The following is an 84,981-nucleotide window of genomic DNA, read 5'->3' as shown; positions in this document are numbered from 1 at the left end:
CTAACTTGATTATAAAATTCGCCCCAGATATTAATTTTTAGATTTTTCATAATAAAAAATCCCCCTATAATATTCAGCTTTTAATGTCATCAGTTTTTGGACAATTTTTAATCTCCTATGTTAGGAGAGCCATATTTATATCGCAAATCTTGATATGTATTAGGTAAATGACCGCTCTCTTCTATATAAAGGTTAGTAACTACTGCCATAGCAAATTTATCTGCTTCAAATTCAGTCTTGTGTTTATTCACTTTATTGGCAACATAGTATGCTGCTAATCCTTTATGTTCCAAAACGTGTCCAATTTCATGAGCCAAAGCAAAATATCGTTGATTTGAATATCTAATATTATTTGACATCATTATCAAAGGCTCATCAAAAAAATAATTTGTTTTAGCTAAAGGTTTTTTTCCAAGCTCTTTCCAAAATATTTCTAAGTTTAACTTGTCTGCCCAAACGAAGGGATCAAATGTACTGTATCGTTTACCAATGGTGAAGACTAATTTATTTAGTTTTCTTATTGCTGTCATCGGTATCGCTTCTTTCTTTTTTACGCTGATCCCAAAAAATTTGAGTTAATGCAATTTGTAATTTATCTTTTTGCTCCTCAGTTAATTCATCGCCATCATAGAAGGCACCCACAAGATTTTTGTCTAAGAAGGACTTTAAATCTATGGTGTCTTTTTGTTTTGCCCACTTAGGTGTTTCATTGTTTCCTAAGATGTAGTCAGTTGTGACATGGAAAAATTGTGCGATTCGCACTAAATCATCATTACTTATATTTCTTTTACCAGATTCCCACATTGCCACTGTACTTTGACTAACGTTTAATATCTCTGCGAATTGTGGTTGCGATAATCCACGAGAGTTTCTTAGCTTTGCTAATCTTTGTCCTCTTGTCATAAGTAACTCCTTTAAGTAATAAACTATCACAAAATGTGATAGTTATGGTAAAAAATAAAAGAATATTACTAATAGTGTTGACTATCACATATAGTAATAGTATTATTATCACATAAAGTAATAGGAGGCGATATTAAAATGAATCAATTGAAGAAGTTTAGATTAAGTTTAGGAGAAACACAGCGAGAGTCAGCTGAGAAATTAGGAATTTCAATTTCAAAATATCAAAAAGCTGAACAGGGCATACAAGGTGTTTCAGATAAGCTTAAAGTAAAAATGGCAAATCATTTTAAGACCACGGTAGAAATTCTTTTTTTTGAGAATTATATTACATATAGTGATAACAAAAATGAATCTGTATCAACGTCTTAAGAGTACAGGAAAGCTGCTAGACGTTCATATAGTTGTACGTCAAATATCAATAGCAATTGGAGGTGAGTTATATGGAAAAAGCTCAAAAAAAGAGCCACCTAATTAAAGATGGCAAGATTGTTGTTTATACAACAGATCAATATGAATTAACTCAATTATCGCTGGGACGATATGGAGAAATTCAAATTAGTTCTGCTCAGGGAGTTGGGGTTCGAAAATATTTTCGTCCTTTGATACTCTCTTCAATTTCAGATTTGTACGAGCGTAAGTTGATTTTAAGGCTCCTGAATCTTCATGACCAAACTCGTAGTAGACAATAAAACCATTGTTATAAATAAAAAGTATTTTATCCGTACCACCATAAAATCCGTCCTGAATATTGATTTTCATAGCAATACCAGCTCCTTTACCAGGGTTAATAATCATATTAACCTTAGAAAAATCATATTCATACTTCAAATCAAATTCATTTAGACTATTAATCTTTTGAAATCTTGACATATATTTCACCACCTTTCTAATCAAATTATAGACGATTTGTATTGATACGAAAGGTATAAAAAAGCCGACATCAATTAGATGTCAGCAGAAAAAATTATTTTGCATGACGTGGGGTCGTGCGCTTGTAGCCGGACTGTTTAGGTGATGATTTAACAGTCACAGTTTTAGGGCCTGACTTATGCGGATTAGCGGGAAAATGTCTGTTTTCTTTTACCATGTATATTCACCTCCAATAATTTTAATTATAGAGGAAGGAGAGTCTTAAATGATTAGAAATATAAAGATAGGCGGAATTACTTATTCAATCTCGGTAATTAAGAATCTTCAAGACAATGATGAAGCAGTTTGGGGATATACGGATTACAAGACAGCACAGATTTATCTCGATGAAGATTTATCAATTCAAAAAAGAAAGCAAGTTTTAATTCATGAGGCATTACATGCTTCCATGCATGAGGCTGGTCTTGATGATATCTGTAACGATGAAAAGATAGTAAATCCGCTTGGAAATGTCTTATATCAGCTTATTAATGACAATGATTTAACTAATGATTATTAAAGGAGGTGACAAACCTTGAATGACGTAAACATATTTCAAGAATTTATTGATTTAATTCAGCGACATCATTACAGCTACACAGAAATAGCATTTATGGCTGGAGCAAGAAATAAGCAGTCTGTTGGTCAATGGATTACTAAAAGGCGAATCAAAGAAGAATACGTAATTAACATAGCTAATTCTGTTGATGATGATCGTTTCGTAATGGCGATGAATTGCTACATATATCATCTTCCATCAGCACTATTAGAACTTGCTGATGAGTTCAGTGATGATTCACTAGGACTTCTAATAGGAACACAGGAAGTTGATACAGATAGCGATGGAGCTATTAGCAACATGGTTCATGAATTAAGTAAGAAGGAACCTGATCTTGATGTTATCAAGCTGGGGGTTAAAAAAATGACTAGAACAAGTGAAATTATGATGCTTGCTTCTAGAAAATTATGTAACAGATTTGGAATCACAATGAAACAGGCTGTTTTAGAAAGAGGGTGACTTGGATGCAAGAACCAGAAGTAATGCCTTTCGGTATTCCTGAAAAAGATGGTTACGTGTTGACGTGGGTACGAAAAGATAAGCTTGGTGATCTTATTAATGAACCAATTGATAAAGATATAAAACTTATGCCTTGGGCATGTAAAGTTGTAGGTTGCTCAGCTCCTACATTAAAAAAGAAACTCTTTCGTTATCGCGATGCATTAGACATGGACAAAGGTGGATGTGTTAGATACTCAACTGGTTCTGGTAGTCCATGGAAGTTTTCGGCACCTGAATTCAGAGATTTTGTTTCAAAGCACAAAAAAGAATTTATGAAATCGGAGGAATTATAAATGTTTGATCCAGAAGAATATAAGAAACAAAGAAAACTAGCTAAGAGCTCGTTCAAAATTGAGCAGGTTCCAGAAAAGAGCTTGTTACTAATTAAGCAAGGATATTCAAGTATGGAGGAATCATTTGATTCTGAAATTCCTGAAGAAGTTATTTTTCAATGGTCCGAAGCTGGCTTGAACGCAAAGTTTATTAAATCGGAAAAAGGAAAATATACTTATAGATTTACATTTTAAGGGGATGAACAGCATGGATGCAGTATTTTTAGCCACTTTAATCGGTGCAGCAAGTTTTGGCATTGGAGATGTTCTAGGTCAGCACGGTGGACTTTTAAAGAACATGGACGTATCCGAACGAGATAGAGCCAACGTTAATCACTGGATTGATAGCAAATTAGATAAGTTATTTGGCAATGAACCTGATGATCCAAATAAGATTATGAATTTAACAGACTATGCTCCAGAAATTTTGGCACAAAAAAAAGCGCTCTAGCTCCAACTAGAACTCTTAAAAATAAAATATTTAGCAAAATATTTATACGTTAATTATATCACGAATAGGAGAAATGAAAATGGAATCAATTAAAGGTTACGACAGCAGCTATTTAATGGACGAACAAAGATATAGAGCATTGAATGGGTTTAATGATAATGACGTTGATCCAAACGAAGGATATTTCACAGTTGATGGTGAAAAAATTACTGATTACAAAGGCGAATCAATTGATGCATATTCAAGCGTTTATGAATTCGATGATTTGTACTTTACACGTGATGATGTCGATTCATTTATTCAATTCTTATTAGACAAACACGTTTATGGTGTTCATCAATTATTTGATTGTATGACACCGCAAGGCAAAAGAGATTTCTTATTAAAAGGATTCAATCAAAAAACAAACGATTTTACAGAACAATTTGATTTTGAAGAAATTGAACGTAGTTAATCGATAAACTGGAGGATTTAATAATGGCTAACGAAGTGACTAAAAATGAAACTAAGGAACCAGCATCTACTGTTTTCGAGGTCGGTGGACAAAAGGTTGAGCTTAATAGAAACATTGTTAAAACGTTTATTAAAAGTGGTAACGGAAATATTACAGATGGTGAAGCGTCAATGTTCATTGCTCTTTGCAAGTATCAACATCTTAATCCGTTTCTAAATGAAGCTTATCTAGTGAAATTTGGAAATAGTCCGGCACAGCAAATTGTGTCAAAAGAGGCTTTTATGAAACGTGCAGAGCAAAACGAACACTTCAAAGGTATGAAGGCGGGCTGTATTGTTCTTAGAAACAATGAAGTGATTAATACTAATGGAGCTTTCGTACTTCCTACTGATGAGCTGGTAGGCGGATGGGCAGAAGTTAATAGAGATGACAGAGATACACCTGTTCACATTGAAATTAGCTATAAAGAGTTTAATAAGGGCCAATCTACTTGGAAGTCAATGCCTGCAAATATGATTCGAAAAACAGCAATAGTTAATGCATTACGTGAGGCATTTCCAAATGACCTTGGGGCAATGTATACGGAAGATGATGGGAATAGTGCTCAAGAATCTGTTTCAAATACACGGCATGAAGCTCCTGTTGAACCTAAAAAGAACCTTGATGATTTAGTTGGCAACGTTTCAAACAAGCCAGAACAAGCAGATAAGCCTGTTAAAGATGTAACGCCTGATCCTGTTAAAGAATCTAACTCAATGAGCGATGAAGAAGCTAAACGAGCTTATGACGAGATTAAGAATGGGGGTATTGATGACGATGCTGAAACAGGAAAAGAATCAGAAGCAGAATCAGACGGACAAACCGATCTATTTAAATAGTGAGAACTACTACGATTCAGAAACAGATCAGCAATATCAATCACCAACTTTTTTTAAGAAGTTCCTAGCATGTGAAGCTGAGGCAATGGCAGAAATCAATGGAGAGTACAAGCCAGACTTCAAGAAAGCTTTACTAGTTGGTAATTACCTGCATTCATTTTTTGAAAGTCCTGAAGCTCATCAGAAATTTATCGATGAGAACAAAGAAGACCTACTTTCTAAGAGAAAGCCTCATGGACTTCTCAAAGAGTATAAAGATGCTGATAAGATGATTGATACCTTGAAAGACGATGACGGCTTTAAACAGCTCTATCAAGGTGATAAAGAAGTAATCGTTACCGGTCAAATCGATGATGTTGATTGGAAAGGCAAGGTTGATTGTTTGAATCTTGATCGTGGTTATTTCATTGATTTAAAGACTACTCAAGATATTTTGAAAGAATATTGGAATTCAGAAGAACGTATCAAAGAATCATTTGTTGCTAAGTGGAACTATCAACTTCAAATGTATGTATATCAGGAATTAATTCATCAAACATTTGGTGTTTGGTGTGAACCATATATAGTTGCTGTATCAAAGCAAGATGTGCCTGACAAGGCAATTATATCGATTCCGAACGAGCGTCTGACGGAGGCTGAACTGTTGATTGAACGAGAACAGCCACACATTGAAGATGTCAGACATGGAATTGTTGAACCAGAACGTTGTGAACGATGTGAGTATTGCAGAATGACTAAGAAACTAGGAACTATCGTTTCTATGGATGATCTAATTCAGTAAGGGGGTGAAGATTTGAACTATCTAAAACAGCTTTTATCATTCTATGATGCGCTCGAACTAAATCCATTGAACTCATCAGAAATTGCTTTATGGCATGCCTTAATGTCCATAAACAATAAGTCTGCATGGTCAACTACATTTACGGTAGCGTCATCGGTGTTATGTACAAAAGCAGGTTTAGGAACTTCAAATTTCTTTAAAACTAGAAACACCCTCACTCAAAAGGGATACATCAAATGGTCTTCATCAGGATCTAATAAAGCAGCGAGGTATCAAATCAAGGTACTTTATAGTTCCTTGTCTACACATAGTGTAGACACTAGTGAAGACAGTAGTATAGACACTCGTATAGGCACTAGTGTAGACACTAGTAGAGCATTAAATAAACATAAACAAAAAGAAACTAAACCTAAACAAAATCATCAGGGCGATGATGAGCTGTATCGGAATCTAATTACGACGATTCAACAAAACTTTGGAATTAATTCAACTAAGCCATTAATGCAAGACGATTTGAAATATACACTCCAAGACTTTACTAACCAAGGTACGACATATGCGGAGGCAATTGAGATTGTTACTTATGCAGTCAAAATTGCCGTTGCATACAGTGCAAACACGTGGAGCTATGTACAAGGAATTATTAAACGCTGGATTAATAGCAGTTTATTTACTATGGCTGAAATCAAAGAGTATCAAGAAAAGCCTAAACAAAAATATGGCAGATACAATAAAAAGCCAAAAGAACAGGCAACTGATTGGAGTCAAGTTAAGGCTAAAGAATCTTTGGATAACTCGAGCAATTTACAAGATAGATTAAAGAAATTAAGGGATGAAGAAAATGTTACAAATTAATACGAAAACACTGTCATATAGGCGTTCACAGACACCTATTTCAGATGATAGACAGACAGTTATAGACGAGATAGCTAAGGAGAGCGTGTACTTAGAACAAGCAATTGATAATTTAGAATATCAGTTTGAACACATGGATAACCTTAGGAGAAAATATTCAAATATTTTTAACGATCCGTTTGTAATGGTTAAGTTAGAGGCTTCACTGATCAACGCTTACAGTCTAAGAAAATGCTACGATTCAGAACTTAGAAAGTTGGTGTCGAAACATGATTAATTTTGATTTAAGACGTTTATTAATTCCCAAAAAGTTAACTTTGAATGACTTGGCGGAAATGTCTGGAGTTAACTACTGGACTATATGTCATATGTCGCAGAGAACTTATAAATCAATCAAGATTTCGGATATTCAAAAAATATGTAAAGCATTAGATATATCTCCAAATGAATTATTTGGATATGAAAAGGTGTTAAATGACTGACTTACATCTAACAATCAACGAGATACCAGTACCAGCTTCACGACCAAGAGTTGCTAGATGGGGTACTTATATAGCAGAGCCATATAAGAGTTATAAAAATTATATTGAAGCTCTATACACAGAGAAATATCACAACAAACAGTTATTTGATAGGGGAACTCCTTTAGTTGCACGTATTCACTTTTATAGACCTATTCAAAAAGGATTATCCAAGAAAGAATATTTAAGACGTGCAAATCATGAAGTTAAACCAGCAATTAAGCCTGACTTAGATAATTATGAGAAAGCTATATATGACGGTCTCAAGAAGGCTTGGTTTGATGACGGACAAATAGTAAAGCATGAAACAGAAAAGGATTATGACGAGAATCCTAGAACGGAAATAGAAGTTAGGGAGTGGACAAAATGAACGATTTAGTAATTATGAAAGATCAACAAGCAGTGACTAGCAGTTTACAAGTTGCGGAAACATTTAATAAAAATCATAGAGACGTATTACGAGCAATTGATGATTTAGAAAAAGATGTGCGCAATTTTGCGCAGATGTTTTTAGTAACAGATTTGCCTGATACGTATGGAAGAGGACGAAGGGCGTATTACATGAACCGAGACGGCTTCACGTTACTAGCAATGGGATTCACAGGTAGGAAAGCGGTAAAATTCAAAATGCAATATATTGAAGCCTTCAACCAGATGGAAAATGAGTTGAAACAAGGATATTCCACCAAGAATGTTGGTGGCTATCAAGTACCTTCTAATTATCGTGGTGCATTGCTATTAGCAGCAGATCTACAAGAGCAAGTTGAAATTATGAAACCTAAGGCAATATTTGCGGATTCAGTATCAACTTCGCATACAACTATTCTTATTGGCGACTTAGCAAAGATTCTAAAAGGCAATGGTATCAATATTGGTGCAAGAAGGCTGTTCCAATGGATGAGAGATAATGGCTATTTAATCAAACGTAAGGGTGCTGACTACAATTCTCCTACTCAAAAATCAATGAATTTAGGATTGTTTCAAATTAAAGAATCTTCTCATGTTAACGGAGATGGAGTGACGGTTGTTACTAAGACACCAAAAGTTACCGGCAAAGGTCAAAATTATTTCGTTAATAAATTCCTATCAGAAAATGAAAGGTTGGAAGCATAAATGATTAATAGAACTGTTTTAGTAGGACGACTAACACGTGATCCAGAGTTGAGATATACAACCAATGGTGCGGCAGTTGCTAGTTTTACGGTTGCTGTCAATCGTACATTTACTAACGCTCAAGGCGAACGTGAAGCCGACTTTATCAATTGTACTATTTGGCGAAAAGCTGCTGAGAACTTCGCTAATTTAGTTCATAAAGGTTCGCTTGTTGGTATTGATGGACGTATTCAAACACGTAACTATGAAAAAGATGGGCAACGAGTATATGTCACCGAAGTAATTGTTGATAACTTTTCCAAGCTGGAATGGGATAACGATTCAAATGGTCAATCTAATGGGCGTGCAGATAATCAAGCAAGCAAATCCAATAATACCAACGATTATAGTCAAAAACGTGCAGATAATGTGCAGAAAAATAATAATACCGATCCGTTTGCTGATAACAGTAAACCGATTGATATCAGTGATTCAGATTTACCTTTTTAAGAAATGAGGTTGGATTTATGAATTATGCAGATGTTTATCAGGATTTTGTAGAGGATATATTTGAGCAACATCATCGTGATATTGAAGAAACAATCGCATATATTTCTAAAAATGCAGTTGAAATAAATGAGTGGAAGCCAGATTTCAAACAAGCCAGACGACACTTAAGTCCGGGTGAAAAAAATGACATCATTTGGAAAATCATTACACCATTCTAGGAGATATTAATTATGACGGATGATAATTTAGCAGTCTATCAAATGCGTGAAAATAGATATAAGAATAAAGAAATAGCAGCTGCTATGCATAAAGAGCTTTTTTATATAGAAGACATAATACGTCAAAATAACAGGATCGGTAAAAAATTATATAGAGAAGACGATGAGTGGCAGACGTTGAATGCTAGAAGAAATAAGAATGGATTCGGAACGAGACATACAGAAAGCAATTAAATTGTTTGGAGGATAAACATATGAGAATTTTAAAAGGATATAGCAAGGATGAACAAAAAGAATTAGAATATACCAAAAAAAATATGAGTTGTAATGACTTGTTACATAACATAACTTATTTTCCAGCAAATACTGAATGTGGTTCCATCAAGGATAAATATGATGCAGCTGATACAGACGAACGAATTTCCATTATTAGGGATATTTTAGATTTCTATACTGATAAGGCTACGTTTATAGTTCCTAAAAAATATTATGTACAGTTGATTGCTGGAGATGAAGAGTCTTATCTAAACATCAATCCAAATGGTGGAGCAAAATTATATAACAGGCTTGGGCTTAACGGTTGGAAAGTTAAGTTCACACGTGATGAAGTGGTTGCTATTGATCCAAGACTTGTGCCATTTATGGAAGAGGTAGAAGACGATGAATAAAGCAAAAAATAATAGACCTTTCAAATAGATCAAATAAAAAAAGCCACTCACAAAGTGAGTAGCTAATTAATTGGTTCCAGCAAATCAATTATATCACTATGGGGGCTGTATTAATGGGACTATTTCCAGAACTAAATGAGGAAGAAACACTAAAGAATGTTAAATACTACTTTGAGCATGAGTTTCCAAGATTGAAAGCTCGTTCGCACATGAATATTTCGTCATTACAGTCGCCTAGCTTTGATACGGTTGGAACTAGTGGCAGTGCTAGAAATACTCAGGAGGACAAAATTATGGGTCAATTATGGGCAATGGATTTAGTTAAGGCTACTTATAAGGTGGTTAGAAATTGCCCCGATGATCATAAGTTTAGAACAATCTTAGAAAAATGTTTTTTGTATGGTAAAGGCAATACTGGAGCACTCGATGCAGTTAATTATGAAACATCAAGATACTTTGAATGTAAGCGAGCTGCAATGCTGTATTTTGCTGATGCGTTCAGTGATTACTATCAAATGGAGGTAAATATGATTAAGACTGAAAAAAGTGGAGTTTGAGTGTATAAACTCCGTATGAATTTTGGAGCATATATGAGTAATATTGGTATCGTTGAAAGAATCAGATATGCGGTTACTCTACCGCTACAAAAGGAGCAATTTAGAAGGAAAACTACAAACCAAAAACAACTTTTTAATAACAAAAGTTTAGCCCTTGTGACTGATGATGATAAAGTCAGCCACATTACGCGGATAGTAATACCGGATTACATGCTAAATACATCAAGAATTCCCCTAAATACAAGAAAACTTTCGATAATAATGCAAACTAACGTAGCCACTTTAAACTCCTTTAATTTATTTTGAAATATCACTTAGTATTTAGTATTTCGGTTCGATTCCGAATATCCGCATTAGATGATTATGAAAACAGTCTTTTTAAGATAATGAGCATAGTCATACATGGTATTAGCATAGACGAATCTGTCTGATGAATACTTATATATTAGCCGTGAAGCTTATTCCTACTATTCGTACGTAGGTGAGACCGCGAGGATGAGGGGACAGACGTGTTACCGCTAAGGCTAATAGTAGTGTGGTAGCTTCTTAATTGAAGCGCTCTTTAAGTAGAGGGATAAACCGTGGGTTCGAATCCCACTCACACTATATTAAATAGAACGCGTACCTAGTACGCCACTAGCTGACAGGTTAATTCCTATCGGCTTTTTATTTTGGAGGAAAATATGAAATTTGACAAAGCAATTAAATTAATGGAGCAAGGCTATAAGTTGAAGAGAACTAATTGGAATGGTGATGATCAATTTGTGTTTTTAGTTAAAGGTGAAACACTAGGTCGAACAATTGAACCGCATTATACATTTGATAGAGTTGACTCAAATTTATTTAGAGTTCTTTTTGATCACAACGTCTTTTCTGATCTGCTAGCAATTAAAACAACATCTAATCAAATTCAATTAGGTTGGTTAGCCAGTCAAACAGATATGCTGTCTGATGATTGGGAGGTAATCGAAAATGAGCAATGTAATTAAATTGTTTGTTAATGAAGATACTGTTCAGCGAGCTATTAATCTAATTCGCGGTAGTGATGTTTGTGGAAATAACTATCTCAAAGTAGTTTTAGGGCTTAATGATGATGCTAATGATCAGCTGATGCATGTACTTGAACATAGAAAAATTGTTGATCATGAAGATTTTAACGGTAATAGAAAGGTTCTTATTAATCGTGCTTAAATTTGATGATAAAGATTATACGTGGTTTTTATTTGCTCTCTCTTTAATATTCGCAGCTGCCAAAGTCTTTGGATTTATTAATTGGAGTTGGTTGTGGGTATTTAGTCCAATGCTAATTGCGTTAGGGCTATTTATTTTGTGCTATGGAACTGCTGGAATCGTTATGCTAGTTAAAAAACACAAAGCTAAGAAAGAGCTTAGAAGGATGTGCAAACATGATTAATATTACAGTTTACAAAGAAGCGGAATCAGGAGAAGGATATGAATATAATGAAATGCTAGTAAATCCTAAGCAAATTGTTTCGATAGGATCACATATGGTTGATGACCAGCTTTATCAATTAACACTTCCTAATATTGATGATTGTTATTTAACGGATGAGGAAGGAAAAGATAAGATTGTAGGTGCCTTGAGATGATTCACACAAAGGCTGGTTACATGACTAAGGAAGAAGCTAAGATGATTGGTGATCTAGATCGTGATTTGAAAAAGAAGAGAGAAAAACCTAAGCCAAGAAAGTAGGTGATGATGTTGGCTAAGTCAAACATTGGTGAATGGATAACTCCCGAAGGGTTACTTCAATTAGAAGGCTGGGCACGTGATGGCTTAACTGACGAACAAATAGCCCATAATATTGGGATTGTTCCATCTACGCTTTATGAGTGGAAAAAGAAGCAATCGGAGATATCGGAGTCCCTAAAAAAGGGAAAGTCCGTTGTTGATCGTGAGATTGAGAATGCTCTATTCAAGCGTGCCAAGGGATTCACAGCCACTGAGACACAATATAAGGTAGTCCCGCTTGACGATGAGTTAATTGACGTTAGAAGACGTGATTATGAAAACAAATGGAAGTTGAAGCACCCAGATGCATCTAAGCAGGAGATTCAAGATGCTGCCATCAAAGGTGTAAAGACAACCAGACGCATCAAACTAGGTTTAGTTGAAAAAGATATTCCACCTGATACGACTGCTGCTATTTTCTGGTTAAAGAATCGTAAGCCTGAAGAATGGCGTGATAAACATGAAACTGAGTTATCCGGTGGCTTAAATGTTAACAATCCATATGCCAATTTAACTGATGATGAATTGAAGAAGCTCGCTCATGAACAAAAGTGAATTAATTAAACGTGGTGCAAAGATTGAACTAGCACGACGTCATTTTTTTGATTTCTGTCATTTAAGAATGCCTGAATTTTATAAATCTAATCGCAAATATCTAGTTGATTTATGCAATGACTTGGAAGAATTCTTAATGAGTGATGATCAGGTGTTAGTTGTTAACGAGCCTCCAAGACATGGCAAGTCACTCACAGCAACCAACTTTGTTGAATGGATATTAGGACGTGACAGTACGTTTAGAATTATGACAGGCTCTTATAATGAGACCTTATCAACAGTGTTCAGTAAGTCAGTTCGTAATACTATTCAAGAAGTTAAAGCAGATGAGAACATTTTAGTTTATAACGATATTTTCCCAGATACACATATTAAATATGGTGATGCTGCAATGAACATGTGGAGCCTTGAAGGTAATCAAACTAATAACTATTTGGCTACATCTCCAAGTGGTACTGCTACTGGTTTTGGTGCTGATCTAATCATAATTGACGATGTTATTAAGTCAGCTCAAGAAGCCAATAATGCTAACAGATTAGATGATATATATCGTTGGTATGCTGATACAATGCTTTCACGTCTTGAAAAAGGTGGCAAAGTATTAGTTATTATGACTAGATGGGCATCAGGCGATCTAGCTGGACGTGTGTTAACTGAAATGCCTAAGGCTGGTTTCAAAGTTAAACACATCAATATGAAGGCTCTTCAAGACGATGGAACAATGCTATGTGACGATGTTCTTTCTTATGCTGAATACAAACGTAAAATATCTGTTATGTCACCTGAAATAGCAGCTGCTAACTATCAGCAAGAACCAATTGACTTAAAGGGTGCCTTATATCAGAAGTTTAATACGTATACTAAACAACCAGAATTTAATGGCATATATGCGTACTGTGATACTGCTGACGAAGGTTCTGACTACTTAGTATCAATCGTATACGGGATGTACAATCAAGAACCATACATCTTAGATGTGGTTATGACACAGGAACCCATGGAAGTAACAGAAAAGCTTGTAACCGAAAGCTATTATCGTAATCACGTTAATATGGCACGTATTGAATCAAACAATGGTGGTAAAGGATTCGCACGTCAAGTTGATAGCAAACTTAGAAATGAATACGGAACCAATAGAACAGTAATAAATTGGTTTCATAATGGACAAAATAAAGATGCACGTATTCTATCTAACTCAAGCTGGGTAGAAGAACACGTGTATTATCCCGAAGACTGGAAGTCACGCTTTCCGGTCTTTTTTGATGCTATTAAGAAATATCAAAGGGCTGGCAAGAACCTGCATGATGATGCTTCTGACTCTTTAACGGGTGTTGCTGAATCAGTCATGGCAATGCAAGAAGATACTCAAGCATCGTCAATTAATGAGCAAGCTGATTACTTAGATAGCTTGGGACTCTAAACGAAAGGAGAGTGATTGAATGGCAATAGAAGACAACCCGATGGCTTACTATTCAAGCCTTCCATATCCAAATCAGCGAACGGTTCATATGTTAAGTGGCAGACGTTTCTCGCTTGAATCAAACAAACAGTACAAAATGCCTGAAGAAATATTTGATGCTGTGAAGGATGATCCTGTCAAGCTTGGAGAAGTTGCAACACAGTTCATTGAGAAACATCAAGCACTGCAAGTACCGCGTTTACTGACGTTGTACCGCTATTATATTGGCGATAACGACATTCATTATTGGAATAGTGAGAAGCCCGAAAGCCGTGCAGATAATCGTATTGCTAGTGGATTTGCTCACTTTATTACATCAATTAAAACTGGTTATCGTTTTGGTAATCCTATTAAGTTTCAATATAACGAAGATTCTGATACATCTAAAGATGATGAAGATAAGCTCAATGATTTGATTGCTGATTTTAATTCTAAGAATGATGAATCATATCATGAAAAAATTATGGGCAAGAACCTGTCAATTATGGGACGTGCGTACGAATTAATGTATGTACGTGAGAATACCAACGAAGTGGCATTACGACCTGTGAACCCTGCTAATGCGTTTGTGGTTTACGATTCTAGCATGGAACAACATTCACTATTTGCCGTTTATTATTACAACGTCAACTTTAATCAGCAAGATTATTGGTACACAGTTATCTATACTGATGATCATATTTACTATTACAAGCCAACGTCTGATTATGATGGACAACTAACATTATTAAGAAGTGAAGAGCATAGCTTTGGTAGTGTTCCAATCACTGAATATATTAATAATGATGAACGTATGGGTGACTGGGAATATAAGCTTGATACCATTGATGCAATCGATAAAAGTAAGTCTGAAATGGCAAACTCACAAGAAGACTTTAGCAATGCAATGCTTATGATTACTGGTGATATTGATGTTCCTAAAACACCATGGGTCGGCGCTGATGGCCAACCATTGAAAGATGAAGATGGACATATTCTTTATAAGAAGAAGCCTCAAATTGATACTCATCAAAGCAAGATATGGTTAAAGCCAGCACTAGTTAAGAGTGGTATCAATGATAACAGCCAGGTTGTTCAACCTACTGCATCGTATCTAACTAAAGAATTGAATTCTGATGGCTGGAAACTCTATATTGATGCATTGAATATGGAGATTCATAAGGACACAAATACACCTGATACAAGCGATGCTAACTTTGCATCAAATGCGTCGGGTGTTGCAATGTCTTATAAATTATGGGGCAGTGATCAAGAACGTTCCAATCAGGAATCTTTATATACTAGAGGAATCATGCGTCGTATGCGTTTGCTAGGCAATTATTGGCAGAAGTTAAACGCTATTAAAAATGCAAGTATGGTCGAGAATATCAATCCAATATATACACCTAATCTTCCTAAAAATGATTCGGAGATCATGCAGACAGTCACAGCTTTGGTTAATACCGGCAAGGTTTCTGATCAAACTATCCTTGAACAAATTGAACCAATCACTGGTGTTAGTTATGAATCTGAAAAGCAGCGTAATGAGGATGATACTGAAGAAGCTCTAAAGAGTAATCCTTATGACAAAGTTTTTGATAGAAAGTCTGACAATGCTCAAGAACAAAATGATTCCGATTCAAAAGAGGTAGATTCTGATGAAACTGACGAAGAATCAAGCGATTAAAATAGCTCAAAAAGTTTACGGAAAACAGGATGAGCGAGTTAAAGAGATAGAGCACATGTATCGCGATACTCAATCTAAGGTCATTAATGATGTCGATGCATTTATGGGAGCTAACAAATCGTGGACAGCAAAGGCTAGTCCTGATGAGATTGCTAATTTTCTATCTAATTTAAAAGATACTTTTTATAACGCTAGTCCTGACGACCAGAATCTTATAAAAATTGCATATGGCGGTAATAGTCTAAAAACCAATGGTGACATGCTAATGGCAAATATCACTAGGGATGTTGTAAGACAGTCGATTGCTCAAAAGATTCATTTAGGTGTATCAACCGAAAACATTCCTGATGTTGTTACTGCTCCAACGTATAAGTATGCAACTAAAGTTCTTAGAAATAATAGATACATTTCAGAGCAAAGTAAGAATGTAGATGCGATCATTTATAAGTCAGTTCAAAATACTACATTAGACAATCACGTTGATTCTGACATGTTTTCATCAATCAATAAGCAAACTATGCAGACACTTAGAAAAATTCGTGATGTGGCTGAAACAGCTGCTAAAAGTCCTAAAGATTCTTTGAATTGGAAGAATGAAATTTCTAACATTTTAACTGGTGGTGACAAAGCTACTGATGGTCAGATGGGACGTGCAGCAGGTTTAATTAGAACAGCTACTGCTCAAGCAATGAATCGAACTAGACTGCAAGACTTTCAGTCAAGAGGCGTTAGCAAGTACAAATATATATCGCTTGAGGCAGTTAACACTTGTGCTGATTGTGATGATCTTGATGGAAAAATCTTCAACGTTGAAGATGCTGAAGAAGGTGTTAACTTTCCTTTAATGCATCCAAATTGTCAATGTACTGTTATTGAAATGAATAACGATGATGATTGGGATACAAGTGATTATGATGTTACAGATGAATTAGACAAATTGTAGACAACTTTAAAGTTTGTCTTTTTTTATGCCTTCAAACGTGTGTCAGGCACTAAAGAGCCATGGATATAGTCGACGGACTCTAAATGGAAATTAAAGCCGACGGGCTTAAAACGGGAGGATAACTTATGGACCCTAATCAAAATAAAGACCAATTGCAACAATCAAATACAAATAATGAACCTAATCAATCAGAAGTAGCGTTCGATGATAAGCAACAAGAAAAAGTTAATCAATTAGTTAGCGCAGGCAAAGCTAAAGAAAAAGCTCGTGCTGATCAAACTATTAAAGACTTACAAAGTAAGGTTGGAAATATTCCAGATTTGATTAAAGAAGCAATTGCTAAACATGACGCTGAAGCAAATATGACAGATAAAGAAAAATCAGATGCTCATACTCAAGAGCTTGAAAATCAAATTGCAAAGTTGCAAGAAGAAAACAACCGCCGTGCTTTAGTTGATAGTGCTAGTAAAATCGCTGCTGAAAAGGGATTACCACAATCATTTGCAAAATTGTTCGTTGGTTCTACTGATGACGAAACTCAACAAAACCTTGAAAGTGTCAAAACTGAATTCAATAAAGCCGTGCAAGAAAGTGTTGAAGAACGTCTAAAAGGTAAGAGTTCACCTCAAACTGCTACTGGCAGTCAAGGCACAACGGTAAATAAGGATTTAAGCAAGATGAGCATTGATGAATTAACTGAGGCTTATATGCAAAATCCTGAACTGATTAAAAATAATTATTTAAATAAATAGAAAGAAGGAAATTCAAATGCCACAATTTACTGGCTCTACATTCTTAGGTCAACTAGTTATTCCTGAAATTTGGGCACAATATATTAACAATGATTCAACTCAAACAAACCGTTTACTAACAAGTGGAATTGTTACATCGGATGATGAAATGGGGGCACATCTTCAAGACCCCGGTCAAATTATGAATATTCCAGTTTTAAATGATTTAGATGGTGATCCACAAGATTGGAATGATACTGAAGATATTAAGGTATCAAATATCACTAGTGACAAACACAATGCTATCAAGATGTATCAAGCTAAGGCGTTTGGTCAAACCGACTTTTCTCAACAAGTTTCGGGTGCTCCAGTATCCGCCAGAGTATCATCTAGATTCTCTAGTTATTGGAATAATCAAGACGAAAGATTTATTCTAGCGCTTTTACAAAATGCATTTTTACTTGATGATATGAAAGAAGCTAAATCATTTGGCTTTGATACACCTAAGGACTTATCAGCAGGTGATTTTTTAGCAGCGTTGGCAAGAATGGGTGATGTTACTTCTCCATCATTGAACCGTCTAAATGCTAATTCCGCTACAATTTTAGCTATGCGAGAGCAAAATCTTATCTCTGACGTGCAACCATCAGTTGGTGGGACTGACATTCAAACTTACAATGGTATTCCTATTACAGAAGATGATTCTATTGAGCTTGGAGACGATGGGACAACAACAATGTATATCAATGCGCCTGGTGCCATTCGTTATTCACAAGCTCCAGCAAGTAAGAATGCTGTTGAAGTTGTACGTGATGCGCTTGGAAAAGGTGGTCAAGATGCTTTGATTAACCGTCGTATTGTTTCAATGCACGTAAATGGATTAGGCTGGGATATTACTAAACCATATACGGGAATGACAGTTAATAAATTAGAAGATGCGACTGATCCACTTTATCAAATGGTCATGGATCCAAGAAAAATTGGTGTTGTTGCTTACAAATTTAAGATTGATTCTAAGTATGTTGTTAAAAAGATTAATTCTAAGGATAAGAAAGGCTCAACGGGCTCAACTACAAATACATCTACATCAGGCAGCACATCATCTGGTTCAACAACTAAATAATGAGGTGATTGTATGATTGAAGATACACCAAGTGTTACCGATAAAGTTCTGTCTAGTATAGAAGTTCTTAATGATTTAAAAGAAGAAGACCCTAGGATTCCTAGAATTAAAATCTATATTGATAACGCAATTGACGAAATCAAATTGTACTTAGATGTTGATGAGATTGATTCTAAGTTAACTGTTATTGTTCAAAAGGTTACTCAAAATGCCTTGAATAAAGAGAATTACGAAGGTACCAAGTCCATTTCGGAAGAAGGGATGTCATTGACATTCCAAGACACCGATTTATCGCCTTATTTTGATTTGCTTAATCAGTATAAGGACGGCTTGGAAGAGAATGATCATAGAGGGAGCGTGATGACGTTTGATTAGGCCTATTATTTATTTGGTTCGTGAAGTAAGTAAGTCCAATAGTTCACCTTTAGACCACACAAAAGAGTTGGTTGCCACTAAATATTATGGCGCAAGAGTAACGGAATTGAATGGTGCTCAACAGCAAATAGATGTATTTGGAAGACAGTTTGCTAAGTCATGGGTAATTAGATTCAATTCACCTGAAAAAGCTGACTTCGTTGGATTTGATGGTGAATTTAATGAGAAAACTCAATCACCTAAATATTCAGTTAATCAAATCAGAAATCATCGTAATCGAACTACTATGTATGTCACTGGGACGGTGGTTAAACCATGAGTTGGGATAATGAACATGTACCAGTTGTGCGCATTCAAGCTACAAATAATTATGAAAATGACATGACTGAAATGGCTAGAAGTCTTAAACAGTCTGGTAACTCTGATTTAGCCGAAATGATTCTAAAAGATAAGGCTAGATTGAAAAACAATATTCCTAAAGCCGTAGATAAGATAGCAAATGATGAAGTTGATGGTGCTCAAAAGCTTATTAGAGAAAGACAATATCATTCAAAATCAGGCTATCAAGGTCATGGTAATTTATGGAAATCAGTAGCAAAGCATCCTTCAAAAGACGGTATGTCATCTGATGTCTATGCTGATGCTGAATCAAAAGAAGGATATGAATATATTCAAGCATTTGAAAATGGCTTGAAGAACAAGAATTATCCTGCTCAACATCCGATGCATGATTCGGGTATTGCACTCGATGTAGATAAGTATGCGAAGGAAGCTATTGAAAATTCAATTAAGTAGGTGATGATATTGATTTCACCACAACGTGATTTAGTCACGTCTGCAATTCAAACATTGAACGTTATTACTGATGTACCAGTATTTGATGATACTGTTGATAACGATACAGATTATCCTCAAATCAATGTTTCAACTGGTACAACCAGCAATAGCCAACGTTCTAAGAATGAACAACGCTCATCATATACGCTTTATATTGATTACTTTGACATTAAAGATAATGATCATGGGCTTATGATGGACACGTGTTTCAGCATTCGTGAATATTTAAAATATTTAAGATTATCGAATTATATTTGCACGTCACTTGCATTTAATCAGACTGAAACGACTGACACTTCAACTGATCAATCGCTTTGGCACGTAAATATAACAATCGATTATTACATTACAGAAAAGGCATTCATTTAAAAATAGATGTCTATTTTTTATCAAAATTATAGAAAAGAGGAAAAGAAATGGCTGGCGAAACAACTACTTCAGATATCAAAGGATATGGTCAAGATTCCTTTACAGGCATTGAAGCTGACAAAATCTTTTATGCTTTTAAGCGAATCATGTCATGGCCAGTTGCTGCCAAGATTCAACTATTAGGGATGCAAGGCGCAACATCAGCAACTAACACACGTACATCACAAGCTACACAACTTAAGAATGGTACGTTGAAGGGTACTGGTGCTCCAAATCAACAAAGAACTGTTGATTGTATTTATCCAAAGGAAACAAATGGATTTGATTTACATGCTGAAATTAGACAAATCTGGGATAACAATGAAAGATTTGCCCTTTGGAGAATTGATTTTGGCTCAATGCACGGGAAGAAGCCAAATAGAAAAGTACGTGCTCAATATTCACATGCTATTTTACCGGCATTGCCATATACAGAAGCGTTAGGTGGATTTCTTACATCTAATCTTGCCATTGAAGTTGAAGGTATGGAACGTGACTTCAATGATGATGGCAATTGGTTTGAATTACCAGAAAGTTCATTTGAGCCCGGCACATTCGACAAGATGAATAAGTTCTACAACTATTCACTTGGTACTGACCAAGGTACTGATGATGACGGTAACTTTGTTGATAATACTGTTGATGATGAAACACTATTCGTTAACAAAAAAGGAACTACTGAAGATGTTGCTGGTCCAAATACTCCAGCTGGTGCAACTGATAGCACCCTAGTTGCAGCACCTACTCCAGATAAGCCAAGTGATGAAACTTCAACAGCTACAAATGGCGGTGCAAAAGTAGAAACAAAATAAATTTAAATTAAAGAGGTATTTAAATTATGGCAGACCGTTCAAACGAAACATTGGTAATTTATGACAAGAATGGTACTAAAGTAGCCGAAGGTGAACTTGGTACTAAATCAGCAACTATTACTGGTTTAGCTGCAGGCACTGTTGTAGCTGACGGTGATTATCAAGCAGCGTTCAAGGATGCTACTACTTTAAAGGAATCAGAAAAAGTAGATGTTAAAGGATTCACAGTTCTAGCACCTGCTCCAGAAGCTCCAGCTGATGAATCTGCAACAGCTACAAATGATGGCGCAGCAGTCAAAGCTGACTAGTAACTAAAGAGCATACTCACTCAATGAGCGGTGGCGGTCGGATTAATTAATCAAAGGAGTTTTAAATATGCTAAATCTGAAAGCTAATAACAAGCAATTAGATATCAAATATAACTATCGTTTGTATAAGAATATCGTTGGGGACGATGAAGATAAGCAACTTGATAATTTTGATAGCTTTTTGGGCGGACTCATTACTGATCAAGTTGATGCTATTTTGAAATTTGGTGTTGCTGCTTCTAACAAGAAATTATCAATGGAAGAAGTAGCTGATCAATTAGATGGACAAGATGCTTTTGATGACGTTCATTCACTAACTGATGAGATCCTTAATGGCTTGTGTAATGCAGGTTTTTTAACTTCAAAAGTACGCGAATGGAAGAAACGCGTAAATACTATGATCGAGCAAATGCAAAAAGTATTAGACGAGGAATCGAAAGACGATTCTCAAAAACTAACGAAGAAGGAAAAAGAGGACCGTCAAGAAAGCCTGAAGGAATTGCAAGAAACAATCAATCAAGCCAAAGAACAAATGAAGAAGTCAGAGGCACGTCTAAATCTCAAGTAATAGATGTTTTAAAACTGATTGAGAATGCCAGACGAATAATTGGCATTACTAATATTGATGAAATACTTGATCTAACGCCTAAGTATTATGAAGCGTTGTGTAAGGGCGCTTTAGGTGCTAGAGCTGATGCCTTAAACGATAGTTTGATGATTTCAGCTAATGTAAAGCCAGTTGCGTTTGTCGAAGATACCACTGATTTACAAAATCAAGTTAATGCATATGTTAAAAATATTTCAGATTTGGCTAAAAACTTTGGAGATACAAAAGTTAAAGCTGCACCTTCTCACAGAAATAAGTTGATGAGGCTAGCACAAGCCTTATATGACTAGAAAGGAGGTAAATAAATGTCTGATATTGTTGTTACTAAAACTATTAACTTTAATGCTGAAGATCATGCTACTGGTATCATTAATAAAATTAAGCAAGCCCAAGATGGCTTAAAAGATAAGAACATCAAACTTTCAGCAACTGGTGATGAGATGAAAATCACTTCATTTCACCAAAAGCTAGAAGGACTTCCTAAAGATGTTCAAACTAAGCTGAATGCTATGGCTGAAAAAAGCGGATTTGATACTTTTGACAGCTATATGAAGGCTTTACCTAAGGAACAATACACCAAGCTAAAGACCAATATTGAGCGGACTGGATTTCAGACGTGGAAAGATGATTTAAACAAACTACCAAAAAGCCAGCAAACCGAACTTAAATCTAAGCTCAATGAGGCTGGCTTTCGTACGTTCAAAGAATGGTATGACAAGGTTCCAAAAGAAGCTAGAACTCAATTAGATGCCATCGCTCATAAGACACCTATTGAAGATTTTATTCATGCTACTAAGGATATCCCTAATCATATCAGTACAACGGTTACTGCTAACACGTCTGCTGGTAGCACGGCACTAGAACGTTTTAGTGATCGTGTTAATTCTGCTAAAGAGAAAACAGGAAAATTTAAGTCATTCCTAGCCGGTACATTTGTCGGTGGAGCCGTACTAAACGGTTTGCAAGCACTATCCACCAATATGATTTCAACTGCTAAGAATGGTATACAGGTAGTCGAAGCTGGTGAGCAAATCAACCGTGTCTGGGAAGGCATGGGGCTTTCTGCTGGACAGACTAAAGCCATGGTCGGATCAATGGCAGAGCTAAGAAGTGCTACTGGTTTTTCAGCTGGTGCAATCAATGACTTGCAAAAGAAAATTTATGGATTCACTGGTAGCTTTACTACTACCCAAAATCTGACTAGAGCATTTTCAAGTTTGGCAATAGAATCCGGTAAGGGTGAAGATGCTGCAAACGGTTTGGCTTCGTCTTATGCAAAAGTTGAATCATCAGGCAAGCTTTCTACTATGGCTTATGCGAGAATGTCCAAGGCCGTTCCAGCATTGCCACGAGAATTAGCGAAAGCATTGAATATGTCACAAGATCAACTGACTAAAGCTGTTTCAAATGGTGATATTTCATCACAAAAGTTTGAAGATGCAATGACGCAAGTTGCAGCACATTCATCAGATACATTTAAAGCATTTGGTAAAACAGGTGAAGGTGCAATAGCAAGAATCAAGTCAGGATGGTTGTCTGCTCAAGGTACGTTGATGAAACCGTTGGTTAAAGAAAAGACTACTGGCCTATCTGATATAGCTAATGAATTAAATTCAGCAGCATTCAAAGGATTACTAACCGATGCCGGAAATGGATTGGCTAAGTTGTCTCAGTATGTAGCTGTCATTATCAAATATCTTTCTCAACATAAAGGAACTATTTCTGATATTGCTAAGGATTTAGGAACTATTGTTGGTATTTTCGTCAAGGGTGTTTGGGACACAACTGTTACAATGTTTAATGATTTAGCTAAGGCGTTTGGTCTTCTCGGTAAGAATTCAAAAGATGATGCTGATCCATTAAAATCGTTATCTAAAGTTTTGGATAACGTAGCTAAACATAAGACTGCAATAAAAACCTTAGCAACAGCTTTTGTTGGATTCAAAGCATTCAAAATGTCTGAATCAGCATTTGCACCATTATTAAAAATTGTAGGTCTTGCAGATAAAACAAAAGGCGGTCTTTTAACGAAGATTATTGGTGAGGGAGATAACGCTAAAAAAGTATTTAGATTTGGAATATCCGGTCTAAGCGATTCCAAGGCCAAAATATTGGAGTTTATTTCTGGAACTAAAACTAAATTCAGTGATCTATTTCAGTTTATTAGTAAAGGATTTCAAGGTGGTAAATTTTCTAAAGTAAATGTTGGCGATATGTCCAAAGGAGCAAAGATTGGTACTGCTGCAGTTGGTATTGGTGTTGCTGCCACTGCTGGGCTTGACATTTATGGCGCATTAAAAGCTAAAAATCCAGAAAAGAAATTTGAAGGTTTTGGTAAGGCGGCTGGATCACTTATCGGCGGAGGAATTGGCTTTATGATTGGTGGGCCTGCGGGTGCAGCAATTGGAGCTACTTTCGGAAGAATGGCAGGTAAATGGGCTGGTGAAGGAGCTAAAAACTTTACTGATGGCTGGAATAAAGCCGGCAGGGGTGCTAAACCTCCAGAAGGCTTAATTCCTAAAGCTGGATATTATGCTCGCAAAGCTACTGATAGTGCTGTTGAGTGGGGCCAAGGAATCATCAAGTGGATGAAACAGCACAAAGAGGAATTACTTCTAACGCTGGTTAATCCATTTCTTGGAATCGGTGACTTCTTATTAAAAGATACTAAAGCTGGTAAATCAGTCCAAAAATGGGTTAAGAATTTGGGTAAAGATATTCAATCTGGATTCAAGTCTATTGTCAAAAGTGCAGGCAAAATTGGTAATGATATTGTTAAATCAATGATCAAAAGTATGAAAACTTTTGGAAAATTAGCAGTTTATGCGCTAGCGTTACCAGTTGGACTTGCGATGATGATTACTAAGCCATTAGTTAAACCTTTGCAAAAATCAATGACTTCTTTAATCAAAAATTTAAAGAAAGACTGGCAAGGATTTACTAAGTGGTTAACTAAAATATTCGACCCAATTGGAAAATCTTGGGAAAAAACTTGGAAGAAAATTTCTAAGTCTATCGATTTAAACAAGATGTCCAAAGATGTGTCGAAAGCAACAAATGACATGTCTAAGTCAGTTCAGAAGTCATCTAATAATGTTTCTAAGCAAATGACAACCATGTCTAAAGATGTTCAGAAATCTAAGTGGGTCAAAGACTTAAGCAACCAATTTAAGTCTGCTCAAAAGACTGCCAATTCTTGGGGTTCTGGCATGAGTAGCTGGTGGTCTGGCTTTAGCTCTGATTTTTCTAAGTCTTGGGATTCAACATGGTCAAAAGTCAGTTCATACATGAGCAACCAGTTTAACGGGATGTCCAAATGGTATAACAATTTCTCAAGTGGCATGAATTCGTGGTGGTCATCATTTAGCTCAAGCTTTAAATCTAGTTGGAATTCAATGTGGTCAAGCATAGGCGATTTCTTTAAGAAAATATTTGATAAGTTCTCTGGCTGGGCTCATACAGCCATGGGCGGAGTAGTTAAAGCTATCAATACTGGTATCGGTGGTATTAATACCGTTATCAAGTTCTTTGGTGGTAAAGCTCAATCTATTGCACCTATTAAATATGCCGGCGGTGTTGGATATCACCCCGGTGGACCAGCTTTGATCAATGATCAAAAAGGACCAGTATTTGAGGAAGCCTTTAGAAATCCTGGAGAACCTTGGAGAGTTATTCCAAAAATGCGTAATGTCATGGTTGACTTGAAGCCAGGAGCAACTGTTGTTCCAGCCGCTGAAACTGCTCAACGTTTTGCCCCAAGTTCTGTACCTCACTACGCAGGTGGCGTTGGCTCATGGATTAAGGGTGAACTTGGAGATATGGGTAAATGGGTCAAGGATAAGCTTGAAGGAATCACTTCATTCTTGAAAGACCCATTAGGAAACTTAACTTCCGTCTGGGACAAAGCTACTTCTAAAATTAGTCAAGCTACTAAATTTGGTAGTACATTTGCTCCACCTGCTGGACACTATGTCGTTAAGCAATCAATTAATTGGGTCAAAGACCAGTTAAACAAACTGAAAGACAAAGAGTTAGAAGCTCAATCTGTTGCCGGTGATCCTAAAGCCGCTCAAGCATGGTTACCAATTGTTAAAAAGGTACTTCAAGATATGGGCGCCAACCCACCAAATGGGATTGACTGGGAAGCCGCTGCCTACGTTCGTGAAATTGCTCGTGAATCTGGTGGTAATGCTGCGATTAGACAACAGATTTCAGATAGAAATTCAGCTGCTGGTAATCCTGCCATGGGATTGCTTCAATTTATTCCGCAAACTTTCATGGCATACGCTGTTCCCGGTCACACTAATATCCTTAGTGGTGTTGATCAGATTATGGCTACCACAAACGCTTATATGCATAATGGTGGCTGGAATCGAATTGGTACAGGTCGTCAAATTAACTTCTTAGCTAACGGCGGTTGGCTAAATAGTCCAACATACCTAGGCAATGGAAATGTTGCTGGTGAAGTTGCAGGAGAGCCAGAAGTAGTTATTAACCCTGCTAGACCATCAGCAATCCCGCTGATGAATGATTTGATGTACAAAATGGCTGACTTTCATCCGGAATTTAAGTCGTCTAATTTGATGGGTAATATCTCATCTGATATTGGTCAAAAACTAGATACAGTTATTAATTTATTAAGCAACATTAATGGAAAGAACTTCGCTCCAGAAATAAATGTAGCAAGAACATCTAATAACCTTAATCAACAAAACCAACGTGATACAGCCGTTTATGGTTACATGCAAGGCAATAGACAATAGAAAGGAGATAGTTGTGTGACTGAAAAAGTATTTAAAGATGAATCATTAACCAATCCTAAGCCACATGCATATGGTTTTAGCAATGGTCATGATAATCCATCAAGACTGCCATACGATCCTGTTGAAGTAGCCATTTCGACTGATGGTATTAATTGGAAGTCATATTATGATGTTGAAGATTTATTTGGCGTTCACTGTTATGACTATGATCCGCCTATGACTAATCCGGTAGATAACTGGCAAAAGATTAATACACGTGATGGTCAAACACGGACGTCAGGCTCATATGATAGCCGTGATATTACTAGCACCTGGATGATTGATGCTGCTAATGAATCAGAATTCTTAATGTTGATTGAAGAATTACAGAACTTCTTCATGATTCGTGGCGGTTTCTGGATTGTGTTTAGTCGTGAACCAACCTATAAATATCGTGTGGTTACTAAGCCGATTGCTCCAACTTACTTCAATGAGAAAGCTGGAACATTCCAAATTGCGTTTAATAACTATACTGGCGTTCGTGAGTCTGTTGGCACATCGTTAGAAATATTTGATAAAAATAAAAACTTCTTTTCTTATGGTATGGGTATTCCGAATAAGGACATATCCTTTGAGTCTAAAGAGAAGAAGTTTTCTATTTATAATCCTAGTTCATTCGATATTGACCCACTAGCACAGCATCATTACTTAAAAATTCACATTAGAGGGTCTGGTTCGCCAACCCTAACTAATAACACTACTGGTGAATCATTCACTTATAATCGTGTTTTAACATCATCTGATGAACTAATTTTAGATGGTGTTAATCCTATGATTAATGGGACTAACGATGGTATTAATTCTGATCACGGAACTATTTCGCTTGCTAAAGGTAACAATGAATTTGAGATTTCTGGCTTATCAAATTCAGATGTATCTTTTGAATTCTATTTCATTTATAACTAATGTCCAGTCATAAATTATTAGTAAGGTCAGCCGACGGCCAGAGTGAAGAATGGCTGACTTGCTTAGATGAAGGCAGCTTTAATATTGATCAGCAGATTAGTGAGACGTTCTCAATTACTTTCACAGCATTTCTATCAAAAGACACTTCATTATCCTTTGAAATGTTGCAGGACGGTGCCTCAATCATCTTTGATGGTCAAAAGTATAATGTCATGCAATTAGTTGAAAAGGTCGTAGATGGCTTAACAACTAAGGATGTCACATGCACACACGAAATATTTGGTATGCAAGATTTCAAACAATTCAAGGTTAATAGTGGTAGTCAAACGTATTCGTTAGACGAAGCTATGAAGTTTGTGTTCGATTCTGAATACAATGTTGACGGTTACACGTACAAATTGATTGGTGATTTTCCTAAAGTCGATATTACTGACTGGGGAAATTGTTCCGGACTTGATGCCGTTCAAAAAGCGGTTGATAGCTATGGAGCTAAATGGCTTCCATCTGGAAAAACAGTCATGATTTATGATGCTGTTTCCTACAAGCATCCAACAAATAAAACGTTTAGAAACCTGTATAGCACTAATGATATTGAAGTTTCGATTGATCGTACATCAATCAAGAATGGTGCAATGCTGTATGGAGCTACTCAAGACAATGAGCATACTCAAACTGATGGTGCAGTTGCAGTAGTTGATTCCTCAGGAATATCTATGACAGCTACTCCAGTTGGTCCTGAAGCAAAAGGCGTTATTTCAGCAGTTAATGGCGTACCGGTTTACAGTTCGCCAACTAAGAAAATCAAAACTGGTCAAGTTCTCGTTAATGGATCCATTTATAAAATCGCCCAACAGGTTTCAATTGATAGTACGACTTGGTATGAAGTTGGTGTTAATGCATGGATTAGTTCTGAACATGTCAGATTTGATTTACCGGGAGCTGTTAAGCCCGAAAATCATGTAATTGATTTAGTTTGGGGCGAAGGAACTATTAAAGTTGATGGTGATTCTAGTTCTGACGATGATACTAGCAAGGATAATAACGTTAGTTCATCAGTTGGTAATGCCCATCTAACCGTTTCAACCATGAATCCACAAGGGGCACCTATTGTAGGATCTGATATGACCACTGTTAAACGTTATATCAAAAACGGAGACTCATTCCTTACTACTACCAAAAAAGTAGTTGATGATGTTACTTATTACTTTGTTGCTACTGATGAATGGGTATCTGAAAAGTACATTAGTTTTGATAAACCTGGCGATATTAAGCCTGAAGATCAAACTATTCAAGTAGTTACTGGTCAGGGTACTGTTAAATCAGATGATGAAGTTGATGTGTATGATTCACCATTTACACCGCAAACTAAAACGGGTAAAGCAGTCTCAAATGGTAATCAATACAAGATAACTGCCGAAGCTTCTGACGGTGCTCAAAGTAAGTCTTGGTACAAAATTGATGGTGGTTGGATTGATCAATCAGCATTAGATTTCAGCGGTGCTACTGACGTTGCTGTCACAGAGGTTAAGAATACTGTTTTTGGAGCAACTGTCTACGATTCTCCATGGTCACCGCAGGCTAAGTTAAATCATGGTGTTATGAATGGTTCCCGTTGGATGATTAATGGTTCTGTGAGCGATGGTGCTAATGGCAAGTCTTACTATCGAATTGCAACCAATCAATGGGTTGATCAAAGTTATTTTGATTTCAGTGGTCAATACGATGTAGAACCTAGTGAAGACCAAGGACAAACTGATGGAACAACGGCGGACGACACAAATTATGTGTTTGAGCCGTTTTTTTATTACAATGCGCCTTCAAGAAGCCAATATGGTTTGAAAATTGGTGATGATATCACTAATGACCAAATCAAAACAGTAGAACAGATGAAGCAGTACGCTGATTCAGTTTTACAAACAGAACCAGTCATTGAATTGACAGTTAACCTGAGTTATCAAGATGACACCATGAAGATTGGTGACACAAGTTACTTAGATGCTGGTCCACTTGGTATTAAAACAATGGTTACTTTGAACGGTATCAGCGGTAACCCACTGATGAAAGATACTCCAATGACTATATCGTTAGATAATTCGAAAATGTCAAAGAAGAATATCAATTTTGAAGTTGCTAGCACATTAAAGCTGCATGAAAGAAACAATGATTTGTTAAATAAATCCGTAAAAAAACTAGCTGCAAAGGTTAATAGCCTTGAAGCTAGTCAAAATAATTCAAAGGAGGGAAGCTAATGCAAGGATATGACGGGACACAGCAATTCTATTTACCTTATGCAAATCAAGATTTGCAACTGATCGAGTATGGTCGATTACCAAATAATCAAGTATCAAAAACGTCCGCAACCGGCACAACATATATCGATAAAGACAATAATCAAATTGTTGAAATATTGGGTAATGATAATGCTGGTAAAACAGTGTTTAGACGTTTTGAATTAGTTGACTTAAAAGCACTATTAAAATTGCCAGAACTTCAAAATATTGAAGGTTTTGATGGTAATGACGTCCACTTAGACCGCTTAACCCAAGAGTTGATTGGACCAAGCATGTTTCATTCAAATGATTACAATGTTGAAACGATTGAGAAAGCCATTAACTTGTTGCTTAAAAATCAAGCGTTACAGCAATCAAATGAGAACGAAATTATTGATTTCTTCAAACAGTTAACTGATGATCAATTGTCTGAAATTTCTGTATCAATTTCTAAGTTGATTGATGAACGATACTACTCAAAAGCTGATGTTGATAAGAAGATTGATTTCTTACAAAAGCAAATCACCAATATTAATCATTACATTGGTGACAAGCCACAACCAAATTCTAACTTTGCTAAAGGCTTTACGGGTAATCCAGATTATAACGATAAAATTATGGATTCTAACGTTGAGGGTAAAGTTGAGAATTTGAATACTGAAGATGAGAAGGGAGAGAACAATTAATGGAGAGCAATGTAAATACAGACATGTCATCTAGCGATGTTCAACCAGATATTGGTGTTAAGTATAGAGTTCCCTCGGTTGGAGCTGAATATCGAACATTAGATACAGATTTGCCTATGGAACAGCCTTTGATTTTCTATCTAGATGGATCAAAGGCTTTTTATTTGCCACACGAAGATACGTCTGATGAGAGTACACACAACATGCCACAAAGTGTGTTAGATACATTAACTAATAAACGTATCTTTCAAATGATAACTATCAGACAGGGTCAATCAGGTATGTTACATGTACCTATTACCTTTAAAAATATTGATGGCAATGTACCAATGGATAATTATCTTATTCGTTTTGAAGGCCGGGATGCTGACGGCAATATCATTTTAGATGACGAGGGATTTAATCCAACACAAGCAAGTCTTGGATTCATTGATTGGACACCATCAGCAGTAATTGCTCAATCAGCAGGTTATTACAAGAATGCTCATTTCGTAATTGAAAATACTGATAGAACTAAGATTCTAACTACCTTAGATTTCTCAATTAAGGTAATCGCTAATGATGTGGCTATGCCTGTTGTGCAAGAGTTTTATGCATCTGAATATGTTCGTTTATTAGCACATATCAAAGAAATGGAGACATCAGCAGACCACCAAATTAACTATCTATTAAACGCCTACGCCGCAATCATAGCTTCAGGACTCAAACAAGTTGATGAAACTATGCAGGAAGCACTAACTAAGTTAGATCAAGAATTAAAAGATGGTACCGGTAAAGTCGATACTTTCGTTAGTCAAAGCAAGCAAAAACTTGATACTTTAAATACTGATATTGACGTGGCCCAAGCTCGTATGGACGGACTTGAAAAGCAAATTACTGGTGATAATTTGGTTACCAAAGATGGATTGAACACGGCTGTTCAATTAGGGATTAATACCGGTCAAATTCAAGTGAATGTAAATGATGTAATTCTTGATAAAGATATTTCATCAAAGGTTGATCTGTTGACCGGAATTATTGAAGGGAGCATTGATAGCGAATGACGGATTTAGATAGAGTCGCCAAATTGGTTACGAGTATCCCAATTGGTATCAAAACTGATGATGGAACAGGCAGAGTTGTCAAACTTCCTATTGATAAGACTGACAATTTTATCAATTCATCGGCCTATTTGATGACAGTAACTGGTGCACAAGCATTAGTTAAAGATTCAATTGCTAAAGTGGACACAACAGATAAAATTTCTGATGCTACTATTTCAGCCAAAATTGATACATTACAAAATGCATTAGACACAACTACAGCTTAATTAAGGAGGATAAAAATGGTAGAAAACGCAATTACTAAAGTTGCTCGCATTGCTGCACATGCAGCTCAAGGATTAGTTTACAAAGATCCATCAGGCAAAGAACAAACAATTTTACCAGCCGGAGATAAAAATATGATTGATATTTCTGGATTAAGTATTGGCAATGGTTCAGGTGGAGATACGGGCGGTGAAGATAATCCAGATCACCCGTCTGCTGGAGCTGATTATTATGCCGGCTCATTGTCAGATGGTGAAATTACTGGTAGATATCTTTTATACCAACGTGATGAGAGTGCAACTGAGGACCCAACAACATCTAAAACAGTCACTTTACTTAGGGATGTTGGTACTAAATTTAACATGGCGGGTGACGGCGCCACGTTCTTGCTACATTTGCAAAAGACAGCTATGACGGCTGGAGCTAAAGGTGATGTTTCAGATATCGAATTAAATTACGATACTAACAACACAGCAAAGGAAGGGTATTTTACTACAACATCAGTTTATCCCGTTTATATTAAATCAGCAGACCTTGCTACCACTAATGAACTAGATATTCCAATTGACGGTATTGGTGAAAACTTACAAGGTGGCAAGAACTTCTTAGCACCACACCTTAAAGTTAAATTTAATGGTGATGGTACAATGACTTACCACAGTTTTACTGGCTATGACAATGACGGCAATACTGCTGGTGCCACTGGTGCTAATTATGATGTTGTGGTAGATGTAATTGCTACTTTTTCAATTCAAGCAGCAGTCGCTCAAATGCCAGCATCAGTTAATTTCTTCAGTGGCTCAAGTAGTGGGCAAATTGCATTGGCAGGGGCGTCTGATTTCTTAGAGAACACCATGGACGGAATTGAAATTACATTTGACGATAAGTTCTATAATGGTTCAACCCAAAGAACATCATCATTTAATATTTTGAAAAAAACTTCAGTAAGGATATCAAAAGAATACCTTATCAATGGTTTTAAATTTAATCTCACAAATACTTTAAAGCCAGTAGGAACGAAGTTTTCGTACGAATCAAAGAATGGTTCTGTTTGGACTGCATACGCTAATAATGACACATATTTGTCGATACCATTAGACGGTTATATAGAAATTGGCACGGCATCAATTAATGATCCTTCAAAATTGAGAACATCATTTTCTGCGAATAGCGACCCTTATTCAAATAGTTATTATTTACCAACAATTAAGAAAATTACACCTTACAAAGATTAAAGGAGGCAGAATATGAAAATAGCAATTCAATTAGATGCTGATAGAAATATTATCGGTACGGTTACCACAAGTGAGTTTGGTGCAGAATTACAAGTTAAATTATTTAAAGATAAAGGTTGGACACTAGTAGAAAGTGATCCAGCCTTTTCTAGTTCTGATAGCTATTTATGGACAGTCAGAGAGTCTGACAACGAGTTAGTTCATATTTCAACTAACATGACACCTGATGAAGAATCTCAAAATAATTTCACGACATTAACAATGCAAAATTTGAATTTAACTAAAGATGTAAAAGAGACTCAATCTGGTATCACTGCATTAACTCAAACTCAATTGCAAGACGCTCAAGATAAGGCAGATATCAAGAATGGTATGACTGAAATCACAAAACAGTTAGCATCTATGCAATTACAATTAGCAACTCAAAATACAAATACAACGGAGGCAAAATAATTATGGTTAATTTATTAAAGATGGAAATTGGTTGGGGAACATTAAAAGCGGAGGATATTGTTAGCTATGTTCCTATCGTTATTTCAAAGGACGATTACAAAAACATTACTGGAGAAGATTTTAAGGAAGGCTAGCCGTTTGGCTAGTAAATGAGGTGATTAAATGGACAAACCAAATAAATTACCTAAAAATGTTAAACGATTGTTCTTCTTTAGAATTAATCGAAGCTGGTTCATTAATGGACTTGAAACCTTAGCTTTAGGTATCACATTAATCATGTCAAATCATTTTATCGATAGGCCGCCTGATTTTGTAATGCATATTGATGAACCATTATTCTCAATACCAGTTTCATTAATCGGAGTCTATGTAATCTTAGCTTCATTTCATCATTTGCATGGAATCAATCAAATTCTAGTGACTTTTCTACCATTATTTATTTGGACTTTTTACTTCTTAATGTTCTTGTTCCATGATATTGCTATGGTACAGATACTTGGAATTAATAGATTTAGTCCAGATTTTACTACCATGATTTCATTCGTAATAATTGTGAAAATTTTGCTTGAGGCATTTTGGAGTAAGCCCGATTGGTAGATAATTTCAAACTTGTGATTTCGGCAATTGGTGGTGCTTTTGTAACAGGGATTTTTGGGCTGCTACTTCAGAAGTTAAAAAATAATGGTAGTAATGAAGGTATTTATGCAGATCACTACTTGGAGAATGTTGATAAGATTAATTCGTTGGTTGATGAAAGATCTGATTTAAAAAGTAAAAATTCTAAGCTTGAATCAGAGTTAATTGAAGTTCGAGCAGATTTGAAAGCACAGAGAAAAGTTACTGATCAGTTGACTAGGCAGATTGGTGATTTAAAAAGAAAGATGGAGGAAAATAAATGAGCTTTATTGAAAATTTTAATTTAATTGATGCAACACAATTGCTGCTTATTACAGTTCTTGTGTATGGTGCAACAAACGGAATCAAGAATACGAAAAAAATACCAATCCAATACATGCCATTTTTGGCAATGTTGTTAGGATTGGTATTTTCATCTCTAATTGCTTTAGTATTTCATGATGATTTATACAAAGCAATGATTGCTGGATTACTCGTTGGAGGGTGGACAAGTGGCTTGTTCGATGGTTTCCAAGCATTTATTGGTGATGATAAGGTTGGTGAGAACAAATGAAAAAAAGATTAGGAATTATTTTAGGCTTGCTTATAGCAAGTCTATTTTTTTGTACCCAAACTGTTTCTGCTGCTCGTACTGATATGGTTGATGTATCAAATCACAATGGATATATGACCGTTTCAAATTTCAAAGATATGTTAAACAATTATGGTGTTAAAGCTGTGGTTACTAAAATTTCTGAAGGTAATTATTATCATGATTACACCGCAGCTAATAATATTTCGACAGCACAGCAAGCAGGACTTTATATTAATGGCTATCATTTTGCCAGATACACATCGGTCCAAGGTGCTATCAATGAGGCAGACTATGCGGCAAGTATGGCTAAAGCTGATGGATTGCCAATTGGTGCAGCATTAGTAACAGATGTCGAAGCTCAAGAACAGAATGGACTTTCAAAATCAGTCAATAATGCAAACAATCAAGCATTTATGAATGAAGTAGCTAAATATGGATATCGTTCATCAATTTATACTATGAGTTCATGGCTTGGTTCCAAAATGGATGTTGGCCAAGGTTGGATTGCTTCATACCCATACAATGCTGCTGCCAAAAATTGGTACTCAGCACATCATAGTTGGCAATGGGGGTCAACATATCAATTCCAAGGATCATATGGCAATTTCGATGTATCACAAAATTATGATAATTTCTTTTATGGAAATCAAACACCGATGCCCAATCCAAATTCAACAATTAATAATGTTGTCTCTGTAAAAGGTGATTCTTACAAAGCGTTCACAACTTATAAAGATGATGGTCAAGCAAATATTGGAACCGATGTTATTTCTGGAACATCTTGGAAGTCAGCAGGAATCAAAGTCATCAATGAGAAACCTTTCTACATTATTGGCGTTGACACGCTGATTCCACAGTCAAGTTCAACTTTTAGTAACACAGTTATAGTCAACTACTTCAGTGATTACGGGGTACTCGCTTATAATTCGAAGGGTAATGCAATTTATGATAGTAACAAAATCTTTAAGGGTGGTACTGCATGGAGAATAAATGATAAATTAGTAAACCTTCCAAATGTTGGTTATTCATATGAAGTTGCTACTGATGAGTATATTCCAATGAAGTATGTACAAGGTTCGGGTTATAACGGTAAGTAAAATAAATCATTTTTGTGCCCCTATTCTATTAATTTAGAGTAGGGGCTTTTTGTGATATAATTTTATATGGTTTTGGTAGTTCATATCTTTATTTTTATTAAATTTTAAAGTATAACGAATGTATGCACACGTTTTGCACACGTTTGTGTAAAAAATAGAGATTGTGAAATTCTGAAACGTCTCGGTCCCTTGGCCCAGTTGGATAGAGCAACTGCCTCCTAAGCAGTAGGTCCCCGGTTCGATTCCGGGAGGGATCATTTGGGTATTTTATACGTTTTAAGAAAATAGTTTGTGAAAAGGCTGGAGTCATTGAGTACCAATGACTCCAGCCTTTTTATATGCGTTATGTTACTGTTATAAATAGCCGCTGATTAGAGAGATTTTTAATAATTTTTTTCATTTGGCACACGTATATGTTTAAAGAATATCCGCTTTGATTATCAGTTGATAAATGAAGTAAGGCGGGAATTTACGAACTCAATTATGTATGCAAAACCTAATTAATCACTTAGTATCGGGTGTATTAGAATTATAAATTGTTATGTCTAAGTCACATAGTATAATATTACATTGAGTTCCTGAAAATATAAGTATAAAAATAAAAGTCATTTTTCACTGAGGAGAAAACTATGGAAACAATTAAATGTAGTGAAACATTATCAATTAGCAATCATCGAGTTTTTTCATCTGATTTAAATGAACACAATACCGTTTTTGGCGGTAGGACATTAATGATTATTGATGATAATTCGTCCATTGCCGCATCACGTGTGGCCAGAATTGAAACAGTTACAGCTTCGATTGATCAAGTTAACTTTATCTTGCCATTTGGCTTACAAGATTCAATGTGTACTGAATCATATGTATCTGGGGTGGGTAGTCGTTCAATTGAAGTCTTTACCAAAATAATCGGTGAACATTTAAAAACTGGTAAACGTTTCTTAGGATTAACTTGTTTTTCAACCTTCGTTGTAACGGATAAGAATGTTGTTTTACCAACAGCTGTACCAGATAATGATGAGGCTGAGTTTGTTTGTAGCGGGTACCATGATCGTCAAGCGGAACGATTAGCCAAGTTAATGAAACAAGAGAAGTTCAATCAAAACATCAGTTTGAAGTTTCCTTGGCAAGTTTAATGATAAAAAAGAGAATCTGAAACAAAACTATTATTGTGTTCAAACATGCAGCATAAACGTGGAACAAAACATAGCTTTTTCCGCTTAAAACAAATAGCCCAGGCAATCCCAAATCGGATTGCTTGGGCTATTTGCCTCAATGCTCGAAAGCTGACCATGTTTTGTCCCACGCTTTTCCTATTCAACATCTTCAGATTTAATATTTGTTGTTAAAATTTCATCGCGAAGAGCTAAAAATTCCGTACTTGAAAATGATTCATTCAAAATCTTATCAACTACGACTGATGTTTCCTTGAAATGTTCGATACCTGAAGTCGTCATTTTAAGACAGACGGCTTTTTGATTATCATCACTGTGATAACGTACGATTGGCTTACAGTCTTTATTCTCTAGGCGCACAGCCATTCTAGATACAGCGGCTGAACTTAATTCTAACGAATCTTTGATTTCTAGTAAGCTAGCCTTGGAATCGTACTGATCATAGAGGTAATGCATAAAACTGAATTCAACAGGTGATAAATCGTATTTAATTAAAGCTTTTTCCAACTTGATTTGAATATCATTTTCAAAATGTTTCATATTCAGCCAAGTACAGAGATTGGAATTATTATTCAAAATAATCACCCCTTATAATTGTTATTAATATTTATGTATTATGAGACTTATCTGTTGCGTGCGCAAGCAAAGATTACTGGGAATTTTCTGAGTTGAAAGTGAACGTGATAGCGCTTTTTTGCTATACTGAAATTAGAAAGCAGATGAGGGGTTATAAATGAATTTCTATTCTTACCAGTATTTAGTTGAACATAATAATGAACCAAATTTTCTTTTTATTATTGGAATTGTTATTTTAGCAGCGGCCATCTTTATTACTAGTCTGTTGTATTTTAGAAATCGATCTAACAATAAATATCGTGATTTATTGATAATTTTTGCATTTGGAATCATTTTATTTATCGGTATCAATTACAACAATTATGAACAACAGTTGGATATCAGTAATAAGACTAACCAAACATTGGAATTGATGCGCTCGGTTGCTAAAGAGAAAAAGTTATCGACCAAAAACCTTTATTCAAATAGTTCTAGCTTGACTGAAGGAATGTTAATTAAGTCAGGTAACGATATTTATCGGGTTAGTTTTGATAATAATCAGGGGAGTTATACGTTGACGCGTGCTAGTGTCATTAGTTCACAATCAATTCAATTAATTAAAAAGTAGGTGACAAAATGGTTCTGTCGTATGGAGATTTAACTTTAAAATTTATTATCGGTTTTCTTTTCATGGTCTTGCAGATTAATTTGTTTGGGCGAGGAAATATAGCTCCAACCAGTGCGATTGACCAACTACAAAACTATGTCTTAGGTGGAATCGTCGGTGGGATGATTTATAATTCTAGCATTACGATCCTACAATTTTCATTAGTTTTATTGATTTGGACAATGGTAGTGTTTGTCGCTAAATTTCTGACGAATCATAATAATTTCTTTAAGAAGGTGATTGAGGGGACTCCACAGCTGATTATTAAGAATGGAAAAATCGATGTCAACTTAGCGTTACGTAACGGCCTTTCGGCAAATGATTTGTCGTTTAAATTGCGTCAGGCTGGGGTTATGGATGTTAGAAATGTCAAACGGGCTGTTTTTGAACGTAACGGTCAATTGACGTTAGTTATGAAAAATGAGGATAGTATCAAATATCCAATTATTTTGGATGGCAAGATTGATGCTGACGAACTAAGTAATATCCATAAAGATGATGAATGGTTGGAAGCTGAACTGAAAAAACGTAATTTAGAGGTGGCTGAAGTTTATTTGGCTAATTATATTGATAATCAACTAATTATTTATACGTATTGATGTATCTTAGGTATGCCAAACTTAATTTTTAAAGTAGTGGCAACTGTATTAGAATAGAGTAGTATCAAAAATTTGGTGGTGATAACATGGCAGGTGGTTCTAAGGTGTTCTCAGTTTTCATGCTGATTTTTTATGCGATTTTATTGTACTTTGTCTTCGCTGATAAAAACATGATAGCGATGTATATGATGGGTATTGGCATGTTTGTTGAGGCTTTAGTAAATTGTATTTGTACGTTTCAATCAAAAACTAAATAGGGTGGCGATTATAAATGTCAGAATCACAAGTTTACACAGATTACTTTTTTGATGAACCAGTATTTGACTTACATGATGGTGGATATGTTCCACTAGAAAAGGCTGATGTTCCAGACCAACCTTTGAATATTCCCGCAGCTTTGCAACCAGACAAGGTTGACGGCAATGATGTTTATTACACAATTACAGCACAAGAGGGCGAAACACAAATTTTGCCTGGTGCTAAGACAAAGACGTGGGGCTACAATGCTTCAATCCTTGGAACAACAATCGTATTAAAACAAGGTGTCCACTACCATGTTCACTTAGTTAACAAATTGCCAGAAGTTACAACGTTCCACTGGCATGGTCTAAATGTTACCGGACCAATTGTTGATGGTGGTCCTCATGCTCCCGTTTATCCTGGTGGCAGTCGTGATATTGACTTCACTTTGGATCAACCAGCTCAAACAGACTGGATTCACCCACACCCATGTCCAAATACAGCCCGTCAAGTTTGGAATGGCTTAGCTGCTGCTGTTGTCGTAACAGATGATGAAGAGGCTAAATTACCATTCCCAAGAAACTACGGTGTTGATGATATTCCCGTTATTTTACAAGATAGAAGTTATCATGATAATCAACTCGACTATAAAGCTGATTATGATATGGACGGTACTTTAGGTAAGTACGCATTAGTTAATGGTACGATTAATGGTGTCTTCAATGTTACAACTCAAAGAGTTCGGTTAAGAATTTTGAATGGTTCTGATCGTCGTGAGTGGAGACTTCACTTTGATGATGAACATGAATTTACACAAATTGCTTCTGATGGTGGTACCTTGCCTGAACCAGTTAAATTTACTAAGTTGATGTTAACTTGTGCTGAACGTGCAGAAGTTATCGTTGATTTTGGTGATAAAAAACCAGGCGACGTCGTAACATTAATGACTGATGATATGCCAATTATGAAATTCAAGATTGGTGAATATCAACATGAAGATGTAGAACTTCCTGAACACCTAACAACAATCGCTGCTCCAGAAGTTACACCAGGTTTACCTGTTACAAGAACTGTTATGTCAGGAATGGATGACAAAGTTCGTCTTGATGGCAAATTGTTTGATATGCAACGAATTGACAGAAAACAAAAGATTGGCGATACAGTCCTTTGGGATGTTGTAAATACTAATGATATGGATGCCGGAATGATTCACCCATTCCATATGCATGGTTGCCAATTCCTAGTTTTGAGTCGTAACGGCAAAGCTCCATATCCAAATGAACATGGTTGGAAAGATACAGTTGGTGTCAATGCAGGTGAGACAGTTAGAATTGCTGTTAAATTCACTAAATTTGGTGTTTACATGTATCACTGTCATATTCTTGAACATGAAGATACTGGTATGATGGCTCAAATTGAAGCTTATGATCCAAATGTTAAACATGAATATCATTTGATCAGCATGGATGAAATGAATCATCCTACGAAATAGAATTTGAATCTTAAGAGAGTGGGACAAAACATGTTCAGCTTTCGAGCATTAAGGCAAATAAGAGCGGTAATCCGATTTTGGATTGCTGCTCTTATTTGGTTTAAGCGGAAAAAGCTATGTTTTGTTCCACGTTTATGCTGCATGTTTGGGGATAATAATAGTTTTGTCACAAACTCTTTTATTTGTCATCTCGAGTGATTGCTTACTCTGAAGACGACCACTTGGGATAAATCAACAAAGTATGTCATAATGCAAATATAGTTTTCTAATTAAGAGGAAAAGGAATTTTATTGTGAAGCAGGGGAATTTTAAGACACGGTTAGGTTATTTGATTTTTGCAATTGTTCTTGATGCGTTTGCGAATGCATTGATGATCAACAGTAATATGGGGAGTGCTGTTTGGACGGCCTCTGCCGTTAATATCTCGAATTCAATACATTCGTCCTATGGAACGACGTTATTCGTCTATGCTGTCATTGTGACGATTGTGAACCAATTCTTACTAGGGAAATTTGATGGACATATCTTTTTATCCAATTTATTATTCTCACTGCCATTTAGTTATTTAGTTGGTTTCTTTTCCTATATATTAGATCCGTTTCAATTAAATGCTTTGCCAGTTATTTTAAGAGTGATTGTGGACGTTTTAGGATTGATTGGGGTTTCAGTGGGGACCTCAATTTATCAACGTTGTAATTTGATACAACACCCTAATGACGAATTAGCTTATCTTTTACGTTTCAAATATTTGCACGGTTCAGCTGGCTGGGGACAATTATTCAGTTACACGCCACCAGTTATCATTATGATTATTTGTTATTTTACAACAGGCCACATTTTGTCAGTTGGAATTGGAACGATTTTGGCAATGTTTTTCCAAGGTATTATCATCGGGATGTCTGATACAATTGTGTTACCTTCGTTAAAACATCACTACTCATTTTAAGTTTTAGTAACAAACTGATTAAAAAAAGGTAAATATGAATAAATTTATAAGAGAAAGAGTTAAAATAATTTATTTATTCGCTTGCGATAGAAGTCGGTATGGTTTACTATGACTAATAGGGACTACCAGATTCAAAAACAACTGATTCCTTCCCGACGGTGAGATTAATTTCTCACTATTTTTTTGTCTTCAAACGTGGAACAAAAACTACATTTTGTTAAAAATAATAGGCCAAGCAACCCAATTCTGGATTGTTTGGCCTATTTATTTTGATTTTTATTTATTCTCTAAATCATCGAAATCATAAGTAATACCTTCAACAGTTAAACGATTGCGTCCATCATTCTTTGATTGATATAAATATTGGTCGACACGGTTAAATAAGTCGTCAAAGTCTAAATCTTTCTTTTTCAATTGGGAAACACCAAAGGAAATTGTAATATCGAGACGTTCACCATTTAAAAATAGCGGTGTGTTGACTAATGTGTTGCGCAAATCAGTAATGATTGGAATGCAGTCAGCTGTTTTTTTACCTCGGAAGACGATGATAAATTCTTCGCCACCGAATCGGAACAATTGTCCTTTAGTGTCGGTTAGAAACATTTCTCGTTCCATCGTATGAGCAACGTGTTTCAAAACTTCATCACCAGTCGAATGACCGTAGTCATCGTTAAATTACTTGAAATGGTCAATATCGAACATGGAAACCGTCAGTGGAACATCTTCATGTGAGTATGTATCATAAATTTCCGGTGCTGTTTTATCTAAATTAGCACGGTTTCTGACACCAGTTAATTCATCGTAGTTAACTTTAACCTGCAGATCATTGTAATTGAGCATCGTATCTTGCAACTTACGAGCACAGAAACGAATAATTGACATGTAAATTAAGAAAACAATTAACATATTTATGATTTCGTATGCAGGGAAGCTATGGTCAGTCCATAACAAGACCCACCAGGCGAGACCGAAGAGTGTTTGCATACCGAGATATTTCCACTCATTACTTTGTAGACGTTCGGTTTGATTATAAATGTATAAAATAATCGCAATTAATACTAGATAGGAAATTAGAAACAAAGGTAAATTTTTATTATCAATTCGTTTGAAAATCATTGCTTGATAGTAGAGCAGTGGCATTAATAAATTGATCAATAAAGTGATTTTGTTACGAATTAAGTACATACAGTACAGCAGGATCGTCAATTGAGCATTGGCATAGAGCCAGCCATTATTAATGGTCCCTCTGTTGAGAATGTAGAAAATCTTTTCGAGCATAATCATACTTAAAGCTATGACTAAGCCCTCCAGAACATGGACAAAAACTCTGTTAAGCAGTGGTGAAGAGTTACTGATTCGTCTCTCCAATGAATAAGCAATAACCGTGATGATTGTAATCAAACCGATTGTTACTAGAGTAATGATTGCTGAATTGGTATTTAGATAATTTTCGGTAATTTTTTCTAAACTATTGTTTGGCAAATTAAACCCTCAATTATTTTTTATTTTTTTATAACACTTTTTGTTAATTATATATGCCGACTCCAGGAACAAGAACTTTAGGTCGCTATGGGGACCGAGTCGAGCCAAGGTCTCGCTTCTCGATTTTGAACCTCGCAAAGTACACGAGTTTCAAAACTCGTCCCGTGGTGTAAGCTTAAAGCACTAACGCCACCTTAACAGCGACCTAAATTCTTGTTCCTTCCGTCTAGTTTATTCGTTGCTTTTGTTAGAGTAACAAGATTTATAGGCTATTTCGAGATTTTGAAGACGGCCAACAAACTCTACGCGTTAAGTAAGTGTTTTTAGATGAATTTTGACAACAACTAATTTTAATTATAACTGATATCTAACGTTTTTTAAAATGACATTAGGATAATTATGAACGAAATAATAAAAAATATTTTTTATTATTTAACCACTTAAATACTATACGCCTATTCATTTATAAAAATATAGGGTTATAATTGATACTAATAGTGCTGTTTTTTTTATTTTATTGCTAAAAAATCAGATTATAGTTTAAGCAAATTATGAAATATGGGGTGTTTTTTATGAAGGTTATTGTTGTAGGTTGCACACATGCTGGTACGGCAGCAGTGGAACAGATTTTGCAAGATCATCCAGATACGGAAATTACGGTATATGAACGTGATGACAATATCTCATTCCTATCATGTGGGATTGCGCTTTATTTGGGAAGAAAAGTAAAGCATCTTGAAGATATGTTTTACGCTAGTCCTAAAGATTTGGAAAAACTGGGTGCTAAAGTTCACATGAAGTACGATGTTTTAAAAATTGACTCGAACAAAAAGACAGTTATGTGTGAAAACATGAAGACACATGAAATAGTTAATGATTCATATGACAAACTAATCATGACTACTGGTTCAACGGTGGCTGTTCCACCAATTATGGGGATTTCAGATACACGTATTTTAATGTGCAAGAGTTATGCCCAAGCACAAGCCATTTATGAAACAGCTAAGGAACACAAGCATATCACAATCGTTGGTGGTGGATACATTGGTGTCGAATTAGCTGAAAGTTATGCTAATACTGACCATAAAGTAACGTTGATTCAATCACGTGACCAAGTTTTGAATAACTATATTGATAAAGATACTTCAGAGAATGTTACTGACTTGTTAAAAGAGCATGGTGTTGATGTGTTCTTGAATGAACGAGTAACTGGCTTTGATCGTGATGATGATGACAATGTTTTGATTGAAACTAACCAAGGCGACCATCACGCTGATTTAGTTATCGTATGTACAGGTTTTGTTGCCAATACAGAACTCTTACGTGGTCAGGTTGATATGGATCGTCACAGTGCAATCATTATTAATGAATACACACAAACATCTAATCCTGATATTTACGCTGCAGGGGATGCATGTACTGTTAACTTCAATCCAACTAATAAACCAGCTTATATGCCTTTAGCAACGAATGCGATTCGTCAAGGTGCATTAGCTGGAATCAATATCTTTGGCAATATTCAAAAGTATATGGGAACACAAGCAACTTCAGGGATGGAGCCATTTGGCAATACGCTCGCTTCAACAGGTCTAACGTTACGTCATGCTTTGAAAGATGGTATTAATGCAGATTCTGTTACTTATCACGACTATTACCGCCCTGATTATATGCCTACCACTGAGATGTTGACGATTAAGTTAATTTACAATAAGGATAATCACCTTATCTTAGGTGCACAGTTCTTCAGTAAACATGAAGTAGCTCAATCAGCCAATACAATTTCAGTATGTATTCAAAATAAAAATACGATTGATGATTTAGCCTTTATGGATATGTTGTTCCAACCAAATTACGATAATCCATTTAATTATTTAAACTTAGTTGCGCAACAAGCTGTGGCTAAGGAACGTAGTGAGAAGAAAATTAAGAATAGCTAATTGATACAATAAGATACAAAAAAACGAATCTGGGACAAAGCTATTATTGTTTTTAAATATGCAGCATAAACGTGGAACAAAACATAGCTTTTTCCGCTTAAAACAAATAACCCAAGCAATCCAAAATCGGATTACTTGGGTTATTTGCCTTAATGCTCGAAAGCTGACCATGTTTTGTCCCACTCTCGTGCCTTATAATTACGAAAATATTAATTAGAACTTATTATCATCTGGTTTTAATTTCAAAAGGCGAGGTTTGCCATAATAATAACCTTGTCTAAGGTCGATACCCAATGAGTCAGCAAGAACATCGTCGTGGTCATCTTCAATACCTTCCAAAATAAAACGTAGATTGTGTTCGCGACAAAAGTCACGCCAAAAAATAACCTTATCCTCGATATTTGGATCACGTAACTTTTCGCCAAAGTTTTGGATAGCAAACTTAATTTCTGAGGCTAAAGGTACTAGGTCTTGGATTTGATCAAGTTGATTAACGCCGGTACCACAGTCATCGAGACTGAAATCCATACCGTAGTTAATAAAATCTTTAATCAATGGAATCAATTCTGAATTAGGCCAATCTTTGTCAGGAGTGTCTTCAGTTAATTCAACGACCAAGTGTAATGGGCGCAAAATGCTCTGTGCTTCAATGATAGCATCGCGGACTTCTTTATCCATTAGTTGATTACGATTGATATTAACAGAGACAGAACCGATTTTTAAAGATAACAATTTAGTTGTAGCAATCAGAAGTGAAGCCATTGTATGTGAAGGCACATCTGAAAAGTTAGCGGGCGGACGCCAACCTTCAGGAGTCTTTTTTTTCATCAACAATTCATAGCCGATTAAGGAATTGTTGACCTTATCTAATTGGGGCTGAATAAAAAATCTATACATAAATAAGCTCCTTTATAACGTTCCTTAAAATATCCCAAAAATGACTGAATAATACTATGGGTAATACTACTACAAGTTAAGTTTCATGTCATGATGGAGAATTCCGACTTCGGTATATTGTTCACCAATCACTTTAAAACCAAGATTTTTGTAGAAAGCTTGAGCGTGATCCTGAGCACCTAAAATAGCGTAGGCATAGTCATGATCACGAGCGTATTGAACGATAGTCTTAATTAACTCCGAACCTAGATGTTGTTGTCGAAAGTCACTTAAAACAGCTACACGTTGAATATGAACACCATTATCAGCTGTAGGAGAGAACCGAGCAGTAGCAACAACTTGTCCATCAAGGTAAATATTAAAGTAAGTACATAAATCTTCATCGGCATCGATTTCTAAATTTTGTGGAACTTGTTGTTCTTTAACAAAGACAGCCTTTCTAATTTTGAGACTATCTTGATAAATATCGTTATTGATACCACGACTGTGTTTAATTTCTTTCATAAAAAACTCCATTTTAACCATCATTTAAAAAAGTCAATACAAACTAATTATATTACAAATTTCACAGAAAAAAAGTTCGATAAATGATATAAAAATTTACATATTCTTGAAATTGAAATAACGGGGTGATTGATATAATTTAACTAGGTGTTGTGTTATGCTGTAAAGAATGGAAACTAGTATAGAATGGTACTATAGAGGAGGAACCGACTGGTGAAAGTTATTGTTGTCGGATGTACACATGCTGGAACAGCTGCAGTGGAACAAATTTTACAAAAACATCCTGAAACAGATGTAACTGTTTACGAGCGTGAAGATAATATCGCGTTTTTGTCATGTGGAATTGCTTTATACTTAGGAAGAATTGTTAATAACCTTGAGGACATGTTTTATGCTGATCCTACCACACTTGAGGGATACGGCGCTAAAGTCCACATGAAGCATAATGTACTAAAAATTGATTCAAAAAATAAAAAAATTATTGTGCAAGATTTACAGACACAAGAAATTACTGAAGATACTTATGATAAGTTGATTATGTCAACTGGATCAGAAGTTGGAATTCCACCAATTGGTGGGATGGACAATCCTCGAGTTCTTTTGTGTAAGAGTTATGCACAAGCTAAAAAAATCTATGAATCAGCTTTAAATTACCCAAGTATCGCAATTGTCGGTGCAGGTTATGTTGGAGTTGAGTTGGCTGAAAGTTATGCCAATACAGTCCACGAAGTAACGTTGATTCAATCACGTGAACAAATTTTAAATAATTATGTTGATGATGGTTTGTCAGAAACAATCATTGAAAAGTTAAAGGAACATGATGTTAAAGTTCGTTTAGGTGAACGTGTTGCTGAAATTGTTGATGGTGACCAATTAACTATCAAGACAAAGGCTGGAAATGCCTATAAGGCCGACTTAGTAATTGTCTGTACTGGTTTCTTTGCCAATACTGACTTATTACGTGGTCAAGTCCAAATGGACGGCTATGGTGCTTTATTAGTTAACGATTATATGCAAACATCTGACCCTGATATTTACGGCGCCGGTGATTCTTGTGTCGTTAAGTTTAATCCAACTGGTGAAATCAAATATATTCCACTAGCTACCCAAGCTGTTCGTCAGGGTACTTTGGCTGGTATCAATGTCTTTGGTGACATTCGCAAGTATATGGGTACACAGGCCACAACAGGTATGGAAATCTTTGGCTATACTTTGGCTGAGACTGGCTTAACACTGAAGAAAGCTTTGGCTAGCGGGATGAACGCCGATATGGTTGTCTACCACGACTACTATCGTCCAACATACATGCCAACAACTGATATGTTAACGATTTACCTTATTTACGATAAGGACACTAGACGAGTACTTGGAGCACAATTGTTCAGTAAGCATGAAGTTGCTCAGTCAGCAAATGCTATCTCAATTTGTATTCAAAATAATAACACAATCGACGATTTAGCTTATGTTGATATGTTGTTCCAACCAAATTACGACAATCCATTCAATTATCTTAACTTAGTTGCTCAACAAGCAATTGCTAAAGAAGACGGCGAATAATTAATTAAGCACAAACAAAAAGACCAACAGGCGGGGAACCTGTTGATCTTTTTTTATATGGTTGATTTTGGATAGAGGCAAGAAATTAATTTTTCGTCATTGAATGATGGGGTATCCAATGAATCGGGGAGATTATTATGGTCCGTTGTATTTTTTGGGCAAATTTAAGAAATGAGTTTTCCCCTCTATCGCATTGTAATTGGGAGTTACAAAAAATCAACTAAGTATCTAGAATAAGCATCTAGTCATAGAATTATATAAAATGATTCATTTCTATACGGGAGGCAGATAGGCTTTGAAAACTCATCCTAGATGTTAACAAAGTTGCTATTTTAGCCCCTCCTTTCTCTATGTTAGCGCTTTCTTTATTGGTACAAACATAGTATAGCAAGTTTTTGTAAATTTCACAATATAAAAGGCTGAAAAGTTTTAAGGAAAATAGTTATAAAGTCTTTACTATAACTGATATTGTAGAATACGTGCTTTTATAATTTATTTTTATTTATTTGAAAATTTTTCACAATCGAAATATTGATTATGCCTAATTAGTGTAAGGGGGAGCGCCTCCGGACGCGAGCTATTCTATATGCTGTGGGACCGGTTCGAGCCAAGGTCTCGAACCTCGATTTTGAGCTTTGCAAAGTACGCAAATCTCAAAATACGTCCGTGGAGTAAGAACGGAAAACCACCGTCCTAACTCCACCTTCACTGCATATAGAATAACTCGCGTCCTCCGGCTAACGGGGTAGATGGATATATTTTAGAAAATCCAAAAATCGGGGGGATAAAAGATAGCTCTAAAGTATTAGAAACAAAATTACATGTTATTAGAGAATTCAGATAAGCTAAGCGATTATTTATAAAAAATGAACTAGTCGGAAGAATCGAGAAAGCTTGAGTGGCAGTGAAAGTGGCGTTATGGCTTTAGCCATTACACCACCGGGCGTGTTTGGAGACTCGCGTATTTTGCGAGGCTTCAAACCGAGACCTGAGACCTTGGCTCAGGTCGGTCCGCACTGCCAGTCAAGCTTTTCTCGATTCTGGAGACGGTATTTAGAAAAAAGGGTACAAAAAAAGACAGAAACCGAAGTTTCTGTCTTTTTAATTATCAAAAATTACTTGATTGAAGGTGTACCGAACCATTCGATACGTTCTTTAGTTGTATCTGTAATAGCCTTTGTACCAGGTGCAAGTAACTTACGAGGATCGTAACCCTTACCATCGATATCTTGATCGTGGCCAGCTTCGATATATTCGCGAGTTGCTTTAGCAAATGACAATTGTAATTCAGTATTAACGTTAACCTTTGAAATACCCATTGAGATAGCCTTAACGATTTGTTCCTTAGGGATACCTGAACCACCGTGAAGAACAAGTGGTGTTGAGATTTCAGCAGCTAATTCTTGTAGACGGTCAAAGCTCAAACCTTTCCAGTTGTCAGGGTAAACACCGTGAATGTTACCAATACCAACAGCAAGGTAGTCAACGCCAGTAGCAGCAAGTGTCTTAGCTTCTTCAACATCAGCTAATTCACCAAGACCAGTAATACCATCTTCAGTACCACCGATTGAACCAACTTCAGCTTCAACAGACATACCCTTAGCATGTGCTAATTTAACGATTTCCTTTGTCTTTTCAAGGTTTTCGTCAAATGGAAGGTCGTGACCATCGAACATAACTGAGTTGTAACCAACTTCGATACATTCTTTGGCAGCTTCGTAGTTACCGTGATCCAAGTGCATTACAACTGGAACTGTAATACCCATTGATTTGATTGTGTCTTGTACAAGGTGTAGACATAGTTCGTAACCACCCATATACTTAGCAGCACCCATTGATGTTTGAACCAAGATAGGTGTATTTGTTTCTTGGGCAGCAGCTAAAATGCCACGAGTCCATTCCAAGTCGTTGATGTTAAATGCACCAACAGCATATTTGCCTTTACGGGCGTTGTTGAAAATTTCGTTACCGTTTGTTAAAACCATCGATAATCCTCCAAAAATTTCATTCATTATTTGAATACATTAGTAATTTTAACTCAAAGTGGCTAAAATTAATACATCTTTTAACAAAGTATTTCAGTAAACGCTTTATCTGAAATGAAAATACATGTAAAAGACTAATAGGTAAAGGATTATTAAAACTATTAGAATATTCCACCAATATTTCTTAGAATCGGATTTTATTAGCGTATTATAAATCGCTAAAACCGCAAAAAAGGCGACGAGCGTAGTTAAAATGCTGAGAATTACTAAAACTGTTAAATTTATCATGTTGTTTTACCTATATTTTTTCATGAAATAAAAGAAAGCGTATCTACCTATTAAAATAATACTATAACTTACGTATGGTACTAGTTAATCTTTTAACTACTATGATATGACTATCAGGCAATTGATATCTTTGATATACTGGAACTAATTTATTGAGGTGATAATTTTGGATAAAATTAAAGTTATGACTGTTTTTGGGACAAGACCAGAAGCAATTAAAATGGCACCGCTAGTTTTGAAATTGAAGCAAAATAGTGATCGTTTTGAAACGGTGACGGTTGTTACTGCTCAACATCGTGAAATGTTGGATTCTGTTTTGGAAATCTTCAATATTAAACCAGATTATGATTTGAATATTATGAAGGAACGACAAACACTTAGTGGTATCACTGGTTTGGTACTTAAAGAACTGGACAGTATTATTGAAAAAGAAAAGCCTGATGTTGTCTTAGTCCATGGTGACACGACGACAACATTTAGTGCTGCCTTATCAGCTTTCTACCACCAAACAGCAATTGGACACGTTGAAGCTGGTTTGAGAACTTGGAATAAATATTCACCATGGCCAGAAGAGATGAACCGTCAAATGACTGACGATTTAACTGATATTTATTTTGCTCCAACAACAGAAAGTAAAGCTAACTTGTTGAAGGAAAACCATAAAAAGGACCACATCTTCGTTACTGGTAATACAGCGATTGATGCTTTAAGAAGCACCGTTCACAAAGATTATCATCACGATGTTATGGATGTAATCGATCCTGATAAAAAGATGATTTTAATTACCATGCACCGTCGTGAAAACCAAGGCGAACCAATGAAGCAAGTCTTCAAGGCAATGAAGAAAGTTGTTGAAAAACATGATGACATTGAATTAGTTTATCCAGTTCACTTGAATCCAGTTGTTCAACAAACAGCTAAGGAAATCCTTGGCGATGTTGACCGTGTACACTTGATTGAACCTTTGGATGTAGTCGATTTTCATAATCTTGCATCAAGAAGTTACTTCATCATGACCGATTCTGGTGGTGTTCAAGAAGAAGCCCCATCATTAGGTAAACCAGTTCTAGTTTTGCGTGATACAACTGAACGTCCAGAAGGTGTCACTGCTGGAACATTGAAACTAGTTGGTACAGATGCCGATGTTGTTGAAAAGGAAATGACACGTTTGATTGTGGATAAAGCTGAATATGATCGTATGGCAAATGCCAAGAATCCATATGGTGATGGTAAAGCATCAGATAGAATTCTTGATTCACTAAGCTATTACTTCAAACAAACAACTGAAAGACCAAATGAGTTTGAATAAAATTTCAAAGATGATTTCTCACAATTGAGAAGTTGTCTTTTTTCTTTAAAAAATGCCGCCTCTGGTAGCAAGAAATTTTTGGCTGCTGTGGGGACCGCCCGGAGCCAAGGTCTCCGAGCTCGATTTTGAACTTCGCAAAGTACGCGAATTTCAAAACTCGTCCCGTGGTGTAAGAGCTAAAGCTCCAACGCCACCTGCACTGCTGCCAAAATTACTTGCTACTAGAGGCTAGGTTATTAATCATTTTTATGTGTTATAAATGTAAAAAACATTAGGTTATCATGACTTATTTTTTTAATACATTGTAATTAGAGATTGTTCTTCTGAACCTAATTAAATAGATTACTTTACATAGAAAAACTAGTCGGAAGAGTGGAGAAAATATTAACAGGCAGTGAAAGTAGCGTTATGGTTTTAGCCATTACACTACCGGGCGTGTTTGGAGACTTGCTTGCAAGGCTTCAAACCGAGACTCGAGACCTTGGCTCGAGTCGGTCCGCACAGCCAGTTAATATTTTCTCCACTCTGGAGACGGAATATTTGAATAAATCAAAAAAGAAGCCGCAATGAAAACTAAATTTCATCGCGACTTCTTTTTGATTTTAAATTTTTAAATCTTTCGATCAACTGACGATTGTTGTAATTAAAAATAAGTTTCGAAGAGAAATAATTGAATAATCCAACAATTAACTGATCGATTGCTTTAATGATCAAATTATTCCAAGGGAAAATGAAAACTGCTACAATCATAAAAATATCATCAAAAATTAGTGAGAAAATTCTGGAAACTAAGAAGACGATACCTTCATGGAAAAGCTTTTTTAAACTTTCCATCTCAGATTTAAAAACATACAGCTTGGTAACAAAGAATGAAAAGAAATTAGAAATGAACCAAGCAACGGTATTAGCAATCCACAAGGGAATGTGGAAATAATTGTGTGAAAGATCAAAGATTCCGATATTTATTAGCGATGCTAAGAAACCAAAGAAGCAATACACCCAAAAATTACGATATTTTTTAATAAAATCCATGGTTAAAGATCCATTTCCTGTGCCTTTTTATAAATTATTTCTGCGAAGTGGTCGAGGTTGTCGATATCATCTTGTTCAGGGTCCAATTCAACTCGAACAGGGTCGGCACCTTTAGTTGCACCTACTTCTTCAAAGACTTTGGCAAATTCATCAACAGCACGACAAAAATCCTCATAAAAAGTATCACCAGAGCCACAAACTCCGTAAACTTTTCCACTCAAATTCAAGTCTTGCATGTCATCGTAAAAATCTAGTGCTTCATCGGGTACGATTCCTTGGTCATAAGTATAACTAGCAATCACACAAATATCGGTATCTTCAAAGTCGGCTGCATCAGTTTGAGAAACTTCACTCATATCGACATCGCAACCTAATTCTTCAAATTTTTCTGTTAAAACATATGCGATATCTTCGTCGTTACCAGTAATGCTGGCGTAGACGATTTTTACTTTTGTCATATTAAATAAACGCCTCATTTTCACGTATCTTGAGTAATTATAGCAAAAATTGATATTGGGTTGGTCGAAAGTTTCAAAATAAATTGGTGTTTTGGATGCCGTCTCCAGGAACAAGAAATTTAGGTCGCTATGGGGACCGAGTCGAGCCAAGGTCTCGCCTCTCGATTTTGAACCTCGCAAGATACGCGAGTTTCAAAACTCGTCCCGTGGTGTAAGAGCTAAAGCTCTAACACCACCTTCAGTGCGCCCGGCATGGGCGTTAACTTGATGGTGAAAGTCCATCATGAGCCGTAGTAGTCGGAATCATTAGCCAAGGGCAAGGGTGTCCATCGTGAGGTGGAATCTGAAGGAAGCCCAATGAGCAAAATACTGCACCGATGTACAAGAAATAGCTATAAGGCCGAACTTGATGGATAAGGCCGCTGAGCAGGCTGAAGTCCAATACTACTCGAAATCAATACGGTAGAGCTATCGGTGATATGGTACGAAAGTTAACGTTCTTACCCGGGGAGGCCTGTATCGCATGACCCGTCTGGGAATACCCAAAGGAAAAGCGAGCTCAAGCGTGTCAGCGATGATACGTTGAGTGATACAGGAATCAGCAGAGGTCATAGTAGTGGCGGAGCCACGAAGGACCGAATGATAATAATTCAGAAGTAATATTGGAGATGGAAATTGTGCGACAATCGCAGAAAACAGAACAAGCTGACCGCCAGCGACAAATAGGTCTGGAAGACCGAGAACAAACTGGGGCGCGTAGTATGATTTCTGGTGAGAATACACTACTGAATGGCATTGAGTTTCAAGAAAGAGTGTTGTCGCGGAAAAACCTCAATCGAGCTTATCTTAGGGTCGTTGGGAATCATGGTGCTCCCGGAATCGACGATATGACGGTAGACGAACTACTTCCATATCTGAAAGAGCACAAAGAAGAGCTACTCCGTAAATTGGTAAGTGGTGAATATAAGCCTAAGCCAGTAAGAAGGGTAGAAATTCCTAAGCCAAATGGTGGCATGCGAAAGCTTGGCATACCAACTGTTACCGACCGGCTAGTACAGCAGGCGGTCACGCAAGTAATGAGCCCTATATTTGAAGAGGTCTTCTCAGACAACAGTTTTGGATTCAGACCTAATCGAAGTGCACATGATGCAGTAATGCGGTGTGTGAAATTATATAATCAAGGCTATCACTATGTGATAGACCTTGATTTGAAAGCTTACTTTGATACGGTCAACCATGATATGTTAATCAAGTTCCTTGAGCAGCAGGTCACTGACCGCTGGCTTCTTCGGATAATCCGGAGATTCCTAACCAGTGGAACAATGAACGGAAAAATGTTTGAACGAAGCGAGAAAGGTACGCCGCAAGGCGGACCAATTTCGCCGTTACTAGCAAATATATACCTCAATGAACTTGATAAGGAGCTAACCAGACGAGGTCACCAGTTTGTGAGATATGCGGATGATTGTAATATTTTCGTCAAGTCGCAGAGAGCTGGAGAACGTGTGCTGAAGAGTATCACTAAATTTCTTGAGAAAAAGCTGAAACTAACTGTCAATCAAGAAAAGACCAAAGTAGTACCCACCCTAAGAATGAAATTCTTAGGATTTACACTTGGAGTGAATAAAAATGGTGCATATCCATATCCGGCGAGGCAAGTTAAAGAGCGAGTAATCCAAGCACTGAGGAAGATTACTAAGCGTAGTCGAGGCGTCTCGCTGGAGAAGGTACTCAACGAAATACGTATAAAAATGCGTGGTTGGTTACAATATTATGGCGTGGGTAGAATGAAAGATTTCACCTTTCAGTTAGATAAATGGTTACGTTCACGTATTCGACAATTCATCTGGAAACGATGGAAGAAAGTGCGAACGAGACAAAAGAACCTTAAACGTCTGGGAATGGAAGACAGAGAGGCTCATACATTTGCCTGTACCCGAAAGGGCGCATGGCGAACGGCTCATAACCAAGCCTTGTCGTATACTCTAACTAACAAAGTGCTGGAAGCCAAAGGACTAATTAATCTATCCAAGACGCTCATTAAGATTCAAAATGCTTAAATTATCAAACCGCCGTATACGGATCCGTACGTACGGTGGTGTGAGAGGTCTGTAATTGAATTAATCAATTACCTCCTACTCGATCAGCGACCTAAATTCTTGTTCCTTCCGACTAGTTTATTCTTTATTTTAAATCCTTCATTTTTAGTTAAGAATATGATTCCAATTTAAGTAACATCATGTGTTACCGATATTTGACTTTTTATTAAATTACTTTGAAATAAAAAAATAGCTGATATATCTCAAACTTCAAAAAAACAAACTAGCTTCCGAGGCAAACGAAATAGCCAGCAGTGACGGTGTTGTTAGTGATTCAGCACTTACAACAAAGAACGTATTTTGAGACTTGCGATTTATGCAAGATTCAAAATCGAGTCTGGAGACCGCTCTATGGCTCCAGACGGTCCCACAGCAGGCTATTTCGTTTGTCCTCGGAAGCGGCATATATAACACCCCCGACAATGTTATAATGAAATTAACATTTTTTTGAAGGGACATGTTAAAAAGTGATTACATTAAAATCTGCAAGAGAAATCGAAGGAATGAGAAAGTCCGGAGAACTTCTTGCTAACACACATATTGGTTTGCGTGACATTATCAAACCAGGAATTTCATCAATGGAAATTGAAAATTTTGCCAACGACTATATCGTTTCACACGGTGGTCGTCCATCAGAAAAAGGTTTTGAAGGATACAAATACGCTACTTGTGTTTGTGTTAATGACGAAGTTGCCCATGGTATTCCTCGTAAGAACTTGATCTTGAAGAGTGGGGACGTTTTAAAAGTTGATATGACTGTCAACTTGGATGGTTATGAAAGTGATTCTTGTTGGACTTATGCAGTTGGGGAACTTTCAGCTGAAGACCAAAAGTTAATGGATGTAACTAAGAAAGCTCTTTACTTAGGAATTGACCAAGCTGTTGTTGGTAACCGTTTAGGTGATATTGGTTATGCCATTCAACACTACGTTGAAGATGAAAACCACATGGGTGACGTTCGTGATTTGATTGGTCACGGTATTCAGCCAACAATGCACGAAGCTCCTAATGTGCCTCATTATGGTGAACCAGGCCAAGGTTTAAGATTACGTGAAGGTATGACGATTACAATTGAACCTATGGTTAACCTAGGTACATGGGAAATTAAGGATAAATTTGTCAAAGCTGATGGTTGGGAATATTTTGTTTCTGCTGATGGAACTGATTCTGCTCAATATGAACATACAATTGCTATCACTAAAGATGGTCCCAAAATTCTAACATCACAAGATCCAGAATATGATGCTAAATACTTACTTTAATTAATGGTGTGAATAATGGAAGAAAATAAACAGCAGGTGCCATTATTTAAACGACCGATATCTAAACGTGAGAAATTTATCGGCTTTGCCAAATATGTAACGCAAGCGGTGAGTGATTCAAATGTACCCATGGCTTCCAAAGCAATCACATATTATATCCTGTTGTCACTGTTTCCAGCCGTTATTGTGATTGGAAACTTGATTCCACTATTACACTTAGATAAACCGACTGTCATCAGCTATATTGAATTTATTTTGCCTGATGATCTGCATCATTATTTGTTGCCAACGATTATCAAGGTTTTATCTAGTTCAAATAGAGGTATCTTGTCAGTCGGTATTCTTGTGTCCCTTTGGGCAATCTCCCGTGGTTTAAATATTGCACAGATGACAATGAATGAAGCATACGGTTTGGATGTGAATAGTCTGTTCGTCGAAAAAACATTTCTCAATTACATCATTCGACGTGGCTTAGCATTCGTGACAACCTTAATGTTAATAATGATTGGTGTAGCAGCAATTATAACGTTTACATTTGGACAACTTTTTTTAAACTGGTTGATTCCCTTGCTACGAGTGAATTCGCGCTGGATAGATGAATTCACGAGATGGAAATGGCCCTTTGCAATTGTTATAATGTTTTTGATCATGTTTGCTTTATTTTATTTTTTACCTAATATCCATCTGAAGTTTTACTACATCTTAACCGGTACCGTGATTACTAGTGTCGGGGTCCTTGGTTTGTCACAATTGTTTTCATATTATTTGAAATATTTTGGGGCGGCTTGGGATAACTACGGTGCTATCGGCGCGATTATCGTGTTTTTGCTCTGGGTGAATATGTCAGTGACAATCTTTTTATTTGGAAATGCCATAAATGTCGCTTTTGCGGAGTCAATAGGTGGTCCATATTTAAGGATAAGTACTGGTAGATTAACTAGTTATTTGCAGTCGCATGAAAAGGAGAATAATTAATGAAAGTTAGAAAAGCAATTATCCCAGCCGCAGGTTTGGGAACAAGATTTTTGCCAGCTACAAAGGCTTTAGCTAAGGAAATGTTACCAATCGTTGATAAGCCAACTATTCAATTTATCGTTGAGGAAGCTAAGGCTTCTGGTATTGAAGATATCTTGATTATTACTGGTAAAAACAAACGTTCCATCGAGGATCACTTTGATTCTGTACCAGAATTGGAACAAAACTTAGCATCAAAGAATAAAACTGATTTATTAAAAGTCGTTCAAGACACAACTAATTTGGGTGTTAACTTGTATTACAGTCGTCAAGCACATCCAAATGGTTTAGGTGACGCTGTTGCCCAAGCTAGATCATTCATCGCTGACGAACCATTTATCGTTATGCTTGGTGATGATTTGATGGAAGACAAGGTTCCTTTGACAAAGCAATTGATTAATGATTATGAAAAAACACATGCTTCAACAATTGCTGTCATGAAGGTTCCTGAAAAAGACGTTTCTAAGTACGGTGTAATCGATCCAGAAGGCGAAAATGCTCCTGGTTTGTACAATGTTAAACGTTTCGTTGAAAAGCCAAAAGTTGAAGATGCTCCAAGTAACTTGGCTATTATCGGTCGTTATTTGTTAACACCAGAAATTTTTGACCTACTAGCAACTCAAAAACCAGGTGCTGGTAACGAAATTCAATTGACAGATGCTATTGATCGTATGAACAAGACACAACGCGTCTTTGCTCACGAATTTAAAGGTCAAAGATATGATGTTGGTAACAAGTTTGGTTACGTTAAGACAAACATCGAATATGGATTGACTCACCCAGAAGTTAAGGATGAATTGAAACCATATATTCTTGAACTTGCTAAGAAGATTCAAGCTGAAGATAAAACTAAGAAATCATCTAAGTAATTAGATGCCGCCTCCGGGTGCAAAAAAGTCTCCCCGCTATAGGACCGGTTCGAGCCAAGGTCTCGAACCTCGTTTTTGAACTTCGCAAAGTACGCGAATTTCAAAAGACGTCCGTGGAGTAAGAACAGGAAAATCACCTGTCCTAACTCCACCTTTACAGCGGGGAGACTTTTTTTGCGCCCTCCGGCTAGCTTGTTGTTTCATTTTTTTAATCCAACTAAGTTTATTGGTATTTACGAGAATTTAAAATCAAATTCATTGAACATTAATTTGATATGTTCGAGTATTATCAGGTATTTTACAAATGGTTATCGTAATTCAAGAAAATATCGAAAATATTGAATATTAAGAATAATCTAAAAAAGATATATTAGCTGGAGGTCGTGGGTATTTGATTGGGTCAGCAGTGATAGTGGTGTTAGTGCTTTAGCTCTTACATCACAGGACGTAGGAAATCGAGGCGCGAGACCTTGGCTCGCACCGGTCCCACAGCAGACCCAATCAAATACCCACGACCGGAAGCGGCTACCCCAAAAGCAAACAATCGTCAGCCACTCGAAAGCCAAATAATTGATGCTGACTATCTTTATTATTGTAAAAAACCGGCATTTCATAATAGGCTTTTTTATTGAGTAAAATTAAAAACTCCCAGTTTTTGAGTCCATGCATCTTGGAAGAGGTCTTGAGAATTATTTCATAATCAACAACTTCCAAGTCCACAACGGGCAAACGCTGGTTGTCGGTTTCAACGAAGATACGGTTATTTTTTTTAAAATCATTCAGCAATAAGATTAAATCAATAGTACGCATAAGAAATTTCCATCACTTTTATTTGTTTTTATTGGTTAATTAAATTATTATTAAGGCTTAAGGATATTCTACCAAGTTTGAAGGGAAAAAATTATGGATCCAATTGTAATTATAGATGCAAAGAGAACAGCGATTGGCAAATTTCGTGGTCAATTCGCTGATTTAACAGCAGTAGAGTTGGGAACACAGCTTGTTTCCAAACTACTTAGCAAAAATAAGGTCGATCCAAAAATTGTTGACCAGTTTATTTTTGGAAATGTTTATCAAACTGGTATGGGACAAAATACAGCTCGTCAAATTGAGCTAAATGTTGGTGGCCGTGTTGATGCCACAGCCATGACAGTTAACCAAGTTTGTGGTTCTGGGATGAAATCTATTTATGAAGCTATCTCAGCCATAACTATGGGCAATGCGGAAATCGTTGTTGCTGGTGGTGTTGAAAGTATGTCAAACGCACCATTTTATGCTCCAAGAACCGGTAAGATGGAAGTTAGTCCTAAGTTGTCAGATACTTTGTTCAACGATGGTTTGAACGATGCTTTCAATCATTTACCAATGGGTATCACGGCCGAAAATGTGGCTAAGAAATACCATGTCACACGTGAACAACAAGACAAATTTGCTTTTGATTCACATCAAAAAGCACATAACGCCGCTGCTAAGTTGGCTCAAGAAATTATGCCAATCGAGGTTAACGGTGAAGAAGTTACAACTGACCAATCAATTCGTCCAGCCACAACGTTGGAACAAATGGGTCAGTTACGGACTGTTTTTGACAAGAAGGGAACAGTTACTGCTGGTAATTCATCACCAATCAATGATGGTGCCGCAGCCGTTATTTTGATGCGTGAAAGTCGTGCTAAAGAATTAGGCCTCAAGTATGTTGCCGAAATTACTGGCTATACTGAAATTGGAATTGACCCTAATTATATGGGCTATGCACCATATTATGCTATTAAGAAGTATTTTGACCGTTATCAAACAGATGTTGAAAGCTTTGATTTGTTTGAAGTTAATGAAGCTTTCGCTGCTCAAGCAGTTGCTGTTAGTCGGGATTTGGAGTTGCCGGAGGACCGAGTAAATATTTACGGTGGTGCGATTGCTTTGGGTCATCCATTAGGTGCCACAGGTGCTAGAATGATTGCAACGTTGATTAATTCACTACAACAGGAAGGTAAGACAACTGGCCTTGCATCACTTTGTATCGGTGGTGGTATGGGTATGGCAATGGGTGTCAAACTACTATGAAAATCTACGAAATGACAGATGAACAACGAATTAAACTATTGCTTGATGGCGGTTATATTGATCAGAAACAAGCTGAGTTATTACGTAGTCGTCAGACAATTTCGACAGATTTAGCTGATAGTCTCAGTGAGAATCAAATTGGCAGTTTCAGTTTGCCTTATGGTTTTGCGACCGATTTTCTCGTTGATGGCCAAGATTATTTAGTGCCAATGGTTATTGAGGAACCATCTGTTGTCGCTGCAGCTTCGAATGCCGCTAAAAGGATTAAAAATAGTGGTGGCTTTAAAACTTATCCAACTTCACGAATCGTCTATGGTCAAATTGTTTTAGAAAATGTGACCGTTGAAGAAATTGCTAAGTTGGAACAAAATGATTCGGAAATTTTTGCTTTTGCGCAACAAGCACATCCAAGTCTAATTAAGCGTGGTGGTGGAATTGTTTCGTTGAAATTCAATCACTACGATCAATTTGAAGAAATTGAACTGGGTATTGATACTGTAGATGCAATGGGCGCTAATATGGTCAACACCATTTTGGAAAAGACTTCACAAAAGTTAGCTACGATGATTTCTGGGGATGTCTTGTGCAGTATTTTGTCGAACAGTGGTCAAGGTCAGATTATTACGGTTGAAGCAAATGTTGAATACAATCAATTAGCAACTAAAACGATGTCTGGTGAAGAGGTTGCTCAACGGATAGTCAAACTAGCAGACTTTGCTAAAAAGTCGGTTAAACGAGCTATTACGCATAATAAAGGCATTATGAATGGTATCGATGCTGTTTTAATTGCGACTGGTAATGATTTTCGAGCTCAAGAGGCAGCTGCTCACAGTTTTGCCTTCGAATCTGGTCAATATCAACCATTCACTGAATGGCATTTAGCTGACGGTAAATTAGTTGGAACTTTGAAAATGCCAATCGAATTGGGTAGCGTTGGTGGAGCAATTAAAGCAATGCCAATGGCCCAATTGAGTTTAGCAATGATGAAGATTCAAAATAGTCAGCAGTTACAATCAGTCGTTGGAGCAGTCGGTTTAGCTAATAATTTATCGGCTTTACGAGCACTGGTTACGACTGGTATTCAAGCAGGACACATGGGCTTGCAAAGTAAGTCATTAGCAATTGCTGCCGGTGCTATCGGTCCTGAAATTGAACAAGTTGCCAAAAAATTAAATCAAACAAAAAATTACACGTTACAAAATGCAGAGAATATTCTGATGGAGTTGAGAGGAAAATAATGGATATAGGTATTGATAAAATAGGTTTTTACGTTCCTAAAGATTATATTGATATTGTTGAATTAGCAAAAGCACGTGGAGTTGATCCTGACAAGTTTACAATTGGAATTGGTCAAGATAAGCAAGCAGTACCACAACCTTATCAAGACGCTGTGACAATGGCTGCTAGTGCTGCTGACAGCATTTTAACTGCTGAAGACAAGCAAAATATCGGTTTGTTAATTGTTGGTACTGAAAGTAGTGTGGATGAATCAAAATCAACAGCTGCTTTTTTAATGGACTTATTAGATTTGCCAGAAGATATTCGTGCTTATGAAATTAAACAAGCTTGTTATGGAGCTACTGCCGGACTACAAGCTGCTTATGATTTTGTCAGCCTCAACCCAGGTAAACAAGCTGTTGTTATTGCCAGTGATATTGCCCGTTATGGAATCAAGACTCCAGGCGAAGTCACACAAGGTGCTGGTTCAGTTGCAATGTTGATTAGCGAAGACCCACGTGTAATTAAACTTGATCACAAATCAGTTTACATGACACGTAACGTTGGTGATTTCTGGCGTCCAACTTTTTCTAAGACAGCATTTGCTCGTGGAAAATTCTCAAACCAAGTATATGTGGATTTCTTCAGTACTCTTTGGGATAAATATCAAACTAAATATTCAGTTACAGCTGATGATTTTACGACAATGTTGTTCCATATTCCTTATACAAAAATGGGTACGAAGGCATTACGAACATTGGAAGGTAAAGTTTCTGATGCTAAATTTGCTGAATTAACAGCTAACTATCAAGAAAGTATTAAATTTAGTCGAGAAGTAGGAAACCTTTATACTGGATCACTTTATTTAGGACTCTTGTCTTACTTAGTTAATGCTGCTAAAGCTAATGAAAAAGTTCTTTTCTTCAGCTACGGCTCTGGAGCAGTTGGTGAAATTTTCAGTGGTGAAGTTCAATCCGATTTTGAAAAAGTTATTGATAAAAAGGCTCTTCAAGCAGTTATTGATGACCGTCAAAAGATGAGTATTTCTGATTACGAAAAGATGTATGAAATTGAATATAAAGATGGCACAATCGTTGATCCATCAGCCGTTGATGCCAAGTTTTATTTAAGTGAAATTAAAGAAAATGAACGACTTTATAAAAAGAATAATTAGGTATTGTAATCGCTTACAGTGAATGTTATATTATAGACGTGGTAAGGATGGAATGTCAGGAACTGTAGCCCTAAAAGAGTTTGATTTAGAAAGTTTTATCGTTTCTAGGAGATGGTAGGATTAGTAGAGAGCAAAGGAAAATTAAGGTTCATACAGTTCAACGGCATTTTAGGAACTAGCGATAAAAGTTAATATAAGATCGACCTAATTAATGTTAGTCGCACGAAGCTCATTACGTAATTCGCTAGGATCCTTTAGTTGAACAAATAATACATATTCATATAGTAAGATATGTTACAAGTAGTAAGATTCATTTAACGTTGATGAAACTGCAGTAAATTTCATCTTACCACTTATATCTAACTAGGGACTCCCCACATGAGGGAGCCCTTTTTTAGTGTCTTTATTTGGTGCCGCCGCAGGGAACGAGGGATAGAGTCCTGCTGTGGGACCGCCTGGAGCCAAGGTCTCCAGGCTCGATTTTGAGCCTCACAAAGTACCGCGAGTCTCAAAATACGTCCGTGGAGTAAGAGCTAAAGCTCTAACACCACTATCACTGCTGGACTCTATCCCTCATTCCCTGTGGCTAGTGTATTTTTTAGATAGATAATCTGACTTTGATATAAGAGTTTAATTATTTTGGGATAACATATTTAAAATAATAAAAAATAATTTCTTGTGACTTCTAATGATAGTAATTAATAAAAATAAATAAACTTTGAAATGATTTGGTAATAGATAAGATGATACTTTTGTTTGATTGGGCTAATAAATAGATGCTGGAATGCTTGGTAGATAAGTACTTTAAAAAAATTATTAAGCGTAATACAAAAATATTGTAAACGTTTTCGAATGATGCTATATTATAGATGTGGTAAAGATGAAGTGTCAGGAACTGTAGCCCTAAAGATAGTTTGATTAAGAAAGTTTTGTCGTTGTAGAGAATGATAGAATCAGTAAGAAACAAAGCATTTTAGAGTCTGTACAGTTCAACGACATTTTTGGAACTAGTGCCAAAAGTTAACATAAGATCGACCTAAAAAGTAGTCGCGCAAACTCAATACATGTTGCGCTAGGATCCATTAGTTGAACACGTAATACATATTTAGTAAGATATGCTTTTCAGTAGTAAGATTCATTTAAAGTTTAGATTCATTTAACGTTGATGAAACTGCAGTAAATTTCATCTTACCACTCATATCGAACTAGGAGTCCTCAGAGAATGAGGGCTCTTTTTTTGTTTGTTTTTATATATGCCGCCGCAGGGTACGAGGGATGGAGTCCTGCTGTGGGACCGACCTGAGCCAAGGTCTCAGGTCTCGATTTTGAGCTTTGCATAAACCGCAAATCTCAAAATACGTCCGTGGAGTAAGAGCTAAAGCTCTCACACCACTATCACTGCTGGACTCCGTCCCTCGTACCCTGTGGCTAGTGTGTTTTAATCTTTCAGTTTTTCTGTACTTAGATTTATCATATATTAAATAAATTGAGAATTGTATTTTTCATTATTAATAAACAAGCTATATGGAGATTGATTTATTTTAGAAATACACTAGCCGGAGTGAGAGGAAAAAGCATATCTGCAGTGAAAGTGGAGTTAGGACTTTAGTCCTTACTCCACGGACGTGTTTTGAAATTCGAGTGATTTTCTCGAAGTTCAAAACCGAGTCTTGAGACCTTGGCTCAAGACGGTCCCACCGCAGATATGCTTTTTTCCTCTCCCGGAGGCGGCAAACACAGTTATATTTCAAGAACAAAACAAAAAAGGAGTTTGAATCCATGACAGATTCAAACTCCTTACTTTTACTATTTAACTTGACTATCCAATAACTTGAACAGTAACGTTTTGACGGCCAAATTGTAATGCCTCTGAGTTAGGCATAGCAATGTCTAATTGGTTAGGGTTACTGTAAGCAAACAATCCAGTATCATTAACAACACGGTCATAAACTTTACCATTACCGTCTGTGATTCTTAAATGTGTTCCCTTAGGGAATTTTGATAGGTTAGCGGCAACACCACTGTAACCCATGTTTGATCCTAAGACAGCAGGGTCATAAGCAGTTGCGTTCATTGTTAGTGTTTGTTTAACGTTGTCATTTGAAAGGTAATCACCTTTGATCCAACGACTCATACCAACATCATACCAAGTAGTACCGTTAGCATCAGTTTGACTTTGGTAAACGTGAACCATGTTACCACCTGTAACTGAGTAACCATTGAAACTACCATTAGGAGCGTCATAAAGGTTAACGCCACCGTTAGCTTTAACGTACATATCTTTATCAACAGCAACTGAAGGAGCATTGCCTGTAACGTCTGTAGAAGCTACCCAAGCGTTATTAGCAACTTGGAAGTAAGTAACGCCATTAACGTTAGCAATCTTGTTTGTACGCCATGCAGACTTGTTTTGAAGTCTAACACCATTAAAGTTCATATTTCCTTGGCTATCTGGAGTTGTGTAAAGAGTAGCTCCGTTAGCATTTGAGACATAAATAACACTACTAGTATCTGACATTGAAACTGTTGCAGCATCGACAGTTTGTGCTTGGACGCTTACACCAACGAGTGCAAGTGATGTGACTGTTAAAAATGATGCTACGAAATTTTTGATCTTCATTATAAAAGGATTCCCCCGAATTTATAAAACACGATTTGTTTTAGTAATTTTCTCAACGGAAGTAATCATATAACGTATAGACCATGAAATGTTGAATATAACTTAACTGTAAATTAGTTATAACTTAACTGTAAAGTCAACGTAATCGAACTGAAATACAATTTTGTCAAAAAAGACAAATTATTTTTCAATATATTTCTTAATTGCTGATAACATGTCATCAATATTGTTGACCATAATACCATTCATTTTGATCAAACCAATTGTGTAATTATTGATATATGCAAAAGGATTTTCACCGATACCCTTTACAGCCTCAAGCTTTGCAGGGTTTTCGAAACCATGTTGACGAAGGTCAGTGTAAACACCAATAACAGGAATATCTTTTCCGAAGGCCACACCAATTTCTGAAGCCACACCATCGTCCATTGTGTCACCATCAAGAATTGCAACGACTAAATCAGAAGAAAGGAGTTCTTTGTTGTCCTCTTGAGCAATTTTAATTGAGTCAGCGTAGTTCATTTTGTCGTTAATATCACCATTTTCTTGGGGAAGATAGACCTCAATATTACCGTCCATCTTTCTGATTTTATCAACTACAACCTCATTGAACATTCTGTCGGCTAATGCAAATAAACCGTTGGCAAAATAAATTTTCATGTAAAAATCCCTCTTTCTATTATTTATTCTGTAATATCTTATCATGGTTATTATGGTAAATCACTTATTATTACGCTTGAAAATACCGGAAACTATAAAATAATCACAATCTGTATTTATATAGGAAGAAATATGATTTGATTAATTTAACTTGCTGTGTTAGTCAACTATTCTCGATTATTCTGATTAGAATCCGTTTTATGAATTTTGTGATAAGGTAATGTAATAAAGTTTGAATTTAAAGACCTAGCCGTAAGGAGAGAAAAAACATATCCGCAGTGAAAGTGGAGTTAGGACTTTAGTCCTTACTCCACGGACGTGTTTTAAGACTTGCGTTATTTGCAAGGCTCAAGTCGGTCCCACAGCGGATATGTTTTTTTCTCTCCTGGAGGCGGCAAATTAAACGAGGTAGACGATATTATATATCCATCAAAAAAATCGAATAAGAAATATAACATTAATTATCTAAAAAAATATTCCAATTTTTGATAAAAAATTTTATGTATAAAGATATATATTTACTAATCAGAGCAGTTACAATGTTTTTGTAAGATTCAAGTGGTAATGAGTTCTAATGAACGATAGAAGTTTTTGTGGGGACGGGATTTTTAGTTCTAACGAATTATCGTTCAATAGGGCGTTGAGGACATTGTCATAGAATCCTACTACCTCATTGATTTTGTTGCGGTACTGTAACCGGGATCCCCCTTCGACAGGTGCGTACCACGCAACAATAATTTTCCCAACAATATAACGAAAAAAAAGAAAGCTAATCTTCCCCGATTAGCTTTCTTTTTTTTTTTTGCGTGTAGAAAGTATGCCAAATGGTACGAATTAAAAATTTTATAATTTGATAAAAAAAATTACCTAATTTAGTACACATATTACCATGATATGTTGCATAATGTGTGTATACAGATATGTTTGAACAAATGTCACTTTGTTGAAATTTTCAGGAGGGAGCGATATTCAATGTTTACAAAAAGGATAATTAAGGTATTTTTATTTGGTTTATTTATTATTATGGCTTCTTTGAGTATTTTACGGATGACATCTCAAAATATTCAAGCTGGGACTGTTACGGATAAAGAAGTTTTAGCTGTTAGTCCACCAGGAATAACCTTAGATGGTTATTTTACACCTGGTACGTTTACTGGAAATTCAGCGACTGTTATTAACCCTAATGGGGCTGATATTGTTAGATTAACTGATAACTCTAATCAAACAGGTGCTATTTGGAGCAATAATGATAAAAATTATTTGGATATCACGAAAAAACAAACAATATCAATGTGGATGTATTTTGGGACGATTATGTATCCCTCTGGAGTTCCAGATGGAATGGCTTTTGTACTCCAAAATGATGGTCGAGGTGCGAGTGCTATTTCAATGAATGGGACAAAAGTTAACCATGGACAATCGTTAGGTGTTTGGGGATTGGATACAGATAATAGTGTTACTAACGGTAGTAAATCAAATGCTATTCAAAAACAGGCAATACAAAATAGTTTTGCACTTGAATTTGATACTTCTCTTAATAGAAATGGTGCGTATGCTTGGCAACCGAACGATCCTGATAGCAAGTTAAATGGACAAGGGAAATCTTTTGATACTATGCCTTATTCGGGTACTAATAATTATTTGAGTGGTCCACATATTGCTTGGAATTACCCTGCTGACGCTAATACATATAAACAGCTGAGTACTAATTTTAATAATTTATTTATTAATAATTCAATTATGGGCATGTATCATCATTTGGGAAGTGACCTTGCAACCAATGGTAATAACGTCGATTTTTCATATGGTAAGGGAAACAGTAATACTTATCAAGATGGTTGGCAACATACGACAATCGAATATATCCCTAATCCGGATGGCAAAACAGCTCAATTAAATTATCAATATAAAGATAAAAATTATAATGGGACACCTCGGAGTCCAGACGTTAAGGGAACTGCAAATATTGACTTGAGCGTATTTCAACTGAATGGATCAAATAAATTGAGATATGGATTTACAGCGTCAACGGGGGATACCGCAGACATTACCGATGCAGTTATTTTCGAATCCATGCCTTCATTAGTTAACGCTGAAACTAATGCATATACTGTTGATAAAACAAACAATACTAGAATTAGTAATAGCCAATCGAATACAGATGTTAACCAAAATAATGAATTGATTGACGATGAAGCTAATAATTTAACTACCGCTAAAACGGTTCATCCAAAAGACAACTTAACTTTGAATTATATGTTGCATTATTTAAGTGGTGAGGATCCAACGAATGGTGTCAATGCCACTGTAAATATTCCGGATAATGTAACTATTACTCCAGATTCAGATGGAAATATTGGTGAAATTTATTATCAAAAAACTGATTCCACAGGAAATAAAACTGTGGAATCAGATGCAATTAGTTCAAACAACTTAACAGGTAATAAATTTACATATAATGATATTAAGAATCTTGGCGATACCGCAGCTGATAATTTGACAACCGTTAGAATTGAATTGAACGCAACAGCGAATACTTTGCCAACAGGAACAACTTCTTTGAACGTTCCAACAGGTTTAGCAACTTTTGAAGGAACCAATTTTAAGGGAGATTTTCAGTCAGATTCATTTGATATCGTTAAGCCAACCAATACGTTACATATTACGACTGACATGGCAGATCCGACTGAAGTTAAATTAGGTGATAAATTTAATTTAACTGGTGATATAAGTTTCGGAACACCTGAAACAGTTAATAAAAATGATATGTACATCAACTATACAATTGATAATAATCCAACTGTCCGTAGCCAAGATACATCAGCCGGCAGTGGTTTTACAATTTATGACCTAGAAACCGGTAAGGATGCAGGTCAATTGGATGTTGGAGATCATACGATTAAAGTCCAAGTTATTGATAACAATTATCCAATGGCTAATAATACAGTCGATACATTGGTATCTAATACACTTGAGTACCATATTAAAGTCACTGACCAATCGGTAGTCGTTACTCCTGATAAAAATGAGATTACGGTCAATGACAATGAGCCATTAAAACTAACTGGAACTTATGATCACTCTGATAATACTTCAACAGTCAGTGAAGGTGGAACTTCTGTTATTGCCTATACAATCACCACGGCTGACGGCAAAAAACAAAATGAAGTATCTGAAAGCCAAACAAATAATGGTAAATATGATTTTACTGTAAAGCCTTATGCCTATGATAAAGATCCAGCTGTTTCATTGGACGACTACACTGGACAAACAGGATTGAAAGTTGGTCAAAATATTGTTTCAATCAGTGTTGTCGATCAGGACGGGCATAAATCTGAAGCCAAAGAAGTTATTGTTAATGTACCTGATATCAAGCCAACGTTAACTACTGATCAAAATGAATTTAATATAATTCAAGGCGATGCGATTGATATGACAGGGAACGTTGGATATAGTGATGGCTATCAAGTTACGCCAAGCAAGTTAACCTGGTACATTAATGCAAATGGCAATAAGATGATTAATAGTTATAGTGGTGACGAACCCGTGGCAACACCAATGACTCAGGACTTTACAATTGATTCAACAGCTAATGGCATTACTGATGACACCAACAATCCATATCCAGTGTCGATTTATTTCACAGACCCATATGGACGGACATCAGAAACACTTGATTATAACGTCAATGTCATGGAAAAAACTGCAACAATTGAAAGCACTGATTATAAATTTAAAAATATTAATGCTAGTGGCAGCCCACGAGTAGTTGGTCGTGACGGAACTTGGAACTTACAAGTTAAAAGCGTTATGAGTAAGTGGACATTGACAGCTAAAGCTGGTCGAATGGTTACAGGCGCTGGTACTAGTGATCCAGTTACCTTAGATGGTAATTTGATTTATGTCTCACCAGATAATGAAGTAAGCGATATGAGTACTCAAACGTTTATTCAAAATAATAGTGATGATAGTAAAGTTAAGACAACCGATATTGGTGGCAGTTGGGCACCTGACGAAGGAATCTTACTTGATGTTAACTCAAGTACTTTAGCAGGTACTTATTCTGGAAAAGTTGAGTGGGATTTGACCAACAGTATTTAGGAATGCTGTCTTCATAGCACAAAAGATTAATATGGAACAAAAAAAGATATCCCCATATTTACAGATCTGTAAATATAGCGGATATCTTTTTTACTTTAAATTATAATAGAAAGTTTTTTATTATTTTCTGAATCCTATTCAACCACTTGAATCCAGCCTTCAGGAGCCTCAACTGTTCCAAATTGAATACCTGTTAGTGTGTCATATAACTTCTTTGTGACTGGTCCAACTTCTGTTTCACTATAGAAGACATGAAGGTTGCCGTCGTGTTCCAAGCCACCGATTGGTGAAATTACAGCAGCGGTACCACAGGCACCAGCTTCTTTGAAACGGTCTAGTTGGTCAATGTAGACGTCGCCTTCCTCGGCACCAAGACCTAAACGATTCTTAGCCAACCAAAGTAGTGAGTACTTAGTAATACTTGGTAGAATTGAAGGTGATTTTGGTGTTACGAAGACATTGTCTTTAGTAATTCCAAAGAAGTTAGCTGATCCAACTTCCTCAATTTTCTTATGTTCAATTGGGTCAAGGTAAACACAGTCAGCGTAGCCATTATCGTGAGCTTGAGCACCAGGATAAAGACTGGCAGCGTAGTTACCACCGACTTTACTTTGACCAGTACCTTTATGAGCAGCACGGTCATATTGTGAAGTAGTAAAGTTAACCGGAGTTAAGCCACCCTTGAAATAGTTACCAACGGGCATGGCGAAAACTGTGAAAATGTATTCTGGTGCGGCGTGGACACCAATTTGTTCGCCAGTACCAATGATCAATGGACGAAGATAAAGTGTGCCACCGGTACCATATGGAGGCACGAAATCGGCGTTAGCTTTAACAACTGATTTAACGGCTTCAACGAACTTATCTTCAGGGAAGACAGGCATCAAGAGTCGTTCACATGAGTCTTTCATACGTTTAGCGTTACGGTCAGGACGGAATAATTGAATGTGGTTGTCCGGTGTACGGTAAGCTTTCATACCTTCAAAAGCTGCTTGTCCGTAGTGCAAGACAGGGGAAGCCTCACTAATATGTAGTGTACTGTCTTCAGTCAATCCAGCATCTTGCCACTCGCCGTCTTTCCAGTAGGCCGTAAAACGGTAAGGTAAATCCATGTAATTGAAACCTAGGTTGCTCCAATCAATTTTTGTTGCATCTGCTTTTGCCATATCTGATATCTCCTTCATTAATTTGCATCTAATAAATTAAAGAAAAATTAAATTTATTAGATTTATCATAATTAATTGGTTATAAAGTGTCAACAATAAATTTGTTTTTTGTTTTGGGGGCCGCCTGGGGATGGGCACAAGAATGTCTGCTGTGGGACCGTCTCGAGCCAAGGTCTCGAGACTCGATTTTGAGCTTCGCAAGGTACCGCGAATCTCAAAATACGTCCGTGGAGTAAGAGCTAAAGCTCTAACACCACTGTCACTGCTGACTTTCTTGTGCCCATCCCCAGGCTAGTGTAGTTGTGTATAGTATGTGTAATATTTGAATCGGATTATTTATAAAACAGTAGAAGTTCAAAAGCTTTTTATTAATTCGTTATGTTAGTTGATTTGTAGTTATCTGTTTCATAGCTTTGATATATGTCAAAAGATTGAAAGTTTCAAAGTGATTTTTAAATCTTGGTTCTTTAACGATACGAAATATAAAATAACGAACAAACTAGCCGGAAGGAACAAGAATTTAGGTCGCTGTGCAGGTGGTGTTAGAGCTTTAGCTCTTACACCACGGGACGAGTTTTGAAACTCGCGTATTTTGCGAGGTTCAAAATCGAGAGGCGAGACCTTGGCTCGACTCGGTCCCCATAGCGACCTAAATTTCTTGTTTCTGGAGGCGGCACCACATTACATTAGTCTTAATCTGCAATACCATATATAATGATGGTTAATAAGAGGTGGAGGGAAACGATGAAAAAGAGGAACATTATTCTTTCAATAGTTTTAGTCTTAATTTTATTAATCAGCTTTTTTGGTTTTAGCAGGCACACTCAAGCTGTTAAAAAGGAACAATATGTTCAAAGCTCGACGCCAACGTTGTTTTTCCACGGTTATGGCAGTAGTTATGAAGCGGAAACGCAGATGACTGATGCCGCTAAGGCTGCTGGTGTTACGAAAAAGGTTGTCCGTGTGAATGTCAGTCCCAATGGTTTTGTAAAATTAATTGGCTCGATTCCTAAGAATGCCAAGAATCCTATCGTTGAAGTTAATTTTGATAACAATAAAATGACAAATTACGTTACAGCCGGAAAATGGGTCAATGATGTTATTAAAGAGTTGCAGAAAGATTATCATTTTAAGAATGTTAATTTTGTGGGTCATTCAATGGGAAATATGGCAATTAATTATTACATCATGAATTATGCTGGTAAAAAAGGGCAGCCTAAAGTTAACAAGGTTGTTGATATCGCTGGTCATTTTGATGGAATTTTAGGAATGGGTGACAAGGCAAATCAATTAAAGTTAGCTAAAAATGGCAAACCTGATACGATGGATAAGTCGTATAAGCAACTTTTGAAATTACGAAAAGTTTATCCAACTAATACACAGGTTTTGAACATCTTTGGGGATGTTAATGATGGTAGCCATTCAGATACGCGTGTCAGCAACGCTTCTTCCAAATCATTAAAGTATCTGGTTTCAGGACGTGCGAAATCGTATAAGGAAAAGAAAATTGTTGGTAAAATGGCACAACACAGCAAGCTACATGAAAACAAACAAGTGGATAAGCTGTTAATTAATTTCTTGTGGAAAAAATAATGACTATATAATAAAAGCATCTATGGAAAAGTAGAATTAATCCCTTTTCCATAGATGCTTTTGACTTTATTCTAATGTTGAACAAAAGGATACCAGCCAGCTAATGCAAAGCCTAATAAAGCAGTAACAATGCAGAAGATAAGCACTGCCCAAACTAGTGAACGATTGATAGTCTTTTGATCCTTACGAGCAAAGGCAATTTCAACTAAACCAATGAATATCAAAGCGACAATAACTTTGACAATCAATAATGTTGGTTCAACTGACCAAGCACGCAGGCCTAATTTGATACCAGTTGCAATAATAACAATGTAGCCAACTCGCGTAATCATTTCATAAATTTTTGTGTTCGAATTTGTAAATAATACCAGTAAAATCATCACGGCTATAACTAGCCAAGTAATTAAATGTGTCCATAACCAAAGCATAGTGGAACCTCCTAATATTGTTTATCATAACATTACTGAGGTTTTCAGGAGAGGAAATATGAACTAAGGCCTAAAACGTTTGCAATATAATTAGAACAGAATTCAAAAAATAGGGTGGATAAATTTAAATAAAATTTGTCCACCCTATTTTTCGTAGTTAGTTCGATAATTCAAATTGGATTACTTGTGATACTAGTTATACCGTCTCCAGAATCATGAAACGGTCTATAAGACTTGTTATAAAACGAAACAAAAAAACAACGAATAAACTAGTCGGAAGGAACAAAAGTTTAGGTTGCTGTGAAGGTGGCGTTAGTGCTTTAAGCTTACACCACGGGACGAGTTTTAAAACTCGCGTATTTTGCGAGGTTCAAAATCGAGCTTCGAGACCGATCTTTGGCTCGAAGCGGTCCCCACAGCGACCTAAATTTCTTGTTCCTGGAGACGGCATTACATATTCAAATTATCTTTTCTCTTCTTGTAATCATCATCAGAAACATTGCCTTTAGCATACTCCTGATTCAAAACTTCCAAAGCACTATTTTGCTTGTGATTATTTTTAGTGAAGTAAACAATAGCGAAAATGATGAGTAGTAGGATGATGCCGTAGAATAAAAGGCCACCGCCCATAAAACCCATACCACCAAAGCCATTCTGACAACCTGCAAATCCCATCATAATGTCCAGCTCCTTTAAAAGTATCTTATAGAATCATTATATTTGGTTTAAACATGCTTCACAATTAAAGTGTACTTTGACGGAAAATTAATTTAGTAGCCAGTTCCATTCGTTTAGTAACGTGTCGTGGATTAGTTAAAATATCCTGCATTAAATCAACGGCTGCTGCACCCATTTGAACGGTTGCAACGTCTACTGAACTCAATTCTGGGTTAACATAACTAGCAAGTGCTGTGTTGTTGAAACTGAAAATATTGATACGGTCGGGAACGGCAATATTGGCTTCTTGGAGTGCTTTTAAAGCGCCTGCTGCCATAGGGTCATTTGCGATGAAGAAGGCATGAGGTAAGCCGTCCAACGTTTGGATGGCTTTTTTCATTTGTTTATAGCCGGCACCTTTCGTAAAGTCGCCTTTGAAACAAAATTCAGGCCGAAAAATATTGTGATCCACCATGGCTGCCTTGAAACTATCGTATCGAAAATCTGGAATCGTCCGTAAATTATCAGTGGAATTTTCTTCACCATAGATCAGGCCAATATCGGTGATTTTTTGATCAACAAAGTAATCAACGACATGTTTGATACCGTATTTGAAGTCGGTCACAATCGTATCGAAACCTTGGGGGAATTGGTCATCGTCAATAAAAACTAAATTGTGACTGATTTGAGTCATCTGTTCCACTTGAGCTTGACTGTATTTACCAACAGCGATGATGCCATCAATATCTTGAGGAATCTCGGTAAGATTATTGTGAAAAATTCGACTGATTTCAAAGCCATAAGTTGTAGCTTGTTGCTCGATACCTTCACGAACAGTCATGTAGTACATATCATCTTGTTCTTTTGATTCAGAATACCATTGAACTAAGGCAATACGTTTTTGAAAATGAGTATTCCGGTGATTAGCTTTTTGATAGTTCATGTCGGTCGCAATTTTTAAAATATTTGTACGTGTTTGGTCAGTGACTGACAAAGTTAAATCGTTATTGAGGACCCGCGAAACGGTTGCTGGTGAAACGTTGGCCTTTTTGGCGATGTCACGTAAAGTTGCCATTAACTGAGACTTCCGACGAATTTATCGAAAGCTTTTTGACCTTGGTCATTCCACTTGAAGACACCAGCATCTTCAAGGACACGACCGAAGACTAAGCCAGCTTCTTGAGCCACAATATCAGCAACGTTGTCGTCCGTAAAATCATATTTAGCTTGGAGTTGATCAGCCCAAGTTTTGTGATATTCAGCCATTTGATTAGGTTGTTTTAGTAGGTAGCGTTCAACTTCTTTGAGTTCAGTCTTCAAACGTGCAGGAAGAATAGCTCGACCCATGACTTCAATCAAACCGATATTTTCTTTTTTGATATGTTGAACATCTTGATGAGGATGGAAAATGCCATCAGGATATTGTACTGAAGTTTGGTTGTCACGTAGGACAATATCTAAAACATAGGCATCATCTTTGCGATAGGCAATCGGCGTTACAGTGTGATGACGAGTTTCGTTAGTATAAGCTCTGACGTCAACAGTTTCATCTGAATAATTCATCCAATTTTCATGAATTAAGGTCGCTGCTTTGACCAATTCTTCAGGGTCCTGACTTGTTAAGCGAATGGTTGATAATGGCCACTTAACAATACCAGCTTGGACACCAGCGACTGGAATTTCAATCTCACGTTCAATTGGTGCTTTCATCATCGGAAAGACGTGACGGCCACCTTGATAGTGGTCATGACTGAGCATCGAACCACCAACAATTGGTAAATCAGCGTTACTGCCGACAAAGTACTGTGGGAAAATACGAATGATTTCCAACAGGTTATTGAATGTATGTTGGTTGATAATCATTGGTTGGTGAACTTGATTCAAGAAGATAGCATGTTCACTGAAATAAGCGTACGGAGAATATTGGAAGCCCCAAGTTTGACCACCCAGTGTAAAACGAATGATTCGGTGATTACTACGGGCAGGATAACCTAAACGTCCTAGATAACCCTCGTTTTCCATACAAAGTTGGCATTTAGGATAACCGTTTTGGACTTGTTGACCAGCAGCGGCAATGGCTTTGGGGTCTTTTTCAGGTTTAGAAAGATTGATTGTAATTTCCAAGGCTCCATAATTAGTTTTAACGTCATAAGAAATATTTTTAGCAATTGCCTTTGTTTTGATATAGTCATTAGTTTGGCTCAATTGATAAAAATAGTTTGTGGCTGTTTCGGGACTAACTTGGTACAAATTCCAAAATTCTTGGTTAACTTTGGAAGGTAATGGCGTTACGAAATCCATCAGTTGATCATTGAGAATTTCTTTAGCTGTTTGGCTATCGTCAATCTTGTGATTTTTCAGAGCCGTTTCAATTAAAGCCGTTTTGAGATCATCATTAGTTTGATGGTTATCATCACCAACCAGGGCACAAATTCGATTGTATAAGTAAATGCGGTCTAATTCTTGATAGTCGTTGTCAGCCGCAATAATTTGATCGACAAAGTTATCGACACAGGACATTATTTTTCCACCTCAGAGATTTTAATTTCACTAGGTCCGTCAGCGATTTCTGCAATATAGAAGTCAGCGGCGTAACCAATTTTATTTTGATAAATTTTCCCAACATTTGTTTGGAAAGCGTCAATTTGATCCTTGTCGACAAAGGCAATCGCACAGCCACCAAAACCTGCTCCAACCATTCGGGCACCAAGTACGCCAGGTTGTTGCCAAGCAGCTTCAACTAAAGTATCAAGTTCGACACCGGTCACTTCATAATCGTAATGGAGTGAAATATGAGAGGCATTGACTAATTTGCCAAATTCAACCAGATTGTTTTCTTTCAAATACTTAATAGCTTTCAATGTTCGTTGATTTTCAAAGACAGCATGACGGGCGCGACGAATCAAGATATCATCATTGATTAAGTAAGAATTACGGTCAAAGTCATCAATTGATAAGTCACCAAGTGATTTAATATTTAATTTTGTTTGGAGAAGAGCTAAAGCTTGTTCACATTGACTGCGACGTTCATTGTATTTTGAATCCGCTAAAGCACGGTGCTTGTTAGTATTCATAATGACGATTACGTTGTTACCAAGCTCAACTGGGGCATAGTGGTATTCCATTGTATTGGTATCTAGGAGGATAGCTTGATCCTTTTTACCCATCCCAACGGCAAATTCATCCATGATACCGGAGTTCACACCAATGTAGTTGTTTTCGTTTTGTTGACCCATTTTAACAAGGTCTAATTGATTGATTCCCAGTTTAAAGACATCATTTAAAATATTTCCCATCAATAATTCGATAGAAGCAGACGATGATAAACCAGCGCCATCAGGTAAATTACCATTAACATAGATGTTAAAACCGTGATCTAATTTGTAACCCGCTTTGGTGATTAAATAAATCATCCCCGTAAGATAATTAGCCCAATCACGAGCTTTATCATATTCAAGACTGTCTAATGAAACAGAAACAATACCAGAATCGGGTAGGTTAGCAGAGTACATCTTAATTGTTCGATCGTCTCTGTTACCAAAAGCAGCGTAAGTTCCCAAACTAATAGCACAGGGGAAAACATTCCCACCATTATAGTCAGTGTGTTCACCAATTAGATTAATTCTGCCAGGTGAGAAAAATAGTTTTTCAGCTGTTTCGTTAAAAATAAGTTCATAACCTTGTAAAACTTTCTTAGTGTCCATAGCCATTCTCCATTTTTACTAAATATTTACTTAACAAAAATGATATCGCTTTCGAAGAGCTAAAACAAGGGGTATTAAAAAATGCCGCCATCGGGTGCGAGAAATTCTGGTCGCTATGGGGACCGTTTCGAGCCAAAGAGCGGTCTCGAAACTCGATTTTGAACCTCGCAAAATACGCGAGTTTCAAAACTCGTCCCATGGTGTAAGGACTAAAGTCCTAACGCCACCTTCACAGCGACCAGAATTCTCGCACTCGATGGCTAGGGTATTATATATATTATTTCGAAGATTAATTCAGGAGTTTATGTTTTTCATCAGCGGATTAATAAAGTGTTAGCAATTTACTAGAAGTATTAAAATGGATTTTATTACGTAGAGAACATTAATATAGAAAAAATAGTCGGAAGAGATGAGCAATAGTTACTGGCAGTGAAAGTGGCGTAAGTGCTAAAGCACTAACGCCACCGGGCGTGTTTGGAGACTTGCGTTTTTCAGCAAGGCTTCAAACCGAGGTCTGAGACCTTGGCTCAGGCCGGTCCGCACAGCCAGTAACTATTGCTCATCTCTGTAGACGCCCCCAAACTTTTGAACCTATTTATTTAATAATTTCAATAAAATGTTATCATTATATGCATGGATAACCGCAACGGAAAAAAGAGGAGAACACAATGAAGATAGCAGTGGTTACTGATACAGCATCTTATTTAACACCTGAACAAATCAAGAAGTATAACGTTACTGTTTTACCAATTACCGTTATTTTGGGCGACAAGCAGTACAAGGAAACTGAAGAATTAACTGATGATAAATTTTATGATTATTTAGCCAATGAACCTGAGTTGCCAACTACAGCTCAAGTTTCGATGGGACAGATTCAGGAAGCTTATGATCGGTTAGTAGCTGAGGGTTACGATACAATCATTTCGATTCACTTATCACTTGGAATTACGTCATTCATGGACAATTTGCGTATGTTCGTCAAAGACTATGACAAGGCTAAAGTCTATCCTTTCGACTCGATGGCTGCGAGTGCTGCTGAAGCTGATTTGGTAATGCTAGCTGGTTCATTGGCACAAAAGGATGTTGACCCCGAAGAAATTGTAAAGCAACTAGAAGAGCTACGTGATTCAACTGATATTTATTTTGCGGTTAACGACTTGAAGCATTTGAGTCGTACTGGTCGTTTGAGCAATCGTTCTGCTATTATTGGTAGTTTGTTAGATGTTAAACCTCTTTTGACTTTTAAAGACGGTAAAATTTATGCAATTGGCAAAGAAAGAACCATGCGTCGGGCTTATCGGATGATTCAAAAAGAAATTCAAAAATATGCGGATGCCCATCCGGATTGGAAATTACACATTACAGTTGTTGACTCAAATAATCGTGAGTTGGAAGACAAGTGGTTAGCTGATTTCCAAAGCAATTTCGCACAGGCTCGTGTTTCTAAGAGTCATTTAGGACCAGCTATTAGTGTTCATACAGGCGAAAAAACGATGGGTGTTGTCTGGGATAAGGATATGTTATTAGATGAAAACTAGAATTATGATTTATGTCGATGACGTTGATATGAGTGTTGAATTTTGGACTGAAGAGTTTGGTGCTAACGTTGTCGCTCGTCAAACCTTAAATGGTGGCTATCAAAATGTAATCGTTGGTATTTCCAGTGAAGTTGAGTTATCAATTTTCCCACGTGATTATATTAGAATTTATTCTCCAGAAGTAGCTGAAAACGTTCCATCATTGATGTTCTTCTCGAATGACTTTGACAAATTGCATGATGAATTGATTAGTGCTGGGGAAATTACGGAAGTTAATGGTGTTTTGACATTTAATTTCCAAGATCCTGAAGGTAATTATTTTGTTGTCGCAAAAGCAGAATAAATGTTATACAGGTACTAACTAGTTTTATGATATTAAAAATTCAAAGGTCTTTTATAATTATTGGATGAATTAATAATTTGTCTGGTTAATTATAAAAGACTTTTTTCTTTATAGAAAAATATTGACAAAATGTAGTGTCTCAATGTTTGCATGCCTTTTAGACAATTCATAAAATAGGTTTATATGTACTGGAAAGGAAATTTTTCTATGAAAATTAACCTTCAAGAACAATTAGTAAATCACTTGACTGATTACTTAGAAACTTTACCCGCCAATGCTAAATTACCATCTGAACGACAACTTGCTGACGAATATGAGGTTTCACGGAATACCGTTCGGGCAGCTCTGTTAAATTTGGAAGCAATTGGGCTGGTGAGGCGGATTCATGGTAAAGGAACTTTTGTTAATCGGACTAATTTAAACAGTGATCTCAGCAGTAGTTATAAATTTGGTGAACAAATGCAATTGTTGGGAAAGGTCCCAACGACTAAGATAATTAACTTTGAGAAAAAGGAAGTTAATGCTTACTTTGTTGATAATATGAATTTAGAGTTCGGTGAATTTATTATTCAAATTGAACGTCTACGTTTGGCAGATGATGAACCAATGATGTTTGAACGAACTTATTTGCCATTAAAGTTTTTTCCGACTTTAACCGAAGAAATGTTACATAATAAATCGCTATACGATACTTTTGAAAAAGATTTCCAAGAGAATATTAGTTATGCGGACGAATATTTTTCATCAGGTGTTATTGGGGACTCTGACAGTAAAGTTATGGGATTGCCTGAAGGGATGCCTTGTTTATTGTTGAAACGGAAAACTTATGATTTGAAAAAACAATTAATTGAATTTACTTTGAGTACGGCTCGGAGTGATGAATTTGCTTATCATGTTAGGCATAATATTGAAGACTAAAGTTTATTAAATTACGGACCAAAAAACTGCTTAGTGAAATCACTAGGCAGTTTTTTTAATTGATTATGAAGGGGAAGCAAAATTTAAATATTGGCAGCGGCAGCTGAATAATCAGGTGTCAATTCTGTTAAAGCAACGATGTCATCGCCTGCTTTAATTTTATCCTTGTTGAGTTTATCGACATCACCGTAAGACATCGTGTTAGTTACAACAACCATAACAGTTGTGTCATATCCGGCTTCTTTAAGTTTAGCAATATCGAAAGTTCCAAGTAGATCGCCTTTTTTAACTTGGTCACCTTGTTTGACATTCGTTGTAAAGTATTGACCTTTTAAGTTAACTGTATCAAGTCCTAGGTGAATCAAAATTTCAGCACCATCGGTTGTTTTAATTCCGTAAGCATGTTTTGTTTCATACGCAACGGTTAATGTACCATCAGCCACAGCGTAAACTTTACCATCATTAGGTTTGATAGCAGCACCTTTACCCATAATCTCAGCAGAGAAAACTTGATCATTAACGTCTGATAAATTGATTAATTCACCCGATACAGGAGCAGCAATCATTTCATCAGCAACGTCGATGATTTTGTCATCATTTTTAACAACTGGCTTAGCAGTAGTAACTTTGTCAAATTTCATACCGTAAACATATGTCAAAATAAATCCTAAAGCGATACTAATGGCGATACTGATAAAGAATGGTAAGTAATACTTAGGTGGGAAAGAAATAAATCCGATAATACCGGCAGCACCCATAGCACTAGATAGCACGTGGAAAATACCGATAAAGATACATGCGATACCAGAAGCAATCATGGCACAAATGAACGGATAACGAAGTTTCAAATTAACACCGAAGATTGCGGGTTCTGTAATACCAAGTAAGGCTGAAAGTCCAGCTGACGAGGCGAGTCCTTTTTGCTTTTCATCTTTGGAAATAAAGAAGATAGCTAGACAAGCAGCACCTTGAGCAGCATTAGCCATTGAAGCGATTGGGAAGAAGAAGTCACCACCGGTTTTAGCAATGTTAGTTAACAATTGTGTTTCGATAGCTGGGAAACTTTGGTGCAAACCAGTAATAACAATAGGTGAGTAGAAAGTACCAAATACAGCTGTACCGATAAAACCTGTTGTGTTGTAGAGCCAAACAATTCCGTTAGTTAAACCGTCAGAAACGATTCTCATAATTGGTCCAACACCGATAAATGTTAGAAGACCAGTTATAATAACAGCAATTAATGGTGTGAAAATGAAATCGAGTGTAGCAGGCATCCGTTTGTGGAGCCATTTTTCAATGTTTGCTAAAATCCAAGCAACTACTAAGACTGGTAGAACTTGGCCTTGATAACCAGCTTGAGCAACTTTGATACCAAAAACATTCCAGTAGGTCATTTTTCCAGCAGCCATGACGTTAGCAACATCATACCCATTGACCAAAGCAGGCATAACCATAGCCATACCAATAGCGGCACCAAGATAAGGATTACCACCAAAACGTTTTGTGGCTGAGAAACCGATTAATACGGGCATGAATGCAAATGGGGCAGAGGCTAATAAGTTAATTAGTTCAGCAACACCTTTCATACCAGGGTACATTTGAACGACAGACAATGAGCCAAATAAATTTGGTGATGTTAAAACGTTGTTCAAAGCCATCAATAAACCACCAGCAACTAAGGCTGGAATTAATGGAACAAAAATATCAGAAAGAACTTTAACGAAAGCCATTATTGGATTCGTCTTTTTACCGTTAGAAGCTAGATTCTTTAAATCATCAGGCGTAACACCTTTGAGACCAGTCTTTTGAATTAAAAAGTCGTAAACTTTGTCGACATCTCCGGGTCCGATAATGATTTGATACTGACCATTAATACTGAAAGTACCTTTAACGTCAGCATCATTATCAAGACCAGTTTGGTCAATTTTCTTTTCATCTTTAACAACTAATCTTAATCGAGTTGCACAGTGGGCGGCAGCAATTAAATTGTCGCGACCTATATATTGAATAACTCGATCCGCAACTTGTTCATGATTCATATTATTCCCCTCCAAAATCAAATGTAAGCGTTTCGATAACTTAATAATACATGCTTTTTTATAATTGTCAAACGTTTGACAAAACAAAATAGTATTTCTTTTTGTAATCGGTTAACGTACTGATAATGGTAGAATTGAATAATTGTTATACGTTTGACAATTAGCTGTTAAAGAAGTTACAATACAGTCAATCAAAGAAAGTATGAGTTAAGCAAATGATTACAGAATGGACAACTAAGTTAAGATATTTACCATATGAAGATTGGCCTAATCAACAAATTATTGATATCAAACAAAAAATAGCCACATCTCATTGGAGACTGGGCTATCATATTCAACCATCGACTGGCTTGTTGAACGATCCTAATGGTTTTTCTTATTTTAACGGTCAATGGCATTTGTTTTACCAATCATTTCCTTATGGTCCAGTTCATGGATTGAAGAATTGGACGCATCTGACTTCAGACGATTTAGTCCTTTGGCAAGATCATGGCCCTTTGTTATTGCCAGGGGATGAACAAGATAGTCATGGCGCTTATTCAGGTTCAGCTATTTCAGTAGAAGACCAACTTTTCTTGATGTATACCGGTAATGTTCGTGATGAAAATTGGGTTCGTCATCCTAAGCAAGATGGTGCATGGATGAATGCTAAAAATGAGTTAACAAAAATTTCAACGCCATTGATTGAAGAACCGAAGAACGGATTTACTGATCATTTTCGAGATCCTCAAATCTTGAAGCATGATGGTACATATTATTGTTTGATTGGTGCACGGAAAAAAGACGATACTGGTCATGTGTTGGTTTATCAAGCAAATGCGGTGACTGGTCCTTGGCAATATAAAACAGAACTCAAATTTACTGACCAACCAATGGGATATATGATTGAATGTCCTAATTTAGTTTTCGTTGATGGTCAACCAGTTTTGATTTTTTGTCCACAAGGTATTGCACAGTCTGTTTTGAAACACCAAAATATTTATCCTAATGCTTACGTTGTGGGGAAAGATTTTGATTGGGATAATTTTCAATTCATTGATCCTTCAGAAATTAAAAATTTGGACGATGGATTTGATGTCTACGCTACCGAAGCTTTGAATGCTCCTGATGGAAGAGCATTAACTGTTAGTTGGATTGGGTTACCAGATACTGAATATCCATCCGATATTGAGGGCTGGGCTAATTGTTATAGTCTAGTAAAGGAACTACATCTTGAGGATAATCAGCTTTATCAATTACCAGTAGTGGAAAATGACAAATTAATAAAAATAGAAATTAATACTTCAGAAATTACACCACAGGCTAAAATAACGATGTATATGGAAGCCAACCAGCGTGGACAAGTTTCTGTTAAAACTGATTGTGGTGAAGAATTACAAATTCAGCTTGATACAACAAATGGTAAGATATTAGTAGATCGAACAAATGCAGGTGTGGCTGTGGCAGTCGACCATGGAACAAAGCGTGAGACAAATGTTACGGAAGGGCCAATAACCGCAGAATTATATTTTGATAATACTGTTTTTGAACTATATATTAATGGTGGACAAAAAGTAATTACTGGTCGAGTTTTCCCACAAGGACGACAATTCTTTGTTGAATCGCAAAATGTCCAATTGCAAAAGTTCCAATTAGAGAAGATTTATTAATGAGGTAAGTTATGGCAACATTAGACGATATTGCAAAGATGGCTGGAGTTTCGGCAACAACTGTCTCAAGGGTAATTAATAATTATGGTTCTCTGTCAGAGAAGACTAAAACAAAAGTTTTTGCGGCTATGAAGGAACTTAATTATCAACCAAATAGTTTGGCACGTTCTTTGAAGGGCAAGAAGACTCAATTGATTGGAATTATTTTGCCAGGTGTTGGAAATCCATTCTTTGGACAGATGGTACAAGAAATCGAAGACCAACTGTTCAAAAAGGGATTTCGAATAATTCTTTGTAATGCGGGAAATGATGCTGAAAAGGAACGAGCATATCTAAGAATGCTAATGGCTAATCGAGTTGATGGAATTATTGCTGGCTCACATAATTTGAATATTGAGGAATATCAAAAAGTTGGATTGCCGATTATTTCATTTGACCGTTACTTGTCAGAGAATATTCCAATTGTCAGTTCTGATAATTATCACGGTGGGCAACTAGCTGCTTTATCATTGCTGGCTGCTGGTAGTAAAAAACTGCAAATTATCACTGGAGCCAATCGTCCTAATAGTCCGACTAACAATCGTCTAAGCGGTTTTCAAGAAGTATTAAATCGTCAAAATTTGGATTTTAAATTGTTAGAAATACCATTTAGTTCATCACCTAATATTAAAGGATTGAAAATTAAAGAACTGTTAGCTAAGAGGGATGCTGACGGGATCTTCTGTACTGATGATCTGACAGCTTTGCTAGTAATGCAACAAGCCAAAGAGTTAGATATTAAAATTCCAGAAGATTTAAAACTAATTGGTTATGATGGTACAAACTTTATCCAAAATTATCACCCTGAGTTAACGACAATCATGCAGCCAATTTCTGATATTGTCACAATGATGATTGATTTGTTGTTAAAACGAATTGATGATCCTGATTGTAAATTAGAAAGTAATTATACGTTGCCAGTTAAGTTGATTACTGGAGCAACCACCATATAAAAAGGGGCTGTGACATAACTC

General features: G+C 36.4%; 91 protein-coding genes, 2 tRNA genes and 1 pseudogene. 73 read left to right on the top strand and 21 right to left on the bottom strand.

What is annotated here, in order from left to right; genetic code table 11:
* Nucleotides 1-107: 107 nt before the first annotated feature.
* Nucleotides 108-530: an ImmA/IrrE family metallo-endopeptidase gene (locus FD31_RS06470; protein ID WP_057891953.1), complete on the bottom strand. Its 423-nt coding sequence runs from the start codon at nucleotides 528-530 to the stop codon at nucleotides 108-110.
* Nucleotides 505-903, bottom strand: a complete 399-nt coding sequence (locus FD31_RS06465) for a helix-turn-helix domain-containing protein (protein ID WP_057891952.1) — start codon at nucleotides 901-903, stop codon at nucleotides 505-507. The genes FD31_RS06470 and FD31_RS06465 overlap by 26 nt, the downstream gene beginning before the upstream one ends.
* 138 nt (nucleotides 904-1,041) lie before the next feature.
* On the opposite strand from FD31_RS06465, the gene FD31_RS06460 reads away from it, so the two are divergent.
* On the top strand, nucleotides 1,042-1,275 hold the full coding sequence (locus FD31_RS06460; protein WP_057891951.1) for a helix-turn-helix transcriptional regulator: 234 nt from the start codon (nucleotides 1,042-1,044) through the stop codon (nucleotides 1,273-1,275).
* 186 nt (nucleotides 1,276-1,461) lie between these two features.
* Here FD31_RS06460 and FD31_RS06455 read toward each other — a convergent pair whose 3' ends face one another.
* Nucleotides 1,462-1,776, bottom strand: a complete 315-nt coding sequence (locus tag FD31_RS06455) for a hypothetical protein (protein WP_057891950.1) — start codon at nucleotides 1,774-1,776, stop codon at nucleotides 1,462-1,464.
* 265 nt (nucleotides 1,777-2,041) lie between these two features.
* Between FD31_RS06455 and FD31_RS06450 the strand changes: the two genes are divergently transcribed.
* From FD31_RS06450 to FD31_RS06200, 50 genes are all read left to right on the top strand, one after another.
* A complete protein-coding gene (locus FD31_RS06450; RefSeq protein ID WP_057891949.1) occupies nucleotides 2,042-2,335 on the top strand; it encodes an ImmA/IrrE family metallo-endopeptidase in 294 nt (97 codons plus the stop codon).
* Nucleotides 2,336-2,428: 93 nt separating this feature from the next.
* Nucleotides 2,429-2,833 (top strand): hypothetical protein, encoded by a 405-nt coding sequence (locus tag FD31_RS06445; RefSeq protein WP_147007307.1) that lies wholly within the window; start codon nucleotides 2,429-2,431, stop codon nucleotides 2,831-2,833.
* 5 nt (nucleotides 2,834-2,838) lie between these two features.
* Nucleotides 2,839-3,168 carry a DUF771 domain-containing protein gene (locus FD31_RS06440; RefSeq protein WP_057891947.1) on the top strand — a complete coding sequence of 110 codons (330 nt, stop codon included), beginning with the start codon at nucleotides 2,839-2,841 and terminating at the stop codon, nucleotides 3,166-3,168.
* Nucleotides 3,169-3,402: a hypothetical protein gene (locus FD31_RS06435; protein WP_057891946.1), complete on the top strand. Its 234-nt coding sequence runs from the start codon at nucleotides 3,169-3,171 to the stop codon at nucleotides 3,400-3,402.
* Between the two features lie 13 nt (nucleotides 3,403-3,415).
* Nucleotides 3,416-3,658, top strand: a complete 243-nt coding sequence (locus tag FD31_RS06430; protein ID WP_057891945.1) for a hypothetical protein — start codon at nucleotides 3,416-3,418, stop codon at nucleotides 3,656-3,658.
* Nucleotides 3,659-3,737: 79 nt separating this feature from the next.
* Nucleotides 3,738-4,112: a hypothetical protein gene (locus FD31_RS06425; protein ID WP_057891944.1), complete on the top strand. Its 375-nt coding sequence runs from the start codon at nucleotides 3,738-3,740 to the stop codon at nucleotides 4,110-4,112.
* A gap of 23 nt (nucleotides 4,113-4,135) precedes the next feature.
* Nucleotides 4,136-4,990, top strand: a complete 855-nt coding sequence (gene bet, locus FD31_RS06420; RefSeq protein ID WP_083483608.1) for a phage recombination protein Bet — start codon at nucleotides 4,136-4,138, stop codon at nucleotides 4,988-4,990.
* Complete coding sequence (locus tag FD31_RS06415; protein WP_235805335.1) at nucleotides 4,911-5,771, top strand: PD-(D/E)XK nuclease-like domain-containing protein; 861 nt, start codon at nucleotides 4,911-4,913, stop codon at nucleotides 5,769-5,771. The genes bet and FD31_RS06415 overlap by 80 nt, the downstream gene beginning before the upstream one ends.
* A gap of 12 nt (nucleotides 5,772-5,783) precedes the next feature.
* Nucleotides 5,784-6,626 carry a DnaD domain protein gene (locus tag FD31_RS06410; protein WP_057891943.1) on the top strand — a complete coding sequence of 281 codons (843 nt, stop codon included), beginning with the start codon at nucleotides 5,784-5,786 and terminating at the stop codon, nucleotides 6,624-6,626.
* Between the two features lie 269 nt (nucleotides 6,627-6,895).
* Nucleotides 6,896-7,108, top strand: a complete 213-nt coding sequence (locus FD31_RS14580) for a helix-turn-helix domain-containing protein (RefSeq protein ID WP_057891941.1) — start codon at nucleotides 6,896-6,898, stop codon at nucleotides 7,106-7,108.
* Nucleotides 7,101-7,517 carry a RusA family crossover junction endodeoxyribonuclease gene (locus FD31_RS06395; protein WP_057891940.1) on the top strand — a complete coding sequence of 139 codons (417 nt, stop codon included), beginning with the start codon at nucleotides 7,101-7,103 and terminating at the stop codon, nucleotides 7,515-7,517. Before FD31_RS14580 ends, FD31_RS06395 begins: the two co-directional genes overlap by 8 nt.
* Nucleotides 7,514-8,260, top strand: a complete 747-nt coding sequence (locus FD31_RS06390; protein WP_057891939.1) for a phage antirepressor KilAC domain-containing protein — start codon at nucleotides 7,514-7,516, stop codon at nucleotides 8,258-8,260. The genes FD31_RS06395 and FD31_RS06390 overlap by 4 nt, the downstream gene beginning before the upstream one ends.
* The gene (gene ssb, locus FD31_RS06385) at nucleotides 8,261-8,749 is read left to right on the top strand and encodes a single-stranded DNA-binding protein (protein WP_057891938.1); all 489 of its coding nucleotides are present in this window, start codon (nucleotides 8,261-8,263) and stop codon (nucleotides 8,747-8,749) included.
* A 17-nt stretch (nucleotides 8,750-8,766) separates the two neighbouring features.
* Entirely contained in the window at nucleotides 8,767-8,967 is a 201-nt protein-coding gene (locus tag FD31_RS06380; protein WP_057891937.1) for a hypothetical protein, read from the top strand.
* Between the two features lie 12 nt (nucleotides 8,968-8,979).
* Nucleotides 8,980-9,201 (top strand): hypothetical protein, encoded by a 222-nt coding sequence (locus tag FD31_RS06375; RefSeq protein ID WP_057891936.1) that lies wholly within the window; start codon nucleotides 8,980-8,982, stop codon nucleotides 9,199-9,201.
* 20 nt (nucleotides 9,202-9,221) lie between these two features.
* Nucleotides 9,222-9,635: a hypothetical protein gene (locus FD31_RS06370; RefSeq protein WP_057891935.1), complete on the top strand. Its 414-nt coding sequence runs from the start codon at nucleotides 9,222-9,224 to the stop codon at nucleotides 9,633-9,635.
* A 113-nt stretch (nucleotides 9,636-9,748) separates the two neighbouring features.
* Complete coding sequence (locus tag FD31_RS06365) at nucleotides 9,749-10,192, top strand: ArpU family phage packaging/lysis transcriptional regulator (protein WP_057891934.1); 444 nt, start codon at nucleotides 9,749-9,751, stop codon at nucleotides 10,190-10,192.
* A 532-nt stretch (nucleotides 10,193-10,724) separates the two neighbouring features.
* Nucleotides 10,725-10,798: transfer RNA gene (locus tag FD31_RS14100), tRNA-OTHER, on the top strand.
* 77 nt (nucleotides 10,799-10,875) lie between these two features.
* On the top strand, nucleotides 10,876-11,181 hold the full coding sequence (locus tag FD31_RS06355) for a DUF2829 domain-containing protein (RefSeq protein WP_057891932.1): 306 nt from the start codon (nucleotides 10,876-10,878) through the stop codon (nucleotides 11,179-11,181).
* The gene (locus FD31_RS06350; RefSeq protein ID WP_057891931.1) at nucleotides 11,165-11,383 is read left to right on the top strand and encodes a hypothetical protein; all 219 of its coding nucleotides are present in this window, start codon (nucleotides 11,165-11,167) and stop codon (nucleotides 11,381-11,383) included. The genes FD31_RS06355 and FD31_RS06350 overlap by 17 nt, the downstream gene beginning before the upstream one ends.
* Before the next feature lie 215 nt (nucleotides 11,384-11,598).
* Nucleotides 11,599-11,802, top strand: coding sequence for a hypothetical protein (locus FD31_RS06340; protein ID WP_025025091.1), 204 nt, complete (start codon nucleotides 11,599-11,601; stop codon nucleotides 11,800-11,802).
* A 113-nt stretch (nucleotides 11,803-11,915) separates the two neighbouring features.
* A complete protein-coding gene (locus FD31_RS06335) occupies nucleotides 11,916-12,500 on the top strand; it encodes a hypothetical protein (protein WP_057891954.1) in 585 nt (194 codons plus the stop codon).
* Nucleotides 12,487-13,920 carry a phage terminase large subunit gene (gene terL, locus FD31_RS06330; protein ID WP_057891929.1) on the top strand — a complete coding sequence of 478 codons (1,434 nt, stop codon included), beginning with the start codon at nucleotides 12,487-12,489 and terminating at the stop codon, nucleotides 13,918-13,920. Before FD31_RS06335 ends, terL begins: the two co-directional genes overlap by 14 nt.
* 19 nt (nucleotides 13,921-13,939) lie before the next feature.
* Nucleotides 13,940-15,625: a phage portal protein gene (locus FD31_RS06325; protein WP_057891928.1), complete on the top strand. Its 1,686-nt coding sequence runs from the start codon at nucleotides 13,940-13,942 to the stop codon at nucleotides 15,623-15,625.
* Nucleotides 15,597-16,568, top strand: a complete 972-nt coding sequence (locus FD31_RS06320) for a minor capsid protein (RefSeq protein WP_057891927.1) — start codon at nucleotides 15,597-15,599, stop codon at nucleotides 16,566-16,568. Before FD31_RS06325 ends, FD31_RS06320 begins: the two co-directional genes overlap by 29 nt.
* 125 nt (nucleotides 16,569-16,693) lie before the next feature.
* Nucleotides 16,694-17,320 (top strand): DUF4355 domain-containing protein, encoded by a 627-nt coding sequence (locus FD31_RS06315; RefSeq protein WP_057891926.1) that lies wholly within the window; start codon nucleotides 16,694-16,696, stop codon nucleotides 17,318-17,320.
* A gap of 16 nt (nucleotides 17,321-17,336) precedes the next feature.
* On the top strand, nucleotides 17,337-18,422 hold the full coding sequence (locus FD31_RS06310; protein WP_147007308.1) for a capsid protein: 1,086 nt from the start codon (nucleotides 17,337-17,339) through the stop codon (nucleotides 18,420-18,422).
* Between the two features lie 12 nt (nucleotides 18,423-18,434).
* Nucleotides 18,435-18,797, top strand: coding sequence for a phage head-tail connector protein (locus FD31_RS06305; RefSeq protein WP_057891925.1), 363 nt, complete (start codon nucleotides 18,435-18,437; stop codon nucleotides 18,795-18,797).
* A complete protein-coding gene (locus tag FD31_RS06300) occupies nucleotides 18,790-19,116 on the top strand; it encodes a hypothetical protein (RefSeq protein ID WP_057891924.1) in 327 nt (108 codons plus the stop codon). Before FD31_RS06305 ends, FD31_RS06300 begins: the two co-directional genes overlap by 8 nt.
* The gene (locus tag FD31_RS06295) at nucleotides 19,113-19,592 is read left to right on the top strand and encodes a hypothetical protein (protein WP_057891923.1); all 480 of its coding nucleotides are present in this window, start codon (nucleotides 19,113-19,115) and stop codon (nucleotides 19,590-19,592) included. Before FD31_RS06300 ends, FD31_RS06295 begins: the two co-directional genes overlap by 4 nt.
* Before the next feature lie 9 nt (nucleotides 19,593-19,601).
* Nucleotides 19,602-20,003 (top strand): phage tail terminator family protein, encoded by a 402-nt coding sequence (locus FD31_RS06290; RefSeq protein ID WP_057891922.1) that lies wholly within the window; start codon nucleotides 19,602-19,604, stop codon nucleotides 20,001-20,003.
* A gap of 47 nt (nucleotides 20,004-20,050) precedes the next feature.
* Nucleotides 20,051-20,854, top strand: a complete 804-nt coding sequence (locus FD31_RS06285) for a hypothetical protein (RefSeq protein ID WP_057891921.1) — start codon at nucleotides 20,051-20,053, stop codon at nucleotides 20,852-20,854.
* A gap of 26 nt (nucleotides 20,855-20,880) precedes the next feature.
* Entirely contained in the window at nucleotides 20,881-21,162 is a 282-nt protein-coding gene (locus FD31_RS06280) for a hypothetical protein (protein ID WP_057891920.1), read from the top strand.
* 67 nt (nucleotides 21,163-21,229) lie between these two features.
* The gene (locus FD31_RS06275; RefSeq protein ID WP_057891919.1) at nucleotides 21,230-21,730 is read left to right on the top strand and encodes a hypothetical protein; all 501 of its coding nucleotides are present in this window, start codon (nucleotides 21,230-21,232) and stop codon (nucleotides 21,728-21,730) included.
* Nucleotides 21,731-21,825: 95 nt separating this feature from the next.
* Nucleotides 21,826-22,059, top strand: a complete 234-nt coding sequence (locus tag FD31_RS06270) for a hypothetical protein (RefSeq protein ID WP_057891918.1) — start codon at nucleotides 21,826-21,828, stop codon at nucleotides 22,057-22,059.
* 15 nt (nucleotides 22,060-22,074) lie between these two features.
* A complete protein-coding gene (locus tag FD31_RS06265) occupies nucleotides 22,075-26,532 on the top strand; it encodes a tape measure protein (RefSeq protein ID WP_057891917.1) in 4,458 nt (1,485 codons plus the stop codon).
* A 15-nt stretch (nucleotides 26,533-26,547) separates the two neighbouring features.
* Entirely contained in the window at nucleotides 26,548-27,477 is a 930-nt protein-coding gene (locus tag FD31_RS06260) for a phage tail domain-containing protein (protein ID WP_057891916.1), read from the top strand.
* Nucleotides 27,477-29,726 (top strand): prophage endopeptidase tail family protein, encoded by a 2,250-nt coding sequence (locus FD31_RS06255; RefSeq protein WP_057891915.1) that lies wholly within the window; start codon nucleotides 27,477-27,479, stop codon nucleotides 29,724-29,726. Before FD31_RS06260 ends, FD31_RS06255 begins: the two co-directional genes overlap by 1 nt.
* Nucleotides 29,726-30,433: a hypothetical protein gene (locus FD31_RS06250; protein ID WP_057891914.1), complete on the top strand. Its 708-nt coding sequence runs from the start codon at nucleotides 29,726-29,728 to the stop codon at nucleotides 30,431-30,433. The genes FD31_RS06255 and FD31_RS06250 overlap by 1 nt, the downstream gene beginning before the upstream one ends.
* On the top strand, nucleotides 30,433-31,476 hold the full coding sequence (locus FD31_RS06245; RefSeq protein ID WP_057891913.1) for a BppU family phage baseplate upper protein: 1,044 nt from the start codon (nucleotides 30,433-30,435) through the stop codon (nucleotides 31,474-31,476). The genes FD31_RS06250 and FD31_RS06245 overlap by 1 nt, the downstream gene beginning before the upstream one ends.
* Nucleotides 31,473-31,742, top strand: coding sequence for a hypothetical protein (locus FD31_RS06240; protein WP_057891912.1), 270 nt, complete (start codon nucleotides 31,473-31,475; stop codon nucleotides 31,740-31,742). Before FD31_RS06245 ends, FD31_RS06240 begins: the two co-directional genes overlap by 4 nt.
* Nucleotides 31,743-31,757: 15 nt before the next feature.
* Nucleotides 31,758-32,975, top strand: a complete 1,218-nt coding sequence (locus tag FD31_RS06235; RefSeq protein ID WP_057891911.1) for a hypothetical protein — start codon at nucleotides 31,758-31,760, stop codon at nucleotides 32,973-32,975.
* A 12-nt stretch (nucleotides 32,976-32,987) separates the two neighbouring features.
* The gene (locus FD31_RS06230; protein WP_057891910.1) at nucleotides 32,988-33,428 is read left to right on the top strand and encodes a hypothetical protein; all 441 of its coding nucleotides are present in this window, start codon (nucleotides 32,988-32,990) and stop codon (nucleotides 33,426-33,428) included.
* A 2-nt stretch (nucleotides 33,429-33,430) separates the two neighbouring features.
* On the top strand, nucleotides 33,431-33,562 hold the full coding sequence (locus FD31_RS14095) for an XkdX family protein (RefSeq protein ID WP_147007309.1): 132 nt from the start codon (nucleotides 33,431-33,433) through the stop codon (nucleotides 33,560-33,562).
* 28 nt (nucleotides 33,563-33,590) lie between these two features.
* The gene (locus tag FD31_RS06225) at nucleotides 33,591-34,025 is read left to right on the top strand and encodes a hypothetical protein (RefSeq protein ID WP_057891909.1); all 435 of its coding nucleotides are present in this window, start codon (nucleotides 33,591-33,593) and stop codon (nucleotides 34,023-34,025) included.
* Nucleotides 34,019-34,327: a hypothetical protein gene (locus FD31_RS06220; protein WP_057891908.1), complete on the top strand. Its 309-nt coding sequence runs from the start codon at nucleotides 34,019-34,021 to the stop codon at nucleotides 34,325-34,327. The genes FD31_RS06225 and FD31_RS06220 overlap by 7 nt, the downstream gene beginning before the upstream one ends.
* Nucleotides 34,324-34,617 (top strand): holin, encoded by a 294-nt coding sequence (locus FD31_RS06215; RefSeq protein WP_057891907.1) that lies wholly within the window; start codon nucleotides 34,324-34,326, stop codon nucleotides 34,615-34,617. Before FD31_RS06220 ends, FD31_RS06215 begins: the two co-directional genes overlap by 4 nt.
* Nucleotides 34,614-35,735, top strand: a complete 1,122-nt coding sequence (locus FD31_RS06210) for a GH25 family lysozyme (RefSeq protein WP_057891906.1) — start codon at nucleotides 34,614-34,616, stop codon at nucleotides 35,733-35,735. Before FD31_RS06215 ends, FD31_RS06210 begins: the two co-directional genes overlap by 4 nt.
* Nucleotides 35,736-35,918: 183 nt before the next feature.
* Nucleotides 35,919-35,992 (top strand) — tRNA-Arg (locus FD31_RS06205).
* Between the two features lie 372 nt (nucleotides 35,993-36,364).
* Nucleotides 36,365-36,871 (top strand): acyl-CoA thioesterase, encoded by a 507-nt coding sequence (locus FD31_RS06200; RefSeq protein ID WP_057891905.1) that lies wholly within the window; start codon nucleotides 36,365-36,367, stop codon nucleotides 36,869-36,871.
* 177 nt (nucleotides 36,872-37,048) lie between these two features.
* Here the strand turns inward: FD31_RS06200 and FD31_RS06195 are convergent, their stop codons facing one another.
* On the bottom strand, nucleotides 37,049-37,486 hold the full coding sequence (locus FD31_RS06195; protein ID WP_057891904.1) for a helix-turn-helix domain-containing protein: 438 nt from the start codon (nucleotides 37,484-37,486) through the stop codon (nucleotides 37,049-37,051).
* A gap of 157 nt (nucleotides 37,487-37,643) precedes the next feature.
* On the opposite strand from FD31_RS06195, the gene FD31_RS06190 reads away from it, so the two are divergent.
* The 5 genes from FD31_RS06190 to FD31_RS06175 all read left to right on the top strand — a co-directional run bounded on the left by FD31_RS06190 (nucleotide 37,644) and on the right by FD31_RS06175 (nucleotide 41,409).
* Nucleotides 37,644-38,093 (top strand): DUF3290 domain-containing protein, encoded by a 450-nt coding sequence (locus FD31_RS06190; RefSeq protein WP_057891903.1) that lies wholly within the window; start codon nucleotides 37,644-37,646, stop codon nucleotides 38,091-38,093.
* Between the two features lie 8 nt (nucleotides 38,094-38,101).
* A complete protein-coding gene (locus FD31_RS06185; RefSeq protein ID WP_057891902.1) occupies nucleotides 38,102-38,731 on the top strand; it encodes a DUF421 domain-containing protein in 630 nt (209 codons plus the stop codon).
* A gap of 86 nt (nucleotides 38,732-38,817) precedes the next feature.
* Nucleotides 38,818-38,988 (top strand): hypothetical protein, encoded by a 171-nt coding sequence (locus tag FD31_RS14280; RefSeq protein WP_164480487.1) that lies wholly within the window; start codon nucleotides 38,818-38,820, stop codon nucleotides 38,986-38,988.
* Between the two features lie 14 nt (nucleotides 38,989-39,002).
* Complete coding sequence (locus tag FD31_RS06180; protein ID WP_057891901.1) at nucleotides 39,003-40,463, top strand: multicopper oxidase family protein; 1,461 nt, start codon at nucleotides 39,003-39,005, stop codon at nucleotides 40,461-40,463.
* A 289-nt stretch (nucleotides 40,464-40,752) separates the two neighbouring features.
* On the top strand, nucleotides 40,753-41,409 hold the full coding sequence (locus FD31_RS06175) for a YczE/YyaS/YitT family protein (RefSeq protein WP_057891900.1): 657 nt from the start codon (nucleotides 40,753-40,755) through the stop codon (nucleotides 41,407-41,409).
* Nucleotides 41,410-41,685: 276 nt separating this feature from the next.
* Here FD31_RS06175 and FD31_RS06170 read toward each other — a convergent pair.
* Both FD31_RS06170 and FD31_RS06165 read right to left on the bottom strand, forming a co-directional pair.
* Nucleotides 41,686-42,072, bottom strand: a pseudogene (locus FD31_RS06170) (GGDEF domain-containing protein); the annotation flags it as partial.
* A gap of 12 nt (nucleotides 42,073-42,084) precedes the next feature.
* A complete protein-coding gene (locus FD31_RS06165; RefSeq protein ID WP_057891898.1) occupies nucleotides 42,085-42,891 on the bottom strand; it encodes a hypothetical protein in 807 nt (268 codons plus the stop codon).
* A gap of 572 nt (nucleotides 42,892-43,463) precedes the next feature.
* On the opposite strand from FD31_RS06165, the gene FD31_RS06160 reads away from it, so the two are divergent.
* On the top strand, nucleotides 43,464-44,828 hold the full coding sequence (locus tag FD31_RS06160; RefSeq protein ID WP_057891897.1) for an FAD-dependent oxidoreductase: 1,365 nt from the start codon (nucleotides 43,464-43,466) through the stop codon (nucleotides 44,826-44,828).
* Between the two features lie 213 nt (nucleotides 44,829-45,041).
* Here FD31_RS06160 and FD31_RS06155 read toward each other — a convergent pair whose 3' ends face one another.
* Both FD31_RS06155 and FD31_RS06150 read right to left on the bottom strand, forming a co-directional pair.
* Entirely contained in the window at nucleotides 45,042-45,725 is a 684-nt protein-coding gene (locus FD31_RS06155) for an EAL domain-containing protein (protein WP_057891896.1), read from the bottom strand.
* A 69-nt stretch (nucleotides 45,726-45,794) separates the two neighbouring features.
* Entirely contained in the window at nucleotides 45,795-46,229 is a 435-nt protein-coding gene (locus FD31_RS06150) for a GNAT family N-acetyltransferase (protein WP_057891895.1), read from the bottom strand.
* Between the two features lie 213 nt (nucleotides 46,230-46,442).
* Here FD31_RS06150 and FD31_RS06145 point away from each other — a divergent pair, with 213 nt between their 5' ends.
* Complete coding sequence (locus FD31_RS06145) at nucleotides 46,443-47,786, top strand: FAD-dependent oxidoreductase (protein ID WP_057891894.1); 1,344 nt, start codon at nucleotides 46,443-46,445, stop codon at nucleotides 47,784-47,786.
* Between the two features lie 1,115 nt (nucleotides 47,787-48,901).
* On the opposite strand, the gene fba is transcribed toward FD31_RS06145, so the two are convergent.
* The gene (gene fba, locus FD31_RS06140) at nucleotides 48,902-49,771 is read right to left on the bottom strand and encodes a class II fructose-1,6-bisphosphate aldolase (protein WP_057891893.1); all 870 of its coding nucleotides are present in this window, start codon (nucleotides 49,769-49,771) and stop codon (nucleotides 48,902-48,904) included.
* A 454-nt stretch (nucleotides 49,772-50,225) separates the two neighbouring features.
* On the opposite strand from fba, the gene wecB reads away from it, so the two are divergent.
* Complete coding sequence (wecB, locus tag FD31_RS06135) at nucleotides 50,226-51,368, top strand: non-hydrolyzing UDP-N-acetylglucosamine 2-epimerase (protein WP_057891892.1); 1,143 nt, start codon at nucleotides 50,226-50,228, stop codon at nucleotides 51,366-51,368.
* 573 nt (nucleotides 51,369-51,941) lie between these two features.
* Here wecB and FD31_RS06125 read toward each other — a convergent pair.
* Both FD31_RS06125 and FD31_RS06120 read right to left on the bottom strand, forming a co-directional pair.
* Entirely contained in the window at nucleotides 51,942-52,400 is a 459-nt protein-coding gene (locus tag FD31_RS06125) for a GtrA family protein (protein ID WP_057891890.1), read from the bottom strand.
* Nucleotides 52,401-52,402: 2 nt separating this feature from the next.
* Complete coding sequence (locus FD31_RS06120; RefSeq protein ID WP_057891889.1) at nucleotides 52,403-52,858, bottom strand: flavodoxin; 456 nt, start codon at nucleotides 52,856-52,858, stop codon at nucleotides 52,403-52,405.
* Nucleotides 52,859-53,535: 677 nt separating this feature from the next.
* Between FD31_RS06120 and ltrA the strand changes: the two genes are divergently transcribed.
* The 4 genes from ltrA (at nucleotide 53,536) to galU (ending at nucleotide 58,102) form a co-directional block, all read left to right on the top strand.
* The gene (gene ltrA / locus FD31_RS06115; RefSeq protein WP_057891888.1) at nucleotides 53,536-54,918 is read left to right on the top strand and encodes a group II intron reverse transcriptase/maturase; all 1,383 of its coding nucleotides are present in this window, start codon (nucleotides 53,536-53,538) and stop codon (nucleotides 54,916-54,918) included.
* Between the two features lie 506 nt (nucleotides 54,919-55,424).
* A complete protein-coding gene (gene map, locus FD31_RS06110; protein ID WP_041500392.1) occupies nucleotides 55,425-56,219 on the top strand; it encodes a type I methionyl aminopeptidase in 795 nt (264 codons plus the stop codon).
* Between the two features lie 15 nt (nucleotides 56,220-56,234).
* Nucleotides 56,235-57,194 (top strand): YihY/virulence factor BrkB family protein, encoded by a 960-nt coding sequence (locus FD31_RS06105; RefSeq protein ID WP_235805334.1) that lies wholly within the window; start codon nucleotides 56,235-56,237, stop codon nucleotides 57,192-57,194.
* A complete protein-coding gene (gene galU / locus FD31_RS06100) occupies nucleotides 57,194-58,102 on the top strand; it encodes a UTP--glucose-1-phosphate uridylyltransferase GalU (RefSeq protein WP_057891886.1) in 909 nt (302 codons plus the stop codon). The genes FD31_RS06105 and galU overlap by 1 nt, the downstream gene beginning before the upstream one ends.
* 525 nt (nucleotides 58,103-58,627) lie before the next feature.
* On the opposite strand, the gene FD31_RS06095 is transcribed toward galU, so the two are convergent.
* Nucleotides 58,628-58,912, bottom strand: coding sequence for a hypothetical protein (locus tag FD31_RS06095; RefSeq protein WP_057891885.1), 285 nt, complete (start codon nucleotides 58,910-58,912; stop codon nucleotides 58,628-58,630).
* A gap of 93 nt (nucleotides 58,913-59,005) precedes the next feature.
* On the opposite strand from FD31_RS06095, the gene FD31_RS06090 reads away from it, so the two are divergent.
* The 3 genes from FD31_RS06090 to FD31_RS06080 are packed head-to-tail and all read left to right on the top strand — an operon-like array spanning nucleotide 59,006 to nucleotide 62,552.
* Nucleotides 59,006-60,160: a thiolase family protein gene (locus FD31_RS06090; protein ID WP_057891884.1), complete on the top strand. Its 1,155-nt coding sequence runs from the start codon at nucleotides 59,006-59,008 to the stop codon at nucleotides 60,158-60,160.
* Complete coding sequence (locus tag FD31_RS06085) at nucleotides 60,157-61,398, top strand: hydroxymethylglutaryl-CoA reductase, degradative (protein WP_057891883.1); 1,242 nt, start codon at nucleotides 60,157-60,159, stop codon at nucleotides 61,396-61,398. Before FD31_RS06090 ends, FD31_RS06085 begins: the two co-directional genes overlap by 4 nt.
* Nucleotides 61,398-62,552 carry a hydroxymethylglutaryl-CoA synthase gene (locus FD31_RS06080; RefSeq protein ID WP_057891882.1) on the top strand — a complete coding sequence of 385 codons (1,155 nt, stop codon included), beginning with the start codon at nucleotides 61,398-61,400 and terminating at the stop codon, nucleotides 62,550-62,552. The genes FD31_RS06085 and FD31_RS06080 overlap by 1 nt, the downstream gene beginning before the upstream one ends.
* A gap of 1,819 nt (nucleotides 62,553-64,371) precedes the next feature.
* Here the strand turns inward: FD31_RS06080 and FD31_RS06075 are convergent.
* Nucleotides 64,372-65,172, bottom strand: a complete 801-nt coding sequence (locus tag FD31_RS06075; RefSeq protein ID WP_057891881.1) for an RlpA-like double-psi beta-barrel domain-containing protein — start codon at nucleotides 65,170-65,172, stop codon at nucleotides 64,372-64,374.
* 180 nt (nucleotides 65,173-65,352) lie between these two features.
* Nucleotides 65,353-65,832 carry a nucleoside 2-deoxyribosyltransferase gene (locus FD31_RS06070; RefSeq protein ID WP_057891880.1) on the bottom strand — a complete coding sequence of 160 codons (480 nt, stop codon included), beginning with the start codon at nucleotides 65,830-65,832 and terminating at the stop codon, nucleotides 65,353-65,355.
* A gap of 972 nt (nucleotides 65,833-66,804) precedes the next feature.
* Between FD31_RS06070 and FD31_RS06065 the strand changes: the two genes are divergently transcribed.
* On the top strand, nucleotides 66,805-69,933 hold the full coding sequence (locus tag FD31_RS06065; RefSeq protein WP_057891879.1) for an L-type lectin family protein: 3,129 nt from the start codon (nucleotides 66,805-66,807) through the stop codon (nucleotides 69,931-69,933).
* A 134-nt stretch (nucleotides 69,934-70,067) separates the two neighbouring features.
* On the opposite strand, the gene FD31_RS06060 is transcribed toward FD31_RS06065, so the two are convergent.
* A complete protein-coding gene (locus FD31_RS06060; protein ID WP_057891878.1) occupies nucleotides 70,068-71,099 on the bottom strand; it encodes a branched-chain amino acid aminotransferase in 1,032 nt (343 codons plus the stop codon).
* 744 nt (nucleotides 71,100-71,843) lie between these two features.
* On the opposite strand from FD31_RS06060, the gene FD31_RS06055 reads away from it, so the two are divergent.
* Complete coding sequence (locus FD31_RS06055; RefSeq protein WP_057891877.1) at nucleotides 71,844-72,692, top strand: alpha/beta hydrolase; 849 nt, start codon at nucleotides 71,844-71,846, stop codon at nucleotides 72,690-72,692.
* A gap of 71 nt (nucleotides 72,693-72,763) precedes the next feature.
* Here FD31_RS06055 and FD31_RS06050 read toward each other — a convergent pair whose 3' ends face one another.
* The 5 genes from FD31_RS06050 to FD31_RS06030 form a co-directional block, all read right to left on the bottom strand.
* Nucleotides 72,764-73,120 (bottom strand): DUF1516 family protein, encoded by a 357-nt coding sequence (locus FD31_RS06050; RefSeq protein WP_057891876.1) that lies wholly within the window; start codon nucleotides 73,118-73,120, stop codon nucleotides 72,764-72,766.
* A 450-nt stretch (nucleotides 73,121-73,570) separates the two neighbouring features.
* A complete protein-coding gene (locus tag FD31_RS06045; protein WP_057891875.1) occupies nucleotides 73,571-73,798 on the bottom strand; it encodes an SHOCT domain-containing protein in 228 nt (75 codons plus the stop codon).
* A gap of 64 nt (nucleotides 73,799-73,862) precedes the next feature.
* Nucleotides 73,863-74,852, bottom strand: coding sequence for a LacI family DNA-binding transcriptional regulator (locus FD31_RS06040; protein WP_057891874.1), 990 nt, complete (start codon nucleotides 74,850-74,852; stop codon nucleotides 73,863-73,865).
* Nucleotides 74,852-76,297, bottom strand: a complete 1,446-nt coding sequence (locus tag FD31_RS06035) for a UDP-glucose--hexose-1-phosphate uridylyltransferase (protein ID WP_057891873.1) — start codon at nucleotides 76,295-76,297, stop codon at nucleotides 74,852-74,854. Before FD31_RS06035 ends, FD31_RS06040 begins: the two co-directional genes overlap by 1 nt.
* Nucleotides 76,297-77,481, bottom strand: a complete 1,185-nt coding sequence (locus tag FD31_RS06030; protein ID WP_057891872.1) for a galactokinase — start codon at nucleotides 77,479-77,481, stop codon at nucleotides 76,297-76,299. Before FD31_RS06030 ends, FD31_RS06035 begins: the two co-directional genes overlap by 1 nt.
* A gap of 668 nt (nucleotides 77,482-78,149) precedes the next feature.
* Here FD31_RS06030 and FD31_RS06025 point away from each other — a divergent pair.
* The 3 genes from FD31_RS06025 to FD31_RS06015 all read left to right on the top strand — a co-directional run bounded on the left by FD31_RS06025 (nucleotide 78,150) and on the right by FD31_RS06015 (nucleotide 80,280).
* Entirely contained in the window at nucleotides 78,150-79,019 is an 870-nt protein-coding gene (locus FD31_RS06025) for a DegV family protein (protein ID WP_057891871.1), read from the top strand.
* Nucleotides 79,009-79,362, top strand: coding sequence for a VOC family protein (locus FD31_RS06020; protein WP_057891870.1), 354 nt, complete (start codon nucleotides 79,009-79,011; stop codon nucleotides 79,360-79,362). Before FD31_RS06025 ends, FD31_RS06020 begins: the two co-directional genes overlap by 11 nt.
* Before the next feature lie 207 nt (nucleotides 79,363-79,569).
* Nucleotides 79,570-80,280, top strand: a complete 711-nt coding sequence (locus FD31_RS06015) for a GntR family transcriptional regulator (RefSeq protein ID WP_057891869.1) — start codon at nucleotides 79,570-79,572, stop codon at nucleotides 80,278-80,280.
* 83 nt (nucleotides 80,281-80,363) lie between these two features.
* Here the strand turns inward: FD31_RS06015 and FD31_RS06010 are convergent, their stop codons facing one another.
* Nucleotides 80,364-82,319, bottom strand: a complete 1,956-nt coding sequence (locus tag FD31_RS06010) for a sucrose-specific PTS transporter subunit IIBC (protein ID WP_057891868.1) — start codon at nucleotides 82,317-82,319, stop codon at nucleotides 80,364-80,366.
* 215 nt (nucleotides 82,320-82,534) lie between these two features.
* Here FD31_RS06010 and FD31_RS06005 point away from each other — a divergent pair, with 215 nt between their 5' ends.
* On the top strand, nucleotides 82,535-83,968 hold the full coding sequence (locus tag FD31_RS06005) for a sucrose-6-phosphate hydrolase (RefSeq protein ID WP_057891867.1): 1,434 nt from the start codon (nucleotides 82,535-82,537) through the stop codon (nucleotides 83,966-83,968).
* 11 nt (nucleotides 83,969-83,979) lie between these two features.
* Nucleotides 83,980-84,960: a LacI family DNA-binding transcriptional regulator gene (locus FD31_RS06000; protein WP_057891866.1), complete on the top strand. Its 981-nt coding sequence runs from the start codon at nucleotides 83,980-83,982 to the stop codon at nucleotides 84,958-84,960.
* Nucleotides 84,961-84,981: the final 21 nt, after the last annotated feature.

The sequence above is a fragment of the Companilactobacillus nantensis DSM 16982 genome (genome assembly GCF_001435815.1).
Classification (GTDB): Bacteria; Bacillota; Bacilli; order Lactobacillales; family Lactobacillaceae; genus Companilactobacillus; species Companilactobacillus nantensis.
Note: the sequence above shows the minus strand (reverse complement) of the source record. Positions and strands in the feature narration are given on the sequence as shown.

What these genes read in the sequence shown, in the direction of transcription:
- FD31_RS06370 (WP_057891935.1), top strand. Translation starts at nt 9,222, where the DNA reads ATGAGAATTTTAAAAGGATATAGCAAGGATGAACAAAAAGAATTAGAA.
- FD31_RS06065 (WP_057891879.1), top strand. Translation starts at nt 66,805, where the DNA reads ATGTTTACAAAAAGGATAATTAAGGTATTTTTATTTGGTTTATTTATT.
- FD31_RS06225 (WP_057891909.1), top strand. Translation starts at nt 33,591, where the DNA reads ATGGACAAACCAAATAAATTACCTAAAAATGTTAAACGATTGTTCTTC.
- FD31_RS06020 (WP_057891870.1), top strand. Translation starts at nt 79,009, where the DNA reads ATGAAAACTAGAATTATGATTTATGTCGATGACGTTGATATGAGTGTT.
- FD31_RS06045 (WP_057891875.1), bottom strand. Translation starts at nt 73,798, where the DNA reads ATGATGGGATTTGCAGGTTGTCAGAATGGCTTTGGTGGTATGGGTTTT.
- FD31_RS06235 (WP_057891911.1), top strand. Translation starts at nt 31,758, where the DNA reads ATGGTAGAAAACGCAATTACTAAAGTTGCTCGCATTGCTGCACATGCA.
- galU (WP_057891886.1), top strand. Translation starts at nt 57,194, where the DNA reads ATGAAAGTTAGAAAAGCAATTATCCCAGCCGCAGGTTTGGGAACAAGA.
- FD31_RS06265 (WP_057891917.1), top strand. Translation starts at nt 22,075, where the DNA reads ATGTCTGATATTGTTGTTACTAAAACTATTAACTTTAATGCTGAAGAT.
- terL (WP_057891929.1), top strand. Translation starts at nt 12,487, where the DNA reads ATGAACAAAAGTGAATTAATTAAACGTGGTGCAAAGATTGAACTAGCA.
- FD31_RS06380 (WP_057891937.1), top strand. Translation starts at nt 8,767, where the DNA reads ATGAATTATGCAGATGTTTATCAGGATTTTGTAGAGGATATATTTGAG.
- FD31_RS06240 (WP_057891912.1), top strand. Translation starts at nt 31,473, where the DNA reads ATGACGGATTTAGATAGAGTCGCCAAATTGGTTACGAGTATCCCAATT.
- FD31_RS06070 (WP_057891880.1), bottom strand. Translation starts at nt 65,832, where the DNA reads ATGAAAATTTATTTTGCCAACGGTTTATTTGCATTAGCCGACAGAATG.
- FD31_RS06275 (WP_057891919.1), top strand. Translation starts at nt 21,230, where the DNA reads ATGCTAAATCTGAAAGCTAATAACAAGCAATTAGATATCAAATATAAC.
- FD31_RS06340 (WP_025025091.1), top strand. Translation starts at nt 11,599, where the DNA reads ATGATTAATATTACAGTTTACAAAGAAGCGGAATCAGGAGAAGGATAT.
- FD31_RS06230 (WP_057891910.1), top strand. Translation starts at nt 32,988, where the DNA reads ATGAAAATAGCAATTCAATTAGATGCTGATAGAAATATTATCGGTACG.
- FD31_RS06465 (WP_057891952.1), bottom strand. Translation starts at nt 903, where the DNA reads ATGACAAGAGGACAAAGATTAGCAAAGCTAAGAAACTCTCGTGGATTA.
- FD31_RS06320 (WP_057891927.1), top strand. Translation starts at nt 15,597, where the DNA reads ATGAAACTGACGAAGAATCAAGCGATTAAAATAGCTCAAAAAGTTTAC.
- FD31_RS06310 (WP_147007308.1), top strand. Translation starts at nt 17,337, where the DNA reads ATGCCACAATTTACTGGCTCTACATTCTTAGGTCAACTAGTTATTCCT.
- FD31_RS06180 (WP_057891901.1), top strand. Translation starts at nt 39,003, where the DNA reads ATGTCAGAATCACAAGTTTACACAGATTACTTTTTTGATGAACCAGTA.
- FD31_RS06015 (WP_057891869.1), top strand. Translation starts at nt 79,570, where the DNA reads ATGAAAATTAACCTTCAAGAACAATTAGTAAATCACTTGACTGATTAC.
- FD31_RS06450 (WP_057891949.1), top strand. Translation starts at nt 2,042, where the DNA reads ATGATTAGAAATATAAAGATAGGCGGAATTACTTATTCAATCTCGGTA.
- FD31_RS14280 (WP_164480487.1), top strand. Translation starts at nt 38,818, where the DNA reads ATGGCAGGTGGTTCTAAGGTGTTCTCAGTTTTCATGCTGATTTTTTAT.
- FD31_RS14580 (WP_057891941.1), top strand. Translation starts at nt 6,896, where the DNA reads ATGATTAATTTTGATTTAAGACGTTTATTAATTCCCAAAAAGTTAACT.
- FD31_RS06255 (WP_057891915.1), top strand. Translation starts at nt 27,477, where the DNA reads ATGTCCAGTCATAAATTATTAGTAAGGTCAGCCGACGGCCAGAGTGAA.
- ssb (WP_057891938.1), top strand. Translation starts at nt 8,261, where the DNA reads ATGATTAATAGAACTGTTTTAGTAGGACGACTAACACGTGATCCAGAG.
- FD31_RS06035 (WP_057891873.1), bottom strand. Translation starts at nt 76,297, where the DNA reads ATGTCCTGTGTCGATAACTTTGTCGATCAAATTATTGCGGCTGACAAC.
- FD31_RS06440 (WP_057891947.1), top strand. Translation starts at nt 2,839, where the DNA reads ATGCAAGAACCAGAAGTAATGCCTTTCGGTATTCCTGAAAAAGATGGT.
- FD31_RS06305 (WP_057891925.1), top strand. Translation starts at nt 18,435, where the DNA reads ATGATTGAAGATACACCAAGTGTTACCGATAAAGTTCTGTCTAGTATA.
- FD31_RS06215 (WP_057891907.1), top strand. Translation starts at nt 34,324, where the DNA reads ATGAGCTTTATTGAAAATTTTAATTTAATTGATGCAACACAATTGCTG.
- FD31_RS06325 (WP_057891928.1), top strand. Translation starts at nt 13,940, where the DNA reads ATGGCAATAGAAGACAACCCGATGGCTTACTATTCAAGCCTTCCATAT.
- FD31_RS06295 (WP_057891923.1), top strand. Translation starts at nt 19,113, where the DNA reads ATGAGTTGGGATAATGAACATGTACCAGTTGTGCGCATTCAAGCTACA.
- FD31_RS06150 (WP_057891895.1), bottom strand. Translation starts at nt 46,229, where the DNA reads ATGAAAGAAATTAAACACAGTCGTGGTATCAATAACGATATTTATCAA.
- FD31_RS06245 (WP_057891913.1), top strand. Translation starts at nt 30,433, where the DNA reads ATGGAGAGCAATGTAAATACAGACATGTCATCTAGCGATGTTCAACCA.
- FD31_RS06185 (WP_057891902.1), top strand. Translation starts at nt 38,102, where the DNA reads ATGGTTCTGTCGTATGGAGATTTAACTTTAAAATTTATTATCGGTTTT.
- FD31_RS06355 (WP_057891932.1), top strand. Translation starts at nt 10,876, where the DNA reads ATGAAATTTGACAAAGCAATTAAATTAATGGAGCAAGGCTATAAGTTG.
- FD31_RS06430 (WP_057891945.1), top strand. Translation starts at nt 3,416, where the DNA reads ATGGATGCAGTATTTTTAGCCACTTTAATCGGTGCAGCAAGTTTTGGC.
- FD31_RS06390 (WP_057891939.1), top strand. Translation starts at nt 7,514, where the DNA reads ATGAACGATTTAGTAATTATGAAAGATCAACAAGCAGTGACTAGCAGT.
- FD31_RS06460 (WP_057891951.1), top strand. Translation starts at nt 1,042, where the DNA reads ATGAATCAATTGAAGAAGTTTAGATTAAGTTTAGGAGAAACACAGCGA.
- FD31_RS06085 (WP_057891883.1), top strand. Translation starts at nt 60,157, where the DNA reads ATGAAAATCTACGAAATGACAGATGAACAACGAATTAAACTATTGCTT.
- FD31_RS06060 (WP_057891878.1), bottom strand. Translation starts at nt 71,099, where the DNA reads ATGGCAAAAGCAGATGCAACAAAAATTGATTGGAGCAACCTAGGTTTC.
- FD31_RS06005 (WP_057891867.1), top strand. Translation starts at nt 82,535, where the DNA reads ATGATTACAGAATGGACAACTAAGTTAAGATATTTACCATATGAAGAT.
- FD31_RS06395 (WP_057891940.1), top strand. Translation starts at nt 7,101, where the DNA reads ATGACTGACTTACATCTAACAATCAACGAGATACCAGTACCAGCTTCA.
- FD31_RS06030 (WP_057891872.1), bottom strand. Translation starts at nt 77,481, where the DNA reads ATGGACACTAAGAAAGTTTTACAAGGTTATGAACTTATTTTTAACGAA.
- FD31_RS06080 (WP_057891882.1), top strand. Translation starts at nt 61,398, where the DNA reads ATGGATATAGGTATTGATAAAATAGGTTTTTACGTTCCTAAAGATTAT.
- FD31_RS06445 (WP_147007307.1), top strand. Translation starts at nt 2,429, where the DNA reads ATGGCTGGAGCAAGAAATAAGCAGTCTGTTGGTCAATGGATTACTAAA.
- FD31_RS06455 (WP_057891950.1), bottom strand. Translation starts at nt 1,776, where the DNA reads ATGTCAAGATTTCAAAAGATTAATAGTCTAAATGAATTTGATTTGAAG.
- FD31_RS06435 (WP_057891946.1), top strand. Translation starts at nt 3,169, where the DNA reads ATGTTTGATCCAGAAGAATATAAGAAACAAAGAAAACTAGCTAAGAGC.
- FD31_RS06000 (WP_057891866.1), top strand. Translation starts at nt 83,980, where the DNA reads ATGGCAACATTAGACGATATTGCAAAGATGGCTGGAGTTTCGGCAACA.
- FD31_RS06190 (WP_057891903.1), top strand. Translation starts at nt 37,644, where the DNA reads ATGAATTTCTATTCTTACCAGTATTTAGTTGAACATAATAATGAACCA.
- FD31_RS06095 (WP_057891885.1), bottom strand. Translation starts at nt 58,912, where the DNA reads ATGCGTACTATTGATTTAATCTTATTGCTGAATGATTTTAAAAAAAAT.
- FD31_RS06090 (WP_057891884.1), top strand. Translation starts at nt 59,006, where the DNA reads ATGGATCCAATTGTAATTATAGATGCAAAGAGAACAGCGATTGGCAAA.
- FD31_RS06155 (WP_057891896.1), bottom strand. Translation starts at nt 45,725, where the DNA reads ATGTATAGATTTTTTATTCAGCCCCAATTAGATAAGGTCAACAATTCC.
- fba (WP_057891893.1), bottom strand. Translation starts at nt 49,771, where the DNA reads ATGGTTTTAACAAACGGTAACGAAATTTTCAACAACGCCCGTAAAGGC.
- FD31_RS06415 (WP_235805335.1), top strand. Translation starts at nt 4,911, where the DNA reads ATGGGGGTATTGATGACGATGCTGAAACAGGAAAAGAATCAGAAGCAG.
- FD31_RS06350 (WP_057891931.1), top strand. Translation starts at nt 11,165, where the DNA reads ATGAGCAATGTAATTAAATTGTTTGTTAATGAAGATACTGTTCAGCGA.
- FD31_RS06425 (WP_057891944.1), top strand. Translation starts at nt 3,738, where the DNA reads ATGGAATCAATTAAAGGTTACGACAGCAGCTATTTAATGGACGAACAA.
- FD31_RS06040 (WP_057891874.1), bottom strand. Translation starts at nt 74,852, where the DNA reads ATGGCAACTTTACGTGACATCGCCAAAAAGGCCAACGTTTCACCAGCA.
- FD31_RS06375 (WP_057891936.1), top strand. Translation starts at nt 8,980, where the DNA reads ATGACGGATGATAATTTAGCAGTCTATCAAATGCGTGAAAATAGATAT.
- FD31_RS06250 (WP_057891914.1), top strand. Translation starts at nt 29,726, where the DNA reads ATGCAAGGATATGACGGGACACAGCAATTCTATTTACCTTATGCAAAT.
- FD31_RS06285 (WP_057891921.1), top strand. Translation starts at nt 20,051, where the DNA reads ATGGCTGGCGAAACAACTACTTCAGATATCAAAGGATATGGTCAAGAT.
- FD31_RS06120 (WP_057891889.1), bottom strand. Translation starts at nt 52,858, where the DNA reads ATGACAAAAGTAAAAATCGTCTACGCCAGCATTACTGGTAACGACGAA.
- FD31_RS06050 (WP_057891876.1), bottom strand. Translation starts at nt 73,120, where the DNA reads ATGCTTTGGTTATGGACACATTTAATTACTTGGCTAGTTATAGCCGTG.
- FD31_RS06160 (WP_057891897.1), top strand. Translation starts at nt 43,464, where the DNA reads ATGAAGGTTATTGTTGTAGGTTGCACACATGCTGGTACGGCAGCAGTG.
- FD31_RS06075 (WP_057891881.1), bottom strand. Translation starts at nt 65,172, where the DNA reads ATGAAGATCAAAAATTTCGTAGCATCATTTTTAACAGTCACATCACTT.
- FD31_RS06315 (WP_057891926.1), top strand. Translation starts at nt 16,694, where the DNA reads ATGGACCCTAATCAAAATAAAGACCAATTGCAACAATCAAATACAAAT.
- FD31_RS06025 (WP_057891871.1), top strand. Translation starts at nt 78,150, where the DNA reads ATGAAGATAGCAGTGGTTACTGATACAGCATCTTATTTAACACCTGAA.
- FD31_RS06470 (WP_057891953.1), bottom strand. Translation starts at nt 530, where the DNA reads ATGACAGCAATAAGAAAACTAAATAAATTAGTCTTCACCATTGGTAAA.
- FD31_RS14095 (WP_147007309.1), top strand. Translation starts at nt 33,431, where the DNA reads ATGGTTAATTTATTAAAGATGGAAATTGGTTGGGGAACATTAAAAGCG.
- bet (WP_083483608.1), top strand. Translation starts at nt 4,136, where the DNA reads ATGGCTAACGAAGTGACTAAAAATGAAACTAAGGAACCAGCATCTACT.
- FD31_RS06280 (WP_057891920.1), top strand. Translation starts at nt 20,881, where the DNA reads ATGGCAGACCGTTCAAACGAAACATTGGTAATTTATGACAAGAATGGT.
- FD31_RS06105 (WP_235805334.1), top strand. Translation starts at nt 56,235, where the DNA reads ATGGAAGAAAATAAACAGCAGGTGCCATTATTTAAACGACCGATATCT.
- FD31_RS06210 (WP_057891906.1), top strand. Translation starts at nt 34,614, where the DNA reads ATGAAAAAAAGATTAGGAATTATTTTAGGCTTGCTTATAGCAAGTCTA.
- FD31_RS06365 (WP_057891934.1), top strand. Translation starts at nt 9,749, where the DNA reads ATGGGACTATTTCCAGAACTAAATGAGGAAGAAACACTAAAGAATGTT.
- FD31_RS06055 (WP_057891877.1), top strand. Translation starts at nt 71,844, where the DNA reads ATGAAAAAGAGGAACATTATTCTTTCAATAGTTTTAGTCTTAATTTTA.
- FD31_RS06200 (WP_057891905.1), top strand. Translation starts at nt 36,365, where the DNA reads ATGGAAACAATTAAATGTAGTGAAACATTATCAATTAGCAATCATCGA.
- FD31_RS06010 (WP_057891868.1), bottom strand. Translation starts at nt 82,319, where the DNA reads ATGAATCATGAACAAGTTGCGGATCGAGTTATTCAATATATAGGTCGC.
- FD31_RS06125 (WP_057891890.1), bottom strand. Translation starts at nt 52,400, where the DNA reads ATGGATTTTATTAAAAAATATCGTAATTTTTGGGTGTATTGCTTCTTT.